This is a genomic window from Klebsiella sp. K-3 (genome assembly GCF_051207495.1).
In the GTDB taxonomy this organism is placed as follows: Bacteria; Pseudomonadota; Gammaproteobacteria; order Enterobacterales; family Enterobacteriaceae; genus Klebsiella; species Klebsiella aerogenes.
The window spans coordinates 1-113,784 of the sequence record NZ_JBPNXF010000007.1 but is presented as its reverse complement, the minus strand read 5'-3'; the positions used below and the strand labels follow the sequence as shown (position 1 = coordinate 113,784).

The 113,784-nt window shown below is 53.5% G+C and carries 109 protein-coding genes, 1 pseudogene and 1 other annotated feature (1 of these 111 only partly in view); of the genes and pseudogenes, 64 read left to right on the top strand and 46 right to left on the bottom strand.

Annotated elements, in window-relative coordinates:
• The 5 genes from chbC to chbG all read left to right on the top strand — a co-directional run.
• A protein-coding gene (gene chbC, locus ACSEMK_RS12865; protein WP_015366184.1) for a PTS N,N'-diacetylchitobiose transporter subunit IIC crosses the window boundary here: on the top strand, window positions 1-69 show its 3' portion. The gene continues 1,290 nt to the left of window position 1, outside the view; 69 of the gene's 1,359 nt are visible here — the last part of the coding sequence; its start codon lies off the left edge, out of view; its stop codon occupies window positions 67-69.
• A gap of 52 nt (window positions 70-121) precedes the next feature.
• A complete protein-coding gene (gene chbA, locus ACSEMK_RS12860) occupies window positions 122-469 on the top strand; it encodes a PTS N,N'-diacetylchitobiose transporter subunit IIA (RefSeq protein ID WP_015366185.1) in 348 nt (115 codons plus the stop codon).
• A 12-nt stretch (window positions 470-481) separates the two neighbouring features.
• Window positions 482-1,321, top strand: a complete 840-nt coding sequence (chbR, locus tag ACSEMK_RS12855) for a transcriptional regulator ChbR (RefSeq protein WP_045393229.1) — start codon at window positions 482-484, stop codon at window positions 1,319-1,321.
• Between the two features lie 102 nt (window positions 1,322-1,423).
• On the top strand, window positions 1,424-2,770 hold the full coding sequence (locus ACSEMK_RS12850; RefSeq protein ID WP_430914504.1) for a 6-phospho-beta-glucosidase: 1,347 nt from the start codon (window positions 1,424-1,426) through the stop codon (window positions 2,768-2,770).
• Between the two features lie 12 nt (window positions 2,771-2,782).
• Window positions 2,783-3,541 (top strand): chitin disaccharide deacetylase, encoded by a 759-nt coding sequence (gene chbG, locus ACSEMK_RS12845; protein ID WP_308958475.1) that lies wholly within the window; start codon window positions 2,783-2,785, stop codon window positions 3,539-3,541.
• Between the two features lie 41 nt (window positions 3,542-3,582).
• On the opposite strand, the gene katE is transcribed toward chbG, so the two are convergent.
• Entirely contained in the window at window positions 3,583-5,841 is a 2,259-nt protein-coding gene (gene katE, locus ACSEMK_RS12840; RefSeq protein WP_430914503.1) for a catalase HPII, read from the bottom strand.
• A gap of 205 nt (window positions 5,842-6,046) precedes the next feature.
• On the opposite strand from katE, the gene cedA reads away from it, so the two are divergent.
• Window positions 6,047-6,286: a cell division activator CedA gene (cedA, locus tag ACSEMK_RS12835; protein WP_259678455.1), complete on the top strand. Its 240-nt coding sequence runs from the start codon at window positions 6,047-6,049 to the stop codon at window positions 6,284-6,286.
• Window positions 6,287-6,342: 56 nt separating this feature from the next.
• On the opposite strand, the gene ACSEMK_RS12830 is transcribed toward cedA, so the two are convergent.
• The 3 genes from ACSEMK_RS12830 to hxpB all read right to left on the bottom strand — a co-directional run bounded on the left by ACSEMK_RS12830 (window position 6,343) and on the right by hxpB (window position 9,254).
• Window positions 6,343-7,734, bottom strand: coding sequence for an L-cystine transporter (locus tag ACSEMK_RS12830; RefSeq protein WP_015366191.1), 1,392 nt, complete (start codon window positions 7,732-7,734; stop codon window positions 6,343-6,345).
• Window positions 7,735-7,867: 133 nt separating this feature from the next.
• Window positions 7,868-8,458: a metal-dependent hydrolase gene (locus ACSEMK_RS12825; protein ID WP_015705758.1), complete on the bottom strand. Its 591-nt coding sequence runs from the start codon at window positions 8,456-8,458 to the stop codon at window positions 7,868-7,870.
• A 127-nt stretch (window positions 8,459-8,585) separates the two neighbouring features.
• Window positions 8,586-9,254 (bottom strand): hexitol phosphatase HxpB, encoded by a 669-nt coding sequence (gene hxpB, locus ACSEMK_RS12820; RefSeq protein WP_087859353.1) that lies wholly within the window; start codon window positions 9,252-9,254, stop codon window positions 8,586-8,588.
• A gap of 151 nt (window positions 9,255-9,405) precedes the next feature.
• Between hxpB and ACSEMK_RS12815 the strand changes: the two genes are divergently transcribed.
• Complete coding sequence (locus tag ACSEMK_RS12815; RefSeq protein WP_047045057.1) at window positions 9,406-9,942, top strand: YniB family protein; 537 nt, start codon at window positions 9,406-9,408, stop codon at window positions 9,940-9,942.
• 33 nt (window positions 9,943-9,975) lie between these two features.
• On the opposite strand, the gene yciA is transcribed toward ACSEMK_RS12815, so the two are convergent.
• From yciA to ACSEMK_RS12795, 4 genes are all read right to left on the bottom strand, one after another.
• On the bottom strand, window positions 9,976-10,374 hold the full coding sequence (gene yciA, locus ACSEMK_RS12810; protein ID WP_015705756.1) for an acyl-CoA thioester hydrolase YciA: 399 nt from the start codon (window positions 10,372-10,374) through the stop codon (window positions 9,976-9,978).
• 175 nt (window positions 10,375-10,549) lie between these two features.
• On the bottom strand, window positions 10,550-11,089 hold the full coding sequence (locus ACSEMK_RS12805) for a septation protein A (protein WP_015366196.1): 540 nt from the start codon (window positions 11,087-11,089) through the stop codon (window positions 10,550-10,552).
• A gap of 51 nt (window positions 11,090-11,140) precedes the next feature.
• Window positions 11,141-11,884 carry a YciC family protein gene (locus ACSEMK_RS12800; protein ID WP_045387665.1) on the bottom strand — a complete coding sequence of 248 codons (744 nt, stop codon included), beginning with the start codon at window positions 11,882-11,884 and terminating at the stop codon, window positions 11,141-11,143.
• A 27-nt stretch (window positions 11,885-11,911) separates the two neighbouring features.
• On the bottom strand, window positions 11,912-12,325 hold the full coding sequence (locus ACSEMK_RS12795) for a YkgJ family cysteine cluster protein (RefSeq protein WP_087859356.1): 414 nt from the start codon (window positions 12,323-12,325) through the stop codon (window positions 11,912-11,914).
• Between the two features lie 269 nt (window positions 12,326-12,594).
• On the opposite strand from ACSEMK_RS12795, the gene ompW reads away from it, so the two are divergent.
• Window positions 12,595-13,233 (top strand): outer membrane protein OmpW, encoded by a 639-nt coding sequence (gene ompW / locus ACSEMK_RS12790; protein ID WP_045374891.1) that lies wholly within the window; start codon window positions 12,595-12,597, stop codon window positions 13,231-13,233.
• Between the two features lie 41 nt (window positions 13,234-13,274).
• On the opposite strand, the gene ACSEMK_RS12785 is transcribed toward ompW, so the two are convergent.
• A complete protein-coding gene (locus ACSEMK_RS12785; protein ID WP_087859357.1) occupies window positions 13,275-14,210 on the bottom strand; it encodes a LysR family transcriptional regulator in 936 nt (311 codons plus the stop codon).
• 135 nt (window positions 14,211-14,345) lie between these two features.
• Between ACSEMK_RS12785 and ACSEMK_RS12780 the strand changes: the two genes are divergently transcribed.
• The 3 genes from ACSEMK_RS12780 to ACSEMK_RS12770 are packed head-to-tail and all read left to right on the top strand — an operon-like array spanning window position 14,346 to window position 16,142.
• Complete coding sequence (locus tag ACSEMK_RS12780; RefSeq protein ID WP_430914502.1) at window positions 14,346-14,609, top strand: hypothetical protein; 264 nt, start codon at window positions 14,346-14,348, stop codon at window positions 14,607-14,609.
• A 36-nt stretch (window positions 14,610-14,645) separates the two neighbouring features.
• Window positions 14,646-14,996: a DUF3302 domain-containing protein gene (locus ACSEMK_RS12775; RefSeq protein WP_430914501.1), complete on the top strand. Its 351-nt coding sequence runs from the start codon at window positions 14,646-14,648 to the stop codon at window positions 14,994-14,996.
• A gap of 9 nt (window positions 14,997-15,005) precedes the next feature.
• Complete coding sequence (locus tag ACSEMK_RS12770) at window positions 15,006-16,142, top strand: HlyD family secretion protein (protein WP_430914500.1); 1,137 nt, start codon at window positions 15,006-15,008, stop codon at window positions 16,140-16,142.
• A gap of 175 nt (window positions 16,143-16,317) precedes the next feature.
• Here ACSEMK_RS12770 and ACSEMK_RS12765 read toward each other — a convergent pair whose 3' ends face one another.
• Entirely contained in the window at window positions 16,318-17,262 is a 945-nt protein-coding gene (locus ACSEMK_RS12765) for a quinone oxidoreductase family protein (protein WP_435336559.1), read from the bottom strand.
• 75 nt (window positions 17,263-17,337) lie between these two features.
• Between ACSEMK_RS12765 and ACSEMK_RS12760 the strand changes: the two genes are divergently transcribed.
• Window positions 17,338-17,793, top strand: coding sequence for a MarR family winged helix-turn-helix transcriptional regulator (locus ACSEMK_RS12760; protein WP_430914499.1), 456 nt, complete (start codon window positions 17,338-17,340; stop codon window positions 17,791-17,793).
• Window positions 17,794-17,823: 30 nt separating this feature from the next.
• On the opposite strand, the gene trpA is transcribed toward ACSEMK_RS12760, so the two are convergent.
• Genes trpA through ACSEMK_RS12735 form a run of 5 tightly spaced genes read right to left on the bottom strand, consistent with a single transcriptional unit; the run spans window position 17,824 to window position 24,360 of the window.
• Entirely contained in the window at window positions 17,824-18,633 is an 810-nt protein-coding gene (gene trpA / locus ACSEMK_RS12755; protein ID WP_113373650.1) for a tryptophan synthase subunit alpha, read from the bottom strand.
• Entirely contained in the window at window positions 18,633-19,826 is a 1,194-nt protein-coding gene (gene trpB / locus ACSEMK_RS12750; protein WP_015366207.1) for a tryptophan synthase subunit beta, read from the bottom strand. The genes trpA and trpB overlap by 1 nt, the downstream gene beginning before the upstream one ends.
• A gap of 14 nt (window positions 19,827-19,840) precedes the next feature.
• Window positions 19,841-21,199, bottom strand: a complete 1,359-nt coding sequence (gene trpCF / locus ACSEMK_RS12745) for a bifunctional indole-3-glycerol-phosphate synthase TrpC/phosphoribosylanthranilate isomerase TrpF (protein WP_045393187.1) — start codon at window positions 21,197-21,199, stop codon at window positions 19,841-19,843.
• A gap of 3 nt (window positions 21,200-21,202) precedes the next feature.
• Window positions 21,203-22,798, bottom strand: coding sequence for a bifunctional anthranilate synthase glutamate amidotransferase component TrpG/anthranilate phosphoribosyltransferase TrpD (trpD, locus tag ACSEMK_RS12740; protein WP_015366209.1), 1,596 nt, complete (start codon window positions 22,796-22,798; stop codon window positions 21,203-21,205).
• Window positions 22,798-24,360: an anthranilate synthase component 1 gene (locus ACSEMK_RS12735; protein ID WP_430914498.1), complete on the bottom strand. Its 1,563-nt coding sequence runs from the start codon at window positions 24,358-24,360 to the stop codon at window positions 22,798-22,800. The genes trpD and ACSEMK_RS12735 overlap by 1 nt, the downstream gene beginning before the upstream one ends.
• A gap of 35 nt (window positions 24,361-24,395) precedes the next feature.
• Window positions 24,396-24,491 (bottom strand) — a sequence feature (Trp leader region).
• A 159-nt stretch (window positions 24,492-24,650) separates the two neighbouring features.
• Between ACSEMK_RS12735 and rnm the strand changes: the two genes are divergently transcribed.
• The 8 genes from rnm to ACSEMK_RS12695 all read left to right on the top strand — a co-directional run bounded on the left by rnm (window position 24,651) and on the right by ACSEMK_RS12695 (window position 37,582).
• Window positions 24,651-25,532 carry an RNase RNM gene (gene rnm, locus ACSEMK_RS12730; protein ID WP_213316325.1) on the top strand — a complete coding sequence of 294 codons (882 nt, stop codon included), beginning with the start codon at window positions 24,651-24,653 and terminating at the stop codon, window positions 25,530-25,532.
• Entirely contained in the window at window positions 25,529-26,149 is a 621-nt protein-coding gene (locus tag ACSEMK_RS12725; protein ID WP_020078571.1) for an L-threonylcarbamoyladenylate synthase, read from the top strand. The genes rnm and ACSEMK_RS12725 overlap by 4 nt, the downstream gene beginning before the upstream one ends.
• Before the next feature lie 327 nt (window positions 26,150-26,476).
• Window positions 26,477-28,957 (top strand): bifunctional diguanylate cyclase/phosphodiesterase, encoded by a 2,481-nt coding sequence (locus ACSEMK_RS12720; RefSeq protein WP_430914497.1) that lies wholly within the window; start codon window positions 26,477-26,479, stop codon window positions 28,955-28,957.
• A 27-nt stretch (window positions 28,958-28,984) separates the two neighbouring features.
• Entirely contained in the window at window positions 28,985-31,567 is a 2,583-nt protein-coding gene (locus tag ACSEMK_RS12715) for a bifunctional diguanylate cyclase/phosphodiesterase (protein ID WP_430914496.1), read from the top strand.
• A 207-nt stretch (window positions 31,568-31,774) separates the two neighbouring features.
• Window positions 31,775-32,677, top strand: coding sequence for a 23S rRNA pseudouridine(2605) synthase RluB (gene rluB / locus ACSEMK_RS12710; RefSeq protein ID WP_045393170.1), 903 nt, complete (start codon window positions 31,775-31,777; stop codon window positions 32,675-32,677).
• A 177-nt stretch (window positions 32,678-32,854) separates the two neighbouring features.
• Window positions 32,855-34,216, top strand: a complete 1,362-nt coding sequence (locus ACSEMK_RS12705; protein ID WP_087859370.1) for an MFS transporter — start codon at window positions 32,855-32,857, stop codon at window positions 34,214-34,216.
• Between the two features lie 18 nt (window positions 34,217-34,234).
• Window positions 34,235-36,586 (top strand): beta-glucosidase family protein, encoded by a 2,352-nt coding sequence (locus ACSEMK_RS12700; protein ID WP_430914495.1) that lies wholly within the window; start codon window positions 34,235-34,237, stop codon window positions 36,584-36,586.
• Window positions 36,587-36,607: 21 nt separating this feature from the next.
• On the top strand, window positions 36,608-37,582 hold the full coding sequence (locus ACSEMK_RS12695; RefSeq protein ID WP_087859372.1) for a helix-turn-helix transcriptional regulator: 975 nt from the start codon (window positions 36,608-36,610) through the stop codon (window positions 37,580-37,582).
• On the opposite strand, the gene cobO is transcribed toward ACSEMK_RS12695, so the two are convergent.
• A complete protein-coding gene (gene cobO / locus ACSEMK_RS12690; RefSeq protein ID WP_015366219.1) occupies window positions 37,554-38,144 on the bottom strand; it encodes a cob(I)yrinic acid a,c-diamide adenosyltransferase in 591 nt (196 codons plus the stop codon). The genes ACSEMK_RS12695 and cobO overlap by 29 nt on opposite strands.
• Entirely contained in the window at window positions 38,141-38,902 is a 762-nt protein-coding gene (locus ACSEMK_RS12685; RefSeq protein ID WP_087859373.1) for a YciK family oxidoreductase, read from the bottom strand. Before ACSEMK_RS12685 ends, cobO begins: the two co-directional genes overlap by 4 nt.
• Before the next feature lie 251 nt (window positions 38,903-39,153).
• Here ACSEMK_RS12685 and sohB point away from each other — a divergent pair, with 251 nt between their 5' ends.
• The gene (gene sohB / locus ACSEMK_RS12680; protein ID WP_063447169.1) at window positions 39,154-40,200 is read left to right on the top strand and encodes a protease SohB; all 1,047 of its coding nucleotides are present in this window, start codon (window positions 39,154-39,156) and stop codon (window positions 40,198-40,200) included.
• An 88-nt stretch (window positions 40,201-40,288) separates the two neighbouring features.
• Here the strand turns inward: sohB and ACSEMK_RS12675 are convergent, their stop codons facing one another.
• On the bottom strand, window positions 40,289-40,540 hold the full coding sequence (locus ACSEMK_RS12675; RefSeq protein WP_015366222.1) for a YciN family protein: 252 nt from the start codon (window positions 40,538-40,540) through the stop codon (window positions 40,289-40,291).
• A gap of 410 nt (window positions 40,541-40,950) precedes the next feature.
• Here ACSEMK_RS12675 and topA point away from each other — a divergent pair, with 410 nt between their 5' ends.
• From topA to acnA, 4 genes are all read left to right on the top strand, one after another.
• The gene (topA, locus tag ACSEMK_RS12670) at window positions 40,951-43,548 is read left to right on the top strand and encodes a type I DNA topoisomerase (protein WP_045393156.1); all 2,598 of its coding nucleotides are present in this window, start codon (window positions 40,951-40,953) and stop codon (window positions 43,546-43,548) included.
• Between the two features lie 312 nt (window positions 43,549-43,860).
• Window positions 43,861-44,835, top strand: a complete 975-nt coding sequence (cysB, locus tag ACSEMK_RS12665) for an HTH-type transcriptional regulator CysB (RefSeq protein ID WP_015705738.1) — start codon at window positions 43,861-43,863, stop codon at window positions 44,833-44,835.
• 244 nt (window positions 44,836-45,079) lie between these two features.
• On the top strand, window positions 45,080-45,238 hold the full coding sequence (locus ACSEMK_RS12660; RefSeq protein ID WP_072056445.1) for a YmiA family putative membrane protein: 159 nt from the start codon (window positions 45,080-45,082) through the stop codon (window positions 45,236-45,238).
• Window positions 45,239-45,618: 380 nt separating this feature from the next.
• The gene (gene acnA, locus ACSEMK_RS12655) at window positions 45,619-48,291 is read left to right on the top strand and encodes an aconitate hydratase AcnA (protein WP_087859375.1); all 2,673 of its coding nucleotides are present in this window, start codon (window positions 45,619-45,621) and stop codon (window positions 48,289-48,291) included.
• Between the two features lie 46 nt (window positions 48,292-48,337).
• On the opposite strand, the gene ribA is transcribed toward acnA, so the two are convergent.
• A complete protein-coding gene (ribA, locus tag ACSEMK_RS12650) occupies window positions 48,338-48,928 on the bottom strand; it encodes a GTP cyclohydrolase II (RefSeq protein WP_430914494.1) in 591 nt (196 codons plus the stop codon).
• A gap of 163 nt (window positions 48,929-49,091) precedes the next feature.
• Here ribA and pgpB point away from each other — a divergent pair, with 163 nt between their 5' ends.
• From pgpB to yciH, 5 genes are all read left to right on the top strand, one after another.
• Window positions 49,092-49,850 (top strand): phosphatidylglycerophosphatase B, encoded by a 759-nt coding sequence (pgpB, locus tag ACSEMK_RS12645; protein WP_087859376.1) that lies wholly within the window; start codon window positions 49,092-49,094, stop codon window positions 49,848-49,850.
• Window positions 49,851-49,992: 142 nt separating this feature from the next.
• Window positions 49,993-50,301, top strand: coding sequence for a LapA family protein (locus ACSEMK_RS12640; RefSeq protein WP_045374686.1), 309 nt, complete (start codon window positions 49,993-49,995; stop codon window positions 50,299-50,301).
• 6 nt (window positions 50,302-50,307) lie between these two features.
• Entirely contained in the window at window positions 50,308-51,477 is a 1,170-nt protein-coding gene (gene lapB, locus ACSEMK_RS12635) for a lipopolysaccharide assembly protein LapB (RefSeq protein ID WP_087859378.1), read from the top strand.
• Between the two features lie 193 nt (window positions 51,478-51,670).
• Complete coding sequence (pyrF, locus tag ACSEMK_RS12630) at window positions 51,671-52,408, top strand: orotidine-5'-phosphate decarboxylase (RefSeq protein ID WP_045393148.1); 738 nt, start codon at window positions 51,671-51,673, stop codon at window positions 52,406-52,408.
• Window positions 52,408-52,734 (top strand): stress response translation initiation inhibitor YciH, encoded by a 327-nt coding sequence (gene yciH, locus ACSEMK_RS12625; RefSeq protein WP_015705734.1) that lies wholly within the window; start codon window positions 52,408-52,410, stop codon window positions 52,732-52,734. The genes pyrF and yciH overlap by 1 nt, the downstream gene beginning before the upstream one ends.
• A gap of 113 nt (window positions 52,735-52,847) precedes the next feature.
• Here the strand turns inward: yciH and osmB are convergent, their stop codons facing one another.
• The 7 genes from osmB to ACSEMK_RS12590 all read right to left on the bottom strand — a co-directional run bounded on the left by osmB (window position 52,848) and on the right by ACSEMK_RS12590 (window position 59,427).
• On the bottom strand, window positions 52,848-53,066 hold the full coding sequence (osmB, locus tag ACSEMK_RS12620) for an osmotically-inducible lipoprotein OsmB (protein WP_032688354.1): 219 nt from the start codon (window positions 53,064-53,066) through the stop codon (window positions 52,848-52,850).
• A 267-nt stretch (window positions 53,067-53,333) separates the two neighbouring features.
• Window positions 53,334-54,083 (bottom strand): DNA-binding transcriptional regulator YciT, encoded by a 750-nt coding sequence (gene yciT / locus ACSEMK_RS12615; RefSeq protein WP_087859379.1) that lies wholly within the window; start codon window positions 54,081-54,083, stop codon window positions 53,334-53,336.
• A 70-nt stretch (window positions 54,084-54,153) separates the two neighbouring features.
• Window positions 54,154-54,336 carry a YciZ family protein gene (locus ACSEMK_RS12610; RefSeq protein WP_015366235.1) on the bottom strand — a complete coding sequence of 61 codons (183 nt, stop codon included), beginning with the start codon at window positions 54,334-54,336 and terminating at the stop codon, window positions 54,154-54,156.
• Between the two features lie 149 nt (window positions 54,337-54,485).
• On the bottom strand, window positions 54,486-56,420 hold the full coding sequence (locus tag ACSEMK_RS12605; RefSeq protein ID WP_113373659.1) for an exoribonuclease II: 1,935 nt from the start codon (window positions 56,418-56,420) through the stop codon (window positions 54,486-54,488).
• Between the two features lie 81 nt (window positions 56,421-56,501).
• Window positions 56,502-57,662, bottom strand: a complete 1,161-nt coding sequence (locus tag ACSEMK_RS12600; protein ID WP_430914493.1) for a CMD domain-containing protein — start codon at window positions 57,660-57,662, stop codon at window positions 56,502-56,504.
• A 191-nt stretch (window positions 57,663-57,853) separates the two neighbouring features.
• Window positions 57,854-58,642 carry an enoyl-ACP reductase FabI gene (fabI, locus tag ACSEMK_RS12595; protein WP_061154898.1) on the bottom strand — a complete coding sequence of 263 codons (789 nt, stop codon included), beginning with the start codon at window positions 58,640-58,642 and terminating at the stop codon, window positions 57,854-57,856.
• A gap of 242 nt (window positions 58,643-58,884) precedes the next feature.
• Window positions 58,885-59,427, bottom strand: coding sequence for a HutD family protein (locus tag ACSEMK_RS12590; protein ID WP_113373660.1), 543 nt, complete (start codon window positions 59,425-59,427; stop codon window positions 58,885-58,887).
• Between the two features lie 198 nt (window positions 59,428-59,625).
• On the opposite strand from ACSEMK_RS12590, the gene ACSEMK_RS12585 reads away from it, so the two are divergent.
• Window positions 59,626-61,056, top strand: coding sequence for a purine-cytosine permease family protein (locus ACSEMK_RS12585; RefSeq protein ID WP_430914492.1), 1,431 nt, complete (start codon window positions 59,626-59,628; stop codon window positions 61,054-61,056).
• A 44-nt stretch (window positions 61,057-61,100) separates the two neighbouring features.
• Here ACSEMK_RS12585 and sapF read toward each other — a convergent pair whose 3' ends face one another.
• The 7 genes from sapF to ACSEMK_RS12550 all read right to left on the bottom strand — a co-directional run bounded on the left by sapF (window position 61,101) and on the right by ACSEMK_RS12550 (window position 69,340).
• Window positions 61,101-61,910: a peptide ABC transporter ATP-binding protein SapF gene (sapF, locus tag ACSEMK_RS12580; RefSeq protein ID WP_047044986.1), complete on the bottom strand. Its 810-nt coding sequence runs from the start codon at window positions 61,908-61,910 to the stop codon at window positions 61,101-61,103.
• Between the two features lies 1 nt (window position 61,911).
• The gene (gene sapD, locus ACSEMK_RS12575; protein ID WP_015366243.1) at window positions 61,912-62,904 is read right to left on the bottom strand and encodes a putrescine export ABC transporter ATP-binding protein SapD; all 993 of its coding nucleotides are present in this window, start codon (window positions 62,902-62,904) and stop codon (window positions 61,912-61,914) included.
• Entirely contained in the window at window positions 62,904-63,794 is an 891-nt protein-coding gene (sapC, locus tag ACSEMK_RS12570) for a putrescine export ABC transporter permease SapC (RefSeq protein WP_015366244.1), read from the bottom strand. Before sapC ends, sapD begins: the two co-directional genes overlap by 1 nt.
• The gene (gene sapB / locus ACSEMK_RS12565) at window positions 63,781-64,746 is read right to left on the bottom strand and encodes a putrescine export ABC transporter permease SapB (protein ID WP_015366265.1); all 966 of its coding nucleotides are present in this window, start codon (window positions 64,744-64,746) and stop codon (window positions 63,781-63,783) included. The genes sapC and sapB overlap by 14 nt, the downstream gene beginning before the upstream one ends.
• The gene (sapA, locus tag ACSEMK_RS12560) at window positions 64,743-66,395 is read right to left on the bottom strand and encodes an ABC transporter substrate-binding protein SapA (protein WP_087859384.1); all 1,653 of its coding nucleotides are present in this window, start codon (window positions 66,393-66,395) and stop codon (window positions 64,743-64,745) included. The genes sapB and sapA overlap by 4 nt, the downstream gene beginning before the upstream one ends.
• 238 nt (window positions 66,396-66,633) lie before the next feature.
• Complete coding sequence (locus tag ACSEMK_RS12555) at window positions 66,634-66,918, bottom strand: hypothetical protein (protein ID WP_015366267.1); 285 nt, start codon at window positions 66,916-66,918, stop codon at window positions 66,634-66,636.
• Window positions 66,919-67,042: 124 nt separating this feature from the next.
• Window positions 67,043-69,340 carry a helix-turn-helix domain-containing protein gene (locus ACSEMK_RS12550; RefSeq protein ID WP_395226359.1) on the bottom strand — a complete coding sequence of 766 codons (2,298 nt, stop codon included), beginning with the start codon at window positions 69,338-69,340 and terminating at the stop codon, window positions 67,043-67,045.
• Window positions 69,341-69,511: 171 nt separating this feature from the next.
• Here ACSEMK_RS12550 and ACSEMK_RS12545 point away from each other — a divergent pair, with 171 nt between their 5' ends.
• Window positions 69,512-70,681 (top strand): M20 aminoacylase family protein, encoded by a 1,170-nt coding sequence (locus ACSEMK_RS12545; protein WP_308958621.1) that lies wholly within the window; start codon window positions 69,512-69,514, stop codon window positions 70,679-70,681.
• A gap of 25 nt (window positions 70,682-70,706) precedes the next feature.
• Window positions 70,707-72,098, top strand: a complete 1,392-nt coding sequence (locus ACSEMK_RS12540) for an MFS transporter (protein ID WP_430914491.1) — start codon at window positions 70,707-70,709, stop codon at window positions 72,096-72,098.
• Here ACSEMK_RS12540 and pspF read toward each other — a convergent pair.
• Window positions 72,089-73,075 (bottom strand): phage shock protein operon transcriptional activator, encoded by a 987-nt coding sequence (gene pspF / locus ACSEMK_RS12535; protein ID WP_213794810.1) that lies wholly within the window; start codon window positions 73,073-73,075, stop codon window positions 72,089-72,091. The two genes, ACSEMK_RS12540 and pspF, sit on opposite strands and share 10 nt — an antisense overlap.
• A gap of 152 nt (window positions 73,076-73,227) precedes the next feature.
• On the opposite strand from pspF, the gene pspA reads away from it, so the two are divergent.
• The 8 genes from pspA to ACSEMK_RS12495 all read left to right on the top strand — a co-directional run bounded on the left by pspA (window position 73,228) and on the right by ACSEMK_RS12495 (window position 80,594).
• Complete coding sequence (gene pspA / locus ACSEMK_RS12530) at window positions 73,228-73,896, top strand: phage shock protein PspA (protein ID WP_087859389.1); 669 nt, start codon at window positions 73,228-73,230, stop codon at window positions 73,894-73,896.
• A gap of 55 nt (window positions 73,897-73,951) precedes the next feature.
• The gene (gene pspB / locus ACSEMK_RS12525; RefSeq protein WP_045393114.1) at window positions 73,952-74,176 is read left to right on the top strand and encodes an envelope stress response membrane protein PspB; all 225 of its coding nucleotides are present in this window, start codon (window positions 73,952-73,954) and stop codon (window positions 74,174-74,176) included.
• Window positions 74,176-74,535 (top strand): envelope stress response membrane protein PspC, encoded by a 360-nt coding sequence (pspC, locus tag ACSEMK_RS12520; protein WP_015366274.1) that lies wholly within the window; start codon window positions 74,176-74,178, stop codon window positions 74,533-74,535. The genes pspB and pspC overlap by 1 nt, the downstream gene beginning before the upstream one ends.
• A 30-nt stretch (window positions 74,536-74,565) precedes the next feature.
• Window positions 74,566-74,784, top strand: coding sequence for a phage shock protein PspD (gene pspD / locus ACSEMK_RS12515; protein WP_015366275.1), 219 nt, complete (start codon window positions 74,566-74,568; stop codon window positions 74,782-74,784).
• Between the two features lie 105 nt (window positions 74,785-74,889).
• Window positions 74,890-76,287, top strand: coding sequence for a YcjX family protein (locus ACSEMK_RS12510; RefSeq protein WP_113373168.1), 1,398 nt, complete (start codon window positions 74,890-74,892; stop codon window positions 76,285-76,287).
• The gene (locus ACSEMK_RS12505) at window positions 76,284-77,345 is read left to right on the top strand and encodes a TIGR01620 family protein (protein WP_045374644.1); all 1,062 of its coding nucleotides are present in this window, start codon (window positions 76,284-76,286) and stop codon (window positions 77,343-77,345) included. Before ACSEMK_RS12510 ends, ACSEMK_RS12505 begins: the two co-directional genes overlap by 4 nt.
• Before the next feature lie 535 nt (window positions 77,346-77,880).
• The gene (tyrR, locus tag ACSEMK_RS12500; RefSeq protein ID WP_045374638.1) at window positions 77,881-79,422 is read left to right on the top strand and encodes a transcriptional regulator TyrR; all 1,542 of its coding nucleotides are present in this window, start codon (window positions 77,881-77,883) and stop codon (window positions 79,420-79,422) included.
• A gap of 134 nt (window positions 79,423-79,556) precedes the next feature.
• Window positions 79,557-80,594, top strand: coding sequence for an AbrB family transcriptional regulator (locus ACSEMK_RS12495; RefSeq protein ID WP_430914490.1), 1,038 nt, complete (start codon window positions 79,557-79,559; stop codon window positions 80,592-80,594).
• Window positions 80,595-80,622: 28 nt separating this feature from the next.
• Here ACSEMK_RS12495 and tpx read toward each other — a convergent pair whose 3' ends face one another.
• Complete coding sequence (gene tpx, locus ACSEMK_RS12490) at window positions 80,623-81,129, bottom strand: thiol peroxidase (RefSeq protein ID WP_087859393.1); 507 nt, start codon at window positions 81,127-81,129, stop codon at window positions 80,623-80,625.
• A gap of 102 nt (window positions 81,130-81,231) precedes the next feature.
• Between tpx and ycjG the strand changes: the two genes are divergently transcribed.
• On the top strand, window positions 81,232-82,197 hold the full coding sequence (ycjG, locus tag ACSEMK_RS12485) for an L-Ala-D/L-Glu epimerase (RefSeq protein WP_047075856.1): 966 nt from the start codon (window positions 81,232-81,234) through the stop codon (window positions 82,195-82,197).
• Here the strand turns inward: ycjG and mpaA are convergent.
• Complete coding sequence (mpaA, locus tag ACSEMK_RS12480) at window positions 82,188-82,901, bottom strand: murein tripeptide amidase MpaA (protein WP_015366282.1); 714 nt, start codon at window positions 82,899-82,901, stop codon at window positions 82,188-82,190. The genes ycjG and mpaA overlap by 10 nt on opposite strands.
• Window positions 82,902-83,089: 188 nt before the next feature.
• On the opposite strand from mpaA, the gene ACSEMK_RS12475 reads away from it, so the two are divergent.
• Complete coding sequence (locus ACSEMK_RS12475; RefSeq protein WP_430914489.1) at window positions 83,090-84,706, top strand: peptide ABC transporter substrate-binding protein; 1,617 nt, start codon at window positions 83,090-83,092, stop codon at window positions 84,704-84,706.
• A gap of 224 nt (window positions 84,707-84,930) precedes the next feature.
• Window positions 84,931-85,125, top strand: a pseudogene (locus ACSEMK_RS12470) (Arm DNA-binding domain-containing protein); the annotation flags it as partial.
• Here the strand turns inward: ACSEMK_RS12470 and ACSEMK_RS12465 are convergent.
• The 4 genes from ACSEMK_RS12465 to ACSEMK_RS12450 all read right to left on the bottom strand — a co-directional run bounded on the left by ACSEMK_RS12465 (window position 85,109) and on the right by ACSEMK_RS12450 (window position 89,107).
• On the bottom strand, window positions 85,109-86,107 hold the full coding sequence (locus ACSEMK_RS12465) for a TraI domain-containing protein (protein WP_430914488.1): 999 nt from the start codon (window positions 86,105-86,107) through the stop codon (window positions 85,109-85,111). The pseudogene ACSEMK_RS12470 and the gene ACSEMK_RS12465 sit on opposite strands and share 17 nt — an antisense overlap.
• A 5-nt stretch (window positions 86,108-86,112) precedes the next feature.
• Window positions 86,113-86,724, bottom strand: a complete 612-nt coding sequence (locus ACSEMK_RS12460; RefSeq protein WP_430914487.1) for an ArdC-like ssDNA-binding domain-containing protein — start codon at window positions 86,722-86,724, stop codon at window positions 86,113-86,115.
• 334 nt (window positions 86,725-87,058) lie between these two features.
• Window positions 87,059-87,886, bottom strand: a complete 828-nt coding sequence (locus tag ACSEMK_RS12455) for an SDR family oxidoreductase (protein ID WP_411325028.1) — start codon at window positions 87,884-87,886, stop codon at window positions 87,059-87,061.
• Between the two features lie 72 nt (window positions 87,887-87,958).
• Entirely contained in the window at window positions 87,959-89,107 is a 1,149-nt protein-coding gene (locus ACSEMK_RS12450) for an iron-containing alcohol dehydrogenase (RefSeq protein WP_430914486.1), read from the bottom strand.
• 269 nt (window positions 89,108-89,376) lie between these two features.
• Here ACSEMK_RS12450 and ACSEMK_RS12445 point away from each other — a divergent pair, with 269 nt between their 5' ends.
• Window positions 89,377-90,201 (top strand): LysR substrate-binding domain-containing protein, encoded by an 825-nt coding sequence (locus tag ACSEMK_RS12445; protein WP_430914485.1) that lies wholly within the window; start codon window positions 89,377-89,379, stop codon window positions 90,199-90,201.
• 51 nt (window positions 90,202-90,252) lie between these two features.
• On the opposite strand, the gene ACSEMK_RS12440 is transcribed toward ACSEMK_RS12445, so the two are convergent.
• Window positions 90,253-91,305, bottom strand: a complete 1,053-nt coding sequence (locus ACSEMK_RS12440; protein WP_015366285.1) for a LacI family DNA-binding transcriptional regulator — start codon at window positions 91,303-91,305, stop codon at window positions 90,253-90,255.
• A 222-nt stretch (window positions 91,306-91,527) separates the two neighbouring features.
• On the opposite strand from ACSEMK_RS12440, the gene ACSEMK_RS12435 reads away from it, so the two are divergent.
• From ACSEMK_RS12435 to ACSEMK_RS12405, 7 genes are all read left to right on the top strand, one after another.
• Window positions 91,528-91,968 carry a PTS sugar transporter subunit IIA gene (locus tag ACSEMK_RS12435; protein WP_020078611.1) on the top strand — a complete coding sequence of 147 codons (441 nt, stop codon included), beginning with the start codon at window positions 91,528-91,530 and terminating at the stop codon, window positions 91,966-91,968.
• A 10-nt stretch (window positions 91,969-91,978) separates the two neighbouring features.
• Window positions 91,979-92,245, top strand: coding sequence for a PTS sugar transporter subunit IIB (locus tag ACSEMK_RS12430; protein ID WP_087859397.1), 267 nt, complete (start codon window positions 91,979-91,981; stop codon window positions 92,243-92,245).
• A 31-nt stretch (window positions 92,246-92,276) separates the two neighbouring features.
• Window positions 92,277-93,539 (top strand): PTS ascorbate transporter subunit IIC, encoded by a 1,263-nt coding sequence (locus ACSEMK_RS12425; protein WP_087859398.1) that lies wholly within the window; start codon window positions 92,277-92,279, stop codon window positions 93,537-93,539.
• 21 nt (window positions 93,540-93,560) lie between these two features.
• Window positions 93,561-94,238, top strand: coding sequence for a D-allulose 6-phosphate 3-epimerase (alsE, locus tag ACSEMK_RS12420; protein ID WP_213316255.1), 678 nt, complete (start codon window positions 93,561-93,563; stop codon window positions 94,236-94,238).
• Between the two features lie 266 nt (window positions 94,239-94,504).
• Complete coding sequence (locus tag ACSEMK_RS12415) at window positions 94,505-94,969, top strand: PTS sugar transporter subunit IIA (protein WP_213316254.1); 465 nt, start codon at window positions 94,505-94,507, stop codon at window positions 94,967-94,969.
• Window positions 94,970-95,024: 55 nt separating this feature from the next.
• Window positions 95,025-95,336, top strand: coding sequence for a PTS fructose transporter subunit IIB (locus tag ACSEMK_RS12410; RefSeq protein WP_001028229.1), 312 nt, complete (start codon window positions 95,025-95,027; stop codon window positions 95,334-95,336).
• Between the two features lie 43 nt (window positions 95,337-95,379).
• Entirely contained in the window at window positions 95,380-96,486 is a 1,107-nt protein-coding gene (locus ACSEMK_RS12405; protein ID WP_411325022.1) for a PTS fructose transporter subunit IIC, read from the top strand.
• Window positions 96,487-96,652: 166 nt separating this feature from the next.
• Here ACSEMK_RS12405 and ACSEMK_RS12400 read toward each other — a convergent pair whose 3' ends face one another.
• On the bottom strand, window positions 96,653-97,603 hold the full coding sequence (locus ACSEMK_RS12400; RefSeq protein WP_316424058.1) for a LysR family transcriptional regulator: 951 nt from the start codon (window positions 97,601-97,603) through the stop codon (window positions 96,653-96,655).
• A gap of 99 nt (window positions 97,604-97,702) precedes the next feature.
• On the opposite strand from ACSEMK_RS12400, the gene ACSEMK_RS12395 reads away from it, so the two are divergent.
• The 4 genes from ACSEMK_RS12395 to ACSEMK_RS12380 all read left to right on the top strand — a co-directional run bounded on the left by ACSEMK_RS12395 (window position 97,703) and on the right by ACSEMK_RS12380 (window position 100,702).
• Complete coding sequence (locus tag ACSEMK_RS12395; RefSeq protein WP_316424057.1) at window positions 97,703-98,137, top strand: DMT family transporter; 435 nt, start codon at window positions 97,703-97,705, stop codon at window positions 98,135-98,137.
• An 8-nt stretch (window positions 98,138-98,145) separates the two neighbouring features.
• Window positions 98,146-98,628 (top strand): DMT family transporter, encoded by a 483-nt coding sequence (locus ACSEMK_RS12390; protein ID WP_087859403.1) that lies wholly within the window; start codon window positions 98,146-98,148, stop codon window positions 98,626-98,628.
• A gap of 206 nt (window positions 98,629-98,834) precedes the next feature.
• A complete protein-coding gene (locus ACSEMK_RS12385) occupies window positions 98,835-99,686 on the top strand; it encodes an aldo/keto reductase (protein WP_113373176.1) in 852 nt (283 codons plus the stop codon).
• Between the two features lie 26 nt (window positions 99,687-99,712).
• Window positions 99,713-100,702 carry an aldo/keto reductase gene (locus ACSEMK_RS12380; protein WP_316424055.1) on the top strand — a complete coding sequence of 330 codons (990 nt, stop codon included), beginning with the start codon at window positions 99,713-99,715 and terminating at the stop codon, window positions 100,700-100,702.
• 33 nt (window positions 100,703-100,735) lie between these two features.
• Here the strand turns inward: ACSEMK_RS12380 and ACSEMK_RS12375 are convergent, their stop codons facing one another.
• Window positions 100,736-101,629: a LysR family transcriptional regulator gene (locus tag ACSEMK_RS12375; protein WP_086630276.1), complete on the bottom strand. Its 894-nt coding sequence runs from the start codon at window positions 101,627-101,629 to the stop codon at window positions 100,736-100,738.
• Window positions 101,630-101,776: 147 nt separating this feature from the next.
• On the opposite strand from ACSEMK_RS12375, the gene ACSEMK_RS12370 reads away from it, so the two are divergent.
• The 4 genes from ACSEMK_RS12370 (at window position 101,777) to ACSEMK_RS12355 (ending at window position 106,225) form a co-directional block, all read left to right on the top strand.
• Window positions 101,777-102,568 carry an SDR family oxidoreductase gene (locus ACSEMK_RS12370; protein WP_113373178.1) on the top strand — a complete coding sequence of 264 codons (792 nt, stop codon included), beginning with the start codon at window positions 101,777-101,779 and terminating at the stop codon, window positions 102,566-102,568.
• A gap of 376 nt (window positions 102,569-102,944) precedes the next feature.
• On the top strand, window positions 102,945-104,147 hold the full coding sequence (locus tag ACSEMK_RS12365; protein WP_086631133.1) for a multidrug effflux MFS transporter: 1,203 nt from the start codon (window positions 102,945-102,947) through the stop codon (window positions 104,145-104,147).
• Window positions 104,148-104,514: 367 nt separating this feature from the next.
• Window positions 104,515-105,384 (top strand): aldo/keto reductase, encoded by an 870-nt coding sequence (locus ACSEMK_RS12360; RefSeq protein WP_395226347.1) that lies wholly within the window; start codon window positions 104,515-104,517, stop codon window positions 105,382-105,384.
• A gap of 247 nt (window positions 105,385-105,631) precedes the next feature.
• Window positions 105,632-106,225, top strand: a complete 594-nt coding sequence (locus ACSEMK_RS12355; protein WP_307858954.1) for a TetR/AcrR family transcriptional regulator — start codon at window positions 105,632-105,634, stop codon at window positions 106,223-106,225.
• A 115-nt stretch (window positions 106,226-106,340) separates the two neighbouring features.
• Here the strand turns inward: ACSEMK_RS12355 and ACSEMK_RS12350 are convergent, their stop codons facing one another.
• Window positions 106,341-107,270 (bottom strand): aromatic alcohol reductase, encoded by a 930-nt coding sequence (locus ACSEMK_RS12350; RefSeq protein ID WP_213795052.1) that lies wholly within the window; start codon window positions 107,268-107,270, stop codon window positions 106,341-106,343.
• A 141-nt stretch (window positions 107,271-107,411) separates the two neighbouring features.
• On the opposite strand from ACSEMK_RS12350, the gene ACSEMK_RS12345 reads away from it, so the two are divergent.
• From ACSEMK_RS12345 to ACSEMK_RS12335, 3 genes are all read left to right on the top strand, one after another.
• Complete coding sequence (locus ACSEMK_RS12345; protein WP_213795051.1) at window positions 107,412-108,314, top strand: LysR family transcriptional regulator; 903 nt, start codon at window positions 107,412-107,414, stop codon at window positions 108,312-108,314.
• A gap of 8 nt (window positions 108,315-108,322) precedes the next feature.
• Complete coding sequence (locus tag ACSEMK_RS12340) at window positions 108,323-108,502, top strand: hypothetical protein (RefSeq protein ID WP_213795050.1); 180 nt, start codon at window positions 108,323-108,325, stop codon at window positions 108,500-108,502.
• Window positions 108,503-108,666: 164 nt separating this feature from the next.
• Entirely contained in the window at window positions 108,667-109,227 is a 561-nt protein-coding gene (locus ACSEMK_RS12335) for an Ail/Lom family outer membrane beta-barrel protein (RefSeq protein WP_113373183.1), read from the top strand.
• 184 nt (window positions 109,228-109,411) lie between these two features.
• Here the strand turns inward: ACSEMK_RS12335 and ACSEMK_RS12330 are convergent, their stop codons facing one another.
• Entirely contained in the window at window positions 109,412-111,091 is a 1,680-nt protein-coding gene (locus tag ACSEMK_RS12330; RefSeq protein WP_395226344.1) for a glycoside hydrolase family 43 protein, read from the bottom strand.
• Window positions 111,092-111,134: 43 nt separating this feature from the next.
• Window positions 111,135-112,574 carry an MFS transporter gene (locus ACSEMK_RS12325; RefSeq protein WP_213795069.1) on the bottom strand — a complete coding sequence of 480 codons (1,440 nt, stop codon included), beginning with the start codon at window positions 112,572-112,574 and terminating at the stop codon, window positions 111,135-111,137.
• 594 nt (window positions 112,575-113,168) lie between these two features.
• Between ACSEMK_RS12325 and ACSEMK_RS12320 the strand changes: the two genes are divergently transcribed.
• A partial coding sequence (locus ACSEMK_RS12320; protein WP_435336544.1) for a carbohydrate porin occupies window positions 113,169-113,784 on the top strand: 616 nt, incomplete at its 3' end.

The window sequence follows — 113,784 nt, the reverse complement described above, 5'->3', positions numbered from 1 at the left end:
AACAAAGCGCAGAGCACCATCGAGCAGGAAGAGAGCGAAGAAGATATTGCTAACGCACTGAAATTCTGATGTCGAGCGGTACGGGTTCACCCCGTACCGCCTGAGAAACGAGGGAAATATTATGTTTGATCTGGATAACATCGACGCGGTAGAAACCCCGGAAAATGACCTCGAAGAGGTGGTGATGGGGCTGATTATCAACTCCGGGCAGGCGCGTAGCCTGGCTTATGCGGCGCTGAAGCAGGCAAAGCAGGGGGATTTCGCCGCCGCGAAATCGATGATGGAGCAATCGCGGATGGCGCTGAGCGAAGCGCATCGCGTCCAGACCCAGCTGATTGAAAGTGATGAAGGCGAGGGCAAGATGAAGGTAAGTCTGGTGCTGGTTCATGCGCAGGATCATCTGATGACCTCAATGCTGGCCCGTGAACTGGTGGCCGAATTGATCGAGCTGCATGAGAAGGTACAATAGGCTATCCGAACGATGAGGCAGCCGAAAATGATGACCACCGAGATCAGTACCGCCAGGGAACAACAGCTCTTCAATGGGAAAAACTTTCATGTGGTCATCTATAACAAAACGGAGAGCGTGAGCGGGCTTCACCAGCATGATTACTACGAATTCACTATCGTTTTAACCGGGCGCTATTATCAGGAAATTAATGGCAAACGGGTGTTGCTGGAGCGCGGGGACTTTGTCTTCATCCCAATGGGGTCGCACCATCAGAGCTTTTACGAGTTTGGTGCGACGCGCATTCTTAACGTTGGCATCAGCAGACGCTTCTTTGAGAAACATTATCTGCCACTGCTGCCGTTCGGTCTGGTCGCCTCTCAGGTCTATGCGGTGCAAAGCGCCTTTCTCAGTTATATCGAGTCGGTTATTGCTTCACTGAATTTTCGCGAGACTGAATTTGACGAGTTTATTGAACTGGTCTCGTTTTACACCATTAACCGCTTACGTCATTATCGTGAAGAGCCCGTTGAAGATGTGATTCCTCACTGGCTGAAAAATACCGTAGAGGATATGCACGATAAAAATAAATTTGGCGAAAGCGCGCTGGAAAATATGGTGCAATTGTCCGGGAAAACGCAAGAATATTTAACCCGGGCGACCCAGCGCTATTATGGTAAGACGCCGATGCAGATCATTAATGATATCCGCATCAATTTCGCGAAAAAACAGCTGGAAATCACCAACTATTCGGTCACTGATATTGCGTATGAATCAGGATATAGCAGCCCAAGTCTGTTTATTAAAACTTTCAAGAAGCTGACCTCATTCACGCCAAGCAGTTATCGTAAACAGCTGACCAATATTAATTAACTCGCAGCGGTATTTACCGCGCGGTTTATTCATTCAAGTTAACCGTCCGCATTTATGCGGAGAGCGGTCTACGTCTACGCGTAGCGCCTAAGGGAGAAAGATATGAGCCAGAAATTAAAAGTCGTGACTATCGGCGGCGGTAGCAGCTATACCCCGGAATTACTGGAAGGTTTTCTCAAACGCTATCATGAGCTGCCGGTAACGGAACTGTGGCTGGTGGACGTGGAAGAAGGGCAGGAGAAGCTCGATATCATCCATGCGCTGTGCCAGCGGATGGTAGAAAAAGCCGGCGTGCCGATGAAAGTCTACAAAACGCTGGATCGCCGCGCGGCGCTGGAAGGGGCGGATTTCGTCACCACGCAGCTGCGCGTTGGCCAGCTGAAAGCGCGTGAAAAAGATGAACGTATCCCGCTAAGCCACGGCTATCTGGGCCAGGAAACCAACGGTGCGGGCGGTCTGTTTAAAGGTCTGCGTACCATCCCGGTGATTTTCGATATCGTCAAAGATGTGCAGGAAATTTGCCCCGATGCGTGGATCATTAACTTTACCAACCCGGCGGGTATGGTCACCGAGGCGGTTTACCGCCACACCAACTTCAAGCGCTTTATCGGCGTGTGCAACATTCCAATCGGTATGAAGATGTTTATTACCGATGTGCTGCAACTGAATCTGAGCGATGAGCTGAATATCGATCTGTTCGGTCTTAACCACCTGGTATTTGTTCGCGATGTACTGGTCAATGGCGTGTCGCGCTTCGATGAACTGCTGGACGGTGTGGCTTCAGGCCGCCTGACCGCGAACTCTGTGAAAAATATCTTCGATCTGCCGTTTAGCGAAGGATTGATTCGCTCACTGCGCCTGATCCCATGCTCGTATCTGCTTTATTACTTCAAGCCGAAAGAGATGCTGGCGATTGAGATGGGTGAGTACTACAAAGGCGGCGCGCGCGCTCAGGTGGTGCAGAAGGTTGAAAAGCAGCTGTTCGAACTTTACAAAAATCCGGATCTGAACATTAAGCCGAAGGAGCTTGAACAGCGTGGCGGAGCTTACTACTCTGATGCCGCCTGCGAGGTGATTAACGCCATCTACAATGATAAGCAGGCCGAGCACTATGTGAATATTCCGCACCATGGCCATGTTGATAATATTCCGGCCGACTGGGCGGTAGAAATGACCTGTACGCTGGGCCGCGACGGCGCGAAACCCACGCCGCGAATCACGCATTTTGATGAAAAAGTGCTGGGACTGATTTATACCATCAAAGGCTTTGAAGTGGCGGCCAGCCAGGCGGCAATGAGCGGCGAGCTCAATGATGTGCTGCTGGCGCTCAATTTAAGCCCGCTGATTCATTCGGATCGCGATGCCGAGCAGCTGGCGCGGGAGATGATCCTCGCCCATGAGAAGTGGCTGCCGAATTTTGCAGCGACTATCGAAAAACTGAAACAGTAATGGGAGCGGCCGATGGAACGCGTATTGATCGTTAACGCCGATGATTATGGCCTGAGCAAAGGGCAGAATTACGGCATTATCGAAGCCTGCAAGAATGGACTGGTGACGTCGACCACAGCGTTGGTCAACGGCGCGGCTATCGGCCACGCCGCCCAATTAAGCCGCAGCCTGCCCGAGCTGGCGGTGGGCATGCACTTTGTGTTGACGCTGGGCGAGCCATTATCGGTGATGCCGGGGTTAACCCGCGACGGGCGGTTGGGCAAATGGATTTGGCAGATGGCGGAAGAGGACAGCCTACCGCTGGATGAGATCGCCCATGAACTGGAGTGTCAGTACCGGCGTTTTATCGAACTGTTTGGTTGCGAACCGACGCACATCGACAGTCACCACCATGTGCATATGATTGCGCAGATCTACCCCATCGTCGCCGCCTTTGCGCGCGAAAAGGGCATCGCTTTGCGTATCGATCGTCAGGTGGCGGCGCTAAATGGCCTCGACCAGGATGCGGCGCGCAGTAGCGATGGCTTCAGCAGCGAATTTTACGGTGAAGCGGTTTCACAAGCGCTGTTCCTGCAAACGCTGGATGCATCGCTCGAACGGCAAGAAAACTCGCTGGAAGTGATGTGTCATCCGGCATTTGTCGATAACACCATTATGGGCAGCGCTTACTGCTATCCGCGGCTGACCGAACTGGACGTGCTGACGTCCGGCGAACTGAAATACGCGATCGCGGAACGCGGCTACAGGCTCGGAAACTATCGCGACGTATAAAGAGAGGAAAGCCCGGCAGCCATGAACTGCCGGGCTTTTTACTATGCGGGTATGGCCGCAACTTTACTGCTTCTGGACCAGACGCGATGCGCGGCCAGTAGCGTCAGCAGCTTATCGACGCTAAGCGTATTAATCGCGTCACATTCGATAACCCCTTCTTCACCCGCAGCGGGCACCTGTAGCAGCGAACTAAACTGCCGCGCATCGCCCGCCAGTAAAATGGGCTTCAGATGCTTATAGGCTTCCAGCAGGTAGTAGCGGGCATCGCCGTTATCGCTGATGCTGCTCAGGTCGCCGCCGGGAACAATAACCGCATCAACCGTCAACGATGGCGAGCCGGCGAAGGTTCCGGCGATCGGTAGCTGCGATCCATCATCGGCGCTGACTTCGCCCATACGCGAATAGAGCAGTTTGCTGTGGACGCCTCTGGCCTGCAGCGCCTGCAACAGGTTGAGTACATCCTGCGCGCAGGTCTTCTCATTGAGTAATACCGCGACAATTCGCCCTTTTACATCGCCATCGCCATCGGCGTAAAGACTGAGGGTAGGATCTTTCTCCACGCCGTTAACCGGCGCTGGTGGAGCAATATTCCGCTGCTCATCGCTGAGTTCGATACCGAGATTGTTGGCTACCGCTTCCGCCAGCCCGATATCAATATGCGCCAGATGATCGACCACCCGCTCGCGGATCCAAACTCTCACCACTTTGCTCAGCTCAAAACTAAAGCCGCCGATAATGTGCTGTTGCTCGATCGGCGTCTGGCTGAGCCAGAACAGGCGAGGTTGGGCGTAGTATTCGCCGAAGGAGGGACTACGGTTACGGATTTTCTCGCCATCAACGCGTTCCGCCAGCGATTCAAAGCCGCCGCGTTTCGGCGCCGGCGGTGTTTCGCGAGGCCAGTTATCGTTGATAGAGTTAGGCTCATAGTTTGCCGGATTGGTATCAATCTCCATTCGGTGCATGCCGTCACGCTGGAAATTATGATACGGGCAGGTGGGGCGGTTAATTGGAATTTCGTGGAAATTTGGCCCGCCGAGGCGGCTAATTTGCGTATCGGTATAGGAGAAAAGTCGCCCTTGCAGCAGCGGGTCGTTACTAAAATCGATACCCGGCACAATATGACCAGGATGGAATGCCGCCTGTTCGTTTTCAGCGAAGAAGTTGTCGGGGTTACGGTTAAGCACCATTTTGCCGACTCGTTGTACGGGTACCAGCGCTTCCGGAATGAGCTTGGTCGGATCCAGCAGATCGAAGTCGAAATCGAACTCGTTTTCCTCCGGAATTAACTGCAAGCCGAGCTCAAACTCCGGATAATCGCCAGCCTCAATGGCTTCCCATAAATCGCGACGATGGAAGTCCGGATCGCGGCCGGTCAATTTCTGCGCCTCATCCCACACCAGCGATGCTTTACCGGCCACCGGTTTCCAGTGGAAGCGCACAAAGGTGGCTTTGCCTTCGGCGTTGATCAGGCGGAAGGTATGAATGCCGAAACCTTCCATCGTACGATAACTGCGCGGTAAGCCGCGGTCTGACATGGCCCACATCACGTTATGCAGCGTTTCCGGCTGTAGCGAAACATAATCCCAGAAGGTGTCATGAGCGCTTTGTCCCTGTGGGATTGCCCAGTGCGGTTCAGGTTTCACCGCATGGACAAAGTCGGGAAATTTAATCGCATCCTGGATAAAGAAAATTGGCGTGTTGTTGCCCACCAGATCGAAAATGCCCTCTTCGGTATAGAATTTGGTGGCGAAGCCGCGGATATCGCGCACGGTATCGGCTGAACCCGCGCCGCCCTGAACGGTAGAGAAGCGGACAAAAACGGGGGTGATTTTTTCCGGTGCGGACAGAAAATCGGCTTTGGTAATCTCTTTCAGGCTTTTGTAAGGCTGGAAATAGCCGTGTGCGGCGGAACCGCGAGCATGAACGATACGCTCGGGAATGCGTTCATGGTCAAAATGGGTAATTTTCTCACGTAAGATAAAATCTTCCAGCAACGTTGGCCCGCGGTTGCCGGCGCGCAACGAGTTTTGATCGTCGGCGATGCGTACCCCCTGATTGGTGGTCAGCGGAAAGTTTTCACCACCTTTACGCTGCGGCTCGAGGGTATCTAATTTTATGCTGTGGGTATCCGGCGCTTTCAGGCTACCCGGCGCCGTCGGTTCCTCCCCGGGCGCGGTTGGCTGGGGAGTAGGGCGCCACTCGCGATCTTCTGGCGCCAGTGAATCGAGGCCCGGTTTTGCTTCATCTCTATCGTGTACCGGAGCCTGTCGGCTGTGTGGGTCGTGGTGCTTTTCTGACATCTGCTCGTCTCCTGCTTTCATTGCTAAAAGTGGTCGTTGCTAAACCAAAACCCTTCTAACTATAGAACATTGTGCTGAGGATGCCGCTCTGAAAGGAATGGAGTTATCCTAAAATGCGCATCGTGCCAGGAGGGGCGACGAAAAGGGGGGCGATCGGCTATGATAGGGGTTTATGTTCCCGCTTTGCTTAGTGAATCCATCTGTTATGAAAACATTGCGCCAACAAAATCGCCCTGTCATTAGCTACGTGCCGCGCGTCGAGCCTGCGCCGCCGGATCATGCCGTTAAAATGGACCATTTTCGCGATGTCTGGATATTGCGGGGCAAGTATGTCGCCTTTGTACTGATGGGCGAGCGTTTCCGCCGTTCTCCGGCGTTCACCGTGCCGGAATCGGCGCAGCGTTGGGCTAATCAGATACGCCAGGATGGTGAAATAGAGGCTTGAGCTTGTAGGCAAAAAAAAGCCGCTGAATTTCAGCGGCTTTTTTGTGGCTGTTAACGTTAGCGATGCGCCAGCTCGGCGTCTTCTTCGCTATCGAGGATAGCTTTATCCGTCTGGCGCAGCCACTGGCTGGTCAGCGTGCCGGCGGTCATTGAGCCGTTAACGTTAAGGGCGGTACGGCCCATATCAATCAGCGGCTCGACGGAAATCAACAGTGCGACCAATGTGACCGGCAGACCCATCGCCGGCAGCACGATCAATGCCGCGAAGGTGGCGCCGCCGCCAACGCCGGCTACGCCCGCGGAGCTCACGGTGACGATACCCACGAGGGTGGCAATCCACATTGGATCCAACGGGTTGATGCCAACCGTCGGGGCTACCATTACCGCCAGCATTGCCGGATAGATACCGGCGCAGCCGTTCTGACCAATCGTCGCGCCGAATGAGGCGGAGAAGCTGGCAATAGATTCTGGTACACCCAGACGGCGCGTCTGCGCTTCCACGTTCAGCGGAATAGAAGCCGCGCTGGAACGGCTGGTGAAGGCGAAGGTAATCACCGGCCAGACTTTACGGAAATACTTCAGCGGACTGACGCCATTGACGGCTAACAGCAGACCGTGCACCACAAACATGATGCCCAACGCGATGTAAGAAGCCACGACGAAACCGCCGAGCTTGATGATGTCGTGCAGGTTGGAGCCGGCAACCACTTTGGTCATCAGCGCCAGCACGCCGTATGGGGTCAGCTGCATCACCAGACGCACCAGCTTCATCACCCAGCCCTGCAGCGTGTCGATGGCGGTCAGCACGCGTTGACCTTTCTCCACATCGTCTTTCAGCAGCTTCAGCGCCGCAACGCCAAGGAACGCCGAGAAGATAACGATGCTGATGATAGAAGTCGGGTTCGCGCCGGTCAGATCGGCAAACGGGTTCTTCGGCACAAACGACAGGATCAGCTGCGGAACGCTCAGATCTGATACTTTACCGACATAGTTGCTTTGGATGGCGTTCAGACGGGCGGTTTCCGCGCTGCCCTGCACCAGGCCTTCAGCGGTGAGGCCAAACAGGTTGGTCACCAGCACGCCGACCAGCGCGGCGATGAGAGTGGTGAACAACAGCGTACCAATACTCAGGAAACTGATTTTACCCAGCTGTGAGGCATTGTGCAGACGAGCCACCGCGCTCAGAATTGAGGCGAAGACCAGCGGCATGACGATCATCTGCAGCAGCTGCACATAACCGTTACCGACGATATTGAACCACTGAATAGAATCTTTCAGAACCTGGCTGTCGGAGCCGTAAACCAGCTGCAGGCCGAGACCAAAGATAACGCCGATAACGAGACCGACCAGTACTTTTTTAGCGAGGCTCCACTGTTTGTGGCGGGTTTGAGCCAGCGCAAACAGTAAAACCGCGAACACGACAACGTTCGCTATTAATGGAAAATTCATCCCCGTTCTCCTGATATCTTGTTACCTGGGTTGGTCTGAAACCAACTCTTATGGCGCCAAGAGTAGCAGAAGGCCTTATTGCTTTCTTATACTCAAATGGAATGGGTTATAACCAAAAAACCATTTAGCGTATTTATCGTTCAGCCTGATGGTTAATAAAGCGATTAAAGGTTATTTGCAGCGAATTAATCATATTTGATGACCAGCGCACGGCGCTATTTTCGGCCATGCTCTGCGGCATCCAGACGGCGTAAATGAACAGCGCCATGCACAGCGCGCGTTCTAGCTGATTGCCTTTGCGCGGCGCGAGGATTGGTAGGCGGAACCGCCAGCGGCACGGCCACAGCAGCGGTACGCCAGCCGGGGTGAGCATATCTGCAAGTATATGACTGAGGTAGCCCAGCACTAAACCCTGCAGCGCATCCGCTGGGATAATCCAGCTCTCAGGTACTTTCAGGTAGAACAGCGCCAGCGCGCCGAATACCGCCAGCAGACTGTGGGTAAAACCGCGGTGGCCAAAGGCGCGCGCTACCGGTTTCGAGACCCAGCTTAAGCGCTGCCCGAGGAAAGATTTTGGATGGTCGATGTCGGGCAGCAGGCAGGTTAGCACGGCGGAAGGAACGATATGCCACCAGTCCCCCTGCGCCAGCACGGGGGTTAGTTCTGCATTTTTTGCAAATACCGCACAGGCGATAGAAAAGAAGAGGTGGCCTTCCGCCGTCATGATAAAAACCCTAAACTGTCAATTCATACAGTATAGGGTTTTTATACAGTATACGGAAGAGGTGACGGTGTAACTCTTTGTCACAAGGTTGACATATTTTGACGACACCCATGCCTGCGCACGTCGCTTAGCCGCGCAGGTCCGCTACCGTCAGCTGCTGCAGAGACGCCAGTTTCACATCGGCCAGTACGAAGCGCGGATCGCGGCTGTTTTCTGCTTCCGGAACGACAATCGAACGCATACGCGCCGCTTTGCTGGCAATCATACCGTTAACTGAATCCTCCAGCGCCACGCAGGCCATCGGCGCGACGCCAAGCTTAGCGGCGCAATCGAGATAGACCTGGGGGTGCGGTTTACTGTATGGCAGGTGCTCGGCGGAAGCCAGCGCGTCAAACTGGTCGCGCAGTTCAAACATCTCCAGCACTTTTTCCAGCATATGCAGCGGCGACGCGGAAGCGAGGCCGATTTTTAGTCCTTCGGCCTTACACAATGCCACGGCTTCACGCACGCCGGGCAGCAGCGGCCGTGACTCCTCGACCAGTTGAATGGCCCTGCGGATAATGCTGGCGGTTACCTCAGCGCGATCCGGGCCTCGCCAGGGCTGTTGCGCAAACCACAAATCAACCACCAGGTCGATGCGCAGCCCCAGCAGGTCCGGTAATTCATCACGGCGGCTAATATCCACTCCGAGGCTGTCCAGTACCTCCAGCTCTGCGCGGTCCCATAGCGGCTCTGAATCGATAAGCAGGCCATCCATATCGAAAATAGCGGCAAGAATCTGGCGCTTCGCTGACATAAGTTCCTCTCCATTGGCGTAAGTAGATAACGAAATTGTCCATATGGTATATCATACCGCGCTTAAGCAGGCGAAATTCGCTGACGAAGATAGACTTATACCTGACTCTAGGTCGGCATGAAGAGTCTGGCGTTTTAAACAAGGGGAACTCATGACGTATCAACAAGCTGGACGCATTGCGGTCATTAAACGCATTTTGGGATGGGTCATCTTCATTCCAGCCGTGCTGTCTACGCTGATTTCCGTACTGAAATTTATGTACGAGCATAGCGAAAAGAAACCGGGTATTGATGCGGTGATGATGGACTTCGCCCACCTGATGATTGAGATGGTGCGTTTTAATACGCCGTTCCTGAATTTCTTCTGGTACAACTCGCCGCTGCCGGAGTTCAAACATGCGTTGAACATCGGTTTCTGGATTATCTACGCGCTGGTGTTTGTCGGCATGGCGTTGCAGGCTTCCGGCGCGCGAATGGCCCGCCAGGCGAAGTTTCTACGCGAAGGTGTGGAAGATCAGTTGATTCTGGAACAGGCTAAAGGAGCGGAAGGCCTTTCTCGTGAACAGCTTGCCGAACGTATTGTCGTACCGCGTCATACGATCCTGAAGCAGTATTTCACGCTGTACGTACTGCCGATTGTGGTGATTGTGATTGGTTATATTTTCTTCTCGCTGTTGGGTTTCCTTTAAGCAGAAGAGCTGCCCGGCGAACCGGGCAATTTCCTACTCGGCAGGCAGCGCTCGCGGCTTGCCTTCATTGTCTACCGCCACATAAATAAACAGGGCTTCCGTCGCCTTGTAACGCTGGCCCAGTGGTTCCGTCGATACTTTTTTCACCCATACCTCAATATTAATGGTGATTGAGGTGTTGCCGCGTTTTACGCAGCGGGCATAGCAGCACACGACATCGCCAACGGCGACCGGGCGTAAAAAAGTCATACCATCAACACGGACGGTCACAACGCGGCCGCGGGCAATCTCTTTGGCCATAATCGCGCCGCCGATATCCATCTGCGACATCAGCCAGCCGCCAAAAATATCGCCGTTCGCGTTGGTATCCGCCGGCATGGCCAGGGTGCGTAAAACCAATTCGCCCTTCGGGGCGAGATCTGTTGTTGTCATTCTATACTCTGTACTAGTCAAAGAAGATCAGGCGCGATGCTACTATGAAAACGGCGCAGAGAGAATAGGGGAATACGCCCGTCGGTACGGTTAAAACGGGGTTTTGGTTAAGGTCGGATTGCGAGTTGATAACAGAAGGCGGCACGCGCCGGCTAGCGCGTACCGGTGAACGGTATTAGTGCTTATCGTCCTGCGGCATGTGGCGGTAGATATAAACGCCGCTCAACAGGGTAAAGACCAGGGTCAATGCCGTTAAACCGAAGACTTTGAAGTTGACCCAGATATTCTGCGGCAGCCAGAACGCGATGTAGATATTGGCCAGCCCGCAGAGAATGAAGAACAGCGCCCAGGCCAGATTCAGCCGTGACCACACCTGCTGCGGCAGCGTCAGCTCTTTACCAAGCATGCGTTGGATCAGCGGCTTTTTCATTACCCACTGGCTGAACAGCAGGGCGCCGGCAAACAGGGCGTAGATGACGGTCACTTTCCACTTAATAAATTCATCGTTGTGGAAGAAGATTGTCAGCCCGCCGAATACGGCGACCAGCACAAAAGTGATCAACGCCATCTTTTCAACTTTACGATAGCGCACCCAGCTATAAATGAGGACTACCGCGGTGGCGACGATCAGCGCGGTGGTTGCGGCGTAGATATCGTAAATCTTATAAAAAGCGAAGAAGACTACCAGCGGTAAAAAATCGAGAAACTGCTTCATACATCAATTCCGTCGTTCAGGAAGGGCCGGAATGACCGGCCCTGATTAAAGTTAGTTGCGAATAAGCATATACAAGCGGAACAAATAGATCAGCAACAGCGCAGAGAACAGATTGCTGATGGTATTAATGACCACGGCGGCAACGTTGGGCGACAGCGTTGCAAAGCTTGAAGCAAGCAGCAGTAGCGCCGTTTTTGCCAGCAGCCAGCCGAGTACCGCTGGCGCCACCAGGCGCATGTTCGCCCACGCCAGACGCATACTGCCGCGCATTGCGCTAAAGATGCCGATTTTATCCTGCACCAGCATCACCGGCGCGAATGCCAGGACGATCGCCAGCAGCACGCCCGGCACCAGCACCAGCATCATCCCCATCTGTACCACGAAGGTGGTGAACAGAATAAGCAGCAATAGCTTCGGCAGAACCGGCGCCGCCGCGCCGATTGCCCGCAGCGCGCTGACGCGATGCCCGGCGGAGATCAGCTGAATCAGCAAGAGTACGCCGCCGACGAGGATGGCATTCCCCACCAGGCCCGAGAAGGTTGAGGCCGCCGACGCGCGCAGCAGGATCTGCTGCTGTTCCGGCGTCATGTTCTGCACCAGCTCAAACAAGCCGGCGCTGCCCACGAGGTTATCGCCCTCGCTGAGAATCGATAACTGCTCGTCGCTGGGCGAAAAGGCATGGCCAATGACTACCGTGATGAACGCGCATAACAACGCAATCAGCAGAATAGTAACGAACTGATTACGAAAAAAATTCCCCGTGTCACGGTAGACGGACTTCGCCGTGATAGACATGCATTCTCCTTGAGTCTTGCAGGTGTTTTAACTAGCCGGGGATTGTACCGCAAAACGTGGTTGGGTAGCAGTCTCTGCCGAGGTCACGGTAGGTATATCTTTGTAAAGAGTTCCCAGCGGCGGCAGGCCGTAGCGGGCACGGGCGCGATCGCACGCTTCGTTGAGTTCGCCGCCTTCGCCTGACATGGCAAACTCGCGGCAGGGGGAAGGCCGCTGATGATAGATGGTGCAGTGCACCGATTCGCCGATTTCACCGCTTAAGGCGGTACAGCGGCTTTGCCGCTGATTGGTACCGCTCATGCAGCGCAGAAAAGGGGTAAGGGGTTCGGTGAGCTGTGTGGGTACCACGCCGCCGGCGTCGTCGGCTTCAGCCCAGTAGAAGGAGACTCGAAAATACGCACAACAGGCACCGCACGTCATGCACGGGTTGATTTCACTCATAATTACACCTGAAAAAAACGCATCAACACAAATTGTCGGCAATTAAATTAGCTATCCGCACGATCGGCGACAAGAGGGGCAAGCAAAAATTTTTCTCATGGGTAAAAATTGATGTAAAGACGAATCAGTACGTTACTAACTGCTGCAAAAATTAATCTGGATCAATAAATGTTAAATCTAATGGCCTGGTGTGATCTAAAACAGATCAAAGCTAACTCATTGTAGGTATATTTGCAGCCGCTGATAAAAACCATAATGGGGACATGGATATGAAGAAAATAGCAGCGGCGGCATTGATCTTAGGTACGCTTTCTGGTGGTAGCGCCTGGGCGCATGAAGCGGGGGAATTTTTTATTCGCGCGGGCTCGGCGACGGTTCGCCCCACTGAGGGTTCTGACAACGTGCTGGGTAGCCTCGGCGGTTTTAACGTCAGTAATAACACCCAGTTAGGTTTAACCTTTACTTACATGGCGACCGACAATATCGGTATCGAACTGCTGGCGGCAACGCCGTTCCGCCACAAGGTCGGTACCGGGCCGACCGGCACTATCGCCACCGTACACCAGTTGCCGCCGACGCTGATGGCGCAGTGGTACTTTGGCGATGCGCAAAGCAAAGTGCGCCCGTATATCGGCGCCGGTATTAACTATACGACCTTCTTTAACAATGATTTCAACGATACCGGTAAGGACGCCGGGCTTTCCGACCTGAGTCTGAAGGATTCATGGGGCGCGGCAGGACAGGTTGGTCTGGATTATCTGATTGACCGCAACTGGCTGCTGAACATGTCGGTCTGGTACATGGATATCGACACCGATGTGAAATTCAAAGCCAACGGCGTTGACCAGAAAGTCAGTACCCGTCTGGATCCGTGGGTGTTTATGTTCTCTGCTGGTTATCGCTTCTAATGCTTTATAAAACTGGCCGCCTGCGGCCAGTTTTATCCTCTTCAGACCAGCCGATGGGCGTGCAGTTTGGCGCTTTCCATAATGCTATCCATTATCACCTGCACGCGATGCGGCAACACGCCGCGCTGACGATAAATCAACCACGCCTGCATATTCACGCCGCGTTCCCGTGGCAGACATGGCTGTAACGTACCGGCCTCTAATTCCGCCGCGACAGAGTAAAAAGGGGCATATACGATGCCCAGTCCCTGTTTAGCAAGCTCGATTGCCGGCAAAATGTTATCGCATACGCTGGAACCGTTGACCTCTACCTGAATACTCTCACCCGCGGCGTTATAGCAATGCCAACTGTTGCGGATCCCGCCCAACGTACGCAAAGTGATACAGCGGTGCTGCGCAAGCTCATCAACATCGTGCAGAGGCGACTGCGCAATATAATCCGCGCAGGCAAACAGCCCCATGCGAAAGCGGGTGAGAGGCCTTGCGATCAGGCTTTCATCCTGCGGTTGGAAAAAACTAATCAGCAGATCGCAATCGCTATCGAAAAGCGTCCCGTGTTTCTGTTCGCGCTCGTCAGGATTGCGGGTGAGAAGATTGACGGTTAATTCCGGCGCCGAGCGCAGCACCGGCGGCAAAAGGTATCGGGCAAGGAAAGCCTGAATGCCGATTGGCGCGCCGAGCGTCACCATGCCGTTAAGGCTGCGTTTCCAGGTACCGGACATATCAAGCAGGTCATTATGCTTATCCAGCAGGATGTCCGCCCGGCGCAGGAACTGCTCGCCAAACTCGCTCAGAATTAACGCTCGAGGGTGGCGGATAAAGATTTCCAGCCCCAGGCGCCGTTCCAGCGCGTTCAGCGCCCGCGACACGTTCGACTGCGGCATGTCCAGTAGCTGGGCGGCTTTGCTAACGCTTGCCGTTTCGGCAATCATTCGGACGATACGGAGTTCGTCAATACGCAGGTCTTTTTCTTTCATGAGATGGCTTCTTTCGGTTTGCTATATCAAAAATGATATATATCTTTGCTGTCATTGTCATATGACTTCTGGTCAGCCGCTGGGTATTATTTGCGAAGATTATTTGTTACAGCCGAAAATACAGAGAAATAATCGATGAAAATAACAAGAATGGCTGCGTTATCTGCGATGTTGCTGCTGGCGGCGTGCGCTACCAGCGTAACCGAAGAAGAAAAAAAGATTGAATATGACGATATTATCAAAGGGCTATCGGTCTCGGGAGAAGAGATTTTATATCGGAAAGATAAAAGTACTGATTTTTACCGTTATCAATATTTGGTATATCAGTCGGCAAACTATCATTCTCGACTAAGCCCCAATATTAAATCGAGTGGTATTGCTAATTATAAAACAGCGTAGTCAGCACTGTTTTACCGTTTATTGTCAGGAACCATTATGTTTCTTAACTACTTTGCCTTAGGCGTATTAATAGCCGTGTTTTTGATTTTATTTTACGGCATTATTATTATTCATGATATTCCCTATTTATTGGCCAAAAAACGTCAGCATCCGCATCAGGATGCGATACATGTTGCCGGCTGGGTGAGCCTGTTCACCCTGCATGCGATTTGGCCGCTGTTGTGGATCTGGGCCACGCTGTATCGCCCTGAGCGCGGGTGGGGAATGGCGCATAAAGTCGAAGATAACACCGAAATGCATCAGCGAATCAGGCAACTCGAAAGCGAGCTAAAGCGTCTGCAGGAGCAACAGATAACTGTAACGACAAACTCGTCAAATAACCGCTGAGGCCAGTGTATGGATTTACTCATTATTCTTAGCTATGTGGCGTTGGCCTATGGCGTATTTAAAATTTTTCGTATCCCGGTAAATAAATGGACGGTACCCACGGCGGTCCTTGGCGGCGTGTTTATTGTCGGAGCGCTAATTCTGACTATGAATTATAATCACCCGTACACCGACCGGGCGCAAAAAATAGCTCTGTCGATCCCGATTGTGCCGCAGGTGTCGGGGGCCATCGTAGAAGTTACCGATAAAACGAATGTGTTATTACGCAAAGGCGAGGTGCTGTTTCGCCTTGATGATAGCCGTTATCGCGCGCGGCTGAATAAACTGGAGGCGGATCTCAGTGCCGCCGAAGCGGATATCAGAACCCGGAAAGCGGCATTAAGTGAATCTGCCGCTAACGTTCAACGGATGACGGCGGAATATGAACGTTCCCGGCAGGATTATCAGCGCTATGCAAAAGGCGCGGCGATGCCGGTAAATCCTTTTTCCGAGCAGGATGTGAATCACGCCGAGCAGCAATATCAGGCGCAATCTGCGGCCCTGCGGGCGGCTAAAGCCCAGTATCAACAGGAGTTAGAAAGACTTTCTGCGCGTTTCAATGGCGAGGATGCGCAAATCGCCAGCCTGAAATCGCAGATTGCCGAAGCGCGTTATGACCTTGAACAGACGGTTTTCCGCGCGCCCAGCGATGGTTATGTCACCCAGGTGCTGGCGCGACCGGGAACCACGGCAGTTCGTCTGCCGTTCAAACCGGTGATGATTTTTATTCCGCAGCAGAAACGGCAGGTGGTGGCGGTATTTCGCCAGAACGCTATCCTGCGCCTGGAGCAGGGCGACGAGGCAGAGGTGGTGTTCAATGGTCTACCGGGGCAGGTGTATGCCGGCAAGGTCACAAAGGTATTGCCAACCATTCCCGATGGCAGCTACCAGGCCAGCGGCGCATTACAGGGTTTAAGCGCCACGCCCGGTCGGGAAGGGGTGTATGTAATGATTGACCTGGCGGCGAGCCGCGATCTTGCCCATTTACCGGATGGGGTCAGTGCCCAGGCGGCGGTGTATACCGACCATTTTGCCCACGTGTCGGTGATGCGTAAGGTGCTGTTACGGATGACCAGCTGGCTGCATTATCTGTATCTCGACCATTAAATGCCGAAGTTGACCCAAAAAAAAGCCCGCGATAAACGCGGGCAAAAATACTGGAAGCAATGTGAGCAATGTCGTACCGAATACCTGAGTTGTTCACTCAACTATTCGGTAATGAGAAAGATAATATTTCTCATTTAAGATATCAACCCCAGAGTTTGTGCGGAGGCACATTTTTTTAATCAAGAGTGAAAACCGTACGTTTCTGGCTGTTATCACGCGGCCAGGCCGCAGCGACATCGCGGAGCGGCAGCGGCGTGGTGGCGATGGTAAACTGACCGGGAACCGCAGCCTGTAGCATCTCCCCGGTTGCCGCCAGCAGTTGCGGCATGGTCAGGCTGCCGATGCCGCTGCCCATAAGCTGTAGCGGCGCGGCGCGCAGCACGGCGCCATTTAACGCGATATCCGCCCCGGCAAGGGAACCCACCTGCACATAACGTACCGGCTTATCGCCGGGGGTATATTTCGCCAACGCAGGCAGCAGCAACTCTGCGCTGCGGCCCCACAAATAATCCACGATCACATCAACTTGCCCGGCGCTGGCGGCGAATTGTGCGCTAAGCGTCTGCTCATCGGCGGTTAAATCAATACACTCATCGGCTGCGAGGGCGGTCAGCGTCTGCGTATTGCGCCCGGTAGCAATGATTTTTTTCGCACCGAGGTAGCGGGCAATTTGCACCGCCAGCTGTCCGGCGCTGCCGGTGGCGCCGTTAATCAGTACCGTTTCGCCGGCCTGAAACTGCGCCCGCTTAACAAGCGCAGCCCAGGCAGACATGCCCGGATTGGCCATTGCCGCGGCGCTGATGTCGTCAAGCTCATCCGGCAGCGCCAGGCAATTCTGCAGCGCGACCGGCGCGCGTTGCGCCATACTGCCGAACGGCGCGCTGGGGAAAGCAAAATAGACGCGCTGGCCGTCAGGGGTCATACCGACGCCATCGATCCCGACGACAAACGGCAGAGTACCGTCAAAACTATAATGATGTCCCGATGCCCGGCCCTTAACCACGTGGCTAATGGCGGCGGCGCGAATGTCAATCAATAACTGTCCGACTGCAGGCTGCGGTTCGCTAAAATCGGCCCATACCGGGCCTTCGTTAAGATCAAATACCACGGCTGCTTTCATAACATTATCTCCTGAAGATAATTATGTGTAAAATGCACATATCGTTCAGGAGCACTATACGCGGTTAACTAATATATGCAACATGCACATAATAATTACGACATCACCGACTTTCACGGCGCGCTGCTGGATATCATCAGCGTGATGAATCAACCTCTGCGCGATGAGCAGATATTACAGGCGGCAGGGGTGCAGCTTGAACAGATGCTGTTTCCGCTACTGGTGGCGGTAGGACGTTATGGCCCGGTGGGGGTTGTTGAGCTGGCGGATCATTTAGGCCGCGATTACACCACCGTCAGTCGGCAGGTGAAAAAGCTGGAGGTTCAGGGACTTGCCTGCAAGCAGGCCAATGCCAAAGACCGGCGGATTAGCGAAGTAACGCTGAGCGAAAAGGGGCAGCGGATGATCGACGCTATTGCCGTTGCGCGGCGGCGGTTAATGAATCAGGTGCTGGCTGGATGGTCAGAAGACGAGGTGTCGGCGCTGTTTCGCCTAACGCGAAAATACGCCAACAGCCTGCAGCAGAAATAGCCGCCCGGGGTGAGGCCGGGCGACGAAGGGTCAGATGGTTTTGGTCGCCGCTTTCAGACCGTGCACGAAGGTTTTTAGCTCTTCGAGCATTTTTTGCGGCTGCTCGAGGTTGCGCTCGATAATCTTGACGATGGCCGAGCCGGATATTGCCCCGGCGGCGCCGGCGTCAATGGCGGCGGAAACCTGCTCCGGCGCCGAGATACCAAAGCCCTGCAGAGGTGGTGCGGCGTTATATTCTGCTAGTTTTTCAATCAGATGATGCAGCGGCAGCGCGGCGCGGTTTTCCGCGCCTGTCACGCCAGCGCGTGATAGCAGGTAGGTATAGCCGCGGCCATAGGAGGCAATCTGGCGCAGTAAATCGTCATCGGCATTTGGCGGGCAGATGAAAATCGGCGCAATGTTATGGCGCAGCGCTGCCTGACGGAACGGGGCGGACTCTTCGACCGGCACGTCGGCGACCAGCACGGAATCCACGCCGACACGCGCGCATTCGGCGTAGAACTCATCAATCCCCGGGCTGAACACCAGGTTCGCGTACATCAAAAGGCCGATTGGGATTGTCGGATGCTTGTGACGGATTGCCGCCAGCATTTCGAAGCACTGCGCCGGGGTGACGCCGGCGGCAAAAGCGCGTAATGTCGCGCCCTGAATCGTCGGGCCGTCGGCCAGCGGGTCGGAGAAGGGGATCCCCAATTCCAGCGCATCGGCGCCGGCTTCAATCAGCGCATCGATGATTTTTAGCGACTGCTCCGGCCCCGGATCGCCAAGGGTGACGAAGGGAACAAAGGCGCCTTCCTGGCGGTTTTTTAACTGTGCAAATAGCGTCTCGTAACGTTCCATCAGATTTCCCCTCGCGCTTTCAAAATGTCGTGTACGGTGAAGATGTCTTTATCGCCGCGGCCGGACAGGTTAACCACCAGCAACTGCTCTTTATCCGGGTTCTCGCGCATCATCTTCAGCGCGTGCGCCAGAGCGTGGGACGATTCCAGCGCCGGGATAATGCCTTCATGGCGGGAGAGCGCTTTAAAGGCATCCAGCGCTTCGTTGTCGGTAATTGACACATACTCGGCGCGCCCGGTGCTGTTAAGGAACGCATGCTGCGGACCCACTGACGGGAAATCCAGCCCGGCGGAGATAGAATAAGATTCTTCGATCTGCCCGTCGGAGGTTTGCATCATCGGCGACTTCATGCCGAAGTAAATGCCGACGCGACCGTGCTTCAGCGGCGCGCCGTGCTCGCCGGTTTCGATACCGTGGCCGGCAGGCTCGACGCCAATCAGGCCAACGCGGGATTCATCAATGAAATCAGCGAACATGCCGATGGCGTTAGAACCACCGCCAACGCAGGCGATCACCGCGTCCGGCAGGCGTCCTTCTTTCTCGAGGATCTGCGCTTTGGTTTCTTCGCCGATCATGCGCTGGAATTCACGCACGATAGTCGGGAATGGGTGCGGGCCAGCGGCGGTGCCGAGCATGTAGTGCGCCTTCTCGTAGCTGCCGGACCAGTCGCGCAGCGCTTCGTTACAGGCATCTTTCAGGGTGGCGGAACCGCTGTGCACTGGAATGACCTCCGCACCCATCAGGCGCATGCGGAAGACGTTCGGCGACTGACGCTCGACGTCTTTGGCGCCCATATAGATGCGGCATTTCAGACCGAGCAGGGCGCTGGCCAGCGCCGAGGCGACGCCGTGTTGGCCGGCACCGGTTTCGGCGATAATTTCCGTTTTGCCCATACGTTTGGCCAGTAGCGCCTGGCCCAGCACCTGGTTGGTTTTGTGCGCGCCGCCGTGGAGCAGATCTTCACGCTTGAGGTACAGCGTGGTGCGGGTGCCTTCGGTCAGATTGCGGCATTTGGTCAGCGCCGTCGGGCGGCCCGCGTAGTTTTTCAGCAGGTCGGTGAATTCAGCCTGAAACTCAGGATCTTTTTGCGCGCTGACGAAAGCTTCTTCCAGCTGGCGCAGGGCGGGCATCAGGATCTGCGGAACGTACATACCGCCGAATTCGCCGAAATACGGGTTCAGTAAAGTGCTCATTATTGCATTGCTCCTTAATATGCGCGCAGCGTCTGGAAAACGGCAGCCACCAGGCTTGCCTCTTTGATTCCCGGCTGCGACTCTACGCCTGAGTTGAAATCGAGTCCGGCACAGCCGCTTTTCGCGGCTTCTACGCAGTTATCGGCGCTGAGGCCGCCTGCCAGCATCACGTTACGCAGGTCCTGGCCCTGCAGCAGCGACCAGTCGAAGCGTTGACCGCTCCCGCCCTGACCGTTGTCAAAGACATATCTGTCCACATGATTGAGGTTACGCGGCGGCAGCGTTTCGCCGACGCTCAGCGCCTTCCAGATTTGGATCTGCTCCGGCAGCGCCGCGCGCAGGGCATCAATCCAGGCCTGATCTTCGCTCCCATGAAGCTGGACCGCGGCGAGTTTCAAGTTGGTCGCACGGGTGACGACCTCTTCAATGGCTGCATCGCGGAATACGCCAACGTAGCTGAGCGGCGCGGCGGCCATTACCGCCTGTGCCTGCTGGTCGTCAACGGCGCGCGGCGAACTGGCGACGAAAATCAGGCCGCCATAGATAGCGCCCGCCTCCCAGGCGACTTGCGCATCCTGCGGACGAGTCAGGCCGCAAACCTTGTTCTCACCTAACAGCACGCGCTTCACCGCAGCGCTGAGGTCCGGTTGCTCCATTAGCGCCGAGCCAATCAGGAAGCCGTTGGCAAAGTGGCTCAGTTCGCGGACTTCGCCGTAGGTATGGATTCCGGATTCGCTTATCACGGTGACATCCGGGCCGAGACGCGGCGCCAGTTGACGCGTGCGGTTCAGGTCAATCGACATATCGCGCAGATCGCGGTTGTTAATGCCGACGACTTTGGCCTTCAGCGCAATCGCGCGTTCCAGCTCCTCTTCGTTGCTGACTTCTGTCAGAACGCCCATATTGAGGCTGTGGGCGACGGCGGCGAGCTGGCGATATTGATCGTCATCGAGCACCGAGAGCATCAGCAGGCAGGCATCAGCCTGATAGTAACGCGCGAGGTAAATCTGGTAAGGATCGATGGTGAAGTCTTTACACAGTATCGGCTGCGGCGCGACTTTGCTGACAATCGGCAGAAAATCAAAGCTGCCCTGAAAATATTTTTCATCGCACAGTACCGAAATTGCCGAGGCGTAGTGCTTATAAACCCCGGCGATGGTCGCCGGGTCGAAATCTTCACGAATCAGTCCCTTCGACGGCGACGCCTTTTTGCATTCAAGAATAAAGGCGGTGCGGGCGCCGGCCAGCGCATCGTAAAAATGGCGTTCGGACGGCACGATGTCATTCTGAAAACTGGCTAACGGTTGTTGTTGTTTGCGGGCTTCTACCCAAATCGCTTTGTCGGCAACGATTTTTGCTAAAACGGTCTGCATTATTTACCCTCTTGCCGCTAATGCGGTCACTCTGTCATAGGCCGCTCCGCTGTGCAGCACATCCAGTACCTGCCGGGCGTTGGCTTTCAGGTCTTCATGCCCGTGTAAACGCATCAACATGGCGACGTTGGCGGCGACGGCGGCTTCGTGAGCGGCTTCACCTTTACCTTGTAGCAAGCGCGTGAGAATGTCACGGTTTTCTTCCGGCGTGCCGCCAGCCAGTTGATCCTGATGATAAGGCGTCAGACCGAAGTCGGCGGCGGTCAGCTGATAGCTCTGGATTTCGCCGTTATTGAGTTCGGCGACCACGGTCGGCGCATGCAACGAGACTTCGTCCATGCCGCCGCTGTGTACCACGGCGGCGCGTTGATAGCCGAGTACCCGTAAGGTTTCGGCAATCGGCAACACCAGTTCCGGGCTATAGACGCCAATCAACGCCAGCGGCGGGTGCGCAGGGTTGATAAGCGGCCCCAATACGTTAAACAGGGTGCGCGTTTTCAACTGTTGGCGGACCGGCATCGCATGGCGGAAACCGGTGTGGTACTTCGGCGCGAACAGGAAGCAGACGCCCAGTTCATCCAGCGCGGCGCGCGATTTATCGGCGTTCATATCCAGGTTGATGCCAAACGCGGCCAGCAGGTCGGACGAGCCCGATTTACTGGAGACGCTGCGGTTGCCGTGTTTCGCCACCTTTAAACCGCAGGCGGCGGCGACAAAGGCGCTGGCGGTTGAAATATTAATGCTGTTGCTGCCATCGCCGCCGGTGCCGACAATATCGGCAAACTGATAATCCGGGCGCGGGAACGGCGCGGCGTTTTCCAGCAACGCGGTAGCGGCGCCGGCAATTTCCTGCGGTTGCTCGCCGCGCACTTTCATGCTTACCAGCGCGGCGGCCAGTTGTTCTGGCTTCACTTCGCCGCGCACGACGGCGGAAAACAGCACGTGGCTCTCCTGCTGGCTCAGCGTCTCTGCCTGGTACAATTTTTCCAGAATCGGTTGTACGACATTGGTCTGTTCCAGTTTCTGCAGCGCCCATGCCAGCGTTTGCTCCAGCAGCAGCGCCCCTTGAGTAGTCAGAATCGACTCCGGATGGAACTGGAAGCCGCAGACGCGATCGGCGTCATGGCGAACCGCCATCACCATACCGTTGAAATTGGCGTTAATGGTGAGCCCGGCCGGAATATTGCTGCCGACCAGTGAATGGTAGCGGGCCACCGGCAGCGGGTTGGCAAGACCGGCGAACATCGCCTGGCCGTCATGCTCAATGCTGGAAGCTTTGCCGTGAAGGATTTCGCCCGCCTGGCCGACATAGCCGCCGTAGGCTTCCACGATGGCCTGGTGGCCGAGGCAGATACCGATAATCGGTAACTTGCCGCGCAGGCGGGTCAGCAGCTCCGGCATGCAACCGGCTTCGCTTGGGGTACCCGGCCCCGGAGAGAGCATCAGCACCGGATTATCCATAGTGCCGATACGTTCAATCAGCGATTGCGCCGGAACGGTATTACGATAAATGACCACGTTGTGGCCGTTAGCCCGCAGCTGGTCGGCGAGGTTATAGGTAAAGGAGTCGATATTATCGAGCAGCAGGATGTCGGCCATTAGAAAGTCTCCTTCGCGTGATGGGCCTGAGCAATGGCGCGCAGCACGGCGCGAGCTTTATTACGGGTTTCATCCGCCTCGGATTGCGGAACGGAATCGAGCACGATACCGGCGCCCGCCTGCACGGTGGCAATGCCGTCCTCTACGTAGGCTGAGCGGATCACGATGCAGGTATCGAGGTCGCCGTGGGCGGTAAAGTAGCCGACCGCGCCGCCGTAGCTACCACGACGCTTGCCTTCCGCGGCGGCGATTAGCTGCATGGCGCGAACTTTCGGCGCGCCGCTAAGGGTGCCCATATTCATGCAGGCGCGATAGGCGTGCAGGACGTCGAGGTCGCGGCGCAGTTCGCCAACCACGCGGGAAACCAGGTGCATCACAAAGGAGTAGCGATCGACTTTGGTCAAATCCGCCACGTAGCGGCTACCCGGGGTACAGATGCGGGCGAGATCGTTACGGGCCAGGTCGACCAGCATCAGATGTTCAGAGAGCTCTTTGTGGTCGGTACGCATCTCCAGTTCAATACGGCTATCGAGGTCGCGATCCAGCGAACCGTCGGCGCGGCGGCCGCGCGGACGGGTGCCGGCAATGGGGTAGATCTCAATCTGGCGGCTGACGGCGTCGTATTTGAGCGAGCTTTCCGGCGAGGCGCCGAACAGCGTGAAATCGTTATCCTGCATAAAGAACATATACGGGCTGGGATTGCTCTTTTTCAGCACATCGTACGAGGCCAGCGGCGACGGGCAAGGGAGGGAGAAGCGGCGCGACGGCACAACCTGGAAAATTTCGCCCGCGCGAATGGCGCGCTGCATTTTGCGCACCACGGCGCCGTACTCTTCATCGCTCTGATCGACGTCGCAGCGCATTTCGGCAACCGTCGTCACCGGCAGCGGCGCGGGCGGCTCATTTAACTGCTGGCGTAGCTGGGCGATACGTTGCAGAAGACGCTGTTTCTCATTCTCCAGCGGCGTGAACAGGCTCGCCTGAATGCGGGTGTTTTTGGTCTGATGGTCGATGACAAGCAGCGTCTCCGCCAGGTAGAAACAGTAATCCGGGCAGGCGGTATCGGCGTTAAGTGGTGGTAAATCTTCAAAACCGGCCACCAGGTCGTAAGCGAACAGGCCGCCGAAGAACATCGCTTCGCGCTCGGCCTGCGGGACGCTGACCAAATCCTGTAACAGACGAAACGCATCGAACACCGATAACGAACACAGGCGAGCATCTTCATCCAGCAGGGCGCTAACCGGTGGGAAGGTGAGTACCCGGCTGTTCGGCTGGCGCAGATTCTCAATGCCGGACGGCAATGCGTTATCCAGCAGTTCAAGCAGCGCGGCGCCGTTCGCTGACAGCGCCTGGACAGTGACGGTATTGCCAAGTGCGGTAATACGCAGGGCGCTATCCACCAGCAGCAGGCTTTTTAAATCGTCTTTACTATCGATGTCGGCCGATTCCAGCAGCAAGGTTGCCGGGCGCGCGCCGCATAATTGATGGAATAACGCCGTCGGGTTTTCGCGATAGATAGCGTCGCTGGTGAGAAGCTCGAGCGCTGGTTTTGATTTTTGCATTATCATTCTCGCCTGTTCTGTTCATTATTTTGTTCAAAAAAAAGCCCGCTCAGTGGCGGGCCCGGTATCTGTTTGCTGAGTGCAAAACGCGATCACGCCGCCCGATTCCAGGAACGACGCCACCAGCTATGAAGAGTAATAATTTGCGTTTTCATCAGAGATACCCGTTGTGTGAACTTGCGTACTAGTTAACTAGTCCATGAAAATAAAGTCAACCCTTGTTTGCAGATTTTCTTTCTCAGTCGTTATCATAATGCGCTTATTTCAGTTCAGGTCCACCAGGAGCCATTTTGAGCGACACTAATTACGCGGTCATTTATGACCTGCACAGCCATACCGTCGCCTCCGATGGGCGATTGACTCCAGAAGAGCTGGTACATCGCGCGCATGAGATGCGGGTGGGGACGCTGGCAATCACCGATCACGATAGCGTGGCGGCCATTCCGGCAGCGCGTGCCGAAATTGCGCGGGCTGAACTGCCGCTCACGCTTATCACCGGGGTAGAAATTTCCACCCTGTGGGAAAATCACGAAATTCATATCGTCGGACTGAATATTGATATCAACCATCCGGCGATAACGCAACTGCTCTGCGAACAGAAAGCGCGGCGCAACCAGCGCGGGCAGATGATTGCCGAACGGTTGGAGAAAGCGCGTATCCCCGGCGCCTGGGAAGGGGCGTTAAAGCTCGCCGATGGCGGCGCGGTTACCCGCGGCCATTTTGCCCGCTTTTTAGTTGAAGCCGGCTTTGCGAGCAATATTGCCGATGTATTCAAAAAATATCTCGCCCGCGGGAAAACCGGATACGTTCCGCCGCAGTGGTGTACAATAAAACAAGCGATTGATGTCATTCATCATTCTGGCGGCAAAGCGGTGATCGCCCATCCGGGGCGTTACGATCTTTCCGCCAAATGGTTGAAACGGCTGTTGGCCCATTTTAGCGAGCAGGGCGGCGACGCGATGGAGGTCGCCCAATGTCAGCAGGCGCCGCATGAGCGCGCGCAGCTGGCGGGCTACGCGAAACAGTTTGGTTTGATGGCGTCGCAGGGTTCGGATTTCCACCAGCCCTGTCCGTGGATCGAACTGGGGCGCAAACTTTGGCTACCCGCTGGCGTAGAAGGGATCTGGCGCAGTTGGGAAGTGGCCGCTGAACAAATTGAGAGGGAAGTATGAGCCAGTTTTTCTATATCCACCCCGATAACCCGCAGGCGCGGTTGATTAATCAGGCGGTGGAAATCGTACGTAAGGGCGGGGTTATCGTTTATCCAACGGACTCTGGTTATGCTCTGGGGTGCAAAATTGAAGATAAAGGGGCGATGGAGCGGATCTGCCGTATTCGTCAGTTGCCGGATGGCCACAATTTCACCCTGATGTGCCGCGATCTCTCCGAGTTGTCGACCTATGCGTTTGTCGATAACGTGGCGTTTCGTCTGATCAAAAACAATACCCCGGGCAACTACACGTTTATTCTTAAAGGAACGAAAGAGGTGCCGCGCCGCCTGTTGCAAGAAAAGCGTAAAACCATTGGTATGCGCGTGCCGGCAAATCCTATCGCCCAGATGCTGCTGGAAACGCTTGGCGAGCCGATGCTCTCGACATCCTTGATGCTGCCGGGTAATGAATTCACGGAGTCCGACCCGGAAGAGATTAAAGACCGTCTTGAGAAGGTGGTCGATCTGATTATTCACGGCGGTTATCTCGGCCAGCAGCCGACGACGGTTATCGACCTGACCGAAGACGCGCCGGTGGTGCTGCGTGAAGGCGTTGGTGATATTAAACCCTTCCTGTGATGTTTCTCGCGGGCGGCGTTTCATGCGTCGCCCGCGGCTTAAATTTATTTTAAAATTCTTTCCGCATTGAGTCGCTGCTTTCTTCTTTATATTATTAGTCCGCTTACGATATCACTCACTGATATTGCTTCCAGAAAGAAATTCAACATTATGTATAAGCTGACTATTTAATCCTCCGACGTGTTTAAGAGGAAGAAAGTACTGTTGATTTTTTTTATGTTTTCCAGTGTTGCCGTTACCTTATATCTGGCGGGTAAAGTCATACATTAAGCCCTGGTGGTATTCAGTGATAATAATCTTATAATAGTGATTAAATACCGTTAATATATGCCAAAGCTGACCTCAAATACCTATCCCATCACCCTGGTAAAAAGCGTACTGGTTGTTTCGCTGCTGGCGTTAATGCTGATTGTTGTCAGCCTGACCAGCCTGTTTAACTATCAGTCGCGTCAGGTCAGTAGTGCCATTGATAAAAAAATCATTGGTTCTCAGTATACGTCTATTCAGCTTAAACTTGAGGATGCTGTCGATCGCCCACGACAAATAACGAATCTATTTTTACAATATATTCAGGGCGAAAGTAACAACATCGATAAGGATACTTTAGTTCCTGAAATGGTGTATTTGACGGCGAGCGCGTTTAAAACCATGCCCGCCTTCCAGAGCCTGTCGTGGTTTGCGGAAAATGGTTCCAGTATTGCTGTTATTCGCGATAATCATAGTAATCAAATTTATTTACAGCGAACCCAGCGCGATAATCATCACTCCCTGGTTAAATACAGCGGGTTAAGCCCGCAGACCAATATTGTCAACGTCAATAACGCGTTTAATGTTGCTGATTTACCGCAGTTTCGCCGCGCTCGCCAGCAAACGCACGGATTCTGGCAACGCTCTCTCTTTACCGGCAGTTTGATCATGAGCTGGAACCAGCCAGTGTACGATAAACAAGGCCGCTTCGTCGGGGCGATCGCCAGCGGCGCCACACCTGCAGATATGACCGCTTATTTACAGAGTCTCCTGCCGGATAAAAGCTATGCTCTTCTACTTATCGATGACAACAATCGCATTGTCGCGCGTTCCGGCAACCAACATAAATGGCAGCAGGATCGCCAACTGATAGCAAAGCTTACCTCGGCGCAGCCGTCGCCGACGTCATTTTCCTTGCGTACTGAGGACGAGTCTTTGTTGGCGACCGCCTTTAGCGTGCAGGACCGCCAACATCTGCTGAACTGGAAAGCGGTACTTATCGCACCACAGCATGCGGAAATGGCGGAAATGAATAAACAGCGTCTACTTGTGACCTTCTCCACGACACTGTTTATTTTTATTCTGATGTTGATTCTGTTGATGATTATTTCTCATTTCACCGGCGCCTTAAAAGACGTTACAGATAAAGTGCATCTGGGGTTAATGCCGTGGAAGAAACCAACTAAACGAGTATTTCCGGAAATAGCCTCGTTGGATGCAGCATTGAGCAACCTATATGCAATTATTCCAGACACTTTCGAATCTAAACGCCGGAAACTGGAAGAAGATAGAGAAACCGGTTTTTTAACCCGTAGCGGTTTACTGCATTGTGAGTCGCTGTACCGTCATCGCAATATGCTGGCGATGGTATACGTTAACAACTACAACTCGGTTAAGAATGTGCTCGGTACGACTCAGGCCCGACAGTTTATTCACCAGTTTACTTTACGCATTCGCAAAATATTGCCTGAAGGGGCACTATGTTGTCGTGATCGAGAAGACTTGTTCATTATCGCTTTTGATGGCATGTATGCCGAAAAGGATGTCGACTGGTACAGCGCGCTACTTGCTTCTGTTTTTCGTATGTCTGCTTCTGATATGTCAGGCGAATCGCATATATTTACTGGCCATATTGGCATGTTGATTGAATCATTAACCCCAGAGAACATCGGCGAATGTCTGATGAATGTTAGTCTGGCTTTACAGCATGCCCAGATGCAGCGTAGCGGTACGAGTAAACTTTTCACGGCCGCCATGCGTGAAGAGGAAGTGAATAATCTGCGTCTGCATCAGGCGTTATGCGACGATCTCCATTCGGAAGGTTTCCATCTCGTTTTGCAGCCAATCGTTTCATTTGAATCGCAGCGGCCTTGTAAAGAAGGTGAATGCCTGATCCGCTGGCAATCAAATGTGTCGGGTTTCGTGCCGCCCGACAAATTTATCGCCCTTGCCGAGCACACCGGCATGATTGTGCCGTTAGGGAAATGGATAATTGAAACCGCCTGTCGTGAACTTGCCGCGTTTATCACGCGCGGCGCGCCGCGTGATTTTAAACTGCACGTCAATATCTCGGCAATTCAGCTTCAGCAACCTGATTTTGCTCAGCATTTGCTGGAGTCAATTCACGCTAATGATTTGATGAACCGCAATATTTGTCTCGAAATCACCGAAAGCGTTTTGCTACATGACACGTGGCGGATTGTCGAAATACTGGCTTATTTACGCCGCCTCGGCGTTTGCGTCGCGATTGACGATTTTGGTTCCGGTTATTCCAGCCTCTCGTATCTGCATTCACTGCCGTTTGACTGTCTGAAGATTGACCGCGGGTTTGTTAGCAATGTGCTAGACGATAAAAAAAGCGAAGCGGTTATTGCCTCGGTGTTAATGCTGGCGCGAAGTTTTTCCGTGCCGCTGGTGGCCGAAGGCGTTGAAACGCGCGAAATGGCGGAAAAACTGCAGGAGATGGGCTGTGATTTGGCCCAGGGATATCATTATTCCCGGCCGAAAACGTTTGATAGTTTTGACGTCGCCAATGGGTTTTTCGTTGTTGAACCGGAATGATGACAAAGACGAGCGGCGATAATAACGATGCAAATATTAAAAAAACAGCTTTCGGTCAACAGTTACCCGTTCACCCTAACTCAGGCCATCATATTTACCTTAGCCACGACAATTCTCGTCGTGCTGCTGACGACATATGCTTTTCTCTACTACGAAGGTTATGCTTTTTTTGATGAGGTGAGTGAGGATATTCTGCGAGCGAAAAGAGTCAATATCGAGGAAGTCATCCACGATTATATTGATGTTCCCGCGCAATCGAACGCGATACTAGTTCATGCGATCGGACGTCAATCCAGTACTGCGATCCCGGTTCGCAGCCTGATCGGCGAAATGGTCAATACCACCAATAACGTCTTCAGCAACAAACATTATCTCAATCTGGTCGGATTTGGCGCAGTAAATGGCGATTTTATTCAAGTGGCGCGCGGCCAGGCCGAGTCGAATGATTATCTTGCGGTAAAAGATGCGCAAACAGGTCACCATCTGACGGCGTATAGCCACCTGACGGTGAACTCATTGGTAAAATCGGTGCTAGCGGATTATCAAACAACGCAGCGCGAATGGTATGCGGCGGTTGCCAAAGACCAGAGCTCGCACTGGACAAAACCCTTTCGCGATTATGAATATGAAAATGAAATTGGCGTTGCGTTCAGCTCGCCGGCATTCAATCGCCAGGGACAGTTTGTTGGCGTCGTCGCCAGCGAGTTGCACCTCAACGAACTAAATAAAAGCCTGGAAAAATTTAAACCCCATCCGGAAAGTATTCTGCTGATTGTTAATGAAAAAAATGAGCTCATTTCTTCATCAGTGCCATCATTGACGCGAAATATGCTGGCTGGGGGAAAACACTCACGGTTGAATCTACAAACGCTTGAAAACACTCATTTACCGGTTGTTGTGGCAGCCAGTCACACCTTAAAAACGCATAACCGCACGGGATTGCAGTTTTTTAGCTCCGGCAAAGAAGAATATTATGTTGATGCTTTCCCAATCACCGACCGTGATGACATACTGCACTGGACGGGGATTGTGATTAGCCCAGCGAGAATGATTACCCGTACCATCGTTAAATATATAGCTATCACCATGAGCATGCTGTTTGTGATTTTTACACTTGGTCTGCTGGTGGTTTTCTGTGGCCTGGCGAAGGTGGTAAAACCGCTGCGGGATATTGTCCGTAAAGCGGATCAGCTTGCGACGCACCGCTGGACGCCGCCAGATAATAAGCGTCATTTCCCGGAAATAGCCTCTCTGGAAACCACATTTATGGCGCTATCGCATAAGCTGGCGGAAAGTTTCGACGCCCAACGGCGCGAAATAGAAGAGGATAGAACCACCGGATTATTCTCGCGGACGGGGTTACTGCGTCAGACATCGCTATATCAAGGTAGAAACCTGCTCGCGCTGCTGCATATCAGTAATATGAACGCTATTATCAATTCCTTAAGTACGGAGTATGGTGAAAAATTCATTAGCGATTATATTCTTCGCCTGCGTAATTTACTGCCGACGAATACGCTGATCGCCCGCGATACAGTAGATAAGCTTATCGTGGTTTTTCCAGGACAAACTCAGCCAAAAGAGCATCAGCGCTACAGAGAACTGCTCTCCTCACTATTTATCGACGTCAATAATGAAGCGTCTCCTACGGCAAGCAAATACGTTTATACCGGCAATATTGGCCTGGTGACGACTGAGATCCACGCAGAGAATATTGAACAAACGTTGCGTGAGGCATGGATTGCATTACGCCATGCGCAGAAACAGGGAAACGGCGTCGCGACGTTTTTCAGCGGCGAGATGCATGAGGCTGAGCTTTATAATATCCAACTCCATGAGCAGCTTCATGATGCGATCCAGCAACATGAATTTCATCTGATGCTACAGCCAATTGTGGATTTGCAGGATCAAAGCGCTTTTCAGGAAGGAGAATGTTTGCTTCGCTGGCGCTCCGAAACGGTAGGCGAAATTCCTCCCCAGCGTTTCATCCCACTGGCGGAAGAGAGTGGGCTGATAATCCCGCTGGGGCGCTGGGTTATTGAAGAGGCCTGTCGGGAACTGTCCGCTATGATTCTCCGCGGGGCGCCGGCGAACTTTATTCTGCATATCAACGTATCGGCGATTCAACTCCTGCAACAGGATTTTGCCTGGCATTTAATGGATGTTATCTATCGTAATGGGCTGGTCACGGGCAATATTTGTCTTGAGATAACCGAACGGCTATTGATGAACGATGCTACCCGAATGAGCAGAATGATTGCTTATTTACGTCGCCATGGTATTGCCGTCGCGCTGGATGATTTTGGCGTCAATTTATCCAGCCTCTCTTATTTACATACGCTGCCATTTGATAGCATCAAAATTGATCGCCGTTTGATCTGTCAATTCGCCGATGATGACAAAGCGGAATCGGTGATTGCATCGCTGATTGTGCTGGCACAGGGTTTTAAGGTGCCCGTCGTTGCTGAGGGTATTGAAGATGAGGAGATAAAAGACCAGTTACGCGACCTCGGTTGCCAGAAAGCGCAAGGATACCTGTTTAGTCATCCGGCGCCATTTGCCCACTTTCCCCTCAAGGCAAGTTCATTGACGGCGAGCGATAATCCATAGACAGAGAAATGTATCGCAGTGAAGCATTCATTTTGAAGTTAGTGTAGTATGTTCGCCCACGCAGGCGCGCGCGCTGTTTAACAGTGCTGACGAACGGCGCCTTAAAATGTGTAAAGTATTTATATAACAACAGGTTGGTGGTTTTAATGGCCTGTTGTCGCCAAAGCATATCAGACGCCTGGGAAGGCGACACCTAAAGGAAGCTCTATGAGCGAGAAATTACAGAAAGTGCTGGCTCGTGCTGGCCATGGCTCCCGCCGTGAAATTGAAACTATCATCGAAGCTGGCCGCGTCAGCGTGGATGGTAAGGTCGCAACCCTCGGCGATCGCGTAGAAATCGTGCCTGGTTTGAAAATTCGTATCGACGGCCATCTTATTTCGGTAAAAGAATCTGCCGAGCAGATTTGCCGCGTATTGGCCTATTACAAGCCAGAAGGCGAACTCTGTACCCGTAACGATCCGGAAGGGCGCCCGACGGTATTTGACCGTCTGCCGAAACTGCGCGGCGCGCGCTGGATTGCGGTGGGTCGCCTTGATGTGAACACCTGCGGCCTGCTGCTGTTTACCACCGATGGTGAACTGGCGAACCGTTTGATGCACCCGAGCCGCGAAGTCGAGCGTGAATACGCCGTTCGCGTTTTCGGCCAGGTTGATGAAGACAAGCTGCGCCAACTGGCGCGTGGCGTACAGTTAGAAGATGGCCCTGCAGCGTTTAAAACGATTAAGTTCACCGGCGGTGAAGGGATCAACCAATGGTATAACGTCACCTTGACCGAAGGGCGCAACCGCGAAGTGCGTCGCCTGTGGGAAGCCGTCGGCGTTCAGGTCAGCCGTCTTATTCGCGTACGCTACGGCGATATTCTGCTGCCGAAAGGCCTGCCGCGCGGCGGCTGGACGGAACTGGATCTGGCGCAAACCAACTATCTGCGTGAACTGGTGGAGCTGCCGGCGGAAACCGAAAGCAAAGTGGCGGTGGAGAAAGATCGCCGTCGCATGAAAGCGAATCAGATTCGCCGTGCCGTCAAGCGTCATAGCCAGACCAGCGGCAATCCTCGCCAGGGTAATAACGGCAACCGTCGTTCCAGCACTCGCAACAAGACCAACGGCTAATGCTGTACGTTCCGGCGGTTCCCGCCGGAACGCTCCTCTTTTTCCCTTCGCTTGTGACATTTTTCACACTTTTGCATAAAGACAAGAAACAGGAATTACGCAGACAAATAACGCAAAGTGATGTTATTAGCGTCGCCATATACTGTCGGCACTGATTACAAAAACAGGTAGCCCGCAATGAGTACAACAACAAAGTTATCGGCAAGCTATGTGGTCATCGGCGTAAAAGAAAAGATAGGCTATGGCTTAGGTGATTTCGCCTCTAATTTATCGTTCGGTTTTGTCTCGTTATTCTTACTGTTTTTTTATACAAATATTTATGGCATCAGCGCGGTACAGGCGAGCCTGATCTTTGTGATCGCCCGGGTGATTGATGCAATATTTAATATTTTGATTGGTTTTGCAATTGATAAGACGCAGAGTAAATATGGCAAGCTGCGTCCCTGGCTATTATATGGTGCGATACCGTTAGGTTTTTTAACCGTGTTGTGTTTTGTGCCATTTGGCGGGGAAGCTAAATTTTATTTCGCGCTGGCTTCCTATACCATTTATTGCCTGGCATATACGGCGGTTAACACGCCTTATTCAGCATTGACCAACCGCCTGACGCAGCATGAAGCCTCGCGCTCGTCGCTGTCCGTGTACCGCTTTGTGTTGGCGATTGTCGGGTATCTGATTGTTTCCACAACCGCCGACTGGCTGATTTCGCCCTTTAACGACAAACAGATGGGCTATGTCTTTGCCGTTTCCTGCTTTGCACTGTTAGCGACTTTTATGTTTCTTGCCTGTTTTGCCATGACCAAAGAACGAGTTGGCGAAGAGGATGAAATGAATGCGCCGACGCTTCGTGAAATGTTCCGTGCGGTATTAGGCAATGCTCCACTGATTCATCTGTCATTATTTACCGTATTTTTCTATATCGCCTATACCGTCTGGATGGCGATCGCCATTTACTTTATTAAATACATTATCGGCAGCGAAGGGTTTACCGCAACTTTCTTCATGATTCAATCAGGTGCTTATATCGTTGGAACCATCATTTCCGAGAAAGTGATTGCGCTGATAGGAAAAAAGAAAATGGCGCTTCTGGCGTTGTTAATTGGCGTGCTGGGGGTGCTGATGCAATATTTCATCGCTGGTAATAACCTGTGGCTGATAATGAGCGGTGTATGTCTTTACAGCATCACATTAGGTATGGGCTTTGTCGCCATGTGGTCGATGATTGCCGACACTGTCGAATATGCTGAATGGCATCACGGCGTACGCTCTGAAGGCGCAATCTACGGTTTCTTTAACTTCATCACCAAAATTGCGATGGCGATTGGCGGCGGTTGCGCGGGCTGGATGCTGGATCTCTATCACTATGATGCGGGTAATGTGACCAGCGATGCGATTAATGGCATCAATATTCTGATGACGCTCTTCCCCGGCGCGATGTTCGCTATCAGCGCCATCTTCGTAGCCTGCTACTCGTTGGATGAAAATACCTATCGCGATATCGTGCAAAAAATCAGCCTGCGTAAGCAAAGCGCGCTTTAACCTCAAGGAGTCAGAGAGATGAATAACGATTTTAGTACCCTTATTGCCGCCATGTCGGTAGAGGAAAAAGTGGCGCTGCTGACCGGCAGTGGCCTGTGGCGTACGGCATCGTTGCCGCAGCATGGTATCCCCGATATCGTGATGACCGATGGTACGTACGGCGTGCGCTATAGCAGTGCGCAAATAGATGGCAATGAAAAGTGGAGCATGGATGACTTCATCTCGGTGATAACTCAAACCGCCGACCAGGCCAGCGCCGACGAGCCTGTAGCGAAGGGCGGCAGCGAAGCGTTGTTCAGCGCCTCGCTGCCGGCCACCTGTTTTCCGAATGGCTCCAGTCTGGCCTGTAGCTGGGATGTTGAACTGGTGCAGGAAATGGGCGCAGCGCTGGGACGCGAGTGTCAGCAGATGGGAGTGGGTATTTTATTGGGGCCGGGAATTAACATTCGGCGCACCCCGCTGGCTGGACGCGGCTATGAATACTATTCTGAGGACCCGGTCGTTAGCGGGGATATCGCCGCGGCGCTGATTAACGGCTTACAGGCCGAAGGCGTCGGCGCCAGCCTTAAACATTTTGCCGCCAATAACTCCGAGTACCGGCGTACCGAAATGGATTCGATTATTGAGGAGCGGGCGCTGCGTGAAATCTATCTCGCCGGATTTCAACGAGCGATCGCCAAATCCCAGCCCTGGACGGTGATGTCTTCTTATAACCGTCTTAATGGCGTTCAAACATCGCAGGATCCGTTCTTACTGACCCAGGTATTGCGTGATGAATGGGGATATGACGGTCTGGTGATGTCCGACTGGTACGGTATTAAAGATCGCCCGGCATCGCTGCTTGCCGGCAATGACCTGGCGATGCCGGAAACCAGGCGGGACAAACAAACCCTACTGGCGGCAATCTCTTGCGGCGAGGTTCCAATGCCGGTGGTAGACCGGGCTTGTTTGCGGATGCTTGAACTGGTCGATAAAGTGCAACGACATCGCCGGCCGCAGACGCGCGCTGACTTTGCCGCACACCATGCGTTATCGCAGCGTTTAGCGGTAGAATCCATCGTATTGCTGAAAAATGAACACAACCTGCTGCCGCTGAAGCCACACAAAACGCCGCGCATCGCGGTGATCGGTAAGCCCGCTCAGGAGCCGGTGATACAGGGCTCAGGTTGCGCCACCACGGTTCCCTATTTACTTGACCGTCCGCTGGATGAGATTTTCGATCTTGCCGGGGATGACTTTAAGGTCTCGTGGGCGCCGGGCGCGCCAGACGACAATCAAAGCGATGAGCAGGCTCTGGCGCAGGCGCGCGATGTCGCCGGTGCCGCCGATGTAGCAGTGGTTTTTGTCAGCACGGCGGTCGGTGAGGATGGCGAGAATGGCGATCGCCAGGATCTGAATATTCTGCCCGCGCATGAACGGCTGATCCGCGAGGTCGCTGCGGTACAGCCAAACGTGGTGGTGGTGCTGGCCAACAGCGACGCGGTGGTGATGCCATGGCTTGGCGAATGCCGGGCGCTGCTGGAAACCTTCTTCGCCGGACAGGGGATGGGGCGCGCCGTTGCTGAAATTCTGTTCGGTAAATGTAACCCCTGCGGTAAGCTGACCGTAACGGTGCCAAATACGCTCGAAGAGACGCCCGCCTGGCTACAGTATCCGGGGGAAAACCTGCGCCATCATTATGGCGAAGGATTATTTGTCGGCTATCGCTATTACGATAAACGCCGTCTTTCGCCGCGTTTCCCGTTTGGCTTTGGCCTGAGCTATACCCAATTCCGCTATGCCAATCTTTCGCTCTCCGCCTCGCGGCTTGCCGAAGGCGAAACCCTGCATGTAGCGTTTGATTTAACGAATATCGGCGACTGTGAGGGCAAGGAGATTGTACAACTGTACGTTGCGGCCCCGGAGGGAGAACTGATCCGCGAGGTTCGTGCGCTGAAAGCCTTTAGCAAAGTATCGTTGCTGGCGGGAGAAACGCGTCGTGTCGCGCTCGCGCTGCCCGTCGCTGATTTAGCTTGCTATCATCCGGGGCTGGCGGATTGGCTGGTGACGCCAGGGCAGTGGCAAATCTACGTGGGCGCCTCGTCACGCGATCTTCCATTAACGGCAAGCGTTGAGATTGATTGCCCTGCGCGCTATGTACCGCTGCGCGACGACAATTCTCTCCAACAGCTTATTCAACAGCCGGAAGCCTTTGCCCGCGTGGTGGCGCTGATTTCGGCGAAAAGCGGCGTAGCGCCAGACCAGGTACGTGAAAAGCTTATCCGCCTGGCGCCGGATCTGTTCTGTGGTTTGCTCATTGCATTGACTGAATTCCTGGCGCTGGATATCGACCGTGATGAACTCAATGCCGTGCTGGCGGATCATCAATAACAAAAGTTCAGGAGGTAACCCGTGTTCCCGTTTTCAGTGACGCATCCTCGTCAGGTAACGCAAAGCGGGCAGCCGGCGACCGGTAGCGGTTATGAGCTGATCGCCTTCGACGCTGAGAAACTCAACGTTTTTGCCGCTGAGGTGCGCTACTGCGAACCTCACTGGCACCCGGCGCCGGAGCTTATCACCGTCCTTCATGGCGGTTTTACGCTGGCCGTCGGCCAGCGGGAGTGGCTACTACGCGAGGGCGATATGTTGTATATCAACGCGGAGGAAGTGCATTCACTCAGCGCGGAGATGGCCGGTAGCCAGCTGGTTACCGTACAGTTTTCGCCGGGTCTGTTTGATGAAATGCATCCCTCTCCGCGGCTGGAATGGTGCACCGCCGGGCGTGTTGCGCAGAACGCGGATTGGCAGGTGCGCCAGCGGCTCACGGCGCTGCTGCAACAGCTTGTCGATAACCGTACGCCATTCCAGCGTATCGCAGCGATATATTTGCTGCTTGATGCATTGGTGACGGCAGGCGAGCCGCAGGAGCGGGAGGAGAGTTCGCTACGCGAAGAGTCGATGATTAAAAAAGGCATCGATTATATTAATCTGCATTACGACCGGCCACTGACGTTAAGCGAAGTGGCCGAGCACAGCGGGATGAGCTATTCGTGGTTTTCCCGGCTGTTTAAGCGGGTGAGTCGTTACAACTTTAAAGAGTATCTGACCCTGGTACGGCTGAATAAGGCTCGTAATCTACTACGCGATACGCGCACGCCGATCACCGAAATCAGCCATAGCTGCGGTTTTCAGGAGCACAAATACCTGATAGCCGCCTTTAACAAATACTGCGGACTGACGCCGACCGAATACCGCAAACGCTTTGTTTCGCGGCAAAACGTCCTCGACCAGCAACTGGCGCTCGGCGAGGACTGTTTGTGTCTGCCGCTCAATAGCCAGCTCCTGGCCCGACTGGCGCTTAGTAATCAATCCCCATCTGGGCTTTAACCCCGGCGTCAAAGGCGTGTTTTACCGGGCGTAACTCGCTGACGGTGTCGGCTATCTCGATGATCTCGCGGTGGCAGCCGCGACCGGTAATCATCACCGTTTGATGCGCTGGACGGTTGCGCAGCGCCGTCAGCACCTCTTCCAGCGGCAGATAATCATAGGCCACCATGTAGGTAAGTTCATCCAGCAGCACCAGATCCAGGCTGTCGTCGGCCAGCATACGCCGCCCGTGCTGCCAGACATCGAGGCAGGCGGCGGTATCGCTGTCGCGATTTTGCGTATCCCAGGTAAAGCCGGTAGCCATGACCTGAAACTCCACGCCGTGCGGCTCCAGCAAATTGCGCTCGCCGTTAGGCCAGGTACCTTTGATAAACTGCACCACGCCGGCTTTTTTGCCGTGTCCAACCGCGCGGGTGACGGTACCGAAGGCGGCAGTCGTTTTGCCTTTGCCGTTACCGGTAAAGACCATGATTAGCCCGCGTTCTTGCTGGGCGGCGGCGACCCGCGCATCGACTTTGTCTTTTACCCGCTGCTGGCGCTCGCGGTAGCGTTGATCGCTCATTGGGAGATCCCTGGTTTACGCCCCGGCTGGGCATCGAAGGTCATACCGGTTTTGCGCCGGCTATCGTCGCCCATCAGCCATAAATAGACCGGCATGATATCGGCGGGGGTTTTCAGCTTTTGCGGATCTTCTGTCGGGAAGGCGCTGGCGCGCATTTTGGTACGCGTCCCGCCAGGATTGATACAATTTACCCGCAGATGACGGCTTTGATACTCTTCGGCCAGAACCTGCATCATCCCTTCGGTGGCGAATTTAGAGGCCGCGTAGGCGCCCCAGTTGGCGCGGCCCTGGCGGCCAACGCTGGAAGAGGTAAACACCAGCGAGCCGGAATCGGACTTGAGTAATAAAGGAAGAAGCGCCTGGGTGAGCATAAACGTGCCGTTAACGTTTACCTGCATCACCTGCTGCCATACCTCAGGATCCTGCTGATCCATCGGACATACGTCGCCGAGCAGGCCCGCGTTGTGCAGTACGCCGTCAAGGCGCGGGTAGTGAATGGCGATTTTCTGCGCCAGCTGCTGGCACTCCTGCGGCGTGCATGTCAACAGGTCGAGAGTGAACCAGCGCGCGGCAATGCCGCCGGCCTGTTCAATTTCTTGCGCGACGGCGCGCAGCTTTTCTTCATTACGGCCGACCAGTACTACGCTTGCGCTGTAGCGCGCATAGGTGAGGGCGGCTTCGCGGCCGATGCCGTCGCTGGCGCCGGTGACCAGAATGATACGGTCTTTAAGTAGGTGATATTGCGGTTGATAATGCACGGCGACTCCTCTGCTGGCCTGCGTACGGCCACATCTTATTCGGTATCTTACTTTTGCGCTTTATGCCTTAAACGATTGATGATTGCAATCAGTCAAAGGGAAAGTCTTCGCAGAATTAATATCTTGCAACGATTTCATTGCGACAAAAAAAACGGGAATGCGCCTCGCAGCGCACGGAAAGCGCAGAGACTTGATGATAAAGGCTGATGTACACTGTGCGTCAACGTCAGTGCTTTACACAAGGTGAAAACGTGGAATTACTTGCTCAATACGGCTTATTTTTAGCCAAGGCTGCGACTATCGTCGTCGCCATTGCGGTTATCGCCGCCATAATCGTTAATCTGACTCAGCGTAAGAAGCAGCGCGGCGAGCTGCGGGTAACGAATCTTAGCGAGCAATATAAGGAGATGAAAGAAGAGCTGGCGGTGGCGCTGCTGGATGGCCCGCAGCAAAAACTCTGGCATAAAGCGCAGAAGAAAAAACATAAGCAGGAAGCCAAAGAGGCCAAAGCGCGGGCAAAATTGGGCACCGCGGAACCCAGCGGCAAGGCGCGTATCTGGGTGCTGGATTTTAAAGGCAGCATGGATGCCCACGAGGTAAGCGGTCTGCGCGAAGAAATCACGGCGGTGCTGGCTTCGGCGAAGGCGCGTGACCAGGTGGTGGTGCGTCTGGAAAGCCCCGGCGGCGTGGTTCACGGTTATGGTCTGGCAGCTTCGCAGCTGCAGCGCTTACGTGATAAACAGATCCCGCTGACGGTTGCGGTCGATAAGGTCGCTGCCAGCGGCGGCTATATGATGGCCTGCGTGGCGAACAAAATCGTCTGTGCGCCGTTTGCTATTCTTGGCTCGATTGGCGTAGTGGCGCAGATCCCCAACATCAATCGCTTCCTGAAAAACAAAGATATCGATATTGAACTCCATACCGCCGGGCAATATAAACGCACGTTAACCATGTTGGGCGAAAATACCGAGGAAGGTCGGCAGAAATTCCGCGAAGATCTCAATGAAACCCATCAGCTTTTTAAAGATTTCGTGCATCAGATGCGCCCGTCGCTGGATATCGAAAAGGTAGCGACCGGCGAGCACTGGTACGGCGTGCAGGCGTTGGAAAAAGGGCTGGCGGATGCGGTACAAACCAGCGATGAACTCCTGTTGAGCATGATGGATAACCACGAAGTCATTAGCGTGCGTTATCAGCAGCGTAAGAAGTTGCTCGACCGCGTTACCGGTAGCGCGGCGGAAAGCGCTGACCGTCTATTGTTGCGCTGGTGGCAGCGTGGACAAAAACCGTTAATGTAATATGTAATTAAAACAACGCGAGGCTGATACCTCGCGTTGCTGTTTCTGGCTGGCTTAAGCCGAGAGCCGGTCCATCAATGACTGGCGATTAATCGACCAGGTGATACTTATCTGACAACTCATGAGCGAGATACTTGAACATGTTGAATACGGCAGTGCTCTTCGCCGTCGGTAAACCTTGTTCATCAAGATAAAACTCGCCGCTGAACACCAAAACCCCGTTACGCTGAACGACGTTGGTGGCTTCAATTCCGGCTAACGTATCTTCATGATCGCGAATGAGTTGGTTGGCAATTTCAAGTAACGCCTGGCGTTCGATGGGTTGGGTTGTACCTTGCATAACGGACTCCTGTAGTTCTTCGCGGGTAGTCTACGCCGCGAGAGGGCAACGGGCAAATTTTCCATTGATTGTGCAGGGGTAATTGTAACCGGCTAAGAAACATCACTTTACTGGCGGAGTTGGCTTTTGCATGCTAATAAAGTTGCGTAACGAATTTTATCAGGTACAGTGTGACGCTTTCAGCGATCTGGCAACAGATTTGCTTGACATTCGGCCAAAAATTCTTCGTGCTATGCAACCTGGCTCGCAAAAGCCAGCAAACTCAGCTATCTGGTTTTATGGATGTGAAACTGGGCGTGCAGAGGGTTGATATCCATCGACGTGGCCGCAACATATCAGGCACGTCGCTAGTGGATGGTGAATCAATGTGCGATGTATTCCTGGATGAATTAAATTAGGTAAAGGTGAATATGGGTAAAGCTCTCGTTATCGTTGAGTCCCCGGCAAAAGCCAAAACGATCAATAAGTATCTGGGTAATGACTACGTGGTGAAATCCAGCGTCGGTCATATCCGCGATTTGCCGACCAGTGGCTCAGCTTCCAAAAAGAGCGCCGACTCTACCTCCACCAAAGGGGCTAAAAAGCCTAAAAAGGATGAACGTGGCGCTCTGGTCAACCGCATGGGCGTGGACCCATGGCATGACTGGAATGCGCATTATGAAGTACTTCCGGGTAAAGAAAAGGTAGTTTCAGAACTCAAACAGTTGGCGGAAAAAGCCGACCATATCTATCTCGCAACCGACCTTGACCGCGAAGGGGAAGCCATTGCCTGGCACCTGCGGGAAGTTATCGGTGGTGATGAGCAACGTTACAGCCGCGTGGTGTTCAACGAAATCACCAAAAACGCGATTCGTCAGGCCTTTGAGAAGCCGGGCGAGCTGAATATCGATCGTGTTAATGCCCAGCAGGCGCGCCGCTTTATGGACCGTGTGGTGGGGTATATGGTTTCTCCACTGCTGTGGAAAAAAATTGCGCGCGGTCTGTCCGCTGGCCGCGTGCAGTCTGTCGCAGTCCGTCTGGTCGTTGAACGCGAACGCGAAATTAAAGCCTTCGTTCCGGAAGAGTTCTGGGAGATCGACGCCAGTACTACCACGCCGGGCGGCGATGCATTACCGCTGCAGGTAACTCACAAGAATGACAAGCCGTTCCGTCCGGTTAACCGCGACGAAACCATGGCTGCCGTCGCGCTGCTGGAAAAAGCGCGATATAGCGTGCTGGAGCGCGAGGATAAGCCGACCAGCAGCAAGCCGGGCGCGCCATTTATCACCTCCACGCTGCAGCAGGCCGCCAGTACCCGTCTTGGCTTCGGCGTGAAGAAAACCATGATGATGGCCCAGCGTTTGTATGAAGCCGGCCATATTACCTACATGCGTACCGACTCTACCAACCTGAGTCAGGATGCGCTGAACATGGTTCGCGGCTATATCGGCGACAACTTTGGCAAAAAATATCTGCCTGAAAGCGCTAATCAGTACGCCAGCAAAGAAAATTCACAGGAAGCGCACGAAGCGATACGTCCTTCTGACGTGAACGTGATGGCGGAATCGCTGAAAGACATGGAAGCCGATGCGCAGAAATTATACCAACTGATTTGGCGTCAGTTCGTCGCCTGTCAGATGACGCCGGCAAAATACGACTCAACCACCCTGACGGTACAGGCTGGAGAGTTCAAACTGAAAGCCCGCGGTCGTACGCTGCGCTTTGACGGCTGGACGAAAGTGATGCCAGCGCTGCGTAAAGGCGATGAAGACCGTACGTTACCGGTGGTCAATCAGGGCGACAGCCTGAGCCTGGTGGAACTGACCCCAGCGCAGCACTTCACCAAACCGCCTGCGCGTTTCAGCGAAGCCTCGCTGGTGAAAGAGCTGGAAAAACGCGGCATCGGTCGTCCGTCCACTTATGCGTCGATCATTTCGACCATCCAGGACCGCGGCTATGTACGCGCCGAGAACCGTCGCTTTTACGCTGAAAAGATGGGCGAAATCGTCACCGATCGTCTGGAAGAGAACTTCCGCGATCTGATGAACTACGATTTTACCGCACAGATGGAAGACCGCCTCGATCAGGTGGCTAATCATCAGGCCGAGTGGAAACAGGTACTGGATAACTTCTTCGGCGATTTCACCTCCCAGCTACAAACGGCTGAGAAGGATCCTGAAGAGGGCGGCATGCAGCCGAACCCAATGGTGCTGACCAGCATCGACTGTCCGACCTGCGGGCGTAAAATGGGCATTCGTACTGCCAGCACCGGGGTATTCCTCGGTTGCTCTGGCTACGCGCTGTCGCCGAAAGAACGTTGCAAAACCACTATCAACCTGGTACCGGAAAACGAAGTTCTCAACGTGCTGGAAGGCGATGATGCCGAAACCAACGCGCTGCGCGCTAAACGTCGCTGTCAGAAATGCGGCACCGCGATGGACAGCTACCTTATCGATCCGAAGCGTAAACTGCATGTCTGCGGCAACAACCCGACCTGCGATGGCTACGAGATTGAAGAGGGCGAGTTCCGTATCAAAGGTTATGACGGCCCTATCGTGGAGTGTGAGAAATGCGGCTCTGAAATGCACCTGAAAATGGGGCGTTTTGGTAAGTACATGGCTTGCACCAACGACGAATGTAAAAATACGCGTAAGATCCTGCGTAATGGCGAAGTGGCTCCGCCGAAGGAAGATCCGGTGCCTTTACCGGAACTGCCATGCGAGAAGTCCGACGCTTACTTCGTCCTGCGCGATGGCGCGGCGGGCGTTTTCCTGGCGGCAAACACCTTCCCGAAATCACGTGAGACGCGTGCGCCATTAGTGGAAGAGTTGTACCGCTTCCGCGATCGTCTGCCTGAAAAGCTGCGCTATCTGGCCGATGCGCCGCAGCAGGATCCGGAAGGCAATAAAACGCTGGTACGCTTTAGTCGTAAGACCAAGCAACAGTACGTCTCCTCCGAGAAAGAGGGTAAAGCGACCGGCTGGTCCGCCTTCTTTATCGACGGTAAATGGACTGAAGCGAAAAAGTAACCTTCTCAATGGGCCGCAATGCGGCCCATTTTCTCTCCTGTTTTCCTCGTATTACCGCCTCGTGGCTCCCACGTTATAACCGACTTATTATTTTTTGTTAGCATCTATACACTGTAGATATAAATGATATAGTGGTTATAGCGAATCACTTTTTTATTATCAAATCGTCTTATACATCATCGTTTTCAGGACGCGTTGTGGCGCTGGTTCGGCGCGCCGCAGGGAATGTCTGGCGTTTTGCCGCCGGCAGGCAGCAGTCTGAACATAATGGGTATTAAGCGGATTCATTTGACGCGTTTACGGATATCAGCCATGAAACTACAGCAACTCCGCTACATCGTTGAGGTTGTTAACCATAACCTGAATGTCTCCTCTACCGCCGAAGGCTTGTATACTTCGCAGCCTGGCATCAGCAAGCAGGTGCGCATGCTGGAAGATGAGTTGGGAATTCAGATATTTGCCCGCAGCGGTAAGCATTTAACTCAGGTCACTCCAGCCGGACAGGAAATTATTCGCATCGCGCGCGAAGTGCTGTCCAAAGTTGAGGCTATTAAATCCGTGGCAGGGGAGCACACCTGGCCGGATAAAGGCTCATTGTACGTTGCCACCACCCACACGCAGGCGCGTTATGCGCTGCCTGGGGTGATTAAGGGCTTTATTGAGCGTTATCCTCGGGTTTCTTTGCATATGCATCAGGGATCGCCGACGCAGATTGCAGAAGCGGTTTCTAAGGGCAATGCTGACTTTGCGATTGCTACCGAAGCGCTGCATCTGTACGACGATTTGGTGATGCTGCCGTGCTATCACTGGAACCGTTCCATTGTGGTGACGCCGGACCACCCGCTCGCTTCGAAAGGTTCGGTGACCATTGAAGAGCTCGCGCAGTACCCGCTGGTGACTTATACCTTCGGCTTCACCGGGCGTTCCGAGCTAGATACCGCGTTTAATCGCGCCGGGCTCACTCCGCGTATCGTCTTCACGGCGACTGATGCCGATGTTATCAAAACCTATGTGCGTTTAGGGCTTGGCGTTGGGGTCATTGCCAGCATGGCGGTCGATCCGGTGTCCGATCCGGACCTGGTAAAACTTGATGCCAATGGTATTTTCAGCCATAGCACCACCAAGATAGGCTTCCGCCGAAGCACCTTCCTCAGAAGTTATATGTATGATTTTATTCAGCGTTTTGCGCCGCATCTGACGCGGGATGTGGTAGATACGGCCGTGGCGCTACGTTCGAATGAGGATATAGAGGCGATGTTCAAAGATATTAAACTGCCGGAAAAATAATCGTATCGATAAATGGCATTTCCTCTGGGGAGTGCCATTTTCTATTATGGACCTTATCAGAACTTATAAACCTCGTTGTAATCACATTTCTGCGGATTTTACCTCATCCCTTTTCCATTATACCCGCTGCGATCAAAATAACGGTTAAAAGCCTTTTAGCTGTTCCTGAATTAGCTGGATCTATTTTATATATCTTATTAAGATTTATCTGTACCTGATGATTTTAGCAATTGGTGGTGATGAAATGATAAACAATATCGATTATGCAAAGCTCGCGATGTCGTACGAACGTCATAAAGCGGAAATCGATCCAACGCTGCGCAGTCAGGTTTGGGGCTCGCTACTGATGGGGCTTAGCGCTTTCTGGTGCATCGTTGCATTATTCATCTGGATTATTAGCTAAAGCAGTTTATCAGAGAAGGTTATATTTCACTTTTGTGACAAAAGGAGGTTGGTAAAATTAGCACCCGGAATTGTGGAACACGGTGGAAGAAATTATTTTCCGACTTATCAGCTTTAAATGTTAATCCATCCTGAGCTAATCATTGCATATCGGTGATTAGCTCTTTTTCTATTCCCGCTTAGTGAACAGGTTCGGAACTTACTCACCCTCATCAAATATATCCGTGCTGTAATACTATTCTCGTCAAAATTTCTGAACTGTACGGTTTTGTCAATTTTAGCAATTTGAGTTGTTATCAAAGTGTTATGCCAAGTTTGTGTTATCTTTAATAAAGACCCTGAGGAGTTCAGGGCATGTATCCCTGTGATAAAGGAGGAGCTATGTCGTCAACACTACGAGCAGCCAGTAAGGATACGCTACAGGTCAAAGACAAAACCTACCATTACTACAGCCTGGCTCTGGCCGCTAAACACCTGGGCGATCTCACCCGACTGCCCAAATCTCTCAAAGTTCTGCTTGAAAACCTCCTGCGCTGGCAGGACGGCGACTCGGTGACGGAGCAAGACATTCAGGCGCTGGCCGGTTGGCTGGCCACAGCGCACGCCGACCGCGAAATTGCCTACCGACCGGCACGCGTGCTGATGCAGGATTTCACCGGGGTACCGGCGGTGGTGGATTTAGCCGCTATGCGCGAAGCGGTAAAACGCCTGGGCGGCGATACCGCGAAGGTGAACCCGCTCTCTCCGGTTGACCTGGTCATCGACCACTCGGTGACGGTAGACCGTTTTGGTAATGAAAACGCTTTTGAAGACAACGTGCGTCTTGAAATGGAACGGAACCACGAGCGTTATGCATTCCTGCGCTGGGGGCAGCAGGCCTTCAGCCGCTTTAGCGTCGTGCCGCCGGGAACCGGGATCTGCCACCAGGTAAACCTTGAATATCTTGGCCGTGCCGTCTGGAGCGAACTGCAGAATGGCGAATGGGTGGCTTACCCGGATACGCTGGTGGGTACCGATTCGCACACCACCATGATCAACGGTCTCGGCGTATTAGGGTGGGGCGTCGGCGGGATTGAAGCGGAAGCCGCGATGCTTGGTCAGCCGGTATCCATGCTCATTCCCGATGTCGTTGGTTTCAAACTGACCGGGAAACTACGTGAAGGGATCACCGCGACCGATCTGGTGCTGACAGTGACCCAGATGCTGCGCAAACATGGGGTGGTTGGCAAGTTCGTAGAATTCTACGGCGACGGCCTTGACTCGTTACCGCTGGCCGACCGGGCGACCATTGCGAATATGTCGCCGGAATATGGCGCGACCTGCGGATTCTTCCCGATCGATGCAGTGACTCTCAGCTATATGCGCCTCAGCGGACGCAGCGAAGAGCAGGTGGCGTTGGTTGAAGCGTATGCCAAAGCGCAGGGCATGTGGCGCCAGACGGGCGATGAGCCGGTCTTTACCAGCACCCTGGCGCTGGATATGGGGACGGTTGAGGCCAGCCTCGCCGGGCCGAAACGGCCGCAGGACCGCGTCGCGTTGGGCGATGTGCCGAAAGCGTTTGCCGCCAGCAACGAACTGGAAGTGAATCAAACGCAAAAATCGCGTCAACCGGTTGATTACACTCTCGATGGGCAACGCTATTCGCTGCCGGAAGGCGCGGTGGCGATTGCGGCAATCACCTCCTGCACCAACACCTCCAACCCAAGCGTGTTGATGGCCGCCGGCCTGCTGGCGAAGAACGCGGTTGAGCGCGGCCTTAAACCGCAGCCGTGGGTAAAAGCTTCGCTGGCGCCGGGTTCGAAAGTGGTTTCCGATTATCTGGCGCATGCGGGGTTGACGCCTTATCTTGATGAGTTGGGCTTTAACCTCGTTGGCTACGGTTGTACAACCTGTATCGGTAACTCCGGGCCGCTGCCGGAACCTATCGAAGAGGCAATCAAAAAAGGAGACCTGACCGTGGGGGCGGTACTCTCCGGCAACCGCAACTTCGAAGGTCGTATCCATCCGCTGGTGAAAACCAACTGGCTGGCGTCGCCTCCGCTGGTCGTAGCCTATGCGCTGGCCGGCAATATGAACATCGACCTGACCCGTGAACCGCTTGGGGTTGGTAAAGACGGTAAGCCGGTGTTCCTGAAAGATATCTGGCCGAGCGGCGAGGAGATTGCTCGCGCTGTGCAGCAGGTTTCTACCGAGATGTTCCGTAAAGAGTATGCCGAAGTCTTTGAAGGTACCGAGGAGTGGAAAGCGATTCAGGTTGAGCGTTCCGATACCTATCGCTGGCAGGATGACTCTACCTATATTCGCCTGTCGCCATTCTTTGATGAGATGGGGGTTGAGCCGAAACCGGTGGAAGATATTCATGGCGCTCGGATCCTGGCGATGCTTGGTGATTCCGTCACCACCGACCATATTTCCCCGGCAGGAAGTATCAAGGCTGACAGCCCGGCAGGACGCTACTTGCAGGAGCACGGCGTGGCGCGCGGCGATTTCAACTCTTATGGTTCGCGACGCGGTAACCATGAAGTCATGATGCGCGGCACCTTTGCTAATATTCGTATCCGTAACGAAATGGTGCCGGGCGTGGAAGGGGGAATGACGCGTCATTTGCCGGACACGCAGCCTATCGCCATCTACGATGCGGCTATGCTGTACAAAGCCGAAGGTACGCCTCTGGCGGTAATCGCCGGTAAAGAATATGGCTCAGGCTCCAGCCGCGATTGGGCGGCGAAGGGGCCGCGTCTGTTGGGCGTGCGGGTGGTCATTGCCGAGTCCTTCGAACGTATTCACCGCTCCAACCTTATCGGCATGGGGATATTACCGCTGGAGTTTCCACAAGGCGTGACGCGTAAAACGCTACAGTTGACCGGCGAAGAGCGGATTGATATCAGCAACCTGCAGGCGCTGCATCCCGCGGCACAGGTTCCAGTCACGATTACCCGCGCCGATGGACAGCAGGAGGTCATTCAGTGTCGCTGTCGTATCGATACCGCGACTGAGCTGACTTACTATCAGAACGACGGCATTCTGCATTATGTGATTCGTAATATGCTGTAAAAGAAAGGGCCAGCGAATGCTGGCCCTGATTCATTCTGGAACTGAATTATTTATTCAGCAGATGCCCCATCTTGGCAGCCTTGGTATCGAGATAGTGTTCGTTTTTCGGGTTACGCCCGACGATGAGCGGCACGCGTTCGACGATATTGATTCCCGCCTCGGTCAGAATTTCGACTTTCTTCGGGTTGTTAGTCAACAGGCGAACCTGCTCGACGCCGAGCAGCTTGAACATGTCGGCGCACAGCGTAAAGTCGCGCTCATCGGCGGCAAAACCAAGCTGGTGGTTGGCTTCGACGGTATCGTAGCCTTGATCCTGTAGCGCGTAGGCGCGAATTTTATTCAGTAAACCGATATTTCGGCCTTCCTGACGATGATAAAGCAGGATCCCGCGTCCTTCTTCAGCGATGTACGACAGCGCCGCTTCCAGCTGAAAACCGCAATCACAACGCAGACTAAAAAGGGCATCGCCCGTCAGACATTCTGAGTGTACGCGAGCCAGTACCGGGGCTTGCCCCGAAATATCGCCATACACCAGCGCGACATGATCCTGCCCGGTTGCCAGTTCTTCAAAGCCCACCATCAGGAAATCGCCCCAGGGGGTTGGCAGTTTGGCTTCTGCCACACGTTTAAGCTGCATGTGATTCTCCAGATTCTGACAGCACCTGAATGTGCTTTCTGTTTACTACTATTTTGCCACAACGCTGCGACGTTCTCCTAATTACCAACGACCGCCTGCGCGGAAAGCGCACAAACGATCTACTTTCCGTTATGATATTCAGAAGGAAAGAGAAGGAGATACGATGCTGTTAATTGCCAAAAGGACCGCCATCGGGGCGGCGCTATTGCTTGTTATGCCCGTTATGGTCTGGCTCTCCGGCTGGCAGTGGCAGCCGGGTCAAGCCCCGGCCATGTTGAAAATGTGGTACTGGGTGACTGAAACGGTAACCCAGCCGTGGGGAATCATTACCCACGTAGCGCTATTTGGCTGGTTTTTGTGGTGTTTACGTTTTCGTCTGCGCGAAGCGCTGGTGCTGTTTCTCATTCTCGGTGCTGCTATCCTGGCAGGACAGGGGCTAAAATCCTGGATCAAAGAACGGGTGCAGGAACCACGGCCGTTTGTGATTTGGTTAGAAAGAACCCAGCAGGTTCCTGTGGCGCAATTCTATGAGTTAAAACGTAAAGAACGCGCTAAACTGGTGCATGAGCAATTGGCTGAACAACAGACAATACCGGGGTTCTTGCGTAAACACTGGCAAAAAGAGACCGGTTTTGCCTTTCCGTCCGGCCATACCATGTTTGCCGCCAGCTGGGCGCTGCTGGGCGTCGGGCTGTTGTGGCCGCGTCGGCGCTGGGTGACTATCGGTGTGCTGTTAGGGTGGGCGACGGCGGTCATGGGCAGCCGCCTGGCGTTGGGCATGCACTGGCCGCAGGATCTTATCGTGGCGACCAGCCTTTCCTGGCTGCTGGTTACCGCGGCGACCTGGCTCACGCAGCGTTTTTGCGGCCCGTTAACCCCGCCTGTCGAAGAGGCGACGGATATCAAAAAACGCGCAACCTGACGCTGTTTATGTTGATTTTCGCGACACCCGGCCGCATATCATGACGGGTGTCATGCTTTTCCATTTCACCACTGCGGTGAAAATGATACTTTATAGGGCTTGAACGCGTTTTACTCGCGCAACCCACAGAACGGGAAGTCATGTGAAATATTTACTTATTTTCTTACTGGTGTTAGCTATCTTCGTCATCTCTGTGACGCTGGGTGCGCAAAATGACCAACTGGTCACGTTCAACTATTTGCTCGCGCAGGGTGAATTCCGCATCTCCACGTTGCTGGCGGTGTTATTTGCTGCCGGGTTTGCGATTGGCTGGCTGATTTGCGGCCTGTTCTGGTTACGGGTACGAGTATCGCTGGCCCGCGCCGAGCGTAAAATTAAACGCCTGGAGCAGCAGATCGCGCCAGTGACCGTAGCGCCTGCTGATGCCGGCGTCCCTGCGGTCAAGGAATAACCGTCTATGCTGGAGTTGTTGTTTCTGCTTCTTCCCGTTGCCGCAGCCTATGGATGGTATATGGGGCGCAGGAGCGCACAACAGTCCAAACAGGACGATGCTAATCGCCTGTCGCGCGATTATGTCGCTGGGGTCAACTTCCTGCTGAGCAACCAGCAGGATAAAGCCGTGGATCTGTTCCTTGATATGTTGAAAGAGGACACCGGCACCGTTGAAGCCCACCTGACGCTTGGCAACCTGTTTCGTTCTCGCGGCGAAGTTGACCGCGCTATCCGCATTCACCAAAGCCTGATGGAGAGCGCCTCGCTCACCTACGACCAACGCCTGCTCGCCGTCCAGCAGTTGGGCCGTGATTATATGGCCGCGGGCCTGTACGATCGCGCGGAAGATATGTTCAAGCAGTTGGTAGATGAAACCGACTTCCGCCTGGGCGCGCTACAACAACTGCTGCAAATTTACCAGTTAACCAGCGATTGGCAGTCCGCTATTGAAGTTGCCGAACGGCTGGTAAAATTGGGCAAAGAAAAGCATCGCAGCGATATCGCCAACTTCTGGTGTGAGCTGGCGCTGCAGCAGATGGCCAGTAACGATCTCGATAAAGCAATGACGCTGCTGAAAAAAGGCGCGTCAGCGGACCGCAACAGCGCCCGCGTCTCGATTATGATGGGGCGCGTGTGGATGGAAAAAGGCGACTACGCGAAAGCGGTAGAAAGCCTGGAACGGGTGATTGGCCAGGATAAAGAACTGGTTGGTGAAACCCTGGAAATGCTGCAAACCTGTTATCAGCAGTTGGGTAAGCATGAGGAGTGGGAAGCGTTCCTGCGCCGCTGTGTAGAAGAGAACACCGGGGCGACCGCGGAGCTTATGCTGGCGCAAATTATCGAGCAGCAGGAAGGCGCCGAGGCCGCGCAGAGCTATGTGACTCGCCAGTTGGAACGCCACCCGACGATGCGCGTGTTCCACAAACTGATGGACTACCATCTTAATGAGGCGGAAGAAGGGCGCGCGAAGGCGAGCCTGGGGGTTCTGCGCAATATGGTTGGCGAGCAGGTGCGGAGCAAACCGCGTTACCGCTGCCAGAAGTGCGGTTTTACTTCTCACACCCTGTACTGGCACTGCCCGTCCTGCCGTTCTTGGGCGACTATCAAGCCGATTCGCGGCCTTGATGGCCAGTAACTTCTAAAAAAACCTGACTTTAGTTACAACATACTTATCTGGGTTTTAGCGTATCCATTTCTGCAGCCGCGTGCCCGCTTTTGTCTGTAGACGGGCAAAACCAGCCTGTCATTTTCCCCACTTCGCAGGTAGAATGCTGCCCGTTTACCTTTTTTGCGCCCTGGCGGCGCTCATCCACAATTAAGGTCCGGTCATGACGTCTACTGCTAGCTCTTCTCCTCGCGTTATCACATCCTCTCCCGTCGTTGTTGCGCTTGATTATGATAACCGTGACAAGGCGTTAGCCTTTGTTGATCGAATCGATCCGCGCGACTGCCGGTTAAAGGTAGGTAAGGAGATGTTCACGCTGCTGGGGCCGCAATTTGTTCGCGACCTGCATCAGCGCGGCTTTGAAGTGTTCCTCGACCTGAAATTCCACGATATCCCGAACACCACCGCACGCGCGGTCGCCGCAGCCGCGGAGCTTGGCGTATGGATGGTGAACGTTCACGCCTCCGGCGGCGCGCGCATGATGACGGCTGCCCGCGAGGCGTTGTTACCGTTCGGAAAAGAGGCGCCGCTACTGATTGCGGTCACCGTATTGACCAGCATGGAAGCTAGCGATTTGCAAGACCTTGGCATCACGCTTTCACCTGCCGATCATGCTGCTAAACTGGCGGCGCTAACCAAACGCTGTGGTCTTGATGGCGTAGTCTGTTCCGCGCAGGAGGCCGTCCGCTTTAAACAAGAGTTAGGACAAGAATTTAAGTTAGTTACCCCAGGGATCCGCCCCACAGGCAGCGATGCGGGCGACCAACGCCGGATTATGACTCCGGAACAGGCGCAGCAGGCGGGGGTTGATTACATGGTGATCGGCCGGCCGGTTACCCAGTCTGCCGATCCGGCTGCAACGCTTGCGGCTATCAACGCGTCGCTGAAATTGGAGGCGTAATGAGCGATTCTAACAGCCGCCTGGTTTACTCTACCGATAGCGGACGTATCGAAGAGCCGAAAGCGGCGCCGCAACGTGCGAAAGGCGATGGTATCGTGCGCATTCAACGCCAGACCAGCGGGCGCAAAGGGAAGGGCGTCTGCTTGATTACCGGCATCGATCTCGATGACGATGCGCTGGCGAAGCTGGCCGCGGAGCTGAAAAAGAAATGCGGCTGCGGCGGTTCACTGAAAGATGGAGTGATTGAAATTCAGGGTGATAAACGCGACTTGCTGAAATCACTGCTGGAAGCTAAAGGGATGAAAGTAAAATTAGCGGGTGGCTAAGATAATTTCTACGAAATAAACAACAAGGCCACGGTAAATACCGTGGCCTTAATTATTGGTAGATGCGTGAGTCAGTAACTACGAAATTATTATTAATTTAATACGCGGGGTGGTTATTTACCAACCTGGTGGCCAATGATGCCGCCAACCGCTGCGCCGCCCAGGGTACCCAGGGTGCTGCCGTCGGTTAATACCGCGCCGCCCAGTGCGCCAGCGCCTGCGCCGATTGCGGTATTACGGTCGCGTTTAGACCAGTTGGAACAAGCGCTCAGGGACATTACTACAGTAACCGCCAGTACGGCCGCAGCCATTTTTTTGCTCATTGAAGTCATCATTTTATTCTCCTGAATAATCTATTCATGGATACACCTTCCTTTAAGCATAGCAACTGGCTATGACTTAAGGGTTATTCCATGAAACTTAAGTTGCGCAGGTGTTGCTCTAATCACGCAGGTGATAGTCACTTCCTGTTATATCGCTAATAATAATTCTACTTATTTTAAAATTTAACGTCAGGTAAAAAATCTTAATTGCGGGTCAGAATACTCTCAGACGCAGAAAGGCTGCCAACGCCATTCTACGGGCGCTGGCGGAAGCGATCAGGCGGGGTCGACTATATCGAGCGTTAAACCGCTCCCGGAGAGCTGCCGGCGGATAGTTTCGCTCAGGTTGTTGTCGGTTATGACGCGATTGAAACGGGCAATCGGGCCCAGTGGATAAGGATGCACAACGCTGAACTTCGAACTGTCGCTGAGTACGATAGCCTCGCACTGCTTTTCCAGCACCGCGTTGACCACATCGGCGCGCATCATGTCGCGGCCGGTAAAGCCGGTTTCGGTCTGCCAGCCGTCAACGCCGATAAACGCCTTGCTGAAGTGCACCTGCTGGATGCATTGACGGGTTAATGGGCCCACCATGCTTTCACTGCGCTTCTGATAAATACCGCCCAGCAGGATGACCTCGCCCGGCGTTTCCTTGAGTAAATGTGCGATATAGCTGCTAACGGTGATGATAGTGATATCACCGCGTTCCGCCAACGTGCGGGCCAGAAGGGCGTTTGAGCTGCCATTTTCGATGAACACCGTTTCTCCGGCTGCCACCAGCGACGCGGCGCGCGCGGCGAGTTCACGCTTAATGGCAAAGTTGGTCATCATGCGGGTTTCGACGTCTTCGCTATCCAGCGGTACGGCAAAGCCGTGGGTGCGGCGCAGATAGCTTTGTTTTTCCAGCGAATTCAGATCCTGACGAATAGTGACTTCGGAGACACCGGTCATCCTGGCCAGATCGGCAACGCTCATGCGGCCTTTATCAATGACCATTTGTAAAATACTTTGTTGTCGGGCGTTCATAGCTACATCACAGTTAGAGGTCTATACGGCGCCCAGCAGGCTTTAAGGCGTGCTGGGGGACAGGAATCAATCAGATTTCCCACGGCGCTTTTGATTGCCCTGAATCCTTCTCTGGCTCGTCGTGAGACAATGCCTGCAGTTCGGCTTTGAGGATCTCCAGATTATGGATCGCCGAGTGATAATCTCCGGCAACCAGAATATCCAGCACGGTATCGATACGTTGGGCGAGCAGGCGGGCATTCAGATCAGACATAGCATTATCCTGGTTACAAAAATGAATGAAATCAATGATGCAAAAAACGGTTGCAAAAGAGAAGCGAAAAAAACGCACATCCTTGCGCAGCTGGCGATATTCACTCAAAACGAGAAATGCATGGCCCCTGGGCAGGGGCCATAAAAGCGTTACGCCGCTGGACGGGCGATGACGCTGCGGGTTTCCATACGAACTTCAGCGATAGTCACGTCGATAACATCGGTGACTTTATAAACCACTTCACCTTTAATCTGTACGGTTCCGTTCTCCTGGCTGCAGACCAGTTCATCGCGCACCGCGTGCAGGAAAGGTGCCGGAATAAAGGCGACAGCGCCGTTATCGACCAGGCGCACGCGCATGCCGCCGCGACTGACATCAATGATTTCTGCCGCGTAGCGGGTATCGGTTCCGGCTTTATCGTTGAGGAAGCGAGCATACAGCCAATCTGCGACGTCACGTTCCGCCATACGGTTCAGACGACGACGTTCCGCCATCTGCACGGTGATATCATCCTGCGGGCGACCAATGGTCTCGCCTTTAATGATGGCCTTTAACAGACGGTGGTTGATCATATCGCCGTATTTACGGATTGGCGAAGTCCAGGTGGCGTAAGCTTCCAGGCCAAGGCCGAAGTGCGGGCCCGGCTCGGTACTGATCTCCGCGAACGACTGGAAGCGACGGATGCGGCTATCGAGGAAACCTGAAGGCTGAGCATCCAGTTCGCGGCGCAGTTTACAGAAGCCGTCCAGTGTCAGGACTTCCAGCGGATCGACGTGTACATCGTGCGTTTTCAGCAGCGCGGCCAGCTGCTCGGTGTTAGCTGGGTCGAAACCGGTATGCACGTTATAGACGCCAAAGCCCAGGTTATCGCGCAGCACGCGTGCCGCGCAGATATTAGCGGCAATCATTGACTCTTCAACAATGCGGTTGGCGATGCGGCGCGGTTCGGCAACGATATCCAGCACTTCACCTTTCTCACCCAACACGAAGCGATAATCAGGGCGGTCTTTGAACACCAGGGCGTGGGTTTGACGCCATTCGCTGCGGCGCAGGCAGACTTCCTGCAGCAGTTTGATTTGCTGCGCGATAGCGTCATCAGCAGGCTGCCATGAGCCTATATTTTCCAGCCAGTTGGAGACGTCGTCATAAGCCAGTTTGGCTTTAGATTCGATGGTCGCGGCGAAGAATTCGATATTATCTTCAATAGCGCCGTCAGCCGCCAGAGTCATGCGGCAGGCGAGTACCGGACGCACTTCGTTGGCGCGCAGCGAGCACAAATCGTCAGACAGTTCGCGCGGCAGCATCGGGATATTAAAGCCCGGCAGATAGTTGGTGAAGGCGCGAATTTTCGCCGCGTTGTCCAGTTTGCTGCCCTCGGCAATCCACGCTGTCGGATCGGCGATAGCGACGGTCAGCAGAAGTTTACCGTCGTCGGCGCGCTCTACAAACAGCGCGTCGTCCATATCTTCGGTGCTGGCGCTGTCGATGGTTACAAACTCAAGCGCCGTCAAATCGCGACGTTCCAGTCCTTCATCGAGCATCTCGGTGGCAACGCCATTCGGCGCTTCTTTTTCCAGGTTATGACGCGCCAGCGTCACCCACCACGGCACGAAATGATCGTCGCTAAAGGTGATGAATTGCGTTAATTCGGCATAGAAACCGCGGTCGCCTTTCAGCGGATGGCGACGCATTTCTGCCACCGCCCAGTCACCCTGTTTGAAATCGTGTTCTACGCCGCGCGCGGCGCGGCAAGGGATGGCGTCTTTCAGCAGCGGATGATCAGGAACAATAGACAGACGATCGTCTTTTTTCTGTACTTTACCGACAAAACGGGTCAGGAAAGGCTCAACCAGCTCTTCCGGCTCGGCGCTTTCACGTTCTTTTTCCGTATGGACCACGGCGATAATACGATCGCCATGCATCACTTTTTTCATTTGCGGCGGCGGAATGAAGTAGCTTTTCTGCGAGTCGACTTCAAGGAAGCCAAAACCTTTTTCCGTACCTTTAACGACCCCTTCAACGCGCGGGGTCTGGGAATGCAATTGCTGTTTAAGCTGCGCTAGCAGCGGGTTGTCCTGAAACATAATTAGGTTTTTTCGTGGCTAAAAGAGCGGCTGACATTTTTACGCGAATATGCCTGCCTCAGCAAGCGCTGTTTCAGCATTTTACGTCGCTTGACGTACCTCACCGAGGGCGATTTTAAGCCGGTTCAGCCACCCGCAGAGGCCGCACCACGCCAGCAGATCGATAGCCTCAACGCGGGAAAGCCCATATTCAGTGAGGGGAGTTAGCTGCGCGGCGCTAAAACGGTCCGGCGCACGAGTCAGTAGCTGCGCCGCCTGCAGGAAAGCGTGTTCCAAAGAATGGCTTCGCGCCCAGTGCTGAACCGTTCGTTCATCGCCGCGCAATGCCTGCAACAATCCGTTGTCACCTGTCCAGCGAGCTCTCCAGGCGTTAAAACAGCTGACGCTGCCGTTGATTCGCGCCGCGAGTAACGCCGCCATTGCGCCTAAGGGCTGCGCAGAATTATCCAGTTGATTCAGCAGTTGATGCAGCAGGGCTAACGCGCCTTCATCCGTTGCCAGAAGGGGGGCGAGAGGCTGCAGGCCGGGATGACGGTGCCATGCGGCGAGCCTGGCTTGCCTGTCATCATTGGCGTAACGCAGGTCGGCATCATCGATGTCCAGGGACCACTCTCCAGTAACATCAGTAAAGCGTTCTGCCGGGGCATCATTCTGCTGCGGCATACCGGGAAGCCAGCGTACCGGTTGGCCGAGCGCGGCCTGAAATGCGGCCACCGTGCGGGCCTGAAAGCCCACGAAGCCGATAATTTGGTTAATTAACACAATATCGCGGCTGGTCAGCCCGACCTCCTCAAGCTGGCGGCGGGAGACCTCGTTGATAACCGAAGGAGAACTGGCTAACTGCCGGGCGTACTGGGTTATCTGCGCCAACCGGTGATTACTTTCTCGTGAGGAGTCAGGGCCAGGCAACGGCGCCAGACGGGCGGCGTAGTGGTTACACAAGCGCTGTACGCCGTAGACCTGAGCGACGGTCAGGGCGGTGCTAAGACGGTCGTAGGCGCTGAAGGTTTGTAATCGGGTTACCGTGACGTTGTCCGGGAAAAGGACCTTTGTCAACTGACGCGCGGGTGCCAGCCAGCCTTCATGAGGGTGGCTGAGATCGGCTGCGAGTGGCAGATCGAGCAAAAAACGGTCATCAACGTCAGCGGCCTCCGGGACCAGAGGAAGAACCTCGACCGGGCTATTGGTTGACTGGGTCTCGTGATACCAGTGGTTTTTGCCATACACGCGGCGTTGCTCCATGGGCGTTCCTTGTTCGGTAGGTGGCGAACCGCCGTTTCGCGGTACCTCTTTGCACAACTATCCTGGCGTAACCCTGAAGCAGGAGAAAATATTGATACGTACTAATAAATAGCGGATTGGAATAACAGAAGAGAAGCGTAAGCAGAGAAGGGAGAGAGATCCTCCTCACCGGGGTGAGGAGGATAGGGAACTTATTTCAGTTCCAGTTCGTTCATCGCAGCGATGCTGAAACCGCCGTCAACGTGAACGACTTCACCGGAGATGCCCGCAGACAGGTTAGAGCACAGGAAGGCCGCGCTGTTGCCGACGTCTTCGATGGTGACGGTGCGACGGATCGGGGTGACCGCTTCGCAGTGCGCCAGCATTTTACGGAAATCTTTGATACCGGATGCCGCCAGGGTGCGGATCGGACCCGCAGAGATGGCGTTAACACGAATACCTTCCGGACCCATCGCGTTCGCCATATAGCGGACGTTGGCTTCCAGAGACGCTTTTGCCAGACCCATAACGTTATAGTTCGGGATCGCGCGCTCAGCGCCCAGATAGGAAAGGGTCAGCAGCGCGGAGTCCGGGTTCAGCATTGAGCGGCAGGCTTTTGCCATCGCCACGAAGCTGTAGGCGCTGATGTCGTGGGCGATTTTGAAACCTTCGCGGGTGACGGCATTAACATAGTCGCCATCTAACTGGTCAGCTGGCGCATAACCGATAGAGTGCACGAAACCATCAAATTTCGGCCATACTTTTTCAAGTTCAGTGAACAGCGCGGTGATGCTTTCGTCTTCAGCCACGTCGCACGGCAGCACAATGTTAGAACCCAACGCAGCAGCAAACTCTTCTACGCGGCCTTTCAGTTTTTCGTTCTGATAGGTGAATGCCAGTTCAGCCCCTTCACGGTGCATTGCTTGCGCAATACCGTAGGCGATGGACAGTTTACTGGCCACGCCAGTGATCAGAATGCGCTTACCGGAAAGAAAACCCATAGCTTTAATCCTTATCGTTATTGCTTATTTTTACTCTAACAATCAAACGGTTAACGTTGTTATTTCAAAATAACTCAAATTTAGCCAGGAATTATATCCCACTGAAGACCCCTTGTGTCACGATTTTTTGTGCCGCCTATCGCAACGCAGCGCGTAATGACAAATGCGCTCACTCCAGTATATCACCGGATAATCACTACGTTTTACCGTGAGATCACGACGCGTTACCGATATTTCTGCGGTTAACGGCGCACGATCGTGGTTAGTAACAGTAGGGCGTCTGTCGTGAGCGGCGCGAGTTCGCCCGGCGCTTGCTGATGCCAGAAAATACCCGATTGCGCTTCACATTGCCGTTCACCAAGTTGCCAGCGACCCTGTAATACCCACGCGACGCCTTCGTCGCCGGGAGTCTGTACATCGTTCACGACCCGAACCTCGGCGTCGGCGCGACTGCGCTGGGTCATGATATTAAAGTCGAGACCGCGCTCGCGGATCCCTTCGCTACGCAGCGGCCACTCGCCGGCAAAAGCCCAGGGTTGCCACAGCGCTAAAGGGTAATCGATAGCTTCGCCTTTCAGGCGCAGCGGCTGCCCGGTGAGTAGGGTAATGACACGATCGACGCCGGGAAAGCAGGAAAACGGACCATCATTTTGTAGGGTGGCAATGCTGGCTCGCCACAAAAAAGGGGCATCAGGAGAAGGTACACAGACTATCTCACGGGTCTCGCCAGCGCCATTTTTCCAGGGTGTGACGGGCAGAGTGGATAGTTGGACGGGAACGATCATGAGCGGTACACCTCGTTAAGCGCTGCCTGCGCAGGCGTTAATCAACGTTATTGTTATGGTTTTGTTACTTTTTGCAATACAAAGAATTTACATATTCATCACAAAAATAGGATGCGTGCGGTGCGGGCAGTTGTCAATGCTTGTATATACAGGATCGGTCAGATGGGGAGTCAATGAAATAATAATAGCGAGGTACCTATGTCTTCTTTTTCGTCTACAGACGGGCAACCAAAAAGTAATGAGGCAGGATTAAAGGAAACGCGGTCGATTGATTACATTCCCGAACGCGAGAGGCATGGGCATCCGTTTAGCCAGTTTACTCTGTGGTTTGGCGGCAACCTGCAAATTACCGCTATTGTCACCGGCGCTTTAGCCGTGGTGCTGGGCGGCGACGTGGTGTGGTCGCTGATAGGCCTTCTTCTTGGACAGGTGTTGGGGGCGGCGGTGATGTCGCTGCATGCCCTGCAGGGACCGCGGCTGGGTTTGCCGCAGATGATAATCAGCCGCGCCCAGTTTGGCGTCTTTGGCGCGGTAGTGCCGCTGGTACTGGTCTGCGTCATGTATGTTGGCTTCTCCGCCAGCGGTACCGTACTGGCCGGGCAGGCGATGGCAAAACTGTTAAGTATTAGCAACGTTGCCGGCATGCTGCTATTCAGCGCGATTATTATTGTTATTGCGGTACTGGGTTATAAGGTGATTCATAAGCTGGGTAAACTGGCGAGCATTATCGGCATTCTGGCTTTTGTTTATATGTTCGTTACGCTACTGATGTCGGCGGATCTCACGGCCCTGGCGCAAAATAACCATTTCTCCCTGCCGATGTTCCTGCTGGCCGTGTCGCTGTCATCGTCGTGGCAAATCGCGTTCTGCCCGTATGTGTCCGACTATTCGCGCTACCTGCCACGCAATGTATCGGCAACGAAAACGTTCTGCTCGGTATTTTTCGGTACCGTATTAGGAACCCAGACATCCATGACGCTAGGGGTATTTACTGCCGCGATTGCCCGCAGCGCTTTCCCCGGTCATGAAGTGAGTTATCTGGTGGGATTGGGTAAAAGCCAGGTGATGGCGATGGTCATCTACTTTGCTATTTGCTTTGGCAAAATCACCTTCACGACGCTTAACGCCTACGGCAGTTTTATGTCTCTGACCACCATTGTTTCCGGTTTCCGTCGCCAGACGGCATTGTCGCAGAAATGCCGTGTCGCTTTCGTCGTCCTGATGGTCGCGGCTTCGTGTATTATCGCGCTGCTCAGTGAGCCAGCTTTCTTAAAACACTTCACCCATTTCCTGTTATTCCTGCTGGCTTTTTTCGTTCCCTGGAGCGCCATCAGCCTGACCGATTACTACATTATCTCTAAAGGCGCGGTCGATATTCCGGCGCTTAGCGACCCGCATCAGCGCTATGGTTTCTGGAATCTGTATGCCATTACCATTTATATCATTGGCGTACTGATTCAACTGCCGTTTATTGAGAACCCGCTGTTCCATGGTTCGCTGACGTGGATATTCGCCGGCAATGATGTGTCATGGATTATCGGCTGGGTAGGTACAGGATGGTTGTATTTTGCGCTGCGCCGCTTTGACCGCCGACCATTACCGGCGCAGAGCGTGTTCCCGCAGTCATAAAGGGCAGGGGCGGCTATTATGCCGCCCCTGAAGGAAAGTTAACGCTATTTGCCATCTTTTCGCCAGGCGTCGGCAGTCAGCGCTTCGCCAAAATGGCCGGCGATCAGCCGCTTGGTCAGATCATGCAGAGGCGAGGCCAGTACATCAGCAGTGCTTCCGCGCTCAACCACTTCGCCCTCATGCATCACCAGCACCTGATCGCTGATGTGCTTCATCATCCCCAGATGCTGAGTTACGTAGATGTAGGATATTCCCTGTTTTTCCTGTAGTTCCAGCATCAGGTTGATTAGCTGCGAGCGCATTGACATATCCAACGAGGCCAGCGCCTCATCGCAGATAATCACTTTCGGACGCAGGATCAAGGCACGAGCAAGACCCAGGCGTTGTTTTTGCCCCGGCGCCAGCATATGCGGATAGTAGCTGACGTGGTCAGGTAGCAGACCCACCATGCGCATCGTCTCGATAATCTGCTTTTCCCGGGCTTCTGGTTCAAGATCGGTATTGAGGCGCAGCGGGAAATCAAGGATCTGCGAAATACGCTGACGCGGGTTAAGCGAGGTCGAGGGATCCTGAAAAATCATACGAATACGCTGGCTGCGGAATGAGTAGTCGCCAAACTCCAGCGGATGGTCGTCAATCAACAGTTCACCGGTGGTTGGCTCAACCATCCCGGCCAGCATTTTGGCCAGCGTTGATTTACCGGAGCCGTTTTCACCAATAATTGCCAGCGTCTGACGCTCGCGCAGGGTAAAGCTCAGCGGCTTCACCGCCTCTACCGTCTGACGGTGGAACCAGCCGGTACGATAGCGAAAGGTCTTACTCAGATTGCGAACTTCCAGCAATGTTTCGACCATTTCACTCTTTCTCCATGTTCAGCGGGAAATGACAGGCGTACAGATGATTACGCGCGCCGGTCAAACGCGGCGTGACGATACACTCGCGTTGCGCATAGGGACAGCGCGGCCCCAGCCGACAGCCGATCGGCAGTTGTTCCAACAGCGGAATGGCGCCGGGCAGGGTATTCAGCCTGCTTTTATGCGGCATTGAGCTGCCGAAGTCCGGGATCGCGCGAATCAGCGCCTGCGTGTAGGGGTGATGAGGAATGGTCACCAGCTCTTCGCTCGGCGCGGTTTCCACCGTCTGCCCGCAATACATGACGTTAATTTTATCCGCCCATTTGCTGAGCATTTGCATATCGTGACTGATCAGCAAAATAGTGGTGTTGTTGTTCTGGTTGAGCCGGGTCAGCAGGCGAATAATCTGCGCCTGAGTAGTCGGTTCCATGGCATTAGTGGGTTCATCAGCAATCAGCAAGCGCGGCTGGTTGGCAAGCGCGATGGCGATCATAACCTTCTGACATTCGCCGTCGGTCAGTTCGTAGGGGAAGCTGCGCATAATATCTTTGTGATCTTTAATCCCCACCCGGTGCAGCAGTTCGATGGCGCGGCGCTTGCGCCAGCCAAAGCGTTGCCACCAGTGGCCTTTAAAGGTCCAGCCGGGGATATTTTGCATCAACTGCAGCCCAATACGCTCGGAAGGATCGAGACAGGATTGCGGCTCCTGGAAGATCATCGATACGTTGTGGCCAATCAGTTTGCGGCGCTCGCGGTTAGACAGGCGCAGCAGATCGATATCATCAAAACGCATACGGTCGGCGGTGACCCGCCAGTTATCTTTAGTGACGCCGCAAATCGCCTTGGCGATTAAGCTTTTGCCGGAACCTGATTCCCCCACCAGACCACGGACTTCACCTTCAGCCAGCGTCAGGCTGACCCTATCGACGGCCTTTACCCAGCCTTCGTTGGTTTTAAACTCAATGGTGAGATTACGTATATCCAGTAACGGCATTATTGGACCCCGGCAATAATTGCGCGGCGAATACCGTCGCCCAGCAGATTAATGAGCAGTACGCTTATCATAATGGCCGCCCCCGGCAACATGACCGTCCAGGGAGCGACGTAAATCAGTTCCAGCGCGTCGCCGAGCATGGCGCCCCATTCCGGAGAGGGTAGCTGGGCGCCGAGGTCGAGAAAACCGAGCGCGGCAATGTCGAGGATCGCCATCGACAGCGCGCGGGTAATTTCGGTGACCAGCCCGGCGGTAATATTAGGCAGAACCGCAAACCAGAGAATATTGAGCGTGGAAGCGCCGTCGAGGCGGGCGGCAATCACGTACTCTTTTTCCAGTTCATCGTGCACCATGCTGTAGACCGAACGCACCATGCGCGGCAGCAGAGCCAGCCAGACGGCGAACATCGCATGGCTAAGATGCGGTCCGGCGAAAGCGACGACGATAATCGCCAGCAGCAGCGACGGAATCGATAGCAGGGTGTCGAGAATATGGTTCATTACCGCTGAACGTAAACCATGGGTGGAACCAGCAATCACGCCAAGCACCAGGCCGAACAGCGCGGCGCCGAGCGTGACCACAAAGGCGCCGCCGACGGTCGGCGCCGCGCCGCTGAGTAGTCGACTCAATACGTCGCGGCCAAGGTCGTCGGTGCCGAGGAAGAACGACACTTCACCGTAGCGCGACCATGAGGGCGGCAGCAGCTGGTAGCCAAGGAACTGCTGATCGATGCCATAGGGCGCGAACCAGCCGCCGAATACGCATAGCAGCACCAGCGCGCCGCAGCCGTATAAACCAATCATCGCGGTGGTATCGCCGTAGAACTTACGCCATACGGTGCGCAATGCGCCCGGCGGGCGCTTTTCGAGATAGACGCTATCGTAGGGCATACCATTCCTTATGTTTCAGTGGGTTAGCCATGGCTCCTAAAATATCCGAGATCACGTTGACGATAATGACCAGCGCGCCGATCACCATCACTCCGGCGGAAATCGCCGCGTAATCCTGCTGGCGGATAGCGTTGATCAGCCAGCGCCCCAGCCCCGGCCAACTGAAGACCATTTCGGTAATCATTGCCAGCGTTAACATAGTGGAGAACTGCAGCCCCAGGCGCGGGATCACCGGCGGCAGGGCGTTGTGCAACACGTGGCGGTGGAGAATCGTCCTGCGGGTGACGCCACGGGTCGCCGCGGCTTTAACATAGTTTGTATCATAGACTTCGCTGGTACTGATGCGCATCAGACGGATCACTTCGGTGGTCGGCGCGACGGCCAGGGTTAACACCGGCAGGACCATATGTCGTGCGGCGCTAACGATCATCTCATGGCGCCAGGGTGAATCGGATAGCCAGGCATCAATGAGCGCGAAACCGGTCACCGTTTTTACTTCGTACAACAGATCAAAGCGGCCGGAGACAGGTAACCAACCCAGCGTTAGCGAGAAGAAAAGGGTAAACAGCAACGCCAGCCAGAACACCGGAATGGAGAACCCCACCAGCGCCAGGGCGCTAATGAGCGTATCCGGCCATTTATTACGCATGATCCCGGCAATCATTCCCACGGGAATGCCGACCAATAACGCAAAACCAAATGCCAGAATGCACAGCTCCATCGTTGCCGGGAAGACCACTTTCAGCTGTTCGGAAATCAGCTGGCCGTTGATGCTGGAGACGCCAAAATCCCAGTGCAGCACCCCTTTAAACCAAAACAGCCAGGCATTCCACAGCGATGCGCCCTGCAGCGGCGCGTGCGGCGTGAAATAGCTGAGACTAAAGCCGATAAAGGTGAGGAAAAACAGCGTCACAAGCAACAGCAGCAGGCGGCGCAGGGTAAAAATAATCATGGTTTTTTCACCTCTTCTTTTTCGCGCGACACGCCTGCGAAGGAGGCGTTGCCAAACGGACTCAGCACCAGTCCTTTCATATCATAACGATAAGCCTGCAGCCGCAGCGAAGAGGCCAGCGGCAGCACCGGCAGCTCGCGGGCGAGAATATGCTGCGCCTCTTTATAGGCTTCGATGCGCGAGGCCAGCTGCTGCGAAATCAGCGCTTTCTGTAATACCTCATCAAACTCGCGGTTGCACCAGTGGGCGAGGTTGGTCTGCGAACCAATCGCCGCGCAGCTTAACAGCGGGCGGAAGAAACTGTCCGGATCATTACTGTCGGTGGCCCAGCCGGAAAGCGTTAAATCGTGGCTCATGTCCATCAATCGCGCCTCCTGGAAACGGCCTTCAACAGGAATAATAATCACTTTGACACCCACCTGCGCCATATCCGCCTGTATCAGCTCGGCGGTTTTCAATGGGCTGGGGTTCCACGCCTGGGAACTGGTCGGCACCCACAGTTTTAAAGTCAAATTACTCAAACCCAGGGCCTGCAGGCGACGACGCGCCTCCGCGGGGTTGTATTCGGTAATTTTAGCGTCGTTGTCGTAGGCCCACGAGGCGCGAGGCAGCATCGAGGCCGCGGTTTCCGCGGTGCCGTAGTAGATCGATTGCATCAGACGCTGGTTGTTGATCGCCAGCGCCAGCGCGTGGCGAACTTCCGGGTTATCCAGCGGCGGTTTAGCGGTGTTGAAAGCCAGCCAGGCGATATTCATACCCGGGCGCAGCGTCAGACGCAGGCGCGGATCGTCGCGCAGGATGGTGAGCTGGCTGGCGGCCGGCCAGGCGAGCACGTCGCATTCGCCGGTCAGCAGTTTTGACAGACGACCGGTGCCACCGGAACCGAGATCCACCACCACCTGCGGCATCAAGGGTTTGCCGCGCCAGTAGGCCGCGTGGCGCTGCAGGCGGATGTACTGCCCGGTGCGATACTCTTCCAGCTTAAACGGACCGGTGCCGACGGGCTCGCGGTCAAGTTGTTCTTCGCGGTCGCTTTTGGTCAATTGCGCGGCATACTCCGCCGACATGACCGAAGCATAGTGTGTTGCCAGATGCCACAGGAACGAAGCATCCGGCCGTTTCAGGCGAAACTCGACGGTATGGTTATCCAGCTTACGAACGCTTTCTACGGTATCGGCGAACTGCAGGCTATCAAAATAGGGGAAGCTACTGCCGTTAACGCTGTGCCACGGATCGTCGCGGTTAAAGATGCGCCCGAAGGTAAAGATGACATCATCAGCGTTAAAGGCGCGGGTCGGTTTAAACCAGTCGGTGGTCTGGAACTGGACCTTATCGCGCAGATGGAAGCGGTAGGTGGCGCCGTTATCAAGCACTTCCCAGCTTTCCGCCAGTTCAGGCACCAGACGATAGGTATAGGGGTCGACGTCGAGAAGGCGATCGTAGATCTGGGCGGCTAGGGTGTCGACAATCAGGCCGCTGCTGACTTTTTGCGGGTTAAAGGTATTTACCTGCCCGCTGACGCAATAGACAAATCCGCTATCGCGGATATCGGCATTAGCTGGCAGCGCCGGAGTCAAGGCCGGTGCGGCAAAAGCCTGCCCGCACAGCATCGAGGCTGCCGCTAAAAGAGAGGACAATTTCAGGCGCATATTTTCTTTTTGATCATAGAGCAGAGCTCTATCTTATTAATATTAAATGACATTTACCACCACCTTTACGACATCGAGGGGGATAATGCGGTCACCGGCAGCGCATGTTGTCCAGCCAGTTGGTCAATTTAGTGTCGGAAATAAACCAGTATTATGAAACATGGTATCTTTTTATCGCCAATTTCTCCAGTTAGCCATCTGCTGGCGTTCTGCAATCGGCGGGCGCGAGTGGCGGGGATCAGAGCGGAAGGAGCTGATTGTAGCGGGCAATATAATCTTTTGGCGTGATCTCCAGTTCTCCGCCGTCGCGATGGATGGCGACGAAAGTACGCAGTACCAGCCCGCTTTTACGTTCTGATATTTCCCAGCCTTGTTCGCTGTAGGCATCACGCGTGGAGCGCACGCAGAGATCCGAAAAAATCATCATTAAAGAGAGGGCTGGCGCATGATGATTTTTCATAGTGTGAATCAGACTGGCATGGGCGGCATAGCGGGTTAGCGTATGAGAATTAACCGGAATCACGTGAATTTTCAGTCCATTGAATATAATTGCCGCCGATGATAATTCACATTAAGACATCTTACCAGTTACATATTATTAACTCCTCGCGTTTTCATACATGAAATGATAGTGACGTTGTCACGCTTCAATCATTCAGCGGTGTGAATTCATATAATGCCAGCGCATTGCTCTGCAATGAATCCACCCGTAGCCAGCCATCATCCAGTTGTTCCTCATGCACGCTCAGCGCCGGACGGGCGTGGTGCTGGAGCCAGCGATAATCTTCTTCGTCCGGGCCGCTGCGGCTACGGAATGCCTCGAACAGCGGAAATAGCGCGCCGTGATGTTGATCGAACAAATGCTGTTTGATGCGCCAGCGTCCCTCCAGTCCTGCAAGCCGCAGGGTATAGGGTTGGCGAAAGCGCTGAGTAAAGGCCTCTTCGCTCGACAGCCAGGGGTTGAAAATCACCGTATTGCGCAACAGCAACTGGTAATGTCCGTTATGACGTAACAACAACAGGTTTTTGTCATTGATTAAGACTTCGCCGCGCAGACGCCGCCACAGCCATAATACCCAGTAAACCGGGCGCGGCAGACCATGCAGGTAGTGCAACGCCAGGCTGGAGGTGTCGAGTTTACCGTTGTCCCGCGCCTCCCCCTGCAGCCCGGAATTAAGCCAGAAGCCTGCCAGCCACACCTGTTCGGCAATGCCCAGCAGGTTATCCATCAACAGCGCGCCGCGAAAAAAACGCCCGTTGGTATCGCGGGTATCGCCGGTTAACGTATTCCACGATAGCAGCCACAGCGGCAACGAGAGCTGCCGTTGCCGCAGGGCATTATGGATTTGGCGTAATTTCTGTCGCGGATAGCTTTCACTGGCGGCAAGCTTGCTGCTATCGGCCTGCGCCAGGTCAAGCAGTTCATTAGCATCCGCCTGGCAAGCGAGAAAATCGGCCTCGCTGAGCAGCGGGGAAGACAGTAGCGGATCGTCGGCAATACCGCTTTGCGGGAAACGATGCCAGATACCCATTTGCGGTTGTTGCAAGGTGGACGCAAGCACTTCGCGCTGTTGTCGCCAGGCCAGCTGTCGCGCGGCTTCACCGGCCTGCGGCGACCAGTGCCAGACAAAGCGCCAGCTCGCAAGCGTCGCGGGTGGGAAGTGATTGGCGGCGAGCCGAAGAAAACGCTGCAATAAATCGCAGCGGGTGGTTAAACCGGTATGGAGCAGCACCGTCCAGCCTTTCTGCGCCAGCCAGCTAAACAGCTGCTGAAGATTGTACCAGCAGGCATAGCCCGCGAGCGTCGGGTCGTCCCAGCCTTCGCCAAACAAGCGGCTGCTGAGAAACGGATCGTGAATATCAATGCCGTAGACGGGTAGCGTCTGCTGCAGTTGCTCCAGCTCGCGGCGGACATCTTCGCGGAGTAAATCATCGAGTTCACGGACGGTAACGATGGTACGGGTATGGCGCAATACCGGCGCGCGCGCTGGCAGCTGGCGGATATCCACCTGCCGTGTCTGACGTGGGTTGAGCAGTAGCGGAGGCGTGTCATCGCTGCTTTTTTCCGCCTCGTTAAGGCGGGCGTAAAGCCGTTCGACCGCGACCGGATGCCAGACTTCACTGGCGTTGACCCGCGGACGAGCGGCGGACTGCGGCTGCTGCTGGCGAAACTGCCGCGGCGTGACGCCATGCTGGCGCTTAAACAGATCGCTCATGATGCGGGTACTGGCGAAGCCGTTGTCCTGCGCCACCTGCTGCACCGAGCGTCGGGTGGTCAGCAGTTGCTCGGCGGCCTTGCCGAGACGCAGGGCGGTAATGTACTGCACGAAGCTGACACCGACCTCTTTATGAAACAGGCGGGAAAGCCAGGCCTCCGAGACAAACTCAGCGGCGGCCACTTCCTGCAGCGAGATCCGCCGCTGATAGTTGGCTTCGATGCGCGCTACTACGTTGATAATTCGTCGGCTCCAGTTTTCGGCGCCGCGGCGCAGGCTGGGTACGATGGGCTGCGTAAAGCGGGTCGCCAGCAGCAGGGCGATTTCGCTGAGCCAGCGGTTGGCTTCTAAGCGGTAGCGCGACTGATGATTGACCAGCCCGGCGACCAGCAACTGGCGCATCAGCTGGCGCAGGTTATCTGCCGCATCCATGTTTTCGCCATTAACCCGATAATCACAGGCAAAAAAATCGCTATCAAGGCGGGTGAGCCAACCGGCGGTAAGGTTGAGGATCATGACCGCATTGGCCTCTTCGCCGGTAATCTGCCAGCGCTGGCGGCGGTTAACGATCGCCAGTTCATCAACCCGCATCGGTTGCGGCGCTTCGCCGAGTTGCAACCGCGCGCTGCCTTCCAGCAGCCACAGCAGCGTTAATCCGTCGCTTTCCGGCGGGCTGAGGTGGCGAATATCGCGCACCGTGAGGCTGAAATCGCCGAGGTGGTGTTCCATGCGCCGCTCCTTAAAAGACAAAAAATAACAGGGTATTTTTTGTCATAACAGAATTGTATAGAAAACAGTCATTGATAATTCGTCAATATAAAACAAAAAAGCGCATTTTAAAGCCGGGTGGGGCGCATAAACTCGAAAGTGTCGTGCCAACACAACACAGGAATAATAAAAATGACACATCCATTGATTGAATCTTTGCAAGTTAATGAAGCGCAGTTTGTGGCGTTACGTCGCCGCTTCCACCAACAGCCCGAGATTGGCTTTGAAGAACATAAAACCAGCGATGAAGTCGCCCGGCTGCTTGCTGAGTGGGGGTATGAAGTGCATCGCGGCCTCGCCGGTACCGGCGTGGTCGGGACGCTGAAAGTCGGCTACGGCGAAAAACGTTTGGGTCTGCGCGCGGATATGGATGCGCTACCGATGCAGGAAATGAGCGGTAAAGCATGGGCAAGCCAGGTCGACGGGCGTTTTCACGGCTGCGGCCATGACGGTCACACCACCACGCTGCTGTATGCGGCGGAATATCTGGCGCGCACGCGTCAGTTTAACGGTACGCTGCAGTTAATTTTTCAACCGGCAGAAGAACTGCTGTACGGCGGACGGGTGATGGTCGAAGATGGCCTGTTCACAAAATTCCCCTGCGACGCCATCTTTGGCCTGCATAACATGCCGGGCCAGAAACTGGGCAAAATCGGCCTGCGCGACGGCGCGATGATGGCCTCTTCCGATACGCTGCATATCGAAGTGAAGGGCGTTGGCGGCCATGGCGCGGTACCGGAACATACCGTCGACGCGACGCTGGTTGCCTGCCACATTACCCTCGCGCTGCAATCGATCGTTTCACGCAACATCACGCCATTTGAACCTGCGGTAGTCACCGTCGGCAGCATTCAGGCTGGTCACGCGCCGAACATCATCAACGATAAGGTATTGATGAAGTTGACGGTCCGTACCCTTAACCAGCAGGTGCGCGAGACGGTGCTGCAGCGCATTCACGATATTGCGGTCGCTCAGGCAGAAAGTTTTAACGCCAGCGCTACCTTAACCCACGTCAACGGCAGCCCGGTTTTACGTAACGATCCGGCGGCTAATGAGCTTGTCCGTGAAGTGGCGACCTCGCTGTTTGGCAAAGAACAGGTTGGTACCGTGAATCCATTTATGGGCAGCGAAGATTTCGCCTTCATGCTGGAGAGCAATCCAAACGGTTGCTACTTCACTATCGGCGCGGGTGATGAAGCCGACCGCTGTATGGTGCATAACCCGGGATACGATTTTAACGATCAAATCCTGCTTACCGGTGCGGCGCTGTGGTGCGGCCTGACGGAACGCTATCTGCGTTAACCTATCGCGACGGGGGGACCCGATTATGAGTTCTGTATCGTTAAGCGAATCTCAGTTCGTCGGCAGCGATCGCCTGCTGGCGGGTATTGTGCTCAGCGTGCTGACGTTCTGGCTGTTTGCGCAATCGGTTATCAATGTTGTTCCGGCGATGAAAAGCAGCCTCGATATTTCACTGGAGACGTTAACCCTGGCGGTGAGTCTCAGCGCTTTATTCAGCGGCTGTTTTGTGGTGGCCAGCGGCGGGCTGGCGGATAAATTCGGCAGGGTGCGGATGACCTATCTCGGCCTGGCGCTGAGTATTATCGGTAGCGCGTTTCTGGCGGCGTCGCAGGGGCCGGGACTATTTATCACCGGCCGTATCCTGCAGGGGCTCTCGGCGGCCTGCATTATGCCGGCGACGCTGGCGCTGATCAAAACCTGGTATGAAGGTAGGGCGCGGCAGCGGGCGGTGAGTTTCTGGGTCATTGGCTCCTGGGGCGGCAGCGGGCTTTGCTCGTTTGTCGGCGGCGCGATTGCCACCGGTCTTGGCTGGCGATGGATCTTCGTGTTTTCGATTGCGGTGGCGCTGTTGGCATTATTGCTGCTACGTGGCACCCCGGAGAGCCGCAGCGCCAGCGCCGATCGGCATAAGCTGGATGTGGGCGGATTATTAAGCCTGATTGCTTCGCTGGTGCTGCTTAATCTGTTTATCAGCAAGGGTCATCAATGGGGTTGGAGCAGTGGCTTATCGCTGTCGATGCTGGGCGGCGCGGTAATTACGGGTGGTTTGTTTATCCGTAGCGGTTTGCGTAAAGGTGAAGCGGCGCTAATCGACTTCGCTTTATTTCGCAACCGGGCCTACGGCGCGGCGGTGCTGTCGAACTTCATGCTTAATGGCGCTATCGGCACGATGATGATCACCAGCATCTGGCTACAGCAGGGGCATCATCTCACCCCGTTGGAAACCGGCATGATGACGCTGGGTTATCTGGTGACGGTACTGGCGATGATTCGCGTCGGAGAAAAACTGCTCCAGCGCTATGGCGCGCGGTTGCCGATGATGACCGGGCCGGTGTTTACCGCTATCGGTATTCTGCTGATCTCCTGTACCTTCCTCGATAAGTCGCTGTATATCGGGACCGTCTTCTTCAGCAATATTCTGTTTGGCCTCGGTCTTGGTTGTTATGCCACGCCTTCGACCGATACCGCCGTCGCCAATGCGCCGGAGAACAAAATCGGAGTCGCATCAGGGGTTTATAAGATGGGAAGCTCGCTTGGCGGCGCGATGGGTATTGCCGTGACGGCGTCACTTTTCGCGCTGTTCCTGCCGTTGGGGATGGCCAGCGCCGCGCAGTACGCGCTGTGGTTTAACGCCGCGCTGTGTTTAGGCTCAATGCTGGTCAGCGCGGCGATGCTGCCGCGCGTCCCTCATAGCTGATGCTTCTTCAGTAATGCGCGTAGCTGGTGGTAGGTAAGCCCCAGCAGCTCCGCCGCCTGCTTTTGATTGTACCTCGCCTGCTGCAGGCTTGACTGCAGCAGGCTTTTTTCTTGCTCCAGCTGAAAGGCGCGCAGGTCCAGCGGCAACGCGGGAAGCGCATGTTCGGCGACCGGAGCAGGCGCAGGAGCGGCGCTGTTAAATGGGTTGATAATGATATTATCCAGCTCGCTATCACTGCTGCCGTGGCGGTAAACTGAACGTTCAACCACGTTTTTCAGCTCACGAATATTGCCCGGCCAGCGGTATGCAAGCAGCGTGTCGACGGCTCGCTCGCTAAAGCCGGGAAACAGAGGGAGCCCCAGTTCGCGGCACATCTGAATGGCAAACTGGTTGGCAAGCAGCATGATGTCGCTCTGGCGCTCGCGCAGTGGCGGTAGTTGCACGACATCAAACGCCAGCCGGTCGAGCAGGTCGGCGCGGAAATGACCCTCCTCGACCATTTTGGGCAGATCGGCGTTGGTGGCGCACACCAGCCGCACGTTAACCTGCAGCGGCTGGCTGCCGCCGACGCGTTCGAGTTCGCCGTATTCAATTACCCGCAGCAATTTTTCCTGCACCAGCATCGGAGCGGTGGCCAGCTCATCGAGAAACAGCGTGCCGCCGTCGGCACGTTCAAAGCGCCCCGGATGCCGTTTGCTGGCGCCGGTAAAGGCGCCAGCTTCATGACCAAACAATTCGGAATCGAGAAGGTTTTCATTCAGCGCCGCGCAGTTGAGCGAAATAAACGGCCCCTGCCAGCGCGAAGAGAGAAAGTGCAGTCGGTTGGCAATGAGCTCTTTGCCGGTCCCGCGTTCGCCGATCACCAGCACCGGTTTATCCAGCGGCGCCAGCTGCGAGACCTGCTCGAGCACCTCCAGAAAGCTATTTGCCTCGCCAAGCAGGTTATCCTTGTATTCCGCCATGATGAATTTCGCCATTAAGTAGTGTGATTCACCAACTCACTGTAGCAAGCAGGCGGCCATTCCTCAACCACCTTGTTTAAAATCAACAAGATAAAAAGTTGGCACGCCATTTGTATTAACTACTGCACAGGCCGCTGCCTGCTATCAGAACTATGAGGATTGAAATTATGGGTATTTTTTCTCGCTTTGCCGACATCGTGAACGCCAACATCAACTCCCTGCTGGAGAAAGCGGAGGATCCGCAGAAGCTGGTCCGTCTTATGATTCAGGAGATGGAAGACACGCTAGTTGAAGTGCGTTCTACCTCCGCCCGCGCGCTGGCGGAAAAGAAACAGCTGACCCGCCGTATCGAACAGGCGCAGGCGCAGCAACTGGAATGGCAAGAAAAGGCCGAGCTGGCCCTGCGTAAAGAGAAAGAAGATCTGGCGCGTGCGGCGCTGATCGAAAAACAGAAGCTGACTGACCTTATCGGCAGTCTGGAGCACGAAGCGCAACTGGTGGATGAAACCCTGGCGCGAATGAAAAAAGAGATTGGCGAGCTGGAGAATAAGCTCAGCGAAACCCGCGCTCGTCAGCAGGCGCTGATGCTGCGCCATCAGGCGGCCAGCTCTTCGCGTGATGTTCGCCGCCAGCTGGATAGCGGTAAAATGGATGAAGCGATGGCGCGTTTTGAGTCTTTCGAACGCCGCATTGACCAAATGGAAGCCGAGGCGGAGAGCCATCGTTTTGGCAAACAACAATCGCTGGATCAGCAGTTTGCCGAACTGAAAGCGGATGATGAAATCAGCGAGCAACTGGCGGCGCTGAAAGCCAAAATGAATCAGAATAACCAGTAATGCATATTGCGCGGCGCGGTGTTGCGCCGCGGCTCACCACCTGTAAGGAGTACACATGAGCATGCTTTTTCTTGCCATCCCGCTCACGCTGTTTGTGCTGTTCGTGTTGCCGGTCTGGTTATGGCTGCACTACAACAATCGCTCGGCGGACGGGGCGTTAACCCAGAACGAACAGCAGCGCCTGCTGCAGCTGACCGATGAGGCGAAACGGATGCGCGAGCGTATTCAGGCGCTGGAAGCGATCCTTGATGCGGAACATCCGAACTGGAGAGACAAATAATGGCCGGATTGGACTTTAATAAAAAACTGTGGCGCATTCCGCAGCGCGGAATGGTGAAGGGGGTCTGCGCCGGTATTGCGCAGCACCTGGATGTGCCGGTGAAGCTGGTGCGTCTGATAACCGTGCTGGCGATGATTTTTGGCCTCTTCTTTTTCGTGCTGGTGGCCTACATCATTCTGACTTTCGCGCTGGATCCGATACCGGATAGCGAACTGTACGGCGAAAAAGGGCCGAGCAATGGTGATTTACTGGCCGCCGTGGATGCCGAACTGGCTTCCGGCGAACAGCGCCTGCGTGATATGGAGCGTTATATCACCTCCGATACCTTCACGCTGCGCAGCCGTTTTCGTCAACTGTAAAACTTTTTCCATATAACCACGAGGCAACGCATGAATATGAAATGGCAACAGGCAGGGCAAAAAGTGAAACCGGGTCTTAAGATCGCCGGTAAGCTGGTGCTGCTGACCGCGCTGCGTTACGGCCCGGCGGGCGTTGCCGGTTGGGCGGTGAAATCGGTGGCGCGTCGGCCGCTGAAAATGTTGCTGGCGGTAGCGCTTGAGCCGCTGCTCAGTCGGCTGGCCAATCGTTTTGCCCGCGGAATGAAATAATTCCTCAGGGGGAGGAATACCGGCGCGCTTTATATTGACCCTGATTATCCCCATCTATTTAGCTTATCATTAAACGACATTCCTTCTGGGCATAACGGACTGGCGATGAAGCGACTCAAAACTGAATTCAATGCGCTGGTCAACCGCGGGGTTGACCGGCATTTACGTCTTGCCGTAACCGGGCTAAGCCGTAGCGGTAAAACGGCTTTTATCACCGCGATGGTTAATCAACTGCTGAATATCCACGCCGGGGCCCGGTTGCCGCTGCTGAGCGCGGCGCGCGAAGAACGTCTGTTGGGCGTGAAACGGGTTCCGCAGCGTGATTTCGGCATTCCGCGTTTTACCTATGATGAAGGCCTGGCGCAGCTTTATGGCCAGCCCCCGGCCTGGCCGACGCCAACCCGCGGGGTGAGCGAAATTCGCCTCGCACTGCGCTATCGCTCTAACGATTCTCTGCTACGTCATTTCAAAGACACCTCAACCCTGTATCTGGAAATCGTGGATTATCCGGGCGAATGGCTGCTCGACCTGCCGATGCTGGCGCAAGATTATTTAAGCTGGTCGCGGCAGATGACCGGGCTGTTACAGGGGCAGCGCGGAGAGTGGTCTGCCCGCTGGCGGCAGCTGTGCGAGGGGCTCGATCCGCTGGCGCCCGCCGACGAAACCCGGCTGGCGGAGATCGCCGCCGCCTGGACCGATTATCTGCACGCCTGCAAGCGCGAGGGGTTGCACTTTATTCAGCCGGGGCGGTTTGTGCTTCCTGGCGACATGGCGGGTGCGCCGGCGCTGCAGTTTTTCCCCTGGCCGGATGTCGATGCGGCTGGCGAAGCCAGGCTGGCGCAGGCAGATAAACACACCAATGCGGGGATGCTGCGCGAGCGTTTCAAATACTACTGCGAGAAAGTGGTGAAAGGCTTTTATAAAGACCACTTCCTGCGCTTTGACCGCCAGATTGTACTGGTGGACTGCCTGCAGCCGTTAAACAGCGGGCCGCAGGCGTTTAACGATATGCGTCTGGCGCTGACCCAGTTGATGCAAAGTTTCCATTACGGCCAGCGAACGCTGTTCCGTCGCCTGTTTTCACCGGTTATCGACAAGCTACTGTTCGCCGCCACCAAAGCCGATCACGTGACCGTCGATCAGCACGGCAACATGGTGTCGCTACTTCAGCAACTGATTCAGGACGCCTGGCAGAATGCCGCCTTTGAGGGCATCAGCATGGATTGTCTGGGGCTGGCGTCCATTCAGGCCACCCAGGGCGGGCTTATCGAGGTTAACGGCGAGAAGATCCCGGCGCTGCGTGGCGATCGTCTGAGCGATGGGCAGCCGCTCACTATTTTCCCAGGCGAGGTGCCGGCGCGGCTGCCGGGTCAGGCCTTCTGGGAACAGCAGGGCTTCCAGTTTGAGAACTTCCGCCCGAGAGCGATGGATGTCGATAAACCGCTGCCGCATATACGCCTCGACGCGGCGCTGGAATTTTTGATTGGAGATAAATTGCGATGAGCGAGCCGATAAAACCGCGGATCGATTTCGATGGCCCACTGGAAACGGAAAAGAGTCAGACCTTAAAATCGGCCCGCGCCTTTGACGCGGCCGATGCGCAAACCTTCGCTCCGATGCTGCCTGAAATGGTCGCTGAAGAGGAGGGGGCCGCCGAAGCGGTGGTGGAATCGGTACTGCGCCCGAAACGCAGCCTGTGGCGACGGATGGTTAGCGCCGGGCTGGCGATTTTTGGCATTAGCGTGGTGGCGCAGGGCGTGCAGTGGACGGTGACGGCCTGGCAGACTCAGGACTGGATTGCGCTTGGCGGCTGTGCGGCCGGGGCGCTGATTGTCGGCGCGGGTGTGGGATCGGTAGCGACCGAATGGCGTCGCCTGTGGCGGCTGCGCCAGCGCGCGCACGAACGCGATGAAGCGCGGGATCTGATGCATAGCCACGCGGTGGGCAAAGGGCGCGCGTTCTGTGAGAAGCTGGCGCAGCAGGCCGGGCTGGATCAATCGCATCCGGCGCTGCAGCGCTGGTATGCGGCCATCCATGAAACGCAAAACGATCGCGAAGTGGTGAGCCTGTACGCGCAACTGGTGCAGCCGGTGCTGGACGCGCAGGCGCGGCGGGAAATCAGCCGTTCGGCGGCGGAATCGACGCTGATGATCGCCGTCAGCCCGCTGGCGCTGGTGGATATGGCGTTTATCGCCTGGCGTAACCTGCGGCTGATTAACCGTATCGCCACCCTCTACGGTATTGAACTTGGCTATTATAGCCGCCTGCGTTTATTCCGCCTGGTGTTGCTGAATATCGCCTTTGCCGGCGCCAGCGAACTGGTGCGCGAAGTCGGAATGGACTGGATGTCGCAGGATCTGGCGGCCCGCCTGTCGGCGCGCGCCGCCCAGGGTATCGGCGCCGGGTTGTTGACCGCCCGTTTGGGGATTAAAGCGATGGAGCTGTGTCGTCCGCTGCCGTGGATCGCGGATGATAAACCGCGGCTCGGCGATTTCCGCCGAGAGCTGATCGGCCAGTTGAAAGAGACGCTTCAGAAAAGCAAAACCGGCGCGGAGAAATAACGTCGGCAAGGGTAAATGCCGGGTGGCGGCTGCGCCTTACCCGGCCTACGGTTCGTGCGACCTGCCTTTAATTTATTCACCACGCTGGATCCCCCGGTGGCGCTGCCGCTTACCGGGGCTACAGCGCTGCGCGATTTGGTAGCCCAGAGAAGGCGCAACGCGCCGCCTCTGGGAAACCCCCTTAAAAAAGTTGCAAACCGATAACAGTATCTACGGTTCGTGCGGCCTGCTGTTAATTTATTCACCACGCTGGATCCCCCGGTGGCGCTGCCGCTTACCGGGGCTACAGCGCTGCGCGATTTGGTAGCCCGGAGAAGGCGCAACGCGCCGCCTCCGAAAACCCCTGGCGACCAGAGCCTTCTGTGCGCTCTCTGAGCCATGCGAGCCATAACGCAAAAGAAATGCCCGCATAACTTTACGGCATAAAGCCCATTTTTCCGCCATACTGTCAATAATTGTTGACAGCTATCTTCCCGTAAGCACATATCTGTCCTATCATTCATCCGTCATTGGCCTTTTTAGGGTGAAAACTCCTATGCGTCTGGAAGTCTTTTGTCAGGACCGTCTTGGTCTGACCCGTGAATTACTCGATTTGCTGGTGCTGCGCGGTATTGATCTGCGCGGTATCGATATCGACCCGATTGGCCGAATCTATCTTAATTTCGCCGAGCTGGAGTTCGCCAGTTTCAGCAGTTTAATGGCGGAAATCCGCCGTATCTCCGGCGTAACCGATGTTCGAACCGTGGCGTGGATGCCGTCAGAGCGGGAACATCTGGCGCTGAGCGCGCTGCTGGTGGCAATGCCGGAACCGGTGCTGTCGCTGGATGCCAAAGGCAAAGTAGAACTTGCCAACCCGGCCAGCTGCCAGCTGTTTGGTCAAACTCAGGCTCGTTTACGCAGCCATCCGGTGGCGCAGCTCATTACTGATTTCAACCTGCAGCGCTGGCTGGAAGGTAACCCGCTGGAGTCGCATACCGAGCATGTGGTCGTGAATGGCCAAAACTTTATGCTGGAAGTAACGCCGGTGTATCTGGAAGGCGAACACGCCGAACGCGTGCTGACCGGCGCCGTGGTGATGTTGCGCTCCACCGTACGTATGGGGCGTCAACTGCAAACGCTAACGACCCAGGATACCAGCGCCTTCAGCCAGATCCTCGCCGTTGGGCCGAAAATGCGCCACGTCGTAGAACAGGCCCGCAAGCTGGCGATGCTTAGCGCCCCGTTGCTGATTGTCGGCGATACCGGTACCGGTAAAGATCTGCTGGCCCATGCCTGCCATCTGGCCAGCCCGCGCGCCAGCAAACCGTATCTGGCGCTGAACTGCGGTTCGATTCCGGAAAATGCGGTGGAGAGCGAGCTATTCGGCGATGCGTCGCAGGGGAAAAAAGGTTTCTTTGAGCAGGCCAACGGCGGCTCTGTGCTGCTGGATGAGATAGGCGAAATGTCGCCTGGCATGCAAACGAAGCTGTTGCGCTTTCTCAACGATGGTACTTTCCGTCGCGTCGGTGAAGATCACGAAGTGCATGTCGATGTTCGGGTTATCTGCGCGACGCAAAAAAATCTCGTCGAACTGGTGCAGAAAGGGCTGTTCCGCGAAGATCTTTATTATCGTCTGAATGTGCTGACGCTGAACCTGCCGCCGCTGCGTGATTGTCCGCAGGACATCATGCCGCTCACCGAACTGTTCGTCGCGCGCTTTGCCGACGAGCAGGGTATCCCGCGGCCAAAACTTTCTGCCGACCTTAATACCGTGTTGACCCGCTATAGCTGGCCGGGCAACGTGCGTCAGTTGAAAAACGCAGTGTACCGGGCGTTAACCCAGCTTGATGGCTTCGAACTGCGTCCGCAGGACATCCTGCTGCCAGATCACGATGTGTCGTCGTTGCCGGTTGGCGAAGAGGCGATGGAAGGATCGCTCGACGATATTACCCGCCGCTTTGAGCGTTCGGTATTGACCCAGTTGTATCGCAGCTTCCCCAGCACGCGTAAATTAGCCAAACGTCTCGGCGTTTCGCATACCGCGATTGCTAACAAGCTGCGCGAGTATGGTCTGAGTCAGAAGAAAGGCGAAGAGTAAATCACTGCTTGCGGCCGGCTCGGCGCGGCCGCAATTATCGGCGTTTTTTCAGCGATAATTCTGTATATACTTATTTTATTATTCTTTTTCCGGGAAGGTGACGGTTGGTGCTGCAACGGGATTGGCCTCAGTGGATGATATTACTGGCACTCTCCGCCGTGCTCTCCTTTGTGCTGTTCTGGCTCCACCTTCCTGCCGCGCCGCTGCTTGGCCCGCTTATCGCCGGAATTATCCTGAGTTTGCGCGGCGCCACGATTCGCCTCCCTCGTCCTTTCTTTATCGCCGCTCAGGCTATCATCGGCTGCATGATCGCCCGCGCGCTAACCCCGTCGATTTTTGGCGTTCTGGCCGCCAACTGGGCGATAGTATTGATTATCCTCCTTTCCACGTTGGCCATCAGCGCGTTGACCGGCTGGCTACTGGTGCGTTACAGCTCGCTGCCCGGTGCAACCGGCGCGTGGGGAAGCTCGCCGGGCGGCGCTTCGGCGATGGTGGTGATGGCGCAAGAGTATGGCGCCGACGTTCGTCTGGTGGCCCTGATGCAGTATCTGCGGGTACTGTTCGTGGTCGGCGCGGCGGTAATGGTGGTGCGTTTGGCGCTCGGCGGCGAGGCGCAGGAAATGACCCAGGATATCGTCTGGTTCCCGCCGCTGACTTTTAATCTACCGTTAACGTTGCTATTGACTGCGGTCGCCGGTTGGTTAGGGTTACGTTTACGCATCCCTTCCGGGGCAATGTTGTTACCGATGCTGGCCGGTGCGCTGGCCCAGGGCGAAGGCATGCTATTGCTGGAGCTACCGGAATGGTTACTGGTGCTGGCGTATACCGCGCTTGGCTGGACGGTTGGCCTGCAGTTTAATCGCGAGATTTTTATGCTGGCGCTGAAGACGCTACCGCAAATCATCGCCGCCATCGTCGGCCTGATCGCGCTGTGCGCGCTGATGGCTTTAGCGTTAACGCACCTGCTGCCGCTGGATTTTCTCACCGCCTATCTGGCGACCAGCCCCGGCGGCCTGGATACGGTGGCGATAATCGCCGTCGGTACCCGGGCGGATATGTCTTTTATCATGGCGATGCAAACGCTGCGCCTGTTTACCATATTGCTCACCGGCCCGGCCACCGCGCGGTTAATTTCGCGCTATGCGCCGCGCAAAGAAAAAAGCCCCCGTTGAAGGAGGCTTGATAACAGAAGGGAAGCGATTACGCTTTCAGCGCAGCCAGTGCCGCATCGTAATCCGGCTCTTCGGTGATTTCGTTAACCAGCTGGCTGTAAACCACCTGGTCGTTTTCATCGAGAACAACGACTGCACGTGCTGCCAGACCGGCCAGCGGGCCTGCGGAGATAGCAACGCCATAATCTGCCAGGAACTGCGGCGCGCGCAGGGTAGACAGGGTGATCACATTGCTCAGGCCTTCTGCGCCGCAGAAACGGGACTGCGCGAACGGCAGGTCAGCGGAGATGCACAGCACGACGGTGTTGTTCAGCTCAGAAGCCAGTTGGTTGAATTTGCGAACCGATGCCGCGCAGACGCCGGTATCGATGCTTGGGAAAATATTCAGTACTTTACGTTTACCAGCGTATTGGCTCAGCGTGACGTCAGAGAGATCTTTGGCGACCAGCGTAAACGGCTGCGCCTTCGCGCCAGCCTGCGGAATGGAGCCCTGAACAGACACTGGGTTACCCTGGAAATGTACGGTTTGCGACATGGTTATCTTCCTGTTTACATATAGTTAACGTCGTAGTTAGTGTATGACATCAGCCAGCAACACGGCAAACTCTATTTAACATTTACCTAAGAGGCCCAGGGAATGCGCAACCTTCGAGTTTTTGAAGAATCATGGCCGCTACACACGCCGTTTGTTATCTCTCGCGGCAGCCGCAGCGAGGCCAAAGTGGTGGTGGTGGAAATAGAAGAGGATGGCGTAAAAGGGGCCGGAGAATGTACGCCTTATCCGCGCTACGGGGAAAGCATCGCCTCGGTGATGGCGCAGATTATGGCGATCGGCGAGCAGCTTGAGCGCGGCGCCACCCGCGAGCAGGTACAACAGCTACTGCCGGCAGGAGCCGCGCGCAATGCCGTTGACTGCGCGCTGTGGGATCTGGAGGCGCGCCGCGCGGGGAAAACGTTGCCGCAGCTGCTTGGCGTCAACCTGCCGCGCGAAGTGGTGACGGCGCAAACCGTGGTTATCGGCACGCCGGAGCAGATGGCGGCCAGCGCCGCCGCGCTGTGGGAGAAAGGCGCGCGGCTGCTGAAGGTCAAGCTCGACGATCATTTGATTAGCGAGCGGCTGGTTGCTATTCGCGACGCGGTGCCGCAGGCGACGTTGATCGTTGATGCTAACGAAGCGTGGCGTGGAGAAGGTCTGGCGGCGCGCTGTCAGCTTTTGGCCGATCTTGGCGTGGCGATGCTGGAGCAGCCGTTACCGGCCGGCGCCGATGAGGCGTTGGAAAACTTTATTCATCCGCTGCCGATCTGCGCCGATGAGAGCTGTCATACGCGGGAAAGCCTGCCGGCTCTGCAGGGTCGCTACGAAATGGTCAACATTAAGTTGGATAAAACCGGTGGTCTGACCGAGGCATTGCTATTGGCGCAGGAGGCTGAACGGCTGGGATATAAGAGGATGCTGGGCTGTATGCTTTGTACTTCACGGGCCATTTCCGCCGCGCTGCCGCTGGCGCCGTTGGCCCGTTTCGCGGATCTCGATGGTCCGACGTGGCTGGCGGTGGATGTGGAGCCGGCGCTGCAGTTCAGCACCGGCGTGCTTCATCTGTGAGTGTGCCAGTGCAGTAAATCGGTCATCGCCGCGAGGTACTTTTCTGTCGCTTCGTCGGCGGAGACGGGCGGAAATTCGGCGGTAATGCACGGCAGGCCGATATCGGCGCACCAGCTGCCAAAAGAGCCCGGCGTTTCGTAACCGACGCTGCCTACCAGCGGTAAATTAAAGGCCCCGGCGAGCCATTGTCCCAGCTCGCTGTGGCCGGGGTCCTCAATGCAGGCCAGCGGATCGTGGAAGGAGACTACCCACGCCGGATGGATCTGGTGGATCAGCTGGCACAGCGCCTGGGTTTCGGGCTCCGAACCCGGTTTTTCCCCGGTCAGCAGTACCACATCACGCTCTTCGGCTGCGCTATTCCAGCGATACACCGTTTCTCCCGCCTTCCAGTTAGCGGCCGGGAAGTTTCGATTGAGATCGATACCGCGGGCGTTGGCGCGTAACCCTAGCTGACAGCCGTCAGGGTTGACCGTTAATACCACGTGATGGCGACGCAGCTCCGGTTTTAGCGTGCGCAACGCGCAGGAGAGGGTGACGATCGACGAGTTTTCGTCGCCGTGCGTGCCGGCGATAATCAGACCGCTGCGGCTATCAGCCAGCGGAGCGGGGAACCACAGCAACGGCGCGCCGAGATGCGACTGGCCGTAACGTTGCGTACCTGGCGGGAAAGCGCCGCGCAGGGGGCGAGGACGTGAAACGGGCATAGGGTATCCTGTCATCAGGTTATTGTTAGCAGTGTTGTAGAAAAGCGTCCCGGAATCAAACGCTTTCCTTCTCTGGCGAAAAAACTCGTCATGTCAATTTTCTATCATAAGCCGTTTGCAATTTCAGGTGGGGAAACAAATAATTATCGCTCTGCCAGCACTGGTTTGTTCATTTAAAAGGGGATCTCATGAAGTATCCTGTCACATTGACATGCGGCGCGCTGTGGTTAGCCAGCGTTTCTTCTCTTGCCTGGGCGGCGGATGTGCCTCCAGGAACCGTATTAGCTGAAAAACAGCAGCTGGTACGCCATATAAAAGACGAGCCCGCTTCATTAGATCCCGCTAAAGCCGTCGGCCTGCCGGAAATTCAGGTTATCCGCGATTTGTTCGAAGGGCTGGTAAACCAGGATGCGAAGGGCAATATCATCCCTGGCGTGGCGACCCGCTGGCAGAGCAACGATAACCGCGTCTGGACCTTTACCCTGCGCGATAACGCGCGCTGGTCCGACGGTTCTCCGGTGACGGCGCAGGATTTCGTCTATAGCTGGCAGCGTCTGGTGGATCCGAAAACCACTTCGCCATTCGCCTGGTTTGCCGCCTTAGCGGGTATCAGTAATGCGCAAAAAATTATTGATGGTAAAGCGGCGCAGGACACTCTCGGTGTGACTGCGGTCGATGCCCACACGCTCCGCGTGCAGCTGGATAAACCGCTGCCGTGGTTCAGCAACCTGACCGCAAGCTTTGCGTTCTACCCGGTGCAAAAAGCGAATGTCGAAAGCGGCGCTAACTGGACGCGCCCGGGCAGCCTTATCGGCAACGGCGCCTATGTGCTGAAAGACCGGGTGGTGAATGAGAAACTGGTCGTCGTGCCGAATACACAGTACTGGGATAACGCCAAAACGGTGATTAAGCAGGTGACTTTCGTGCCGATTAACCAGGAATCGTCGGCGACCAAACGTTATCTGGCGGGTGATATTGATATCACCGAATCCTTCCCGAAAAATATGTATCAGAAACTGCTGAAGGATATTCCCGGACAGGTCTACACGCCGCCGCAGTTAGGTACCTATTATTACGCCTTCAATACCCAGAAAGGGCCAACCGCCGATGAACGCGTGCGTCTGGCGTTAAGTATGACCATCGACCGGCGGATTATGGCGGAGAAGATCCTCGGCACCGGTGAGAAACCGGCCTGGCGGTTCACCCCTGACGTTACCGCAGGCTTTACCCCGCAGCCTTCGCAGTTTGAGAGCATGAGCCAGGCCGAGCTGAATGCCCAGGCTAAAGCGCTGCTATCGGCGGCAGGATATGGCCCGGACCGTCCGCTGAAGCTGACGCTGCTGTACAACACGTCGGAAAATCACCAGAAGATCGCCATCGCCGTGGCGTCGATGTGGAAGAAAAATCTCGGTGTGGATGTGAAGCTACAAAACCAGGAATGGAAGACCTATATCGATAGCCGTAATACCGGTAATTTTGACGTCATTCGCGCATCGTGGGTAGGGGATTACAACGAGCCGTCGACCTTCCTGTCGCTGCTCACATCAACCCATACGGGCAATATTTCGCGCTTTAACGATCCGGCTTACGATAAGATCCTCGCCCAGGCGGCGCAGGAAACCTCGGAAAAAGCGCGTAACGATGATTACAACGCGGCAGAGAAAATCATCATGGCCAAAGCGCCCATTGCGCCAATCTATCAGTATACCAACGGCCGCCTGATCAAGCCGTGGTTAAAAGGATACCCGATCACCAATCCGGAAGACGTGGCCTACAGCCGCACGATGTATATTGTGAAGCACTAATCGGTACTGGTTTCCTGATTACGCAAGGTAACCACGGATAAACACAGAGCTGGCGCGGCTTACAGCGCCAGTCTCTCATTCTGACCATCTCCCGCCACAGCAGAAAGCATCACTTTTCTGACGGTATTTTTGACGTATTCAACAAAAAGCGGTTGCGGTAAATTGCGGATTATACCGTCACAGCTTCCCCGAAATGACGGTAGATTTGAGCAGAGGATACCGTCATGCTGACTGATACTAAGCTTAAGCATCTGAAAGCCAGAGAGAAAAACTACAAAATTGCAGATCGTGATGGTCTGTATGTTTTGGTTACGCCTGCGGGTTCGGTGACATTCCGGTACGATTACCGAATCAATAACCGCCGTGAAACGCTGACTATCGGGCGGTATGGCCCTGAAGGAATTAACCTTGTTGAAGCTTTACCGTACAGTTCCAGATATTGATACCGTCCTCACCGCGCAGGTGAAGTTTGAGTTTCTGAAAGTCTTTTTGCGTCTGTGTCCATTTATCGCCCGCATCGCCACGGGTTTCTTTGTGGTACTGCTTAAAAATGCCCGGTGACACCAGAAACAGCTTACCGTCCACAAGATGCGCCAGTGAACGAGCAGCATTCAGTGTAAGCGAGCCGGTGGCGATCCCAGCTTTGAGCCAGGCGAAAAAGGGATTCTCCGTTGTCACATTTTCCCCCTGTTCCGGTATTGCTGGCGCTTTTTGCGGGAGCGGTTCGCAATCAGCGTCAGCATTTCCATTCGTATTGCCGGACACCATTTCCGGGATGACTTCCCCCTGAAAGACGTGAGGTCGCAGCGAGACGTCCGGCCAGAGGGTGGCGGGAGACAGTTTCAGTAGCGTCAGCGGCGTGCCTGGCGTCCAGCCAGTGGCATCACGTATATCACAGCGCCAGATGGCTCGATCGCCGTTTGGCAGCAGCAACCGTTGCGCCAGTAGTTCGTCAAACAGTCGGCTATTGTTATCCGGTACGCCATTCACCCCATGTTGCAGTAGCCAGGCTCTTAGCTTATCGGCGCAGGTCTTGCTCACCAGCCATAAGGCGTCATCGGTAAGCCAGCCATCGGAACCGCACGCCTGACGGTTGAGCGCCAGCTCATGCTGCAATAACCAGCGGATCCCGATAAGGCACTGCTGCGGCAGAGCAGGGCGAGGCTGGTTCAGTGCGGTGTTGATATCGCCGCCCAGGCTGGCGGAGACCGAGGCGCAGTCAGCCTGTTGTACCAGTTCGCCAATGGCCCCTGATTTATCGGGATGCCCGGTGAGCGCATAAAGAAAAGCGGCGAACAGATCTGGCGATTCCGCCAGCCAGCGTAAAACCGCCTCCGGCAGGAGAGAAGGGAGCAGGCATCCGGCGGCGACGGGATGCAGATGATAATCCCGCCCCGGCAAATATCTCAGCCGGTAAGGTAATTCTGGTGCGCCTGACTCTCGAACTGTTCCGGATGCGGCAGCACGACAATATCCCGCGAAGGATAGTAATATGCCCGCTGCTGGCGGCGGTGGATAACCGGCACCCCGGAGTATCGCCTGATCGCTTCTGCCGTCTCCTGTGGCGCATCAACCTGGGCTATCGGCTCGAAAAAGGCGGTAGGCAGTCCTTCACACTGTGCCACGTTAAACAACCGGAACTCCCGTACGAGCGCAAAATGGCGAACCTGCGGGTTGCCATCTTTATCCGCTACGGGCGCACCGTTGCTGTCCAGCACCTCTTTTTCCTGCGGCAGATACAGCACCGCCAGCGAGGATTTCTCACCCTTGCGGACATTACCGCCTGCTTCAATGGCCTGGTGGAAGGTCAGCCAGCGATCATTTTCATAGCCGTTTTTGTCGGCGCTGCGCCATAAAAGCGGCACGTTGATGCCGTGATAGGCCCGACCGGAAGCGGCGTTAATCGGGAACACCGGTTCACCATCCCGCCAGGGGCGTACCCAGGGCGGACATCCCTGTTGTAGTGCCTCGATAATTTCATCCGTCACTTTCTGGTAAATATTGTTGCTTCTGTCCATATCGCTATCCTCATGGAAAGAAGCCGGTGTTCTTCCCCAACCGGAGAGAACCCCGGCAAAGGGAAGATTCCGCGCTCTGATGAACGCAGGTTATGAACCGCACCGTAATGGTGTGCAGCCTGTCGGTTCTGGCTGCGGGCGCTGATCGGATCAGCCTGAAACAGGGAAAGTGTCTGGCGGAGTGGCGGACAGGGGAACAAAGAATTGAAACAGCGATGAAAAGATTTCTACTACGAATAAGCAGACGGTCGCGGCAGTTGATGGCCGAACGAAACATCCCGCGATGCCCCGTTCGGCCACTTAGAATGAAGTTTTTTATGTAAACAAAAACGATTCAGGGGCGGAGCTCTCCGTACTTATAAGAGGCCGTCACGCCGCCATCAATCAGAATATCGCTGCCGCTGATGTACGTTCCCGCTGGCCCGAACAGAAACTCGGCTAACGCGCCAATCTCATCCGGCGTTCCGCCTCGCCCGGCAGGTGACTTTTCAAGCATGTTTCGGTAAAAATCGCCACGTTCAGCGCTGGTCAGTTCATCGTAGGCCAGAGGGGTGAAAACAATCCCCGCGCTGATACAGTTGATGCGAGCCCCGCGTTTTCCCCATTTTACGGCCTCGGCCACCACCCGCAGCGCATTCCCGCGTTTAGAGATTTGATAGGCGTACAGGCTGTCATCAATTTCTTTAACCAGCGGCAGTTCCAGCAATGCCTCCGGTGACAGGGTTGCCAGCGCATCAGCCTGTGCCTGTGAAAGCGCATCAATATTCAGGCGGTGGCTGGACTGAGAGCCAATCACCACGGCGGAGCCACCCGGTGCAATGACTTTTCCGAACTCTTCAAATACCACCGCAGTGCCATACAGATCCACACGCAGAATATCCTGTGCTTTGGCCTGTGAAGGGGATAAGCCCGCCGTGTTGATTACCCCTTTAATTTCGCCATGTCGGGTCGCTATTTCGACTAAATCCTGTATGGATTTTCGGCAAGCGATATCGACAATTGCGGTACTGACCGTGAAACCTGCGCGGGTCAGGGTGTTTTCAGCTTGCTGGGTATTTTCGGATTTGATATCTGCCAGCAAAATATGCTTACCCACGCCGACTCTTCGCGCAATCGCCTGGGCAATGGCCCCACTGCCAATAACAACAATGACTTCTTTCATGCAAAATACCTCAATGTCATGGGCGAATGTGCGCCGTGCTCTTTCGCCAGCGCACACCTTTGCGGTTTCGTGTTATAACGCCAGTTTAAGAATGGTGGTCAGTGTTTCCTGAGTATAGGTCTCCGCCAGGCCAAACCAGCGGGTATTTCCTTTCAGGTTTTCCAGTATGGCTGGCATATCGGCCTCTGTAATGCCTAACTGCGACAGACGGGTTGGTGTGCCAATTTTATCGAACCACGCTTCGAGCGCGGCAATGCCTTCTTCTGCGGTTCCTTTACCAAATAGCGTCCGGGCAAAGCGCGCAAACTGTGTCGGGTTTTGGCTGTGATACCACTTCATCCGCGCAGGCATGACCACCGACAATCCCGCCCCGTGCGGGACGTTAAACAGCGCGGAAAGTGAGTGTTCAATCATGTGGTTAGGGTAGCTGAAGCCCGAGGTCCCGGCATAAGTCAGCCCATTTAGCGCCAGCGTGGACGCCCAGGCAAATTCGGCGCGGGCGTTGTAATCTCCCGGATCTTTTAACAACATTTCTGTTGTTTCCAGTACCGTGGCAATCACTGACTCAACCAGACGCGACTGGATTTTTGGTTGTACCGCTGCGGTGAAATAGCCTTCAATCGAATGGGCGATAATGTCGGCGGCGGAATAGACCAGATAATCACGGGAAACAGTCTGCATCAGCGCCGGATTGACGACAGAGACCTTCGGAAATGTATGTACAGAGTGAAGAGCAAACTTCTCCCGGGTGACGTCATTGGTGATGACGGCGCCGCTGTTCATTTCGCTGCCGGTTGCCGCAAGCGTCATAATCGAAAACACCGGTAACGCCGCATTGATCTGCCCTTTACCAATAAACAGATCCCAGACATCCCCCTCATACAGGGTACCTGCCGCAATGGATTTGGCGCTATCAAGCACCGAGCCGCCGCCCACGCTCAACACCGCATCAACCTGATGTTCCCGCGCCGCCTGAATACCTTCCCGAACCTTAGAGAGTAACGGGTTACTGACAATGCCGCCAAACTCAACATAGCGGATCCCATGCTGCGTCAGGCTCTGGCTAATCGTCGCAAACAAGCCATCGTGTTTGATGCGCTCGCTGCCGTAAGCCAGCAGGACATTTTTGACGTTATGTTCAGCCAGAATCTGGCCAATAAGCTTTTCTTTGTCTGAGCCGAACTCAATACGGGTCGGATTATAAAAACTGAAGTTATCCATCTCACTGCCTCTCTGAAATTAAGTCCTGATATTTGCGAAGTGCCACTACTATAAGAAAATGATTTACAACCAACTAGACGGTAACTGGATGAATCAGTTACAACTAAATGATGTAAATAAGTGGAAGCGACCATGATTAATGAATTGCGCTCTATGACGACGTTTGTCCGTACGGTTGAGCTGGGAAGCCTGAGTAAAGCCGCAGATGCTCAGCAGATATCACCCAGGCGGCGAGCAAAGCCTTAAAACAACTGGAAACGCATCTGGGGGTGAGGTTGTTCCACCGTACCACGCGAAATATGTCATTAACGGAGGAGGGACAACGTTTCTTTGAAGCGGCAAAACCTGCATTAATGGGGCTGCAACAGGCGCTGGCGACGGTGCAACAGACGCGCGAGGAGTTTGCCGGACCGTTGCGTATCGTCGGTCCGCGTTCAGTTGTTCAGCAGGTTATTAAGCCCGTGCTGATTGAATACAGCCGACTCTACCCGGAAGTTCAGCCCGATGTGCAACTTGATGACGGGATAATTAACTGGGTTGAGAAGCGAGTGGATGTCGGTTTTCGTATCAGCGTTTCGCCGCAGGAAGGGCTGATTGCCCGTCGCTTGTTCCCCCTACAGTTGATCATTTGTGCTTCGCCAGCCTATTTGCGTAAATATGGCGTACCGAAAACGCTGCACGATCTCAGCGCCCACCGGTGTAGCGTGTTTCGCCATGCCGCAACCGGGCGCCTGATCCCCTGGACAGTGAAGTCCGGGGACAATGTGCAGGATCATCATGTTAACCCTGCCATGTCGACCAATGATGAGATGCTGGAGTTACATGCTGTATTGATGGGAGAGGTCATTGCGCAACTGGCCGGGCTGACGGCGGCACAATATATCCGGACGGGCCAGCTTGTTCCGTTGTTACCTGAGACTATTGCCGATATACACAGCTTATTTTTGTATTACGGAAGTCGCGTCGCACAACCGCTCAGGGTGCGCCGCTTTATCGACCTTGCGATTGAACGCTTAGCCAACAGGCAGGACGTAGTGTTATCAGCAGAGGAAATCAGCCTTGCGCATATTCAGGGGACAACCAGTTACTCATAGTTATCCTGCCGTATTCGGCGGGATAACAAATCAATAAATATGTCGCCAACACTACTGCTTTCTGGTGCTGGCGCGAACTTGTAACGCTGAGGGTAATTCAATGAATTTATCCGTCGAATTACCCGCCAGTAGCTCAAGCAATGTTTGTCCTGCGAGGGTTCCCGTTTCACTCCAGGGGAATTCGACGGCAGTCAGCGCCGGTGAGCAAACGGCGGCAAGAGTCCCCCCGCTCAGGCTTGCCAGTGCCAGAGAGTCGGGCACTTTTTGCCCCGCGCCATGGCAGGCCATAATGCAACCGCAGGCGATTTCATCGGATGTGCAAATCAGCGCATCAAGCTCAGGCCAGGTGATACGAATATCGCCGAGCAGGTTCAGGCCGGTCGTAATGCCTGCCGGCAGGTGAGAGGTCACCACGCGATGCGGGGAGTGGTTAACGGAGAGCATCGCGCTGTTCCAACCGCTTAGTACCTGGCGAAACATAATGTTATTGGAAGCCGTGCAAAGCAGGCCGATATTTTTATATCCGGTCTGTACAAGCGATGTGACCAGTTTTTTGATGGCAGCAGCATAGTCAACGCCAATGCTGACCCAGCTCGCATCGCGATTGATGGCGCCAATCTCAACCACCGGCACGCCGGTGTTACTTATCATTTGCGAACAACTGCTGATGTTATCAATATTGAATTGAACAATCGCAGCCGGGTTGTAAGCGAGCATTTGCGCAAAAGCTTTTTCTTCACTCTGTCCACCCTGACCGGACTCGATAAACATCATGCTATAGCCCTGGGTCGTGAGCACGGTCTGTAGTGTTTCGGAGACGGCAAGAAAGCCCGGGGAGGAAAAAGAGGGAACCACGCCCATCACCAGACTGGAGTCAGCAGAGGCAAGGTTGCGGGCCTGCAGATTTGGCACATAGCCCAGCTCGCTTACTGCGGCTTCAATGCGTGTACGCAGTTCAGGATTCACTTTTTCAGGCATGCGTAACGCGCGTGACACGGTCATCGTGCTCACGCCGACCAGTTTTGCCACTTCAGCAAGCGTAATTTTACCGGTGTTTTTCCTGCGTTTTTCTCTCGCGCTATCGTCCGCTTCTAACGTCTGCACTGGTGTCCTCCTTTCGCCTGACTGGGCAGCCATTGTAAATGATGTTTGGCATTTTGCGCATTGCCCAACTGCAAAGTAATGATAAGTATGGATAACAAAGTTAGCGGTAACAAGAATTTTAACATTATTGCCGTGTTAGCGCTAACTTTGAGATGAAGATCACGGTAAGCCGCGAAGAGATTCCACTATAGTAGGCTCACTTTCAATGCTATCGGGGAATTTATGATCACGACCTGGTTACCAACGGAAAATATCCAGATTGTGGATTCAGTCAGTGACTGGAAACAGGCAATTACGTTATCGGCTCAACCCTTATTGGCGAAAGAGGCGATTACTGAAGATTATATTCAGGCCATTTTTAACAGCCATGAAAAACTTGGTCCTTATTATGTTTTAGCGCCTGGTCTGGCGATGCCTCATGCTCGCCCGGAGCAAGGTGCAATTAAAAATGGTTTATCGCTTTTGCATATTAAAAAAGGCGTTTCTTTTGGCTCGGAAGAGAATGACCCTATTTACGTCGTGATTATGCTGTGTGCGCTTTCGGGAGATGAACACATCAATATGATTACAGCCCTGGCGGACATTTTTAGCGATGATGAACGACTCTCAGCACTGCTGAAAGCCTCATCAATGACGAAAATTCAAGCCGTTATCAATGGATAGTGAGGTAGAGATGAAAAAGGTTCTGATTGTTTGCGGTAACGGTTTAGGTAGTAGCTTTATCGTTGAAATGAATGTAAAAAAAATTATTAAAGAGCTGAATAAAGAAGCAGAGGTTTCCCATACCGATCTGACTTCGGCAAAAAGCGAAACTGCCGATATTATTCTTAGCGCCAGGGATATAGCTGAACATCTGTCCAGCCATTCTGCGCAGGTTTTTGGTTTATCTAACCTGCTGGATAACAATAAAATAAAAGAAATTCTTTCCGAGAATCTCTGATTAATTATTTGCGGCCTTACGGAGTCATTCTATGCTGCAGTTTATTATTCATGATGTGTTGGGCACACCAGCAATACTGGTCGGTCTGTTTTCCCTGATCGGCTTATTATTGCAGAAAAAAGCAGTTTCCGACGTTATTTCCGGAACCCTCAAAACCATTATGGGGTTTGTGATATTAACATCCGGGGCGGCGATTGTCGCCACGACGTTAACGACGTTTAGCCAGCTGTTTGAGCACTCCTTCCATATTCAGGGTGTTGTCCCCAATACTGACGCCATGGCGGCGCTGGCGCAGAAAAACTATGGTACCGCGACAGCCATGATCATGGTGCTGGGGATGTTGTTTAACATTGTCCTTGCCCGAATTACGCCGCTGAAATACATCTTCCTGACGGGCCACCACACGCTGTATATGTCGGCGATGCTGGCCGTCATCCTCTCTGTCGGTGGTCTGTCGCCGTTCTGGGTGGTACTGGTGGGGGCGGTGATCCTCGGCATCATGATGGTGGTCTCTCCGGCTATTCTGCAGCCATTTACCCGCAAAATTACCGGCACTGATGACCTGGCGCTGGGCCACTTTGGTTCAACCGGGTATCTGCTGTCGGCGCTGGTGGGAAAAGCGATCGGTAAAGGCAGCCCGTCGATTGAAGAGCTGAAGGTGCCGAAAACGCTGAACTTCCTGCGTGACTCCTCGGTGGCCATCTCATTGACGATGATGATCCTGTTCCTGATTCTGGTACTGGTCGCAGGCAAAGCGTTTGTTGAGACCAGCATCAGCGGTGGTCAGAACTTTATCATCTTCGCCATTATCCAGTCGCTGACCTTCGCGGCAGGCGTGTGGATCATCCTTGCGGGTGTTCGCATGATTATTGCCGAAATTGTTCCGGCCTTTAAAGGCATCGCCGACAAGCTGGTGAAAGACGCTAAACCGGCGCTCGACTGTCCAACCGTCTTTCCGTTCGCCCCGAACGCGGTGATAGTCGGCTTCCTGTCAAGTTTTGCCGCTGGTCTGGTGAGTATGTTCCTCTGCCCACTGCTTGGTTTAAGCGTCATTGTTCCCGGCCTGGTGCCGCACTTCTTCTGCGGCGCGACGGCGGGCGTTTACGGCAACATCTGCGGCGGTCGTCGCGGCGCGGTGGTGGGGGCATTCGCTCACGGTCTGTTGATTTCTTTTTTGCCCGCGATTTTGCTGCCTCTGATGGGCGACCTTGGTTTTGCATCCACCACCTTTGGCGATGCGGACTTTGGCGTTGTTGGCATCATTCTTGGGCATGTCGTGTCACTGTTTAACTAACTAATTTTATAGAGGTGAGGTATGGCAGCTAAATTTTCGCCCTCGTTAATGTGTATGGATTTAACGCAGTTCAGAGAGCAAATTACGGCAATGAACGGTAGGGCTGATTTTTACCACGTCGATATAATGGACGGTAACTATGTGAAGAATATTACGCTATCTCCGTTTTTTATCGAAAACCTGAAAAAAATTACCGATGTGCCGATCGACGTACATCTGATGGTGAATCACCCGGAAGATATTATTCCAATGTGTATTGATGCCGGGGCCGATATTATCAGTTTCCATCCTGAGACGGCGAATAACAAAATATTCCGGCTGTTGAACCAGATTAAAGATGCGGGTCGTCGCTGCGGTGTGGTGTTGAACCCGGCGACTCCGGCGGAGGCTATTAAAGAGTACGCGCACCTGCTGGATAAAGTGACCGTTATGTCGGTTGACCCAGGCTACGCAGGCCAGAAGTTTATCCCGGAATCGCTCAATAAAATTAAACAACTAATTGCGATGCGCGAAGCGCATGGTTACCACTATCTGACCGAAATTGACGGCTCCTGTAACGAGAAAACCTTCAATGTTATCTCCCGGTCGGGCGTTGACGTCTTTATTGTGGGAACCTCGGGCCTGTTCTCCCTGGCGGATAACGTCAGCGATGCATGGGATAAAATGGTCGATATATATCAGCGCGAAGTCGCTGCCTGAAAATTGCAGCGCGCTCAGCCGTATTGAGCCATTGTGCAGTGCAAAGAGTCTATTTAACCGGTCTGTCTCTTTGCCTTCGCGTTAGATTTATATGGTTGAGAGCGCTGTAACCCTTTTATATCTGGAGTTCGTGACGACTCATCGCACGCTTGCGAATGCTTTCTATTGATGCTGTGGGCCCCGGCGGCTTTGGCAGACTGCGTGGTGGTAGAAGCCGGTATTGCTGATTACTGATGATCATTTATTTACATTAACGAAGGTGACTTATGGACATTTCGAGTGTGCTGAATGTAAGAAATATCAAATTGAACATGATGGCTAAAAGTAAAGAAGAAGCAATTGAAGAATTAACTGACTTATTAGTGCATGATGGCGCAGTTATTAATAAAGATGTTTTTCTGAAAGATGTCTGGTTACGTGAGGAGCAGGGCTCTACTGGGTTCGAAAATCATATTGCGATCCCGCACGGTAAATCCTCAGGAGTAGTCCGTACGGCATTGGCCATTGGACGAACCCAACATCATATCCCCTGGGAAACTATGGATGGTAGCGACGTTCGCTGTATTATTTTGTTTGCCGTATGCCTGGTCGACCAAAATGCCACCCACATCCGATTGTTATCGCAGGTTTCAGGTTCACTTGCCGATGAAGAGATAGTGGACAAATTACTGATGGAAGATTCTCCTCAGAAAATCATTGATCTTTTAAACGCTGAAGGCGCCAGCGCTTAATTTAATTATCATATCTATCATAGCATCGTAAATAATCAACTCCTGGAGAGTAGTGATGAATATTGTTGGGATTACCGCTTGCACTGTAGGCATTGCACACACTTATATTGCGCAAAAGAAAATTGAAATAGCAGCAAAAAAAGCCGGGCACAATGTCAAAATTGAAACGCAAGGCACTATAGGTATCGAGAATGCCTTGACCGCTGAAGAAATTGCCCAAGCCGACATCGTCCTGTTAGCCGCCGATGTTAAAGTTTCCGGTGAAGAAAGGTTTGCCGGCAAGAAAGTCGTCAAAGTACCAACGGAAATGGCGGTTAAATCACCAAATAAGCTTATCGAAAAACTTGGTGAATTAGTCAATTCATAACACTTACCCATGCGTATCCTATATAAATTAAAGGGCGTAATTTATGAATATAAAAGAAATATGGAAAGCAGCAAACCCTAAAGGTCATCTGCTGACTGCCATCTCATTCTTGATTCCGATTGTCTGTGGTGCTGGGTTTATTATTGCCATCGGTATGGGTTTTGGGGGGACGGTTCAGGACACTTTAGTATCGGGTCAATTTGATCTGTGGCAGGCCTTTGCAACAATGGGGGCTAAGGCGCTCGGACTATTGCCCGTCGTTATTGCTATCGGAATTTCCGGTTCAATCGCGGGTAAGCCGGGTATTGCCCCTGGTTTTGTTGTCGGTCTGGCAGCTAATGCTATTGGTGCGGGTTTTATCGGTGGCATGATCGGTGGCTACATTTCCGGGTATATTGCTATTGCTATCATTAAAAATGTAAAGGTTCCTGGCTGGGCCCGGGGTTTAATGCCTACATTGATTGTGCCTTTTTTTGCGTCCATTTTCAGTGCTCTGCTCATGGTCTATATCATCGGCACGCCTGTTGGTATTTTTACCGATGCCCTCACATCGTTCCTGAGAAGTATGGGTACTTCATCTAATTTACTATTAGGTGCTGTTATTGGGGCGTTGTGTATCGTTGACTTTGGTGGGCCGATCAATAAGACGTGCTTCGCATTCGTCTTAACTCTCCAGGCACAGGGTATAAATGAGCCAGTTACGGCCCTGCAGTTAGTTAACACAGCAACACCCATCGGTTTTGGACTGGCATTTTTTATCGCCAAACTGTTTCGCAAAAACATTTATAATAACGAAGAAATCGAAATGCTAAAATCGGCGGTTCCTATGGGGGTAGTGAATATTGTTGAAGGAGCTATACCTATAGTGATGAATGATATCGTTCGCGGTATTGCAGCAGCGGCAATCGGCGGTGCTTGTGGCGGTGCAATCACCATGGTATATGGCGCAGATGCAACTGTACCTTTTGGTGGTGTATTGATGCTGCCAACAATGTCAAACCCCATGGCGGGTATTATGGCTTTGATAGTTAATATATTAGTCACAGCAACCGTCTATGCTGTCATCAAAAAAGATGTACCTCGCGATGTTGTTATAAACAATGATCAAGAAGAGGAAGATATCAACTTCGATGACATTAAAATTAGTTAAGTATATACATAATGGTATGCAGTAACATGATGTCGCGCTCACAATGAATTGTGATAATAGAATATTATTATCGCGTTATATACTATTTGCTGCATTCTCTTTTAATCGTCACGAGTAAGAAATGGGTCGCCAGGGTGACCCATTTCTTACAGGCATATCATCACAATTACTTAGAAAGAGTATCGCTTAGCTGCCAGTATAGCGGCGAACCGAATGCTTCTACGTAATAATCAATTACGGCCCTGACGTTTAACGTTGGATGACGAGTATGTGGATAAATAGCAGCAATATTTTGTGGCTCGGTCTTAATCGCCGTTTCCATATCCGGCATTAATTCAATAAGCTCGCCGCTCTGTAGCGTTTCGCCAATCAACCAGTCCGGAAAAAGGACTATTCCCATACCGCCCAATGCTGCAATAAGTAAAGTCTCGGCATTATTAGAAGACATCAACGCAGAGACCGGATAGTGTATCCACTCCCCACCTTTTCGACGCAACAGCCAGCGATTCGGCCCGGATGAACCACGGTAAACGAGACACTTATGTCGGCTTAAATCCGCCGGGTTATCAGGTACGCCATACTTTTGAAGATAAGCCGGTGATGCTGCCAGGCGATAGCACTGCTGTCCAAAAATGCGTGCATGAAAAGATGAGTCAGTAAGCTCACCGATACGAAAAATGACATCAGCAGCATCTTTATGAGGGTCAATGTAATCATCAGTTAACGTCAGCTCAATACTGAGGCGTGGGTAACGTTCCGTCAGCCCCGCCAATTTGGGGGCGACATGCTTTTGCCCAAAAAAAACGGGAGCATTTATGCGTATTAGCCCGGAAGGCTCAAGCGTCCTTTCATTGAGTTCCCGTCGGGCAGCGTCCAGGCTACTGGTAACCGCCCGAACATAACGGATAAAAATATGACCGTTCTCTGTCGGAATAATGGCGCGCGTATTGCGATAGAAAAGTTGCTGACCGACCGCATCTTCTAGCTGATGAATGACGCGTGAAACCTGAGAGGCAGAAATGCCTTCGCGACGAGCCACAGTGGAAAAGTTCTGCACTTCATACACTGCAATGAAAATGAAGAGCGATCGAATATTGATATTGCTTAAATCATACATTAATGCAATTCCTGCACAGGTGTTTATTGCATTATGGCATTTTTCTCATTCATGTTCAGGCGTAGTCTTCATCGCCTGCACATCTGGAGATTGTTTGCTATGCAATTGGTACTGATTTTGTTAGTTATCGCTGGCGGTATGGGGCTGTCAGTCGAGGCAGGCTTACTGGGGCCGCTAGGGGGGGAGGTTGGTGATTTATGGGCAACGTTCAGCATATTTGGCGTAGGCGCTGCACTGACTTTCCTGCTGATGCTTTTTTTCAGCCCACGCAATAGCCCGTCATTTTTCTCTTTGCCTGGGTGGCAGCTACTTGGTGGCGTACTCGGGCCAGTTTATGTCGTTATTCTGACCGTGGCCACGCCAGTCATTGGGATAGCGATGACGATGATCGGTATCTTAGCTGGTCAGGTATTTAAGAGCCTGATAATAGACCATTTTGGTTTACTCGGTACACCCCCCAGAAAAATAGACAGTAAGCGAATTATTGCCCTTATTTTTATCATCGCTGCATTAATTCTGGTTGCCAGAGGATAAGTGAGACTATGACATTTATTATGATCGTTTTAGCCGTTATAGGCGGCTCCATGTTGAGTATTCAGGCGGCCATTAATGGACAATTGGGTAGTCAGGTAGGGGTATTTAAAAGCGCGTTCCTGACCTTTTCCGTAGGCGCAATTATCACCGCTTTGCTTATTTTCTTTTTTGAACCAAAACAGTTGGTTACACTGATGGATGTACCTAAATGGCAACTGCTGGGTGCCATGTTTGGCGTACCCTATATCGTTATCATGGTTTTAGCCGTACAACGAATAGGGACCGCGATTGCCACAGTCGCCGTGATCTTCGGACAGTTAACCATGAGCATGTTAATCGATAACTTTGGCTGGTTGGGAAATCAATCCATTTCGTTTTCGATGAGTCGTCTGGGGGCCATCCTCTGCTTAGGTATCGCGCTTTTCTTCATTTACTCAAGTAATAAAGTAAAGGCGACCGCCTTAAAACAAGACGTTCTGTCATCGAGCTAAATAGAATCCGTCTCATTCATCTATAAGGGATACGGACTAAAAATATCTGCATCCCTTATGAAAAGTAAATGCTCCGTTGATGATATCCAGAGCTAATATCGCCAAATTGATGAATATACCTAATAAACCCTAGCTAATTACACCATCTAATCGAATAAATCACTTCGCGTTATGCTTTTTCTGAACAACAGCCAAAGGATAACGTGATGCAAACTGTAAAACTGAACAACGGTATTGAAATGCCCCTGCTGGGCTTTGGTGTGTTTCAGATGTCTGATGCCGCTGAATGCGAAAGAGCCGTTATCGATGCCATCGATACGGGATACCGCCTGATCGATACCGCCGCGTCTTACCAGAATGAAACCCAAGTCGGGAATGCACTGAAACAGACCGGCATCGCCCGTGACGAGCTCTTTGTAACGACCAAGCTATGGCTTCAGGATACTCATTACGAAGGCGCTAAAGCCCAGTTCGAACGCTCCCTGAATCGACTGCAACTTGATTATGTTGACCTGTACCTGATTCACCAGCCTTACGGTGATGTCCATGGGGCATGGCGTGCCATGGAAGAATTGCAACAGGCTGGCAAAATTCGCGCCATTGGCGTCAGTAACTTCCATCCTGACCGACTGGCCGATCTCATTGCCTTCAACCACGTTGCCCCGGCGGTAAACCAGATTGAAGTAAACCCCTTCAACCAGCAGCTGCATCCCGTGCCGTGGATGCAAAGCCGGGGTATTCAGCCGGAAGCCTGGGCGCCGTTTGCAGAAGGTAAAAATGGTCTGTTTGAGCATCCCGTATTAACGGCGATTGGCCAGAAGTACGGTAAAAGCGTGGGACAGGTTGTGCTGCGGTGGATTTTCCAGCGAGGCATCGTTTCGCTGGCAAAAACAGTGCGAAAAGAACGCATGGAAGAGAACATCAACATTCTCGATTTCGAACTGAGTGATGAAGATATGTTGCAGATTACTGCTATCGACACCGCAACAAGTGCTTTCTTCTCACACCGCGATCCTGCCAGAGTTGAATGGTTGGCCGGTCGCAAACTGGATGTTTAAGTCGCGATAAAAGAGGCAATTAATCAATGCAAAAACGTTATCTGGGTCAATCAGGACTCGAAGTGTCCGCGCTTGGGCTCGGCTGCATGGGCTTAAGCCACGGCTACGGCCCGGCGACAGATACGCGTCAGGCTATCGAACTTATTCGCGCTGCGGTTGAACGTGGCGTCACCTTCTTTGATACCGCCGAAGTGTATGGCCCCTTCCTTAATGAAGAAGTTGTAGGCCTTGCCTTAAAACCGTTTCGTGACCGAGTGGTCATTGCCACCAAGTTTGGTTTTACTTTTGGCGAAGACAACAAGCAGCAGATTTTAAACAGCCGTCCGGAGCATATCCGTGAAGCGGTGGAAGGATCATTACGCCGCCTGAAGACGGATGTCATTGATCTGCTGTATCAACACCGTGTCGACCCGGATGTCCCGATTGAAGATGTTGCGGGAACAGTGAAAGACCTGATAGCGGAAGGCAAAGTTAAACATTTCGGCCTGTCCGAAGCGGGTGCGCAAACCATCCGTCGTGCTCATGCGGTACAACCCGTCACAGCCCTGCAAAGCGAGTACTCCATGTGGTGGCGTGAACCTGAGCAGGAGATCCTGCCATTGCTGGAGGAACTGGGTATCGGTTTTGTGCCATTCAGTCCGTTAGGCAAAGGCTTCCTGACGGGAGCGATTAAGTCAGGAACGACGTTTGGTCAGGATGATTTCCGCAGCCGTGTGCCACGCTTCGCCGAACAGGCGATTGCAGCCAATGAAAAGCTGGTCTCGTTGTTGGGTGAACTGGCTGCAGAGAAAGGTGTGACATCTGCGCAAATCGCACTGGCATGGCTGCTGGCGCAAAAGCCGTGGATTGTTCCCATCCCTGGTACCACGAAATTGCACCGGCTGGAGGAAAACCTGGGGGCTGCTGACATCATTCTTTCGTCGGATGCGTTGCGACAGATAACCCAAGCGCTTGAATCAATTAAAATTGTCGGCGAACGTTACTCGCCTGAGCATCAGGCTCGCGTGGGTCGTTAATAGCCGGGCGGGTCCGCACGAATGGCGGACCCGTTATTCCTGGTAGCGAAGCGCATCGATCATCAGCGCAAAGGCCGGTGGATGCTGTTTGCGGCTGGGGTAATAAAGGTAATATCCAGGGAAGGAAGGGCACCATTCCTGCAGAATCTGAATGAGCTCTCCTGACTTTATATAGTCCTGCACCCTGTCCTCAGGTATACAGGCGATGCCAAAACCGGATAAGGCCGCATCAAGCCTTTCCGCCTGCAGATTAAACGTTACCTGTCCTTCAACTCTGACCCGTAAAGGTTTTCCTTCCTTCTCAAATTCCCAGTGATAAAGACCACCGGCAGTCGGTAACCGCATATTGATGCAGCGATGATGTTGTAGCTCGTGCGGCGTGTGAGGTGCAGGGTTCGTGGCGAAATAGGATGGGGCACCGACAATAGCCATGCGCATGTCCGGGCCAATTCGCACCGCAATCATGTCTTTATCAACGCTTTCACCCAGTCGTATCCCGGCATCAAAGCGCCCCTCGACAATATCGACAAAACCGTTATCGACCACCAGCTCCAGGTTAATTTCCGGATATTCTCTGAGGAAAGGTTTCAGTTTTGGCCATACCACGCTCCGCGCGGCATGTTCCCCGGCAGATAGACGGATATTACCGGAGGCGGTGCCGTTGAGTTGTACCAGCGCTTCCAGTTCTTGCTCAAGGGAGGCAATGCGGGGTTCAAGGCAGGCAATAATTCTCTCACCGGCTTCTGTAGGGGCAACGCTTCGTGTCGTGCGGGTCAGAAGGCGGATATTTAGCCTTTCCTCCAGTGCCTTCATCGCATGGCTGAGAGCTGACTGAGACACACCGAGCTTACCCGCTGCTTTGGTAAAACTTCGCTCTCTTGCCACCACAAGAAAGATCTGGAGTTCATTGAAGTTTTCTTTGAGCATCGGTGATTTCCTAGGGGAGCATACCCTTCAATATGCATTCATGAAGGGGGTTCATAGACACAATCATTTTAGCCCTATTACTGACAATAATGATAATTGATATTCTGACTGTATCGAAAATAAGTCTGAACTTTCAGAAGGTTTATCATGAAAATACTCGTGGCGGGGGCAACAGGAAGCATTGGCCTTCATGTCGTCAATATCGCTATCGAAATGGGCCATCAGCCCGTTGCGCTGGTCAGAAATAGGCACAAAGTAAAATTGCTTCCTCGTGGAACGGAGGTATTTTACGGCGATGTTTCAATGCCTGAAACTCTCATCGATCTGCCAAAAGATATTGATGCCATCGTCTTTACGCTCGGCTCAGATGGACAGGGGCGTATTGGCGCCAGAGCGATAGATTACGGCGGTGTGCGTAACATTGTCCGAATGTTCAGGGAGACGGCTGTTCACATCGCCTTAATGACCACGATAGGCGTAACTGAACGGCTCAGCACCTGGAATCAACGCACTGAAGTTCATGACTGGAAAAGGCGTGCCGAACGTCTGGTCAGGGCCAGTGGTCACCCCTATACCATCGTCAGGCCCGGCTGGTTTGATTACAACAATGATGATGAGCACAAAATCGTTATGCTCCAGGGGGATCGACGCCATACAGGAACACCAGAAGATGGTGTGATATCCCGGGAGCAAATCGCCCGGGTTCTGGTCAGTGCCCTGGGCAACCACGCGGCAAAAAATAAAACGTTTGAGCTGGTCGCTGAACGAGGCGAAGCGCAGCAGGATCTTACGCCTCTATTTGCAGACCTGCAGGCGGATAATCCGCAAAAAAATGATGGGGTTTTAGATATGGACAATATGCCACTCGTGGAAGAACCTGAGTGCATTATTAACGAGCTGAATTTCTATTTAAAAAATTTAACCAATCAAAAAGCCTGACAATTTTGTCAAATAGTGGGCAGTCTTATGATAGCTGAGGTTTGTATATTTAAATATACAGACGGAGAACGCTCCTCCTGATATGAGTCCAGTTTCAAATATATTCTTTTAAACAGGCATTAGAGATGAAAGCACTGCTTATTACTACATTGGTCATAGGATTTATTTCTGCGAATACCGTATCTGCAGCTCAGCAATTAAATTATGCAGATGGAAAGAAGAGATGATCATAGTCTCAGCCAGAACGTCTGCGGTGCCCGTCCCGGTTGGGTCGCGGCTTCACAAAACTTCAGCGTCTGCCGCATTGATCTATTCCCTGCGATGAATGCTGGCAACGCGTTTACGATTTTCCCCATCAAAACAGTATCAGGGCATTATGAACAAGCAAAAAAACATTTCTCCGGCCGGGCGCGCTGCGACATCCGGCGTCTTTTTTATCGTTATTCTCGGCGCATTAATGGCCTTTACCTCTCTTTCCACCGATATTTATCTGCCTTCTATGCCGATGATGGCCTCTGAATTGCAGGGGAATGTGGAGCTGACCATTACCGGTTTTCTGATAGGGTTCTCGCTGGCGCAGTTGATTTGGGGACCAATCAGCGATCGTATCGGACGCCGCGTGCCATTGTTTATCGGCATGGTATTGTTTGTGATCGGTTCAGCCGGATGCGCGATGTCTTCCAGTATGCCGCAGATTGTTTTCTGGCGCGTGTTTCAGGCCTTTGGTGCCTGTACCGGACCAATGCTGGCAAGGGCGATGATCCGCGATCTCTATGTCCGCACGCGCGCGGCGCAAATGCTTTCGACGCTGGTCATCATCAGTGCTATCGCGCCGGTGATTGGCCCTCTACTGGGCGGACAGATTGTCACCGTTGCCTCCTGGCGCGCCGTGTTCTGGCTGTTGGTGGTACTGGGTGGGGCGATGTTTATTGCGCTCTGGTGGTTACCGGAAACGCTGCCGGGTGAAAAGCGACTGACAACGCCGCTGAGCAGCGCCTTCGGCAACTATGCTTCGTTACTGCAAAATCGTGAATTTATGCGTTATACCCTCTGCGTCAGCTTTTTCTACGTGGCCGCTTACGCCTTTATTGCCGGTTCGCCGTTTGTCTACATCAGCTATTTCCATGTTGATCCACAGCATTACGGCTGGCTGTTTGGCATCAATATCATTGGTGTGATGGGACTGAGCTCCATTAATCGCCGTCTGGTGCAGCGTCATCCGTTGCATACGTTGTTGCGGGTTGCGGCGCTTGTTGCCGCTCTGGCAACGGTTGTGCTGGCCGCTGGCGCGAAAATGCAGACTGGCGGCATGGCGATGATGGTCGTGACGATTTTTATCTTTTTCTCCATGAACGGCATTATTGCCGCAGCATCGACGGCGGCGGCGCTGGATACCGTGCCATCCAATATGGCGGGGTCGGCTTCTGCGCTGATCGGCTCGTTGCAGTACGGCAGCGGGATTGTGTCATCGCTGTTGCTCTCGGCGATGAGCGACGGCACGCCGTGGACAATGTCGTGGATCATGATGGTATTTACACTGTTGAGCCTGGTGATGGTAATCAAACGAAAAGTGCATTGATGGCGGAACGGTCCGTTGCGTTTTCAGGGGATCCGCGTTTTATTTGCCATCATTTTTCTGTGGTGTTCTCCGGCGCTTCTGACATCGCCAACTTAATTTCCTGGTACCCCTGAAATGGGGTCACCTGGCCGGATCGTACCGAACGTAGAGGTTGGTCCTTGAGTGAGTATCTCTGTCATTTACTTTATAGTCAGGGTAATAATCCAGATCAATGAGTCCTGATTCTTTCCTGGGGTTCTGGCGCCTTTTACCAAAATAAACTGTCTGTATTTATGAATTCACTGCATAGGTCAAATCATGAATGACGGGCTAATCATGGTGGCGTTCCTCGCCTAAAATGGTGTTTTAACATAACGGGAGCTTTGCCGTGGAATACTCAGTATTAAGTAACAACCTCAAAATGCCGATGGTCGGTTTTGGCGTGTTTAAGGTCACCGATAAGGAAGAGTGTAAGCAGTCGGTGTTAAGCGCTATTCGTACCGGTTATCGCCTTATTGACACCGCAGCCGTCTACGGTAATGAAGATGCCGTGGGTGACGCGGTTCGTGAGGCCATCGCCGAAGGGCTGTGTACCCGTGAGGAATTATTTATTACCTCAAAACTGTGGGTTCAGGACATGGCCAACGGCGATATGGCCAAAGCCGGTATCGAGGCGTCGCTGAAAAAATCGGGTCTGGAATACTTTGATCTCTATTTGTTGCATCAGGCCATGGGCGATTATTTCAGCGCCTGGCGCGCGTTGGAACAGGCTTATGAAGCCGGTAAATTGAGAGCCATTGGCGTATCCAACTTCTATGCGCATGTCTTAGCCAATTTCTGTGAAACCGTCAGAATTAAGCCTATGGTGAACCAGGTCGAATTACATCCTTACTTCGCGCAACCCGCCGCGCTGGAAACCATGAAGCGCTATAACGTTCAGCCTGAAGCCTGGGCGCCGTTAGGCGGCGGAAGACATAAACCGTATGAAGATGAAATGCTTCAGGGGATTGCCGCTGCCCATCAAAAAACCATTGCTCAGATTGTTCTGCGCTGGAACGTGCAGCGCGGTGTCACGGTAATTCCTAAATCTACCCGGCAGGAACGTATTGCAGACAACTTTTCCCTCTGGGATTTCTCATTGACTGATAGCGAAATGGCGCAAATCAGCGCGCTGGATTTAGGCTATGTGGGTGAAGCGGTGAAACATTTTAATCCTGAATTTGTTCGCGGTTGTCTGGGGGTTAAAATCCATGACTGAGCGGGTAGAAAAGGGCGCGAGATCGGATAGCGAAGTACTATTTATCCCACGGTACAAAAGTGGCTGCCTGCAATAATGCGAGAACCGCAGCCAAAAACGCGGAGAAAAAGTAAGCCGAACGTTGTAAACCAACCCACCACTTCTTCAGGGCATCTGTATCGTTGGATGACCTTAGACCTGTTTCTTATGATATTGTAATAACGATTACAATATGCTTCGAAAGATCATGTCTTCAAGGAGTAATGTCGTGAGCACGACGAAAGCGAATCGAACCCCAGGGCGCCCACGTAAGTTCGATCCAATGCAGGCGGTGGAAACGGCGCAACACCTTTTCCACTCGCGAGGTTATGACGCGGTGAGCGTTGCCGACCTGACAAAAGCGTTCGGGATTAACCCGCCCAGCTTCTATGCCGCTTTTGGCAGTAAACTTGGGTTATATACCTGCGTACTGGATCGCTATAGCCGCACCGGCGCAATCCCTTTTGCGACGCTTTTACGTGACGATCGTCCAGTGGTTGAATGTTTGATTGATGTTCTGCATGAGGCGGCAAGGCGCTACGTTGCCGACCGGAGCGCTGCTGGTTGCCTGGTACTGGAAGGAACCCATTGCAACGATCCTGAGGCACGTGAAGCGGCTTGTGAATTGCATGTTGCTGCCGAAGAGAGTATTCGGAACTATATTGCGGAGCAATATCCGCAGGATGCCGTTCGCTTAACTGACTTTATGAGTACGTTGATGTCCGGACTTTCTGCGAAAGCGCGGGCAGGGGATAGCCTGGAGCGGTTACTGGAAACCGTGCGCCTGGCGGGGGTGGCGCTGCGGCAAGTACTTTCACGGTGATACAGGCCTTGCTTCTGCGGGTGAGAAGGTTTGTCCGCGCGACACCTCTCTGCGGGGCGCAAAACTGCGCGTGAGCATCGGTGTTGTCGCGGACCAGGCTACAGTATTGTGTGAGTTAAATAACGGTTTTAAGCCAGGCTTCAATATCCTGGGTCGCTATATTATTCTGTACATTCCAGGTGTCGCTCATTGGCCACCACATGCCATCTCCTCGTGCGAAAGCCGCGCGATAGCGAAGCATCGGATCGTCAGGATTTAAATGCAGGGCGTCCAGTAAGCCTGAGAGTGTTAATACGCTCTTGTCAAAGGTGTGTTTGGTCACGCGTTCAACCGTTTCAGCCAGCTTTCCATAAGAAGTCGTCTCTCCTGCGACAAAGAGCACTTCGTTAGCGATCCGCGGCTGATGCAAATAAATTTCGCTGGTTAGCCGACCAATATCTTCCGGTGATGTCACAGTGACTTGAGTTTCCCATCCTCCTAATGCCTTGATGGTTTTTTCAGATAGGTTCACCACATCAAATGCGGGTTCGAAGAGAAAACTGGTGAACATGCCGGTTGAAATAATGACCCATTCCGTTGTCTTCTGTGCCCGCAGCAGTATTCTGACGTCATACTGTTCATCCCAGACGGGCTGACCGCTGCCTTTACCTACCACATCGTAATTTACGCCAAACTGCCAAGGGAAATAGCGGTTAACGCCAGCATCCACGACGGCGTGTGCGATCTTTATCTGTGTTCCCGGACCGGCGACAAAGCCCATGCAATTGATAATGGTCTCAAAATTCATAAAGCAGGTTGTTAACGCTTCAGTCGTGCTGGCGGCGACATCAAGAGAGATAAACTCAGCTCCCGCGTCAGCCAGTTTTTGATGAACATCAGAAAACAATTTGCCCTGTTCATCCATGGCGCCTGGCGACACAATAACGCAGATGCTGCCATTACGCGCTATGACCTCTGGAAGCAGATAGTGCAGCACAGCAGCGCCCAGTTGTCCCGCGCCAAGCACTAATACTTTTTCACCCGTTGTAATATCACGCTCTTTCATATTGAACCTCTTTTGGTAAATCGCCGGTTACTAGCGAGTAGAGAGAGGTTATGTCAGTGTTCTGTATTCGATAAGACAATGAATGCAGGTTAGACTGTTCGTATAAATGGGATAATCAATGCGTTCAGGCGCGGTGGGTATATGGATAAGCTGGAATCAATGCAGGTCTATGTTTGCGTGGTAGATGTCCATAGCTTCGCAAGGGCGGCAGAAGTGCTGGGACTACCGCGTTCAACGGTATCGCGGGTCGTTAAGGAACTTGAGACGTACCTGGGTATTCAACTATTACAACGCACCACCCGTAAACTCAGCGTGACCGCCGACGGCCGACGTTACTATCATGAATGTAAAAAGGTGCTGGCTGATATTGCGACGATGGAGTCTTCATTTGCCGGCAGGTCTGCACAACCCAGAGGCCGTTTCAAAGTCGGAATGCCGCAGTCGCTCGCCCGCCATTGCATACTTCCCCGGCTGCCTGCATTTCTGCATCAGTATCCTGAACTGGAATTGATACTTTGTTCCAGTGATAACGTCGAAGACATCATTCAGGAGGGATATGATTGCGTGATCCGCGCCGGCAGGATCGAAGATTCAACGACGCTGGTCGCCCGCCCGCTCGCGAACTTCAGATGGATGGTTCTGGCTTCGCCAGACTATATTGCCGCCCATGGCAAACCGGATAACGTAGACAGCCTGCAAAGACATCACGCCGTTGGCTACCTGAATCATCGCACCGGGCGTACCACCGACTGGTTTTTTACGTTGGATGATGGTGACTGCGCGCTCCGTATGAAAGAGACGCTGATTGTTGATGATACTGACGCTTACATCCAGGCTGGAATACAAGGCTTTGGTTTGATTCGTGTCGCCAGCTATCTGGTTGCGCCCTATGTGCAAAGCGGAGCGCTCGTTCTCTGTATGGAGCACCTCTCTTTTGATTTACCGCTTTCTCTGGTTTATCCGCAAAACCGCTATCTTCCACCTTCGGTACGCGCTTTTTATGAGTGGAGCAGAGCGGTTTTGCATCAAACCATTAATGGATGATTAAAATCGTGGCATGGCTGATTCAAACTAACGTTGCTGAAGTGAGAAGAAAGCAGCCGGAAGCAAAAAAATGCATCGCTATGGATATCCGTGTGGGGATTAAAAAAACAGCAAAAAATGCAGGGGATAAGAAGAGTACCAGGCTTCCGAAAATATATAAAACGTCATTGTTTATGGTTTTTATATAGTCAGATTCGTCTAAACGAAATCCTAATTTTTATTATTTTCGAAAAAAGATATAGAATTGTTTGTGGTTTTATTTCAGTATGCATAGCGCAAATAGTAAGCCTGAGTACTGCGTAATGTATTTGCTGATATTATATTTAAGGATTAATGTTAAGGGACTATACATATGAATAAAATCTGTGTGGCGGTATTACTGACAACGGCGATGGCAAGCGGCATGGCGTTGGCTGATAATCATACGGTATCAATCGGTTATGCGCAAAGTAAAGTGCAGGACTTTGATGATATCAATGGTGTAAATCTGCAATATCGTTATGAGTTTAACTCCACGTTAAGTGTCGTTGCCTCTTTTTCTTATATGCAGGGCGACGGTGAGCAGAATTATTTATACTATGGCGACTCAATAAAAAATAGTGTCGATGTGAAATACTACTCCTTACTCGTGGGGCCAGCGTACCGCATTAACAATTATGTCTCGTTATATGCGCTGGGCGGTGCGGCCTATGTTAAAGCTACAGGCTCGACGAAATGGATAAATGCAGGAGATGTTACCGCTAATTATGAAGATATCTCTGAAAAATCGACCTCTTTCGCTTACGGCGCCGGTGTGATTATTAATCCTGTGGAGAACCTTTCCGTTAATATCGGATATGAAGGAACTCAAGCAGACCTGGCAGGTAATTACTCAATTAATGGCTTTAACGTTGGCATTGGCTATCGTTTCTGATAATAAAAACAGCCTCCCTCCCGGTCGGATCTTCCGCTCGGGAGAATTTTATTGCCCGCCTACAAAACGGGCAACAGAGGTGACAGGTTTACGCCGGAGGAGTCCGACGGTGTCACAGTCGGTCAGGAACCGGCTTGCCAGGCCAGTTCCTGCCTGTAGTGATTTTAAACCGCCGCAGTGCTGGTTAATTAGCTCGTCGTTCCCCGGCCTCCCAACTATAAACATCTGTGCCAATTAACGAGTCGCCAAGCTCCTGATAATTGAAATCATAAAAATCAGCACAGGCGCCGTAGCCGGAGTAGTCTACTGCCGCAAGCCCTACAAATGCCCCGGTAAAGAAACCGCCATAGCTCTGTAGGACATAGTCATCAGAAAGAACGGCGGCATCTAAAACTACCGGAATTTCAATAAACCCGACGCCGTCAAAACTATACTCATAGCTATAGGTCTGCTTTCTGACTTTCGTCCGTAACCATACGTATTCGACGTCGTCAGGGACCTTAATCGCATTATCTTTCAGGTACGAAGTATATTTTCCGCGATTGTTCTCGGCAACCTCGATGACTCTTCCGTTAATTTCATTCCAGGTAACAAAAGCAAAGCTCCAGTGGCGATCGTTGTAGTAATTGGTTAATCCGGCCATCTGTTGGTAACTGAAAGGATTAAAGGCGACTTTAACCTGGGCATTAAAATAAAAGGCTTGCCAGCGGCGGGCAATCAACGACAGATCATGGGTATTCGCTAATGATCCCTGGCCGATTAAGGTGAGCTTTCCGTCGCCTGTAGTACCCATTTTTTTGCTAAAAGGGACCCGCAGGGTATTCCAGTTAAGATTAAGCGTTGGCGTTGTAAATTCATCGTGCAGGCTATTATCTTTCGCGCTTTCGGTATAAATGGCGTCTTTTGGCCCCTCGACAAACGTTTTACCGCCGTGACCGCCTACAATGCGCGGCCAGCCATCTTCATCCCAGTACACTTTTTGGATAGCCGTTTCCCGGCCAAGCGTGGACCAGCCGCGAGGATCATAGATTGATTCCCCAGGACGATTCCACGGACGCGCGCACAGCGAAGCATAATACCACTCGCCTTCGGGCGTCGAAACCAAAGCGCCGTGTCCTTGCTTCTGGATATAGCTGTCCGGGGTATCAACGTTAGTTAAAAATACTTCTCCTGGTTCAGTTTCGAAGCTGTCCGCGTTTAACGTCGTGGAACGGGCAACCACCTCCTGATGAGTAAATACCGTCCCCCCTTGAGCGGCAAAGAGATAGTAATAACCGTTCAGTTTGTAGAGATGCGGTCCCTCAACAAGCGCCACCGCGGTACCGCGATAGATGGTACGCGCAGTTTCCGGCATTAATTTTAAAGTTGTTGTGTCAAGTTCTGTTAAGGTAATCCCATCAAAAGGATGGTGGTACTCCCGATGGTCCCACGTCTGTTGCACGATATATTTACGGCCATCATCGTCATGGAAAAGTGAAGCGTCAAAACCGACGCCATTCAGTTTTATCGGCGAGCTCCACGGGCCGCGAATATCTGTTGCGGTAGTCAGGTAGTTTGTCATGTCTTTAAAGGCACCTTCGGTGACTTTCACATCGGTATACACTAACCAGAATTTGCCATCCGCGTAAGAGAGCGCCGGAGCCCAGATGCCGCCTGAAGACGGATTGCCTTTCATATCTAAAAGAGTAGTGGTCGACAATGGTGACGGCAGCAGATTCCAGTGCTGCAGATCCTTTGACTCATGCAAACGGACGCCGGGAAACCACTCAAACGTTGAGTTGGCGATATAGTAGGTGTCGTCAACACGGATAATGCTGGGGTCGGCATTAAAGCCACGCAAAATAGGGTTTTGGATAAGAGACATATCATAACACCTTTATAAATTTAAAATTTAATTCGTATTGGTTTTACACTCGAATCTCATCAAGCTGGCGGTTAATGTCGCCGACGTGTTTGTCTGAGATAGGATAAATTTGCATGACGATCATCGAGACAACCGCTAAGGCGATGGGGATCCAAACCGCTGTCATCATGATCCCGTCGATAGCGCTCGCGCTTTGTTGTGCGCCGGTTTCATTAAAACCATAGACGGCCAGCAGCCACAGAGGAATGGCTCCGCCGATGGTAAAGCCAATCTTGAAAAAGAGTCCCATAATGGCGTTGATGATTGCCGCATTTCGCTTACCAGACTTTAATTCGCCATAGGCAATAACTTCAGGTACCAGTGCCCACATAAATCCGGTGGCTGAGGTTAAGCCCCACTGTTTAATAAATGTGGCGATATAAGCAAGCCACAGCGCATCGTGCATACCTTCCCGTGACCAGACATACGTTAATAACTCACCGACAATAAACATCCCCAGGAAAATGTGGAAGAAGCCTTTCTTTCCAAAAATTTTCTTGAGTTTTGGCCAAAAAATGGGGAACGCAATACCCGGAATTGAGGCGACCAGGCCAACGGCACCCATCCACTCAGAGTGACCAACCACATATTGATTGAAAAAGCCATTAACCGTGTTCATAAAGAACATGAAGGTAAAGGCCAGCATAAAAAATAATCCAAGAATGACAAGGGGACGGTTATTTTTGAGCTCAAGGAACAAATCGGTTGCTTTGACATTTGCCGTCTGCTCTGCGGTTGCAACGACACGTTCTTTAGTGAATTTATAGCAAATAAAAAGTGCCACCGCGCCTAATAACATATAAACGGAGTAGACGCCGAACCATGCGTAATTCGCGGATGGGTCGGTATAGTTTCCCAGATTGAGTTCTATGCCAAAAAAACCAGTATCCTTTAGGCTACGATCTTTTGGTGACGCCATTTGCACGAACATTGGGAATAGAGTATACACCAGAAGATTGGCGCTATTAGCCAGCATCATTCGCGTACTGGTTAATTTATCAATCGACTCCGGGTCTCTTGTTAGAGAGGCATTAAGAGAACCGTAAGGAATATTGACCAGGGAATAAACTAAATCCAGCGCTAAATAGATGATAAAAGCAAACGGTACGGAGCCTCTGACGCCCGGAATAGGGGCAAAAAGCAAAGCGGAAAGGATCACTAGCGGCACGCCGGCTCTTAATAGCCAGGGACGATATTTCCCTGCCGCGGATGTCCTTTTGTCCACATAGGTTCCAACCATCGGATCCCAAAAAACATTGATGATTCGGACAAAAAGAAAAATGAACCCCGCAGTGGCTGTACTGATCGTATTTACCGTCAACATATGTAGAGCAAGAAAGCCGCCGATCGTGCCAAAAACCAGGTTTTGCGCAAAATCGCCCATACCGTAGCCAATACGTTCCCCGCGAGTTAATTTATGATATTCATCATTGCGATTTTGCATTATGTTTTTACTCATTCTGAGCAGACTCCGGTTTGTTGTGTGAATGTGAAACACTTTCTGACACAAATGATCTCGAAGAATCTATTACGTTTTTAAATTAATTAATTATGTTTTTTTACTTCTGTGATCCTCAAAGCAAAGGTCGTTTGGCATTATCTCTGTACTCTATATGGATTTTATGATGTTGATTATATGAAAGTGATATTTGCGAGATGGCTCACATTTGAGTGTTTTCTCAATCGCTGAGTGAAATAACGTAATTGAGCAACCGGTTTATAGAATACAGGATGTGTCATAGTTGTTACATTTCTTACATCCACCAATATTGGAGCGTTCACGCAATCTTAGGTCAAGTGCAGCACGATTAATGGTTTTGTTCACCATACAATGAAATCCATGCGGCAAGTCTCTGCGGCGTTGCTTGTTTTAGCGCTAATCATTAATTTAATTGTGGGAAAGGAGAACGTTATTCGTATAAAACCTCTGTAGCCGTACAAAATAAAAATTAAATTGTTCTCACAGTAGCAACATATTCTGCGTGGCCAGAGTGAGGTTGTTATTGCCTGAATAAAATTAACCTCTATTGAGATAATGATGACAATGATAAGAAAGCTTCCATTAACTATGGCGGTCATCGCCGCGTTTTCTCCGTTTACCTCTGTAACAGCCCAAGAGTTTACCCAGGAGCAGATCGACGCTATCGTCGCGAAAGCCGTCGATAAAGCGCTGGCCGACCGCCAGGCGAAAATCGACGCCGCGGCCAATAAAAAGGTCGATGTTATTACCAACCCGCAAACCACCGCCGCTTCGCCGGACCTGGCGATCCCCTTCGGCCTGAAATTTAGCGGTTACGCCCGCTATGGCGCCCACTTCCAGACCGGCGACCAGAAATATGTCGGCGTCGACGGCTCCTATAACGGCGCCTCGGCGATCGGCCGTCTCGGTAACGAAAGCAACGGCGGCGAATTCCAGATCAGCAAAGCATTCAAAAGCGCGCAGGGGGCCATCTGGGATCTCAACGTCATGTTTGACCACTGGAGTGACGAGGTTAACCTGAAAAAAGCCTACGTCGGCGTCACCAACGTCCTTGAATCCAACCCCAACGCCTATATCTGGGCCGGCCGCGACTTCCACCAGCGCCCGCAACAGGGGATCAACGACTACTTCTGGATGAACCACGACGGCCAGGGCGCCGGGGTGAAGAACTTCG

What these genes read in the sequence shown, in the direction of transcription:
- chbA (WP_015366185.1), top strand. Translation starts at nt 122, where the DNA reads ATGTTTGATCTGGATAACATCGACGCGGTAGAAACCCCGGAAAATGAC.
- chbR (WP_045393229.1), top strand. Translation starts at nt 482, where the DNA reads ATGAGGCAGCCGAAAATGATGACCACCGAGATCAGTACCGCCAGGGAA.
- ACSEMK_RS12850 (WP_430914504.1), top strand. Translation starts at nt 1,424, where the DNA reads ATGAGCCAGAAATTAAAAGTCGTGACTATCGGCGGCGGTAGCAGCTAT.
- chbG (WP_308958475.1), top strand. Translation starts at nt 2,783, where the DNA reads ATGGAACGCGTATTGATCGTTAACGCCGATGATTATGGCCTGAGCAAA.
- katE (WP_430914503.1), bottom strand. Translation starts at nt 5,841, where the DNA reads ATGTCAGAAAAGCACCACGACCCACACAGCCGACAGGCTCCGGTACAC.
- cedA (WP_259678455.1), top strand. Translation starts at nt 6,047, where the DNA reads ATGAAAACATTGCGCCAACAAAATCGCCCTGTCATTAGCTACGTGCCG.
- ACSEMK_RS12830 (WP_015366191.1), bottom strand. Translation starts at nt 7,734, where the DNA reads ATGAATTTTCCATTAATAGCGAACGTTGTCGTGTTCGCGGTTTTACTG.
- ACSEMK_RS12825 (WP_015705758.1), bottom strand. Translation starts at nt 8,458, where the DNA reads ATGACGGCGGAAGGCCACCTCTTCTTTTCTATCGCCTGTGCGGTATTT.
- hxpB (WP_087859353.1), bottom strand. Translation starts at nt 9,254, where the DNA reads ATGTCAGCGAAGCGCCAGATTCTTGCCGCTATTTTCGATATGGATGGC.
- ACSEMK_RS12815 (WP_047045057.1), top strand. Translation starts at nt 9,406, where the DNA reads ATGACGTATCAACAAGCTGGACGCATTGCGGTCATTAAACGCATTTTG.
- yciA (WP_015705756.1), bottom strand. Translation starts at nt 10,374, where the DNA reads ATGACAACAACAGATCTCGCCCCGAAGGGCGAATTGGTTTTACGCACC.
- ACSEMK_RS12805 (WP_015366196.1), bottom strand. Translation starts at nt 11,089, where the DNA reads ATGAAGCAGTTTCTCGATTTTTTACCGCTGGTAGTCTTCTTCGCTTTT.
- ACSEMK_RS12800 (WP_045387665.1), bottom strand. Translation starts at nt 11,884, where the DNA reads ATGTCTATCACGGCGAAGTCCGTCTACCGTGACACGGGGAATTTTTTT.
- ACSEMK_RS12795 (WP_087859356.1), bottom strand. Translation starts at nt 12,325, where the DNA reads ATGAGTGAAATCAACCCGTGCATGACGTGCGGTGCCTGTTGTGCGTAT.
- ompW (WP_045374891.1), top strand. Translation starts at nt 12,595, where the DNA reads ATGAAGAAAATAGCAGCGGCGGCATTGATCTTAGGTACGCTTTCTGGT.
- ACSEMK_RS12785 (WP_087859357.1), bottom strand. Translation starts at nt 14,210, where the DNA reads ATGAAAGAAAAAGACCTGCGTATTGACGAACTCCGTATCGTCCGAATG.
- ACSEMK_RS12780 (WP_430914502.1), top strand. Translation starts at nt 14,346, where the DNA reads ATGAAAATAACAAGAATGGCTGCGTTATCTGCGATGTTGCTGCTGGCG.
- ACSEMK_RS12775 (WP_430914501.1), top strand. Translation starts at nt 14,646, where the DNA reads ATGTTTCTTAACTACTTTGCCTTAGGCGTATTAATAGCCGTGTTTTTG.
- ACSEMK_RS12770 (WP_430914500.1), top strand. Translation starts at nt 15,006, where the DNA reads ATGGATTTACTCATTATTCTTAGCTATGTGGCGTTGGCCTATGGCGTA.
- ACSEMK_RS12765 (WP_435336559.1), bottom strand. Translation starts at nt 17,262, where the DNA reads ATGAAAGCAGCCGTGGTATTTGATCTTAACGAAGGCCCGGTATGGGCC.
- ACSEMK_RS12760 (WP_430914499.1), top strand. Translation starts at nt 17,338, where the DNA reads ATGCAACATGCACATAATAATTACGACATCACCGACTTTCACGGCGCG.
- trpA (WP_113373650.1), bottom strand. Translation starts at nt 18,633, where the DNA reads ATGGAACGTTACGAGACGCTATTTGCACAGTTAAAAAACCGCCAGGAA.
- trpB (WP_015366207.1), bottom strand. Translation starts at nt 19,826, where the DNA reads ATGAGCACTTTACTGAACCCGTATTTCGGCGAATTCGGCGGTATGTAC.
- trpCF (WP_045393187.1), bottom strand. Translation starts at nt 21,199, where the DNA reads ATGCAGACCGTTTTAGCAAAAATCGTTGCCGACAAAGCGATTTGGGTA.
- trpD (WP_015366209.1), bottom strand. Translation starts at nt 22,798, where the DNA reads ATGGCCGACATCCTGCTGCTCGATAATATCGACTCCTTTACCTATAAC.
- ACSEMK_RS12735 (WP_430914498.1), bottom strand. Translation starts at nt 24,360, where the DNA reads ATGCAAAAATCAAAACCAGCGCTCGAGCTTCTCACCAGCGACGCTATC.
- ACSEMK_RS12725 (WP_020078571.1), top strand. Translation starts at nt 25,529, where the DNA reads ATGAGCCAGTTTTTCTATATCCACCCCGATAACCCGCAGGCGCGGTTG.
- ACSEMK_RS12720 (WP_430914497.1), top strand. Translation starts at nt 26,477, where the DNA reads ATGCCAAAGCTGACCTCAAATACCTATCCCATCACCCTGGTAAAAAGC.
- ACSEMK_RS12715 (WP_430914496.1), top strand. Translation starts at nt 28,985, where the DNA reads ATGCAAATATTAAAAAAACAGCTTTCGGTCAACAGTTACCCGTTCACC.
- rluB (WP_045393170.1), top strand. Translation starts at nt 31,775, where the DNA reads ATGAGCGAGAAATTACAGAAAGTGCTGGCTCGTGCTGGCCATGGCTCC.
- ACSEMK_RS12705 (WP_087859370.1), top strand. Translation starts at nt 32,855, where the DNA reads ATGAGTACAACAACAAAGTTATCGGCAAGCTATGTGGTCATCGGCGTA.
- ACSEMK_RS12700 (WP_430914495.1), top strand. Translation starts at nt 34,235, where the DNA reads ATGAATAACGATTTTAGTACCCTTATTGCCGCCATGTCGGTAGAGGAA.
- cobO (WP_015366219.1), bottom strand. Translation starts at nt 38,144, where the DNA reads ATGAGCGATCAACGCTACCGCGAGCGCCAGCAGCGGGTAAAAGACAAA.
- ACSEMK_RS12675 (WP_015366222.1), bottom strand. Translation starts at nt 40,540, where the DNA reads ATGCAAGGTACAACCCAACCCATCGAACGCCAGGCGTTACTTGAAATT.
- topA (WP_045393156.1), top strand. Translation starts at nt 40,951, where the DNA reads ATGGGTAAAGCTCTCGTTATCGTTGAGTCCCCGGCAAAAGCCAAAACG.
- cysB (WP_015705738.1), top strand. Translation starts at nt 43,861, where the DNA reads ATGAAACTACAGCAACTCCGCTACATCGTTGAGGTTGTTAACCATAAC.
- ACSEMK_RS12660 (WP_072056445.1), top strand. Translation starts at nt 45,080, where the DNA reads ATGATAAACAATATCGATTATGCAAAGCTCGCGATGTCGTACGAACGT.
- acnA (WP_087859375.1), top strand. Translation starts at nt 45,619, where the DNA reads ATGTCGTCAACACTACGAGCAGCCAGTAAGGATACGCTACAGGTCAAA.
- ribA (WP_430914494.1), bottom strand. Translation starts at nt 48,928, where the DNA reads ATGCAGCTTAAACGTGTGGCAGAAGCCAAACTGCCAACCCCCTGGGGC.
- pgpB (WP_087859376.1), top strand. Translation starts at nt 49,092, where the DNA reads ATGCTGTTAATTGCCAAAAGGACCGCCATCGGGGCGGCGCTATTGCTT.
- lapB (WP_087859378.1), top strand. Translation starts at nt 50,308, where the DNA reads ATGCTGGAGTTGTTGTTTCTGCTTCTTCCCGTTGCCGCAGCCTATGGA.
- pyrF (WP_045393148.1), top strand. Translation starts at nt 51,671, where the DNA reads ATGACGTCTACTGCTAGCTCTTCTCCTCGCGTTATCACATCCTCTCCC.
- yciH (WP_015705734.1), top strand. Translation starts at nt 52,408, where the DNA reads ATGAGCGATTCTAACAGCCGCCTGGTTTACTCTACCGATAGCGGACGT.
- osmB (WP_032688354.1), bottom strand. Translation starts at nt 53,066, where the DNA reads ATGACTTCAATGAGCAAAAAAATGGCTGCGGCCGTACTGGCGGTTACT.
- yciT (WP_087859379.1), bottom strand. Translation starts at nt 54,083, where the DNA reads ATGAACGCCCGACAACAAAGTATTTTACAAATGGTCATTGATAAAGGC.
- ACSEMK_RS12610 (WP_015366235.1), bottom strand. Translation starts at nt 54,336, where the DNA reads ATGTCTGATCTGAATGCCCGCCTGCTCGCCCAACGTATCGATACCGTG.
- ACSEMK_RS12605 (WP_113373659.1), bottom strand. Translation starts at nt 56,420, where the DNA reads ATGTTTCAGGACAACCCGCTGCTAGCGCAGCTTAAACAGCAATTGCAT.
- ACSEMK_RS12600 (WP_430914493.1), bottom strand. Translation starts at nt 57,662, where the DNA reads ATGGAGCAACGCCGCGTGTATGGCAAAAACCACTGGTATCACGAGACC.
- fabI (WP_061154898.1), bottom strand. Translation starts at nt 58,642, where the DNA reads ATGGGTTTTCTTTCCGGTAAGCGCATTCTGATCACTGGCGTGGCCAGT.
- ACSEMK_RS12590 (WP_113373660.1), bottom strand. Translation starts at nt 59,427, where the DNA reads ATGATCGTTCCCGTCCAACTATCCACTCTGCCCGTCACACCCTGGAAA.
- ACSEMK_RS12585 (WP_430914492.1), top strand. Translation starts at nt 59,626, where the DNA reads ATGTCTTCTTTTTCGTCTACAGACGGGCAACCAAAAAGTAATGAGGCA.
- sapF (WP_047044986.1), bottom strand. Translation starts at nt 61,910, where the DNA reads ATGGTCGAAACATTGCTGGAAGTTCGCAATCTGAGTAAGACCTTTCGC.
- sapD (WP_015366243.1), bottom strand. Translation starts at nt 62,904, where the DNA reads ATGCCGTTACTGGATATACGTAATCTCACCATTGAGTTTAAAACCAAC.
- sapC (WP_015366244.1), bottom strand. Translation starts at nt 63,794, where the DNA reads ATGCCCTACGATAGCGTCTATCTCGAAAAGCGCCCGCCGGGCGCATTG.
- sapB (WP_015366265.1), bottom strand. Translation starts at nt 64,746, where the DNA reads ATGATTATTTTTACCCTGCGCCGCCTGCTGCTGTTGCTTGTGACGCTG.
- sapA (WP_087859384.1), bottom strand. Translation starts at nt 66,395, where the DNA reads ATGCGCCTGAAATTGTCCTCTCTTTTAGCGGCAGCCTCGATGCTGTGC.
- ACSEMK_RS12550 (WP_395226359.1), bottom strand. Translation starts at nt 69,340, where the DNA reads ATGGAACACCACCTCGGCGATTTCAGCCTCACGGTGCGCGATATTCGC.
- ACSEMK_RS12545 (WP_308958621.1), top strand. Translation starts at nt 69,512, where the DNA reads ATGACACATCCATTGATTGAATCTTTGCAAGTTAATGAAGCGCAGTTT.
- ACSEMK_RS12540 (WP_430914491.1), top strand. Translation starts at nt 70,707, where the DNA reads ATGAGTTCTGTATCGTTAAGCGAATCTCAGTTCGTCGGCAGCGATCGC.
- pspF (WP_213794810.1), bottom strand. Translation starts at nt 73,075, where the DNA reads ATGGCGAAATTCATCATGGCGGAATACAAGGATAACCTGCTTGGCGAG.
- pspA (WP_087859389.1), top strand. Translation starts at nt 73,228, where the DNA reads ATGGGTATTTTTTCTCGCTTTGCCGACATCGTGAACGCCAACATCAAC.
- pspB (WP_045393114.1), top strand. Translation starts at nt 73,952, where the DNA reads ATGAGCATGCTTTTTCTTGCCATCCCGCTCACGCTGTTTGTGCTGTTC.
- pspC (WP_015366274.1), top strand. Translation starts at nt 74,176, where the DNA reads ATGGCCGGATTGGACTTTAATAAAAAACTGTGGCGCATTCCGCAGCGC.
- pspD (WP_015366275.1), top strand. Translation starts at nt 74,566, where the DNA reads ATGAATATGAAATGGCAACAGGCAGGGCAAAAAGTGAAACCGGGTCTT.
- ACSEMK_RS12510 (WP_113373168.1), top strand. Translation starts at nt 74,890, where the DNA reads ATGAAGCGACTCAAAACTGAATTCAATGCGCTGGTCAACCGCGGGGTT.
- ACSEMK_RS12505 (WP_045374644.1), top strand. Translation starts at nt 76,284, where the DNA reads ATGAGCGAGCCGATAAAACCGCGGATCGATTTCGATGGCCCACTGGAA.
- tyrR (WP_045374638.1), top strand. Translation starts at nt 77,881, where the DNA reads ATGCGTCTGGAAGTCTTTTGTCAGGACCGTCTTGGTCTGACCCGTGAA.
- ACSEMK_RS12495 (WP_430914490.1), top strand. Translation starts at nt 79,557, where the DNA reads ATGATATTACTGGCACTCTCCGCCGTGCTCTCCTTTGTGCTGTTCTGG.
- tpx (WP_087859393.1), bottom strand. Translation starts at nt 81,129, where the DNA reads ATGTCGCAAACCGTACATTTCCAGGGTAACCCAGTGTCTGTTCAGGGC.
- ycjG (WP_047075856.1), top strand. Translation starts at nt 81,232, where the DNA reads ATGCGCAACCTTCGAGTTTTTGAAGAATCATGGCCGCTACACACGCCG.
- mpaA (WP_015366282.1), bottom strand. Translation starts at nt 82,901, where the DNA reads ATGCCCGTTTCACGTCCTCGCCCCCTGCGCGGCGCTTTCCCGCCAGGT.
- ACSEMK_RS12475 (WP_430914489.1), top strand. Translation starts at nt 83,090, where the DNA reads ATGAAGTATCCTGTCACATTGACATGCGGCGCGCTGTGGTTAGCCAGC.
- ACSEMK_RS12460 (WP_430914487.1), bottom strand. Translation starts at nt 86,724, where the DNA reads ATGGACAGAAGCAACAATATTTACCAGAAAGTGACGGATGAAATTATC.
- ACSEMK_RS12455 (WP_411325028.1), bottom strand. Translation starts at nt 87,886, where the DNA reads ATGAAAGAAGTCATTGTTGTTATTGGCAGTGGGGCCATTGCCCAGGCG.
- ACSEMK_RS12450 (WP_430914486.1), bottom strand. Translation starts at nt 89,107, where the DNA reads ATGGATAACTTCAGTTTTTATAATCCGACCCGTATTGAGTTCGGCTCA.
- ACSEMK_RS12435 (WP_020078611.1), top strand. Translation starts at nt 91,528, where the DNA reads ATGATCACGACCTGGTTACCAACGGAAAATATCCAGATTGTGGATTCA.
- ACSEMK_RS12430 (WP_087859397.1), top strand. Translation starts at nt 91,979, where the DNA reads ATGAAAAAGGTTCTGATTGTTTGCGGTAACGGTTTAGGTAGTAGCTTT.
- ACSEMK_RS12425 (WP_087859398.1), top strand. Translation starts at nt 92,277, where the DNA reads ATGCTGCAGTTTATTATTCATGATGTGTTGGGCACACCAGCAATACTG.
- alsE (WP_213316255.1), top strand. Translation starts at nt 93,561, where the DNA reads ATGGCAGCTAAATTTTCGCCCTCGTTAATGTGTATGGATTTAACGCAG.
- ACSEMK_RS12415 (WP_213316254.1), top strand. Translation starts at nt 94,505, where the DNA reads ATGGACATTTCGAGTGTGCTGAATGTAAGAAATATCAAATTGAACATG.
- ACSEMK_RS12410 (WP_001028229.1), top strand. Translation starts at nt 95,025, where the DNA reads ATGAATATTGTTGGGATTACCGCTTGCACTGTAGGCATTGCACACACT.
- ACSEMK_RS12405 (WP_411325022.1), top strand. Translation starts at nt 95,380, where the DNA reads ATGAATATAAAAGAAATATGGAAAGCAGCAAACCCTAAAGGTCATCTG.
- ACSEMK_RS12400 (WP_316424058.1), bottom strand. Translation starts at nt 97,603, where the DNA reads ATGTATGATTTAAGCAATATCAATATTCGATCGCTCTTCATTTTCATT.
- ACSEMK_RS12395 (WP_316424057.1), top strand. Translation starts at nt 97,703, where the DNA reads ATGCAATTGGTACTGATTTTGTTAGTTATCGCTGGCGGTATGGGGCTG.
- ACSEMK_RS12390 (WP_087859403.1), top strand. Translation starts at nt 98,146, where the DNA reads ATGACATTTATTATGATCGTTTTAGCCGTTATAGGCGGCTCCATGTTG.
- ACSEMK_RS12385 (WP_113373176.1), top strand. Translation starts at nt 98,835, where the DNA reads ATGCAAACTGTAAAACTGAACAACGGTATTGAAATGCCCCTGCTGGGC.
- ACSEMK_RS12380 (WP_316424055.1), top strand. Translation starts at nt 99,713, where the DNA reads ATGCAAAAACGTTATCTGGGTCAATCAGGACTCGAAGTGTCCGCGCTT.
- ACSEMK_RS12375 (WP_086630276.1), bottom strand. Translation starts at nt 101,629, where the DNA reads ATGCTCAAAGAAAACTTCAATGAACTCCAGATCTTTCTTGTGGTGGCA.
- ACSEMK_RS12370 (WP_113373178.1), top strand. Translation starts at nt 101,777, where the DNA reads ATGAAAATACTCGTGGCGGGGGCAACAGGAAGCATTGGCCTTCATGTC.
- ACSEMK_RS12365 (WP_086631133.1), top strand. Translation starts at nt 102,945, where the DNA reads ATGAACAAGCAAAAAAACATTTCTCCGGCCGGGCGCGCTGCGACATCC.
- ACSEMK_RS12350 (WP_213795052.1), bottom strand. Translation starts at nt 107,270, where the DNA reads ATGAAAGAGCGTGATATTACAACGGGTGAAAAAGTATTAGTGCTTGGC.
- ACSEMK_RS12345 (WP_213795051.1), top strand. Translation starts at nt 107,412, where the DNA reads ATGGATAAGCTGGAATCAATGCAGGTCTATGTTTGCGTGGTAGATGTC.
- ACSEMK_RS12335 (WP_113373183.1), top strand. Translation starts at nt 108,667, where the DNA reads ATGAATAAAATCTGTGTGGCGGTATTACTGACAACGGCGATGGCAAGC.
- ACSEMK_RS12330 (WP_395226344.1), bottom strand. Translation starts at nt 111,091, where the DNA reads ATGTCTCTTATCCAAAACCCTATTTTGCGTGGCTTTAATGCCGACCCC.
- ACSEMK_RS12325 (WP_213795069.1), bottom strand. Translation starts at nt 112,574, where the DNA reads ATGCAAAATCGCAATGATGAATATCATAAATTAACTCGCGGGGAACGT.